Here is a 104606-nt window from a genome sequence, read left to right as displayed (position 1 = left end):
GGTTTTGTTGTATACTGGTCATTGAGTAGGGCTCCTTTTCTTGGTGACTTTGCAATCCCAAGGATACCCTACTTTTTTGTCGTTTACTAGACTCCCCGATCCTTACACATACTATTTTACGCCATCGTCCAGTATCCGAATGCATTAAATTAGTGTTCCTTTTTCCCACTAAGGCTGCTACCCTTTATATTATTGTTTCAAGTTTAGCCTATATAGACAGCAGTGGCTTGGGCTTCATTCTCAGCCGGTAGCTAATTGCGGTTACCGCGAATGCGGACAATGCGATACAGGCCGCTGTCCAGGGCAAGCCCGGCAATCCGCCGCTCCCCACAACCACCCCGCCGAGCGCAGATCCCCCGGCTATGCCGATATTGGCCGCCACCGGGTTAAGTGAAGCGGCAAAATCCCTGGAAGACGGTGAATGTTCAACAGACAGTTCAATTAAATACAATTGGGCGGTCACATTCAGAATGTTCGATACACAGGCGCTGAGGATCAAGAAGACCAGCCCTAAGACCGCAACAGGGGCTGCAAAGAAGAAGAGGATATAAATGGCTGTCTGAATCAGGAATACAATCCTCAATCTGCCCAAGGCGTTGCCGGATGCAACTCTTCCCCCCATCAAAGTGCTGAAGATTGTAGCCAATCCGTAGGCCAAAAGAACCCAGCTGGCCGCGTTCGCCGGTATAGACATAACTTTATCCATAAGGGGCCTGATATAGGTATAGATACTGAATACCGCAGCAGTTCCCAGCACTGGGATCATAAAGGCCAGCACAATACGCCCATTGGTCAGCAGGCTCAATTGTTCTGCAAGTGATCCTTTGCTGCTCGAAAGATGCGCTGGAATAACGATGGCATTGAAGAGCAAAGCGGCAGCTCCCATCAGCGCTGTTAAGATAAAGGAGGCTTGCCACTCCAGATGCTGCCCCACAAAAGTGCCGATCGGCACACCAAGCACGTTGGCAATGCCAAATCCCCCCAGAATGTACGAAACGGCTTTTCCTTGATTGGCCGGTGCCACAACCTCACTCACGGCAGAGAGTGCAAGAGAAATGGCCAGCCCGCACAAGACGGCCGTCGCAATCCGGGTGAACAGCAGCCAGCCGAAGGTGTCCGAGGCGGCACTGAACAGGTTAAACACAATGATCAGGGCGATGGTCCCCTGAATGGTTTTCTTTTTGGGCAGCCGGCTTGCTATGGTCATTAATACAGGCGTTCCTACGGCATAGGCGATTGCAAAGCCGGAGACCAGACTGCCGGCAACAGCCAGCGTAATTTGCAGCGATTCTGCAATCTCTGATAACAAACCCACTATAATATATTCGATGGTTCCGAGTAAAAAGGCCATAAAAGTAAAAGAAAATACCAGGCCGCGTTCATTGACTGTTCTCATAGTTCCTCCCGGCTGTCATTCTTGTCAATCTAAACTCCATCTCAAAAAAAATCATTATATATATTGCTTAACAGATAGACCTTGAGCATCTAATTCCGGGGTGGCTTGTCATCAAGTGATACAACATAGCTGGCAGATACCAGAATCGTGCCGCACAGAAACGTCCAGAGTAAGAGCCCCAGTAAAACCCACATATTTATATCCTCCCTCTCCTTATTGTTTCTCTGTTCCCCACTGATGGCGCCCGAGCAGCTGTTGACCAAGTTCAGAAAGGACAGCCGGTGCCCGGTGCCCCTCAAGATATTGCTGCTCCCGCTGTCTGATTAAGGCATGATTGTTCTCTTGGGCCGGAATGTATCCCAGGGGCAGCCAATGTGTATCCGTATAACCGGTTATCCGCAACCGCCGCTGGTCCATAATAATTAAATCAGCCAGGCTCGCTTCAAGAGCTATGTTCTGCTCTCCGTCATGTATATTTATGCTGCTTCCGCCCGTGTTCACGGACAAGAGCCCCAGGATATCCGTTGCTTCCGTACTGCAAAACTCCGCCCAGATCGCGGGAGTATTCAAGATATCGGCAAAGGCCGAATAAATCCGCGGCATCGAGCGGATGTCCCAGATATACTGATGATGATTCAAAGAGCCGGTCAATGGCTGGCTCTCCGCCTGTCTCCAGGCTTCAAAGCGCAGCACGTAGAACAACGGAACTGCTTTTCGTATATGAACATATCCCTTCTCTTCCCAGTTATGGCGAAGCGCTTCTCCGCGTTCAGGCATCAAAATATCATCACATCCATTCGCATAATCTCTCTCTCCCGCTGCCCACCTCAATTTTACAAATGAACCGGACGGGGAACAATAAAGGTTGTTGTTGTCTTTCTAAAAAATGTGATATATCTTGTCATTATAATGTTCATCCAATCCATAAATTTGAAAGTAGGAGTCCTATGCCTGACAGCAACGACTTATTGTTAACGCAAACCTCTTCCGCCTGCAACGGCAAGCTGATTTACGCAGGCAAGCTGAGCGATAACCCGGAGTGGAAATTTGCGCTTCATAAGCATGAAGATTTGCATGAAGTGATTTTCATTGAAGACGGAACCGGTTTGTTTATGATTGACGGCAAAGCGTATACTGCGCAAAAAGGGGATGTGCTGATTTATAACCGGGGAATTTTGCATGAGGAGCAATCCGATCCGGACAAACCCTTGTTTACCTATTACTTCGGATTTCGGTTCAACCCTCCTGTTGCCGAACAACGCGATTGGGTAATTCACCCTGACCGGGAGCCGGTCATCCGTGCGAATCCTTATTCTAATGAGCTGTCATTGCTGATGAAAACATTATTCGGCGAGTTTTCGCTGCGCAATAGCGGTTATGAACAGATCTCTCAGCATTTATTAGAAGCTGTCCTGCTTCTGCTTGAGCGCATGATTCTTTCACAGCATCGCAGCGCAAAGGAACAGAAAGCCCCGCTGGCCAATCAAATCAAAGAATATTTAGACACAAATTACAGACGCAAGCTGAGCCTTAGGGACCTGGCACAGATCTTCCATATCGACACATATTATCTGGTTCACATATACAAGAACAGCTTCGGAATCTCACCGGTCAGCTACTTAATCCAGCGCCGTATGGGAGAAGCGATGAGACTGCTGGCAAGCACGAACAAGAAGGTCTGGGAGATCGCCAAAATGGTCGGGTACGACAATGCCAATTATTTCTCCATCCTGTTTACCCGTGTGATCGGTGAATCCCCCCGCAAATTCCGCGAGCATAATCAGAAGGATTTGTATAATTCATGACTCAGCCTTCTGACGATATATACCGCAAATCAACAAAGCCCCTGCCATAGAGAGCAGAGGCTTGCATGGAGAAGATGGAAATGTGCAACGGCACCTCCTGTCATCCTGATCAATTCTACTAAATCATGCGAATTTTTTCGCAGCCCGATATTCCGTTGCGGTTGACTGTGAATTTCACCGGAGCCTATTCTCCCGCTTAAATAAACCCCATAATTCTTGCTGCAAAAACCGCGGCCTCTGCCCGCGTTGTCTGTGATTTTGGAGCAAAATTCCCCAGGCTCTGACCTTCGATAAAGCCCGCTCCGGCCATCAAGTTTACCGCCTCCAAGGCGAAACCGGAGATTTGTGAAGCATCGCTGAAATTGACCGCCTCGCGTTCCTTATGCGGCTCCATTCCCGCTGCCTTCATAATGCGGACGGCCATGACCGCCATTTCTTCCCGGGTAATGCTGCGGCCCGCGCCGAATGTACCGCCCCCGTATCCGGCAACAATCCCCAAGGCCTCCGCCGATGCGACCGAGTCTGTATACCACTGGCCGGCTTTCACATCGGTGAAGGAGGAGGTTTTGCCCGTCTGCACCAAATCAAAGGCCTCCATCATCATCTTGAGAAACTCGGCGCGTGAGGCCGCGCGTCCCGGGGCATACGCATTGCCTCCGACCCCGTTTACGATTTCGCGGGCCGACAAGGCGGTAACGCCATCCTTTGCCCATGAGTAGGAGCCCATGTCCGAATAATCGGAAGGATTCGAGAGCACCGCGTAGCTGCTGAAGTGCTTGACACCGAAGTCAAGCCTTCCGGCTCCGCCGTCATATCTGGAATTCCGAATTACTTCCAGGCTTCCGTTATCACCCAGGGATGCAGCAACCAATCCATAAATGGATTCATCCCCTTGCGGCAAATACGGAATCTCCACTTTCACAATGCTGCCCTTGGCGAAGGCATTTACGCTCTGTCCGTTAACGGAGAGCCCAAACTCATATACCGGCTTATCCTTGAGAAGCTCGGACAGCGGTCCGGGAAAGGCGGACCGGTCCGTTTTTCCGATCGACACGGTCAGCTTGTCACCATCCATCAGGTTGCCGACCGCATTTAGCGGAATGGCCAAAGAGGCTAATCCGGATTTGATCGACAGGATCTTGATCCCCCCCTGCTGTAACTTAAGCCAGGAGCTGGCCGGGAGTTCCAGCGCAATTGAGGACAGTCCGGGGCTTATCTCCATCTGAATATACAGCGTATCCTCCTGATTCTGAACGGCATTGTCCATTGCCGCCTTCAGACTCTCCCAGCTTATCAAGACCTGCGCCGCTCCATTATCGGCAACAGGAATCACCCGGATGCGGCTGCCGTCCACGCTGGTCCCGGACTGGCCTGCGGCAGCGGGCAAGCCCTCCTCCGAGCCTCCACTGTCTGGCTGCGGCAATTGTGCTGTCTTCGCTGTGTAGGCTTCGCTTTCTGCATAATTTCCGGCAGCGTCAAAGGCGGCTACCCTAAACGTATATGAGGTGTCCGCAGTGAGTCCTGTGATGTGATAGCTGTACGTATCGCCTGTCACTGTCGCCTCCTGCTCTCCTCCCTTGCAGAGCTCATATCGGACTACACCAATATTATCGAAAGAAGGCTCCCAGCCCAGCTTCAAGGAATTCGTGGTAATGGAGGAAGCAGTCAACCCCGACGGCGCCGTCGGCGGCGAGTGATCCTCTTCCTTCAAGGTCTTTACCGTGTAGTCTGCGCTTGGCGTTCTATGGCCCGCTTCATCAAAGGCAACCACCCGGAAGGTATAGGGGGTATCCGGCGACAGCTTGGTGAAGCCATATTCATAGGTGTCTCCCGTTACAGTTCCATGCACCTCTCCGTTTAGCAGAACATCGTAGCCGGCTACCCCCGCATTATCTGTTGAAGCAGTCCAGCCCAGCTTCAGAGATGTAGAGGTGATGGACGTCGCTTGCAGCTGGGTCGGCGGCGCCGGCGCTCCTTCATCAATCACGGCGACATAGGCGATTGCAGGCACAGCCGTGTTATATACGGCCCCCGATACAGTGAAGCTTCCGACGGTGCTGTAATCAGCCGGGTTGATCTCATTCCAAAGGACAGGCAGGGATTTAACCGTCTCGTCGCTATATACGGCATCGACTGCCGGCGGCAGCTTCGGAGCCGTTCCAACTCCTGTAGTGACTTCTACCTTCTTCAGACTGACGATAACCGGTTTGACGGCCAATTGCTCCATAGCCCCCAACATGCTGTCTGCGGCGGCGTCAATTTGCTGCTGCGTGCTGACGGAGGAGTTAAGCACCAGCTCTGCCGCATCCTTTGCGTGATGAAGAACAACAATACTTTCCCCAGTATATTGACCCGGGTCTAGCTTCGCAGCTTCTTCCAGAAGCAGTTCCAGAAGGGAATCATCACGCCAATTCACATTCCCGCCATACAGCTGATCAATTTCCGCACGATTCAGAACCCGGTTATAAACGATAAATTCATCCACCTTGCCTTTAAACAGAGGATCAGCAGCGAATTGACTCTTTCCGATATAATTAATGCCCGGTTTGAAATCGCTTGGATTAATGGAAATTGCTGCCGATGCCGCCTCTGCACCGTCGGCATACAGCTTCGCTGTGCCGCCCCCGAGTGTCACCGCAACATGAACCCACCGGCCAGCCGGCAGCCGCGGGGCATTGAGCACCTGCTCCCCGCCGCCATTCTTAACGGCAAACCTCAGAGTGTTACTGTCCGACCGCGGCGTCAGGAACATATATTGGCTGGAGTTGTTGCCAAAGTCGAAGATACGCTCCCACTGGCTGTCTGATTCCCAATATACCCAAGCGGCTACTGTAATCCCCGAGTAATTGGCCAATGCATGCTTGTCAGGCAATTGAACGTACTCGTTTGAGCCGTTCAGCCTGAGAGCCTGACCGATTTTTCCTTCGGTGTATACCGGATTTCCGGCAACTGTTCCAGTAGTCGCGCCATAGGTATTGTTGGCATTCTGTTCAAATGAATAGAGCGACAGCGGCTTGGGAACAAGCTGCTGTTCAGCCTTGGCCAGTTCATTGACCAGCTGGCGCCTGTCGGCTTCCGGCTTCGCTATCTCGGAGACAATCCGTTCCGCTTCTCTGTTGTACAGATAATAGCTGCCATTCGTGTAATCACCAGGGGGGAGTAGCTGGAGCCCCACATGCAGGTCTACGGATTGGCTGGCCGAATATTTAGCATTGCTGGCCACAAAGGTTACCTTATGGCTTCCGTAATCCGATTGCTCCGGTATCCAGGTAAAGGTACCGTTTGAGGCATTAAATGCCGCTCCGGCAGGCAAATTTGCCGCCTGATAAACCAAGGGTTGGCCCGCCGGATCGGTAGCCAGTACCTGATAAGAATACGGTTGCCTGGCTGTCAGCCCGACGCTCGTATCCGGGGCAAGCCGAGGCATGCCTATTATTGTGATCTTGACGTTTACAGAAGTGGAATAGCCCTTGGCTGACGCCGTAAACGTTATGCTGTATATGCCGCCCATCTCCCTGGAAGGGGTCCAGGTAAACACACCGGTATCCGGATTCAATAACGCCCCTTCCGGAAGGCCGGCGGCAGTATAGACGGTATCCGCCACATGGTTCGCTGTCCGAAGCGCAAAGCTCAGAGGAATTTCCGCCGCCTGCTCCTTGGCGTCCAAAGGCAGCAGCACCGGCACATCCTTCAAATATTCCAGACCCTTAAGCGCAGTGTCCAAATCGGACGCCGCCGCGTCAACAGAAATTTGTGCGGCAGACTCAATGAGGCCCAGCGCGGCATCTTTGGCCAAGATCAGCGCCCCAAGGCTCTCTTCTGTATAGAGAAATGAATTTACACCTTCGGCCTGCTCAAGCAGATTGTCCAGCAGGGTTTTATCGGCAGTCCTCTGATAGAACTCCAGTTCTGCAACATTGGCATTTCCGGTCTGTGAATAATAGCGCAGATACCGGTAAGCGTTCTCGTCCTTTATGGCGGCTGTATACCATTGTGCAGTGCCAATGCCGCCTATGGTATATAAGTCCACATAATTCATTCCATCGGCAGAAGCTTGCAGTATCGCTCCGTTTACCCGGCCGATATGTGCCGCGGTGCTTCTCGGATAAAACTTGAAGCTGGCCAGCGGCTTTTCATTGCCTTCGCCTAAATCTGCGACGATCCATCCCGGATTGGATTTCGTATCGGTGAACGTGTCTACGCTGCCGTCGAAGGCCATCCAACCATTTTGAGCTGCGGTTAGTTTACCATCCCAGGATATATCCGAAGCCGTTGCCATGGACCCGGTAACGTCTATTTTCCGGGCTGGCAGCTCAGTGACCGGAACCAGCAGTTTCTCTGCCCGGAACAGTTCGTTAAGCAATGCGGGCATATCCGCTTCCGGCTCGTTTGCGGCGTTCAGAATCCGGTCCGCCTCTTGCTTGTACAGATAGTAGCTAAGCCGTGTATATCCTTCAGGCCCCTTCACCTTCGATTGAATATATTCGGCCGGAATATTATAATCGCCGTAGATTTCTGCTTCAGCTATATTCCCGCTCCATGCAGAAGGGTTATAAATTCTTAAGTACCGGTAGGCGCCGCTGTCTTTGATTTGTTCTTCACTGATGAACGTCCATACATTATCCGCCGCTCCCGATACAGCCGGAGTAAGCTCCTTCCAATTCACTTCATCGTTGGAGCCATGGATAAGCAATCCGTTCATTCGGGCTGCATAGCCGGCTCTCGGCAACAGAAGCACATCACCCAGCCTGACGGACGCGTCCTGCCCGAAGTCTAGCGTATAATAGGCCGCAGTGCCGTTGGCCAGATCGCCGTAGGTGGCGGCGTCCCCATCAAACAGCAGGTAGCCGACCTTATCCGCAGGCAGCCCGCTGCTTCCGTACTGAGCGCTTGAGGCAACTACATTTGCCAGCTTTGAAATATCCAGAAGCCTGGACTTGTTGACATAGTACAGCGACGACTGATCCGTGGTGAGAACAACCGGACCAGCCGGCAATCCGTCCGCAGTTTTGTAGTTAATGGAGAACTTGACCTTGCCTGTCGGCATAGAACTGTCCATAACTACAGAGGCAGTCCAATTGATCTTATCCGTTGAGTGCGCCGATGCCTGCTGCCCTTGAATGGTGACCTCCACATCTTGAACCGGCTCGGCGGACTGGAAAGACAAGGCGACCATATTTCCGGTGTTCACCCTGCTTTGTACGCTTTGCGGTGAGCTCAGGGAAACGGACTTCAGCTTGTTATTCGTTTCATGACGCAAGCCATAGAGGCGAAGCTCGGACAATTCAAACATGGTGCTGGACGGTTCGATCATTTGAAGCTTCAGAAAGCGGAACTGCTTATCCTGATGCTCCTCGCTGACTTCCAAGGTCTGCATCTCATCCGCCACAACGGTGAGCTCCGGTGTCAAGCGTGTCCAGACTTCCTTGTCATTCGAGCCGTAAACCGCAGCACCGCCGATCCGTTCGGGGAATCCTGCTCTGACTTGAAGAGCGACGGCAGCGGCGGATACCTTGAAGTCCTCTCCAAAGTCCAGAAAATAACTGAGATTGTCGGCCAAATAATAGCCCGCAAAGCTATCCGGAGCGTTATCGACCAGATTGCCTATTTGTGTACCGAAGGTTGAAGAAGCCACCGTATCAAAATAACGCATGCTTCCGTCTTCCATTAGCGGCGTTAACTCCCTCAAACCTTCAACGGCCCGGTTCAGATCGGCCAGCTTCCCGTAGAATTCTTCATCTGACACGGCTGGCAACGCATTCATCACATCGTCGAATATCGTCTGATATTCCTTCAATGCCGGCGAAAGGTAGCTTGTATCCGGATCAAATGGGGCAATGGCCGCCTCTGCGGCCGCCTGCCGGTCAGTCCCTACTGTAATATTTACGGCTTTTGCTGTCACGGAGGTTCCGTCCGTTGCACTAACGACGACTGAATACAAGCCTGGTTGTTCAGGCTTCCATGAGAGAGCGCCCGTATTTTCATTGAAAACAGCCCCGTCAGGCTTATTGTCAATCTGATAGGAAACGGTATCGCTCTCAGCCGGATCTTTTGACGAAAAGTCATAATGGAGTGTAGCTTCAGCCCCGGCATAGGCGTACAGATTCGAATCCGCTTGTCCGGATGTGAAGGCAGGGGGCGTCAGCCCAGCCGCCGGTGCCAGAAGAAGATGATCGATATCAACCAGGGTCCCGGAACCTGTAACCTTAAAATAAATTAAATCCCCCAAACCGCGGTACTGATTCATCGTGAAGGTTGCATACTTCCATTGTCCCTTTGTATCGGGCAGCACCAATTCCGCATCCTTCCATCCGTTTACCTCCAGCTTTGCCGTACCATTCGTGCGGATTCTCACGGCGACCGTTTTCAGGCTTGTGCTTGAGGCGACAATAGAAATCCGGCTGCCCGGTTCTGTAGCCTTAACCTGCACATAGGAGGCATCCCCTTCCTGCTTAACTGCGGAGTTTGAGTCCAGACTGGCGGCCCGCTGGTCTATCTCTGCCCAATCTGCGCTGGGCGACACTTTGGGCAGGGTGGAAGCCTCTTCAGCCGCTGCTTCCTTCGGGATGAACAGCCAGTAGTCCGCTCCGCCATCGGGGGATTCCCAATAAAACGGCGTCCGTTTTTTGAACATATCGGCGTAGTATGGAGCTTCTGTCTCAATATCGATCCCCATGTTGTATTTATAATAATAATACTGGCCGTATACATTGCCGCCGATCCGCCCCCGGTATGCACCGGACAGCACTTTATAAATGACGGGTATCCCATCGGAATCGTAACGTGCCACAACGGGAGTCCATGGTGTATCATAGCCCAGCATATACTGCGCGAAGTAATCGGATGCCTTCAGAATCCGGTTGCCCAGGAATGCGTAGGCGGTGACCGCGTTATCCGCATCGGAAGGTGTCCCATCTTCGGGGTCAACCTTCGTGCCTTGCGCGTCCAGCAACCGTCCCAGAATCTCCACATTGGTGAGATCGCCTGCGCCGTGGGCTTGATCCCGTCCCATCTCCACATGCTGAACTCTGGGAGTCTCCAGCGGCTTGCCGGTTACAGCGTCTTCCGTTACCATGCGGAACAGCTGCTGAATAGAGCCGTTCTGGCCTTGATCTGCCGCGGTTGCATTCACGGTAAACCATTCGACGCCTTCTTTATATCGGGCCGAGTTGTCTGTGAAAATATATCCGGACATCGCGCCAAGCAGCGGATACAGATGCTGGTTCATGAAATAATTATTTTCATGCAAAAAGGTTTCCGTCATCGGTTCAATTAAATTGGAGGTGAACTTGGCAGTATCTGCTTCTGTCCAGTTTAACGATTCGTTCCGGGCGGCAGTGTATCTGAGAATTTCAGCTGCTGCCACCATACGATGCAGCGGAATCCCCATATGGATATGAGAATCCGCAAAATACGTATATTGTGCCGGGTCCATCTGTTCCCATATCCGAATGATGCCCATGGCATTGCCACGATAGGTTTCATCGCCGGTGATATAATACATAATAGCTTGTGTATAAGCACTTAATCCGTCTGTAACAAACGATCCTTTGCTGTTCACGGCGATGGTTTTCGGCTTCGCCGGATCAGCTGGGCTCGCCAGGGCAGAAGCAACGGTCCTGGATGCATAGGAGGATTGGCTCATCGCTGTATAATACGAATACCAGGGTTCCTTCTTGGCGATCACCTGCTCACGCATATTCTCAAGGATCGATTGGGTCAATCCCACCCCGGGATGCGTAAAACCGTTGCTGACGGTTTCATGGATAACAACACGGTCTGCAGGCTCAGGAACACTGTCGTCCGCAAGGGCTTGGGGTAAGACAACATCGCCGATCAAGGTTACAGATAACAGTACGCCTGAGAGCATGCTGGCAAACGCTTTGAATAATAGCGATTTCCGGATACTCATATCAAACCTCCTAGTGAATGATTAGACATCAATTCCCAGCTTTTAAAAGACTTCTCCCTGCCCGGTCCTTACCTGGATGTTTAATCACCTCTTTTTCCGTTTTACTGCAGGAGAATCATTGAGAAAGCGTATTCACAACTCTCCAATGAAATCTCGGCTCATCATAGCAAATTCCACATTCGTTATCTATTGCAAATTCTTTTACTTCATTATAAAATCATTCGATTTGGATAGCCTGCCGCGAAATCGGTAATGTCTTGAGCAGATTTATGGTACAACGGCAATGGCAAGCTCATCTACAGACCGGTGGCGGAGGGCAGCAAGGAATGGGGCTGAAGCAGCCATAAACATTTAGAATAATCGAAACAGCCGTCACCAGCGCACTATTCAGGCGCAGGTGACGGCTTTCTTTTGTTTCTCTAATCCAAACAAGCAGAAACGGCTGCGCCGTCCTTATAAGGGACGGAGTGTTTCAGCGAGAAAGATAAGGCTAATGTATAGCGTGAAACTTATTAATCCTTATCTTTCAAGAAAGACGCCTATCGGCGTCCTATATAAGAATGCTGCCATTTCAGTAGGGAGGAGAAGAATCATTTCGCGCTGATTCCCTCGTCCAGCCGGCTTCGGGCGAATTCAAAGGCACTTCTGCCTTTGATTCCCTCTACCTGCCCGCTGCAGCCAACGCAATAAAATAACCCCACAAAGTGGGGCCTTGGCTTCGATGATGACTCAGGTACTTTGCGGGGACCCCAAAACATATAAATTCTTATCTTTGAACCAAAACGGCTAAGCCGTCCTTCCTTGGACAGCGCAGCTGTTGGGATTTCAGCTTCATTTCACTCCACTTTCCTGCCCTCGCGATCCCGGTTAGCCTCCTGCTTTTTCGCTTCCTCCTGCATAACATAGAATCCGCAGGTTCAGCACGGCTACCCTGCTCAGATGATATACGAGCCGCTGATCTGGTTAAAGGACTCAATAATGCGTTTACGGATTTCCACAAATTCAGGACTGTTCCGGTCCCGGGTGCGCGGAAGTCCAATCTCGAATATGGCGTGGATTTCAGCGGGCCGCGGACTCATTACCACTACCCGGTCGCCAAGGAAAATCGCTTCCTCAATATCATGCGTAACCAGAAGCATCGTGGTTTTCTCTGCCAGCCAGATCTTTTCAATCTCCGACTGCATCCGCACTCTGGTCAACGCATCCAAAGCGCCTAAAGGCTCATCGAGCAGCAGAACTTTCGGCTGGCAGATCAGGGCTCTGGCAATCGCCGCCCGCTGTGCCATTCCTCCGGACAGCTGGGCGGGGTAGGCATCCGCGAAATCCTCCAAGCCCACTTTTGCCAGATATTTTTGTACCCGTTCCCTTACAAATGAAGCCTTTCCCGCCAAGCCCAGGCCAACATTTCCGCCAACGGTTAGCCAAGGCAACAGCCGATGCTCCTGAAAAATGATTCCGCGGTCCAGTCCCGGGCCTTCAATGCGTACCCCGTCCAGCAGGATATCGCCTTCGTAATCCCGCTCAAGCCCCGAGATTAGACGCAGCAGCGTAGTCTTGCCACAGCCGCTCGGACCAATAATGGACACAAATTCACCCTTGTAAATATCAAGCGATACCTTCTTGACTGCCCGAATCTCGCTGTTCTTGGTATGGTAGGTCTTGTCCACGTTGTTGATAATGACATCTACGGCCGGGGTGATTGTAGACATTCCTGATTCCTCCTTTTAAAGGCTATCCTTTTTCTCCGTTGAAGCCCGCTCTCCAATGTAAGACGGACGCTTCGATCCATTTAATCAGACGGTCAATCAACAGGCCCACCAGACCAATTACAAGCATTAATGCGATCAATTTATCTGATTGCAAAAAATCCTTGGCCTGCAGAAGACCATAACCAAGTCCGGTCAGACCGCCAAGCATCTCTGCGGCAACCACAGCCATCCATGAGAAGCCGGCACCTAAACGCAGGCCGGTAAAGATGGAGGGCAACGCCGATGGAAGAATCACTTTGCGCAGCCGCTTAAAATATTTCAGCTCCAATACATTGGCCACCTCTATATAATCTCCGGAAACGCCGCGAATTCCCTGCAATGTGTTCAGAAATACAGGAATAAATACCGATTTTGCAATAATAACATATTTGGATGTTTCCCCGATTCCGAACCAGAGAATGATCAGCGGAATCCAGGCATAAAGCGGAATCTGGCGTAAAACATCGACTACAGGCCCGATTAAACGGTCCATAAATCTGGATAATCCGCAGCTTATACCGAATATCAGCCCGATGGTTGTGCCCCAGAAAAAGCCGATTAGTACTCTGGTGCCGCTGGCGCGCACATCAATCAGCAGTGTCTGGTCCAATATCATTCCCCGCAATGCCAGCACAACTTTCACCGGAGAGGGCAGAACCACCTCCAGCAGCAAGCCCATGCTTGATAAAATTTGCCAAAGTGCAAGCAGAAGTATGGGAATAGCTAAAACATTCGCAGTTGTCTTTATCTTGGCAATCAGATGTGTTCTTTTAGCCTTTCTTCCGCCTTTGGGTTTAACAGCAAGCACTGATTCATTAGACACGGATATCCCCCTTTTCACCCAGTTGCATTATACGGATCAGCGGGCATACATGCTGCCAATCGCAAGATGGCATGAGGAACCGAGAGAAAGCCACTCATCGTTCGTGGCTCTTCATGGTTCATCATGCCTCCGGCAAGGCAGGGCATTTATCCCCTTCTTATTCTGTTATCCGCTTCCTTACACGGCAGCGGATGTCGACTTATCCCGTTCGATCTCGGCGAGCGCCGCTTTCAGGAAGCTGCTGTCCGCCCAAGGTTCAATATCAAAATCGTTCCGGATATATCCATGGTCGAACAGAAATCTTTTCTGGCCTTCCAGAGCCAGCAGCCCCTGTTCATTAAGCCCGGGCTCAAGGTGCTTATGGAAGTCGGACGGCCGGGATGCATTCACTTCACCCTCGGTGGCGTGAATCTGCTGTGAGAACAGCGTCAATACTTCGGGACGGTTGGACTTCGCCCAATCGGCGGCCAGAAGCAGCTGCTTAACATAGGCGACCACGACTTCAGGGGCTTCAACGGCAAGGCGTTTGCTTACCGTAAGGACATTCGGATAGGAATTATTGATTGGCCATACCTGGTCCGGATTGGCGCTTACTTCATAAATAGCCTTGTATTTGCCGGTATTCAGCAAAGCCTGGGCCTTGGCTCCGCCGCTGAATATAGCGTCCACCTTACCGCTGATCAGCGCGTCGGCATCTATTTTACCCAGATTGCTCTTATGGTCGGCTTGGGCATTGACATATCCCTCATCCGTAGGCAGCTCAATGAATTGGGCTGCGGAAATCGAGACGCCGCGGGCAGCCAGTGCCGTCTCAAAGCCGTGCTCCACAGTGGCCTTATAGAAATCAATCAGAAATTCCGGCCGGGAGGGCACACCCAGCTTGGAATTGCGTAGCTGCTCCACCGAATCAATGGGAGAGTCCGCTCTCACCAGAATGTAATCCTTCTGGGTCAGGAAGGTCAGACCGATCAGGACAACCTCCGCACCGTTCGACTTGGCCCAGATCGGCGGAATATTGCCGCCTTCACGGAATAACGCGGGATCTTGATAATCGTAATGGACATGCCACTGTTCCCGGGGCAAGCTTTGCAGCAGAATGGGGGTGACTCCGAGTTTGGATATTTCTTCATGTACCCAGCCCTTATTCAAGGCGATATAACTGGAGTTGCCTACAGGGCAAATCGTGTAACGGAATTCTTTAATGGACATTGTTATTCCCCCCCGTATTGTTGTTCCCGTTCAATTTCAGACAAGGCGGCCTTTAGAAAGCGGTCATCGGCCCAGCCGGCCAAATCAAAATCCTCGGTGATATACCCATGATCGTACAGAAAACGCTTCTGTCCTTCCAGCGCCAGCAATCCTTGCCCGGAAAAGCCCGGAGCCAGCCGTTTATGGAAGTCAAAGGAATGGGAAGCCGCAACCTGCCCCGGCGTTCCGTAGGTCTGCTCCGCGAACAAATCAAGCACTTCCGAACGATGCGTTTTGGCCCATTCTGCGGCAAGCAGCAGCTGCTTGAGATACGCAACAACGATTTCCGGATGATCCTCGGCAAGAAGTCTGCTAACCGTCAATACATTGGGGTATTCGTTATTAACCGGAAGAAGATGGCCCGGATTACTGCTGATCTCAAAAATTACCTTGTATTTGCCCGTGTCGAGCAGCCGCTGAACCTTCGTGCCCTTGACATATATAACATCCACTTCACCGCTGTCCAAGGCTTCCACCTCGCGGGACCCTAATTCCCGCTTTTTCTCCGGAGAGGAAGATACGAAGTCCCCTTCGGCAATAAGCTCTACAAAGGAACCCGAGTAACCGGCGAGCCCGCGTGCGGCCAATGCAATCTCAAAGCCATGTTCCGCCGAAGCCTTGTGAAAGTCAATCAGCGCCGAGGGGTGTGACGGTATGCCGATCTTATATTTTTCAAGCTGCTCCGGAGACTCCAGCGGCGAATCCGCTCTTGCCAGAAGATATTGCTTCTGTTCAAGCAGCGTCAGTCCAATTAAAACAACCTCGGCGCCATTCGACTTGGCCCAGATCGGCGGAATATTGCCGCCTTCACGGAACAGAAGCGGATTCTGGTAATCAAAATGCGACTTCCAAAGCGGCTGCTCCAGCGTCTGAAGCCGAACCGGTTCAACATCCAGCTTATTCAGCCCTTCCTTCAGCCAGCCTTTGTTCGCGGCGATATAACTGGTATTGCCTACCGGGCAGATCGTGTAATGAATTTCACTTACTTTTGTAAGAATATTTGACATTAAACTCACCCTTTCCGCTTTTATGTGGCATTGAACCTAATGGAAATATTGTGTATCGAAAAGCTTGGTAACATCGACCTTCTTGTCCGCTTCAATATCGCCATGTTCAACAAGCCAGTTCTGCATCGCAGCCGTTTCCGCCTGGATCGTGGTTAAATCATGGGCAGACTCCCACGTTGAACCCATACGTTCCCACGCGAACTTGGAAATATCGGCCGGTACCCGGCTTACACTCTCCACAATTTCAGCAGCCTCATCCCTGTTCGCAAGCATCCATGCTTCGGTCTTGTCCTGAAGTTCAATATATTTCTTCGTAATATTTGGATAATCCTTGGCAAATTGAGTCGAAGTGAAGGTAACGGTTGCTCCCCCGCCTTGAACATATATGGATTCCTGATCCGGGTTGGCGATTTCCCGCGCAGAGCCGTTTAGAATGAGCGCCGCCACATCCCCCAAGAGATGGGTGGATATCGCATCAACCTCCTTGGACAGCAGCGCCGTCTTGTTCTCGCTGGAGGGGATATTTACATAAGTCCAGTCCTTGCCCTGTGTCCATCCTTCCGTCTCGGCTTTTTCATACAGCACCATGTAAGGGCAGCCTGCCTTCCAACTGGCTATTTTTTTGCCTTTCAGATCGTCAAAGGTTTTGACCGGTGAATCTGCAAGAACAATAATACTCGCAATATCGGGCTCCGGATGTACAGATACCTGAACCGCCGTCAGATCCGCGCCCTGTGATTTGTATTGCAGCAGGGGATACAGCATCCGGTTGGCAAAATGCAAGTCATTGCGTGCAATAAGCTGAGCCTCATTGCCCAGCGTACCCTGTACAAGTTCAACGCTGGTACCGAGGGCTTCAAAGGTTTCCTTGAACCAGCCCTTTTTGTCTGCCACATAAGCCCAATCTGAAGCCGCAACCTTCAGTACTGCCAGTTTCTTCTCGGGAGCAGCAGTTGCCTGCGGCTCAGCTTCAGGAGGGGAGGCTGCAGCCACTGTTTTATCCGCTTCGGAACCGGCCGCAGCTTGTCCGCCGGTGTTTTTATCATTGCCGCATCCGGCCAGTGAGAGCAGGCTGACACTTAGAAATAACGCTGTCCATAATGCGCTGATCCTTTTCGTTTGGTTTCTCATGAATTGATTCTCCTTCTGGTCTTGGTGAGGATAGAGATTTGTTTGCAGCTATTTGTTCCGGCAACAACCATCGCTGAGGCTGATATTTGCTGTGCATGCTTTTTTCACCTGGAGCTTCACCTCTTTCCCATCCTTGCCGTAGATGGTGGATATCCAACTAAGTTCATGTGTTTAATTATATAATCCGCGGATTATTGGACAAGGGAATTTTTTTTGCTTTTATCCTGATTATATTTGGCTTTCCTTCACTGGGTTAAAAGCTCTGCCAGACAAAAATAAGCCTCATTAAATGAGGCCGGGTGCTGGCATGCAATTAAATAATCTTTTTGGCGGACAGCAGCTTTTTGTATTCCGCCGGGCTGCTCTTCGTATGCTTTTTAAACAACCGGCTGAAATATTCCGGATCGCTGTAGCCGATTATTGTGCTGATCTCATTGGATTTGCTGGAGGTCGTCTCCATCAAATAACGGGCGCGTTCCATTTTGACAAATGTAATGTAATCAATAAAATGCAGCCCCGTCTCCTGCTTAAACTTATTGCTTAGATAGGTGTGGTTAATGTACTGGCTGTCGGCTACGGATTTAAGTGACAGCTGCGAGTCTACATGCCTGACTACGTATTCGCACACCTCCGGAATAATCCCCTTTCCTGCAGCTGGCTTGAACCGCCGCAGCAGCAGGAGCAGACTTTCCAGCTTTTCCGTGTAATATTGCGTAAGTTCATCAGGACTGTTGCCGGCATAGCATTGCTGGTAATAAGAAGAAAGCTTCACAAAAGAATGCAGCCATTCATTGGACTTGGTTACCTTTGCCAGCAAATTGAAATACAGCCTGTTCAGAGCCTTCACCAGCTTCGGAATATCCTGTTCCACTATGATATAAAGATCGGCCGCCGCCTGACGGAAACTGTCAAGAGCCGCTTCAATTTCGCATGTCGTACAACCGGCAATCACATACCTCTCCACTTCAAGGCAGGCATATTCTATTCCCTCGGCGGAGGAACCGCCGCTGTTCATAACAGCACAATCCATGAGCTTTCCGGCTCTTTCCAGCGTATTCCTCAATATGTTATCGGTATCGCTGAGTACTACAACACAGGGGCAGAGATTTTCCATTTTGATATACTGCAGCAGTTCAATTCCATCCACGATTGGCATTCTTATATCGGTAATCACCAAATCATATTTCTGCTCGCGCAGCTTCCGAAGCGCCTCATAGCCGTTGTTCGCCGTATCAGCCACGCGGAAGCCCGTTGCTTCGCCCCAAGCGCCCGTACGCTCCGCTTCGCAGGTGAAGATTTCCCTGTCGCCGACAAGCAAGGTGTTAAACATGCATCCTTCACCATCCTTTATATCCATTCTTGCATTACGGAGAGAAAGCGTTATTCCGCTTCCAATATGTCTATAGGGTCCAAGGTAAAATATATCTTCGTCCCTTCGCCAGCCTCGCTCGTTATCCATACGCCGCCATTTACGGAAAAATGTAATATATTTCCATTAAGTATGGATCTCTTTTCAAAGGATATCTACGCCGAGCCGTTCAGCCTGTTTACGGATATATGCCGTGCCTTCACGGTAAACCTCTTCATCTCCAAGGAAATAATTGATCAGCAAAGGGGCATTGTGATCCAGACGGCCGAATTCGGTCAGAAACGTGCTCCAGTCAAAGCCCCCTCTCCCGGGAACTGCAACATCCAGATGCACAACCAGCTGATTGGTTAAAACAATATCCTTGATATGGGCACTTTGAATATGAGGGCCCAGCAGCTTGAATACATGCTTGATGTAAGACTCCTGGTTCAAAAACAACTCAGGGGTGCTGATGGTATTAACGATATCCAGATGAACTCCAAAAGCCTTGCGGTCCACCGCATCCAGCAGGCGCAGATAAGCTTCCGGGGAATTAGGCAAAAGCCACGGAAACAGCTCCAGCGCATAAAAGGTTCTCTCCGGCTTGACATCATCCAGTATTTCCCGGACAGTGTCCACGATAAGAGTAAAGGTATCCTCATGCAAATGGTCGCGGTGCGGTGCCGGCTTTTCCCCGAAATAACCGGAAAGGTTGACTGTGCAGGCGGCCCCCACCCTATCGGCCAAGGCCAGCCGTTCTTTGGCGTAGCGGAGGGCCTCTCTCCGCCTGTCCTGGTCAGGATCAAGCACATTGTTGAAGATATGCACCTCCGCGATCTTCACATTCGCCTTCAAGGCGGCTTCGGCATAGCACTGCTCATCTCTTTCGGATGATAATGTGACATCGGGCCAATAAGCGGCTGAATAACCGGCCCGTTGAACGGATGCGATCCATTGATCAGGGCCGCCCACTTCTCCAAATACGGGTCCACCGATTCTCATTTCACTTCACACCTTCCATTTTTTAAGATAAGGCTGCTCTTTAAACAAAAAACTCCCTGGACCGCTGTGAATGCAAGCGGCAGGGAGCCTCCAGTAATCCGGTTGACCCATTATTCCAATAATTTTAATATGAAATTGATTATAGAAAAGATTTTCCCGCTGTGTCAACTATTAAAATCACGTTACCGGGGATATTGGAGCGGCTCATCCGGAGGAGCCGGCCTGCCAATTCTTCAGCATCTCCCGGGCTTGCTGCGGATCATCCATGAGCAGAGTCCGGTACTCCAGCATCTTGTTAAGGGTATCCAGCATTTGGTCGTATTCTTCCTTCTTGAGTTCGATCTCCTTCTTCTTGCCTTGAATCCAGTCTATAATCTGCAGATTCGTGCGCGCATTGGTGTCGTGGTCCTGCAGAGCTTCCTTCAGTTCAGCCAGCGAACAGCCGATAGACTGGAACTTCTTGATGAGCTTCAACCGCCCGACGGCCTTTTCCGAATAGTTGCGGTAATTATTGCTTTCCCGCCGGACATGCCGGTCATCCAGCAAGCTTCACCAATGATTTTTCCGACTTTGACGGGGCACTGGCCCTGGATTTGGGGGCCGTCGAAGCTATGGGAGCGGCGCTGGAAGGCTCCGGGAAGCCTTTCATTACCACGGCTCACGCAAATGGAGTTGCCGTGGATCAGGCCGTGCTCGCCATGGCCGGGCGGGGAATCCGGGCATCCATCGTCTCGCTGTCACCCTCTGTGCACGGCGAAGGCGACAGGGGCTTCGTGCCGATGATGATCAACATCGCCCGGGAGAAGGGCTTCGCCGCCTACATCGGCGACGGAACGAACCGCTGGCCGGCGTTGCACCGCCTGGATGCGGCAATTCTGTACCGTCTGGCGCTGGAATCCGCCCCGGCGGGCTCACGGCTGCTTGGGGCCGGCGATGAAGGCATTCCGCTCCGCGAGATTGCAGAGATCATCGGGCGGCAATTGAACGTGCCGGCAGTCAGCATAACCCCTGAAGAAGCTGCCGCCCATTTCGGCTTCCTTAGTGCCATTGCGGCACTTGACATCACCAGCCTGTACAACACTGCGCAGGCGAGCCAGGCAACCCGGGAGCTTCTGGGCTGGCAGCCGGTGCAGCCCGGGCTGATCGCCGATCTCGAAGAAGGACACTATTTTGCCTGACAAAAGCTGCAAGATGGCCGGGCAGATTGAAATTGAAGTAAAGCCGGCGCTGCAGGGACAAGCAAAACAAGGGATGCTTCATCGGCCGGGCGGTTCGCCTGCGGCCGGTTGAAGCATCCCTTGTTCATTTTCCGCCTGCCCCCCCTGTCGGGGAACGCAGCTAAATTTATCTGCGGGGCTGTCCGTCCAGCCCGGGGGCAAGGCCCCGGTCCTTCAGCAGCTTGATGAACATCCCGCCGACCACGCTGCGGTGCTGGAAGCCGATCTGTCTGGCGGTATGCGTGTCGTACCAGTCCGAGAACGGAACGCGGTCGCGCGTTTCATTGAGGAAATCCCACAGCGGCGCGATCATCCGCTCGAAGTCCCCCTGCTCCTCCGCCAGCGCGGCGGCCCAGACGAGCCAGTCACCTTTGGTGTAGGATTCCCGGTTATCCAGCGGCACGCCGTAGCGGTTCTGCTGTTCCCGGTACCAGGACGTTTCCCGGGAAATGATTGCCTCATCGAAGAGCTGCGTCCCGAAAATGAGGTCCCAGATCAAATTATATTTCAGGCTCCAGGTGCCGCCGCTGCCGAACGCCAGCTTGGTATGGGGGAGCGCCTCGCCTTGCGCCGCCGCAAGCTCCGCCCACTGGGCCGCCATGTCTCTGGCCGCCTGCAGATAACGCTCCGCTTCGGCGGAATCGTCCAGCAGCCCGCACAGGATCGAATAGCTGGCCACTCCCATGACCGCTTTGACCGACAGGTTGGCATTGCGGGCCAAATGTCCGGCGAAGTCGTCCGTGCACAGCTGATTCTCCGGATCGAGCCCGAATTCCAGCAAATAATCAGCCCATGCGGACAGCAGCCCGCGGTGCTCCGCCGCAAACTCCGTGTGTCCATCGGCCAGGGTAACCGCCGCCGCCATCACGAGCATATTGCCGCATTCCTCGACCGGCATTTGCGCCTCGAGCGCATTCTCCCCGTACACCTGCCCGTTGGCGAGCGGGTACTGGCCGACATCATGGGGAGCGAATTCAAACTCCCACGCTTCACTCGCCGCATATTTCAGAATCGGCCGCATCATGCCGCGAACCAGCTCCGGCTGGTACAGCAAAAACAGCGGAATGGAAGGGTAGCTGACGTCTACCGTAGCGATGCAGCCGTTGCTGAAGCACTCTTTGGACATGAACAGCGGCTGGCCTTCCGCATCCGTCACCAGCTTATGCGCGGCGATGGCCTGCCGGTAGGACAAAGCCAGAATATCGGCGTACTTCTCCCCGCCGGCAAGCACAGCGTCCGCCTGGAGCTGCCGGTCAAACGCTTCGCAGCGGAGCATAATGCCCGGATATTCCCGAAACGCATCCGCCACCATCTCCAGCGCGGTTTTTCCGTCTTTTTTCCAATAAGCCTCCAGCTTCCGGCCGAAATATTCAATCGCATAAACGTCATCGTAGGCAAGCACAATCAGCCGGGATTTCTCCTCCGTAGCGTCCACCTCGCCGCAATCCCATACTGCAGCCAGCACGGGCTGCTCATCGCGAACCGTATAGGCTTTATCCGGCGCAGCTTCATCAATATCCGCCCCGGCTTCCCCGGTCTTCACAAACGGCCCCCGGAGCTTCTCCGCCGGTCCCGCCCACGTTCTTGTTTCGGGAGTCTCTTCCACCGCCAGCACAAGGCTGCCCCAATCGATCCGCAGATCGTCCCCCGAGGCATTCAGAATATTCTGCCCGGCGCAGCTCGCCTGCAGAAGCACCAGCCCCTCGGCCTGCTCCCGCCGCAAAACCGCCTGCTGATCGCTGCTGTTGACGCACCATTCCCCGCTCACATCAAAATACACCTGCACATTGTGTGCCCTGCCGTCCAGGGACCGCACCCGGAAGGACACGTAGGACGCCGGACGCGACAGCAGCTCCAGAGACTCCGGCAGCAGCGGGCTTGTGAAGGCAAGCTCCAGCGCCACACCGCCTGCTTCAAAGCTGTAAATGCTGGACAGCGGCGTCACCCGGAGTCCGGTTTGCCGCATGGCCTCCGGCTCCGTGCAGTAATTCTCCGGATTAGGCTCGGTGAAGCCGGCGAACCGCCAGGGAGTCCCGTCGATGCGGATCAGCCCGGTCAGCGCGTTGCGCTTGCCTGTCCAATGCCGGGTGAAGTCGTCGGTCAGGCGGTCCGCCATCGACCAAACGCTGAAATAGGGATCAATCGTTACCAGTGGAACTGCCGGCGGGCGTAAGGCCATTGTCATAAAATATCTCCTCCACAAGCGGAAACGGCTGTGCCGGCCTTGTATAAGGACGGTACCGTTTCAGCGATAAATATAAAGATAAGTTGTTGCGTGAAACATCAACATTATTTATAAGCTGAACTTGAAACAATAATAAAAAGGGCAGCCATTTTAGTGGTAAAAAGGAACGCTAAGGTAGCGCATTCGGATTCCGGATCATACCTTAGTGGGAAAAAGTACAGCTAATCCGGCTGAAATCAGCCGTATGGGGGGAACGGGCCTCCATGAAGTGTACAAAATCCCGCTAAAGCCCGTTAAAGCCGGAATTCCAGCCCATTAGTGTTACTTTTTCCACTTCGCTTCCGTTCCCTACGTCAGGTTCTCCGGTTCAACTCCTATAGTTAGATCAGGACCCGTCCGGACGCCGGGCCATACACTTATTTCGTTACCGTAATCTGTATTCCTCCGTCGTCATGCCCATAAAAAATCAGCAGCGTCTGCGACGCCGGATCGAACTCGTATTGCAGCGCGGCCGCTCCCGCAGCTACGGATGCCGGGTCCGCCGCACAGCGGATGCGCGCGGCCGCCTGCAGCGGACGCGGGCCTCTGGCCCTAAACGAGATGACGTCCGCATCTTCCTTGAAATCCTCGATCCGCGACGAGGCGGCGATCACTCCGCCGCCCGGCCGCCCCGCGTAATCCAGGTCATAGAGAAGCGCCTGCTGTCCGGGCGGGATCGCGACCTGCTCCTTCACCGGCAGGCCCGCTTCCAGCAAATCAACATAACGCCCCTGCAGGATGAGCGGCGTCTCGCTGACCGACTCGGTCATCACCGAGGCAATGACATAAGGTCCGCGGTGCAGCCGGTAATAGTTCAGCGCTTCCCAGCGGAGCGGGCGGGCTTGCCCGTCCGGCGCCCCCGTGTCCCGGGCTTCCGCAGCACCCGCGTCCGCAGCGTCCGATTCCGCAGCGTCCGATTCCGCAGCGCCCAGGGCTTCCAGCGCTTCCCGCACCGCGGTCCGGAAACGTTCCGCCGCTTCGGCGCTTTGCGCCAGCCGTTCCGGCCGCATCCGCAGGTAAGCGACATGGCCGCTGCCCACCCGGGTGATGCCCTCCGGCGTTTGATCCGTGCTCAGGCCGAGGCACTCGAATAAATGCTCTCTAGGCGAGGAATACCGGCGTTCCCCCTGGTTCCACCATTCCCGGACCCGGTGATACGGGTCGCTGTCGTCCCCTACATAGACCAGCGCACCGCCGTCCCGCACCCATTGGGCCAGCGCGTTGTGCAGATCCGGGTATTCAGGCTTCATAAATTCGTAGCTTAATACAAGCAGGCGGTAACTGTCCAAATATCCGGGAAACCGCCGCACATTATCGAGCTGCACCGGCCGGACCGGCAGCCCGTGCTTGACCAGCGGCAGCGTCAAGCCGTACAGCTCCGAGAAATTCAACAGCTCCAATGCGGCCTCATCCGTCAGCTCCACTTCATTGGTGCCGTCGTATTTCATCATGAAGCCGGCCGTTTCCGTCCCGATCACCTTCCGCTGAAACATCGCCGAATCGGCCAGCAGCACGCCGGCAACGGCGGGATTGCCGTATACCCGGACATCCTCCTGCGCCATATCGCCCAAGGTATGCATGATGGTCAAGAGGACGGTTGCATACTCCGCCGGAATGCCCTCCTTGCCGCTGCCGTCCTCCGCGGGATATTGCCCTGCAAAGATTCTTCCCGGCCAAGGCGCAACCTCGTAGCGGGCAATGTCCGGATGAAGCAGCGACGCCGTCAGGGTTCTGATGTAATTCTCCCGGTAATCCGCCCAAGTCCGCTTGGGGTCGTCTTCAATCGGGTCATGGAGAAACCACATCTTCCGGCCGGTTCCCCGCACCAGCTCCTGCATGATGCCGTACTCCAGAAACGCCGTCTCGAACGTCCGCTCCGCGCGTTTCCCTTCGTAGACATTGGCCGTGCGCGACGTTCCCGTCCAGATTTGGGCGATATAGCCGTTAATCGGGGGCAAATCGAGCAGCCGTGATTCCGGGCTGACGATCCGCCATTGGGTATAGTTGATCAGGCTGTGCGTCGGCACGTAAAAGCACAGCGGCCGGTTGTACCGGACCAGCGAATACTCCTTCAACGCCGAGCAGATGCGGTCCAGGCAGCGGGTATAGAGGTAGGCCTTGAGCCTGGAGGCGCGGTATTGCGCGTCCTCCGAGGCATGCGGAGGAATCCACGGCTCGTTGTAGTAATTTTGCCATTCACGCTTGAATGCCGCGGAATAACCGCCCTCCACCCAAAACTCCGGCTCCTCCAGGTGGATGGCTTCCACGCCCGCATCCACGGCGGGACGAATCCGCTCCGTCAGAAAATCGGCATAGCTTATCGTTGGCACCATATAGGGAATGTCCGCCGAAGTGCCGTGAATAACCGTTTCCCCGTCATGGTATTTCTGCGCTTCATCCCAATGGGAACGGCCGTCCACGCTGCCGTTCAAATAATCCTGATAGCCTCCCCAGGACACGCCGGTCATCAGGTGTACCCGGTAGCCCTGCTCCGTCCAGCCGCGGACCCGCTCCGGCATCGATCCGTCGATGCCGTACACCATCACGAAGTCCGTCTGCAAATCATATGCCGGTCCGAAGGCGCTGCCTTCCTGAAATCCGGTGCGTTCTTCCGCCCGTGCTCTCCCTGTCATGACTCCACGCCTCCTTCCGTCCCGGCAAACGCCACCCGGATCGTCTTGATTTCGAACGGCGTGAAGGACAGGACGGTCTCATTACTCTGTTCCGCCAGCATCCCTGCCGGCTTCTCCAGCAAATCGGCTTCTTCGATGGTCAGGCAATCCAGCCCGAACGACAGCCGGGCCTCGGCTCCCGCGCCTGCCGTCTCATACAGCCGCAGGATCAGATGGCCGCTGTCCTCGGCCTTCTTCACCGTCTCGATCATCACATGCGGGTGGTCGGTTTGCGCCAGCCCGATCCGCCGGACATATTCCTTCCCGCTGCCGCTTGGAGCCGGCGCCTGCACCATCGTGAGCGGAATATTCAGCTCATATCCCCGGCGGTATACGCCGGCCTGAATGAAATCGCCCTGGTGGGGATACAAGGCATAAGTAAACCTGTGCTTGGCCCGGTCGGCTGTGGGGTCAGGATAGGACGGGCTGCGCAGCAAATTCAGGCTCATGACGCCATTCTCCGCACTGTGCCCGTATTTGCTGTCGTTCAGCAGCGCTACGCCGTAATCCGGCTGCGACAGGTCAATGTAATGATGGGCGCAAATTTCGTCGCGCGCAAACTCGGTGGCATTGTTGCGGGTCGCGGGCCGCTTGAGCACCCCGAACTGGATATCGCAATTGACCTGGTCGGCCGCCACATTCACCGGAACATTGACCCGCAGCATCTTCCCCGCTTCACGCCAGTCCACCTCGGTATCCAGCCGCAGCAGCTCTCCGCCTTGTTCCAGGCTGACAGTCTGCTTCAGGACCGACTTCCCTAGCCGGTATTCCTGCTCGACGACAGCCCGCGGCCCCAGCACATAGGCGCGCACCCGTTCCAGCTTCATGGTGCCGGCGACCGTCTCGCGGTAATCGCGCGGGAAGTCCCAGGCATCCCCGTCATCATGGTAGGCCGTAAAGACGTTGGCCTTCGCTCCCGGCCGCACCGCTTCCCTTCCGGCGGCCTTATCGTACAGTGACACGATGCTGCCGTCTTCGGCAAAACGGACCCTCAGCCGCCCGTTCTCCAGCCTGCGGTCCTCCGCGGTCAGCCGGCCGCCGGGAGGCTCCGCTTCGGCCTCCGCCAGCGAACGCCAGCCCAGCGCCGGCACCTGGACAAAATGCCGGCCGCCGCCGTATTCCACCCATTCCCGCCGCTCCCACGGCAAGGAATTGAACAGGACGGGGGTTCCGGCCGCGGTGCCGGACAAAGCGGCGATCCGCCCGCAAGTGCCGGCAATCATCGCCTGCACTTCTTCCAGCAGCTTGCTGTACCGCTCCAGCGACTCGTCGTACACTCTTGTGATGGAGGAGCCGGGCAAAATGTCATGGAACTGGTACAGGAGCATTTCCTTCCATATCGCCTCAAGCCGTTCGGCCGGATAGCCGCTTTCCCCGCCGCTCAGCGCCCACAGCAGCGATGCGGCGAATTCCAGCTCACGCAAAGCCTTTTCCAGCTTGCGGTTGTACCATTTATTGCGAGCTTGCGTGGTGAGCGTCCCCTGATGCTTCTCCAGATACAGCTCGCCGCGGTAGGTCTGGAAGCGGGAAGCTTCCCGCTCCAGCCGCCGGAAAAAGGCAATGGCAGGCTCCTGGACTACCGGCGGCAGCCCCAGCAGGTTCTTCTCCCGGGCCAGCCGTTCCAGATGCTCTTCGCCCGGACCGCCGCCGCCGTCGCCGATCCCGAACAGCATCAAGGCATGCTCTGAAACGCCGCGGTCCAGGTAGCGCTCTTCAATCTTGACGAGCGACCGCGGGGCCGCCGGACTGTTGTACGTGTCCTCCGGCGGCAGATGCGTCAGCACCCGCGTCCCGTCGATGCCCTCCCACAGGAAGCTGTGATGCGGATGCGTATTGTAGACGCTCCACGACAGCTTTTGCGTCATCATATAGTCCACTCCGGATTTCTTGAGCAGCTGCGGCAGGCTTCCCGTATATCCGAACACATCGGGCAGCCACAGCACCTTCATCTCCCGGCCGAATTCCTGCTCGAAGAACCGTTTGCCGTACAAAATTTGCCGCACCAGCGCTTCTCCGCCGGATATGTTCGTATCCGGCTCCACCCACATGGCGCCCTGCACCTCCCAGCGCCCTTCCCGCACACGCTCCTGCACCTCTGTGTAGAGCTGCGGATAATGCTCCTTCATCCAGGCATAAAGCTGCGGCTGGCTGGCGCCAAACACATAATCCGGATATTTCTCCAGGTTGCGAAGCGCGGTGGAAAAGGTCCGGGCGCCCTTGCGTACCGTTTCGCGGATCGGCCACAGCCAGGCGAGATCGATATGCGCGTGCCCGATGGCACTAACCGTTACTACGGGATCTCCGCCCTGCTTCGCCAATACCGGCGCGAGCTTCGCTCTGGCCAGCTCTACGGTTTCCCCGTTAATCTCCGCGAGCAGATTGGCGGCCTCATACACGCTTTGCAGCACCCGCGCCTGTCTCGCGCTTGATTCCGGCAGCTGCCCGGCCAGCTCGCTCAGCACCTCCAGGTCATAATACAATTGGCGCGCTTCTTCATGGCATACGGCTATGCACGCTTCTTTGAGCGTTCCGCTGCGGAAGTGGCCGAACAAGTCGTTGCAGCCGCCGTCTCCCCACAAATCAATGACTTCGCCGCCCTTGGCCTTTGCAGTGCAGTCAACCACGCGCTTGCCGGGCATTCCCAGGCTGTAATCAAATTGGGAGCTCACATTGGTCAAGCCCTGACGCGGGGTTCCGGCATCGTCCACCAGGCATAATTCCCCGTTGATGTCGATTAACAGCACAACTTTGGAGCCTGCGGCGGACATGGGCACCTCACCCCGGAAATGAAACCAGGCGCAGTCCCATAGCTCTCCCCATTTGTCTCCGGCTTTTAATTGAACCCGCTTGCCGGACATCCGCTGCTCATAGGCTGCCGGCTCAGCCGTCAACCAAGCCTCAACCGTCAAAGCGGCGACCGGCTCATAAAGGTAATCCTGCAGCTTGGACAGCCGCTCCTGCACTCTCCGGGTCATGACCGGACTTACTTCATAAGGCATGCTGCATCACTCTTTCAATGGAATTTACTTCGTTACGTCCTCCGCCTTCTTCTGCGCCTCATCCAGAATCGACTTGATATCTCCGCTTGTCATCAGCGATTTGGTTACAGCATCACCGAACATTTGCCAGACCTTCGAGTCTTCCTTGGCAAACGTCGGCAGCCCCTGCACGTTGCCGGCCATCGCCAGATAGTGCTGGTACATTTCGGGATGCCCGGATTTGTAGCTGTCTGTTTCGGCAATCGATTTAAGCACCGTGGAACGGACGCCCGTATCGGCGATCAGCTGCTGGATTTCCTCACTGTACATCGCGCGGATGTAGGCAAAGGCCGCTTCCTTGTTCTTCGCATCCTTCGGCACCGAATGGAACGCCGCGCCAATGGTAATGTTGCCCGGCTGGCCGCCTTGGGACAGGGGAATTTGCGCCATGCCGTAATCGATGCCGATTTGCGAGCTTTCGGCCGCCCGCCAAGGACCGTCAATCAGATAGGCGATCTGCCCTTTTTTGAAGGCGTCGAAATACGTCCCTTCATTCGTGTTGGCCATCAGTCCGGCCGGATGCCCTGCGTTCAGCTCTTTTAAAAACTTCACGGTTTCTATGTTGGCGTCGGAGTTAAAGACCGGCTGGCCCTGATCATCGGCAAAGCCTCCGCCGTTGATGACCATGAGCGTGCCGTAGCGCAAGTAACCGCCTGCATTGGGTCCGGCATATACACCGCCGCCGTAATATTTGCCTTTGCCTGCTTCCGTTACCTGTTGCACATCCGCCAGCAGCTCATCCCAGGTTTCCGGGGCTTTGTCCGGATCAAGACCGGCTTCCTTCACCAGCTTTTTATTCCAGAACAGGCTGCTTACGCCCGGCTGGGAAGCAAAACCGTAAATCTTGCCGTCATACTCCATCGGTTTCCAGGCTGCGGGCGCCACATTGCTGCGGATTTCCTCCGCCATGCCGTCCGGGAACGGCTCAAGCAGGCCCTGCCGGGCAAAACCCGGCATTTGCGTTTCCCCGACGATAATATCCGGCAAGTTTTTCGCCAGAAAACCGGCTGTTTGCTTTTGAATAAGCGGTTCGCCCCAGCCCCAATCCTCCATGTTCACGGTAATGTTTTGCGCCTGCATCTTCTCCAGGATAATTGATTGATAAAAATACGGGAAGACGCCGGACTTGAGCGGCTCGCCAGGGGTATAGCTGAAATCCTCGGCGGCAACCCGCGGGTTTTGCGCCTCGTCGGCAATCAGCGCCTGCTTCTTTTTCTCCAGCAGCCCGCTCAGCACGCCCACGCCTACGCCGACAGCGCCTTCATTCAGCACGGTAATCGTCACGCCCTCCGCAGATTTGCCGTCTCCCGGCTGGCCTTCGGCTCCTGAGTTGCCGGCGGCCTGATTATTGCCCCCGCCCCCGCAAGCCGACAAACTTGCCGTGAGCATGAATGAGAGCGCGGTGAAGGCCATTTTTTTCAATATCATAACTTGAACCCCTCCATGACATTTTTGGATGTATATACAAAAGGACAACTACCCTTTGATACCGGTGTTCGCCAAGCCCTGGACAATGTATTTCTGGAAAAAAGCAAAGATCAGCAGGGCGGGAATCGTGATGCCAAGGCTTAAGGTGATAATCATCGGGTAGTTGATTACCGCGCCAGGACTGGCTCCCACTGAGGACAGGCGTGTAATTGCCGCCGGAAGCGTTTGCAAACTATCGCTTGTTGTATAAAAGAAAGGCGTAATGAAATCGTTCCACGTGCCCAGCGCTGTCGTAATGGCGATAAAGGCCATAACCGGGAGCTGCAGGGGGAATAAAATCTGAAAGATCAGCCGGAGGGTACCCGCCCCGTCCACGACCGCCGCTTCATCGATCTCCAGCGGGACCTTTTCCAGCGATTGCTTCACCAGGAAGGTTCCCATAATATTGATGCCGGGTCCGCCGATCAGGTACACCCACCATGAGTCGAGAATCCCCTTTCCCCCCGTAAACACATGGTTTCCTCCGGCAAACGGAAATCTGGCAAATTCCAGATAGGTCGGGATGATGGCAAGCGTGCCGGGAATCATTTGCGTCGCCAGCAGAATCAGAAAGATCGTTTCCCTTCCCTTGAACTTCAAGCGGGCAAAAACATAGCCGGCCAGGAATGAAGTCAGAACTGCCCAAAACGTGTTGTACACGGTCCGGATGAGCGAATTTCTAAAATACATCGCCACCGAGGAGTCCACTGTTCCTACGATCAGCTCCTTGAAGTTTTCCAGCGTCGGCTGCTTGGGAATCGGGAAAATGCCAAGCACGGTGGCCGTAAATTCCGTCCGCGTAAACAAACCGGCAAGCACCATGAAAATCAGGGGATAGAGCAAAACAAGGCCAATGCCAAGCAGGAGGATATGGCTGATAAGATAGGTGGGCCTGAACTGTTTTTTAAAATTCCCGCTTTGTGTTTCCCGCATGTGCTTTCCCCCTTTCTCCTGCTTGCTTTACCGGTTTGACCGGTATCGTTGTCCGTTTGTCCGACTTGGTGGACCAGTTGTAATACAATACAGTGACCGCAATAACGATCAGCGCCATAATCAGGGAAGAGGCTCCGGCCATGCCGAGGTTGAAATCCCAGAAGCCGTCCCGGTAAATCCGGAACACGAGCACTTCCGTTTGGCCATAGGGGCCGCCGTTCGTAATGAACAGCACCTGCTCATAAATCTGAATCGCTCCGATCAGGTTGGTGATCACAATATAGGTCGCGATTGGCTTGAGGCCCGGCAGCGTGACATAGCGCAGCTTGTGAAGACGCCCGGCTCCATCGATTTCCGCCGCCTCATAGAGCGATACGTCCACGGATTGCAGGCCCGCCAGCCAGATCAGCGCCGCTCCCCCTACACCCTTCCAGAGCGAATAAATTACGATCCAGAAAATGCCCCAGCTTACCGAATACTGCCAGATAATCGGTTCCTTGCCCAGCGCTTTGAGGATGTTGTTGATCACCCCGTTGTTCGAATCCAGAAAAATATTAAACACCTGCGTGGTAGCCACCGTCGACGTAACGGCGGGAACGTACCAGATTGAGCGGTAAAAGCCTTTGCCGAAAAGCGGCATGTTCATCAGCAGCGCCGCCCCGAAGCCAGCAGCCAGCGTGACGGACGTCACAAGCCCGCCCAGCCATACCGACCGCCATAAGGCATCGGTGTAGACCGGATTTTTGAAGAAGCTGATGAAATTATCGAACCAGATAAAATTCGGTATATCCGAGAGCCCTATCCATTCAAAAAAACCGAGTCCAAAACCGAACAAGGTCGGAAATCCCGACACCACGAGCCAAAACAAAAACATGGGTACCAGAATCACAGCGGCGATGATAGCATCCTTATGCCTGCCCATTCCCCGTTTGAAAGAAGCCCTTCCCTCCCGTTCTGCTGTTTTTTCCATATAGCCAAGCGACCTCCTAACTGATTTACGCCATACAACAACCGTGAGGAACAGTAACTCTATTTGCATTATTAAATATATTATAATATGTCATTTAAATCAAGATGTCATTTATATCATTTATCGCTAATTTTCCGCAAAAAAAAGACATCTCTTGCCTTAGCAAGCAGATGCCCTGCACTCCACTCTAATTCGCCCCGGACAGCGCCTTCCATATATTGCCGGTTACTGTCTGCGCAAGGGTCCTGCTGATTGACTTTCAATCAACTTGGGCTGAAGGATAACCTTCGTATATCCCTGGTTCTTCATGCCGGCGTTATCGAAAAGCTGCAGCAAAATGCTGGCCGCCGCCTTGCCCATCTCAATCTCCGACTGCGAAATATGCGAGAAATACCCCCATTCGTGCAGCCCCGGCGACGGATCGTCAAAGGTAAGGATGGAGACATCCTCCGGAACCCTGAGGCCCAGCTCTTTGCAGATCGAGTAGATATGCAGGCCAAGCCGCCCGTTCAGCGTAATATAGGCGGTGGCGATTTGGTTTCTGATAAAGCGGTACAGGGGATGCGCCGGGTCGATTCCGCTGTAATCCACATTGAAATCGGTCAGGATCAGCGCCGGATTAATCATGGCCTCCTTCTGCTTCAGCGCTTCCATATAACCGTTGATCCGGTCCTCAACTGTAATCGTCGGCAGCGGGGAGTCCGAGCAAATGGCAATGTCGCGGTGTCCCAGCCCCCACAGGTAATTGACGGCCAGCTCTCCGCCGACCAGACCGTCGCTGCGCGCCACATTGGTGGCCACGCCGGGCAGATAACGGTCGATCAGGACAAACGGGAAGCCCTGCAGCTTGAGGGACAGAATTTCCTCATTATACATCTCGGCATCGGACGGGAAGATGATCAGTCCTGCCGCGCCTTTGCGGATCAGATCCCTGATCGCCGCTTTTTCCCGGTCAATCGAATTGTATGTCAACACAATTTGCAGATGGTACGGGCTGTTTTCAATCACTGAGTTAATTCCCTCCAGCAGGCGTATGGAGAAATAATCCACGAGCAGCGGCATAACCAGCCCGATCGTTCTGGACTCCTGGTCCGCAGGGAACGGCTGGTCCGCAGCTTGCATTTTCTTGCCGCTTCCGCCCCGGTTCCCCGCCGCCGGCGGCAGACCAGGGACGCTTCCTTCCGGCTGAAGCCCGGGGTCCGCCTCATGCATCTCCCGGGCCAGCAGTTCACTGATGCCCTCGCCGACAAAGCTTCCCTTGCCCGGAATGCGGTAAATCCAGCCCTCCTTCGCAAGCTGCATGAGCGCGTTCGCCACCGTGATCCGGCTGACATCAAACTGCTCCATCAGCTCTTTTTCCGAAGGGATTTTATCGTTTTCCCGCACTTCGCCCTTCAGGATCAAATCTTTGAAGTACTGTTGAATTTGTATATATAACGGTTTTCGTTCGCTTTGCATATGGGTCTCCTCACTTATTTCTCTCTTTACAATAACGTTATATCATTTATGTCATTTAGTCAATCTCCGGCTATATTATTCCTTTCTTTGACAACGCACATTAGATATATTTAGCATAGGCGCAGCGTGACGTTGAGCTTTATCGCGCGGCCCCCAAAAAATTCGCCAAAACCGGAGCAAACAGCCCCGCTGCAGGAATCAGCGGGGCTCTCTTTTTCGTGTTCACTCTTACGTTTTTTTCAGTTCTGTGCCTTTTGGCGAATAAATGAGCTTCTGAAGCTTCGGCAGGCAGCCCCGCTTCATCTCTCACTTATAATTACAGCTTCCAAATGCGGTACAGCATGACGGCCGCTTCAGCGCGCGTGAGCGTATCTTTCGGTGCAAGCTTGCCGTCCCTGCCGTTCACGATTCCGTATTTCACCAGTGAGGCCAGGCTGTCTTTGGCATAACCGGCAATTTGGTCCGCATCCGGGTAGGCAGCCAGGGTTCCGGTGCCTCCGGCCTTCTTGCCGGCCGCCGCCAGAGCGCGCGAAGCGATCACCATCATCTCCTGGCGGGAGATCGGGCTGTCAGGCCGGAAGGTGTTGTCTCCATAGCCGCCGACGATACCCAGTTCCTGCGCGACTGCAAGCTCATCGAGATAACCGGCGCCATCCGGAACATCGCTGAATGCCGCACTGGTCCGGCCTGTGCCCTTGAGCTCAAGGGCTCTCACAAGAGGCGCGATAAAGTCTGCTCTCTTCATGGAAGAAGCCGGGGAGAAGCTGTTCAGGGAGGTTCCCTGGACAACGTCGCGGGCCAGCATAGCGGCAATCGCCTGTTTGGCCCAAGGCACGTTCTCCAGATCTCCGAAGCTCATGGGTATATACGCAACTGCGTAGCTGCCGGATGGGACGGCTTGAAAAACAAGCGAGCCGCCTGCCGCGTCATAACGGCTGTTCGGAACCGCAGCCAGTTTGCCATTGCCGGCAAGGGACCACACTGCGAGCGATTCCGACAGGCCCAGCTCTTCTCCGGCCGGGGAGTAAGGAATAGAGATGGCTGCAGCCGCATTCGGATTCCACGCAAGGATCTGGCCGTCAGCAGCCAGGTTCAGCTCTACCAACGGACGGCTGCCTATGCTGGCCCGGGCTCCAGCCTCCAGATTGTCCGTCGGGACCTGGCGGATACGGATGGACACATATTCAGCGTCTGCTGCCAAGCTGTACAGCGTATCGCCCGGAAGCCCTGCAGTTGCTTTTTCCGTCTTTATGAAGAGCATGAGGTTTTCCTGGCCTTTCAAGCTCTGGACCGGCAATCGCACTTCATACGAGGCGGCGCCCTCCTGCTTCGGCAGATCGATTACAATCTGTTTTTTGCCGTTAGCTGCCGGAGCGGCTTGCTCAAGCGCCTTTTTCAAGTCGCTGCCGGAAACCGTCCCCTTTGCCTCACCGTTGTCAGTCTTTATCTCCGGGAGGATCGTAACCACACCGTCCTTGCTCTCAACGCTGCCGGTCTGCGGAATAGATCCGCTGCCGGTACCGCCGGAGTTCGGTGTTGGTGTTGGTGTTGGTGTTGGTGTTGGTGTTGGTGTTGGTGTTGGTGTTGGTGTTGGCTCCGCACCGCCGGACTTGCCTGCAAGGGTCAGCACCCCATAAACAGAGGTGTCCTGATATCCATTGCCTGTCGTATCATTCCAGGCGGCAACACTTTGACGGGCGCCGTCTTTGGCATCGTTGATCTGTACGTCAAAGCCGAGCTTCATGCCGTCAGCCGGCGTAATTTTTTTGAAAGGAATCTTCACTTCAACGGTGTAGTTTGTCCCGGACACCTTGGCTGCCGATTCGAAGCCTTCTGCGATGCCCGCCGGATTGAAGGAGGTTTCGTTGGCATAATTAACTCTGAACTGCCCGTCATCGTCTTGATAGAACGTGGTCTTCCCATTGTTTTCGTCCAGAAAGATCTCGATGGAATCCTGCTCCCAGGCGTTTGCACTGCTTTTGTCAAGCTGGGCGTCGCTGACCTGGATTAACACATACAGGTTCTGGTCATCCCAGAGGGCTTTGGCTACTCCGGCCGCGCCCTGCCAGGCCATCTGGTAGCGGTTAACCTCCAGCTCGGGAGCTCCGCTCCATACCGCATCAACCGTCCCGTCCACGACAGGTGCGGCATATATCGCACCCGATTGGTTGGCATCCGCAGATTCCGGCTGGTTCTCTTCCATAAATTTCACCGGATCGGCAACGCCATAGTAAGCCGGTTTAGCCTGCAGATCCTTGTCGAACAACAACGGGCTGGAAGAAGCTCTCCAGCTCGTATTGTCATCCAGTCCCCAGAAGGTAACGCGCGCTATATTTGCGGTATGAGCCTTGAAGATATCCATCAATTGCGCATATAAATAGCCTTGGGCAACCGCAAGCTTCCCGGGAAGCTGATAGTCGCTTCCAGCCTGGATGTCCAGCTCGGTGATGCTCACTTCCACGCCCAAGGAAATAAACTTCTCCAGAGACAATTTAACATTCCCGGGGTTTGTGTTGATATTGTAGTGCCCCTGCATGCCGACGCCGTCGATAAGAAGCTTTCCCGGATGTGTAAGCGCATACTTATCATTGATGGCTTTGACCATATTGTAGATAGCCTGGGCTTTATTCTGGTTATCCTCGTTGTAGTCGTTGTAATACAGCTTGATATTCCAGCCGGGATGCTCGTCCAGCACTTCTCTTGCCGCCAGGAAGGCCTGTTCAAGATAGTCTGCCCCGATGGCATTGTACCAGGGAGAACGGCGCAGCGACGCTTCCCAATCGGCCGGATTGCCGGGGTTATCGCCCATCGCTTCGTTGACGACATCCCAGGAAATCACCCTGTCGCCGAAATGCTCCATGACGGTTGTGATATGCGTCTTCAGATTGGCGAGCGCTTCGGCGCGGTCCAGGGCAACCGTATTGCCTTCTGCATCCGCTGCCGTATTCATCCACGCGGGTGACTGCTGATGCCATACCAGAACATGCCCGTGCATTTGCAGCCCTTCCGCCAGAGCCTTGTCAACCATTGCATCAGCCGCATCAAAGGTAAAAACCCCCTTTGCATTCTGCAGCGCATCCGGCTTCATGGCATTGCCTGCGGTAGCGGCATTGTGATGCATACCAAGAAGCTCAAGGCGGACGCCTTCCAGATCCTCGGCGGTGATCGCATTGCCGATGAGAAAATCGTTTTGATAGGCATTTTTCAGCGGAAGCAGGTCCTTTTGGATGGCAACTGGGCCTGCACCCGTTTTTTCAAAGCCGATGTCGTCGATATAGAAGGAGGCCGTTCCGTTATTTGAACTTTCAACATAGATGGTTAAATATTCGCCGCCAGTACTGTTATAACGGTAGCTTCCCTCGAATTGGACCCAGCCGTCGCTGGTGCTGATTGTTTTGGGCGACAATGCCACATAATTCGCGCTGCTTCCGTTGCCGACCTGTGTAGACAGCTGAAGCTGGGAGCTTGCAGGCTCAATCAGCTTGACCCATGCTGAAACCGTATACTCGCTGCCTGGGTCTACATACTTCTCCACACGCAATGACGGTCCATGCCATGTAGAGGCTCTGCCTTCCACTTTCAATGCAAAGGAGCCGTCCGGAGTGTGATTCTCTTCATCTGTGATGCTCAGCTGTTCAGTCCCGGCCCGGCCTTCAAAGCCGCCGGCAGTCCGGTCTTCAAAGGTAATGGCCGTAAAAGGCAATGCCGGCTCTCTCGGAGTCTCTTCCCCGCCATTCGAATCCGCCTTCTCGGTGATCAGAATATCTCCGAGATAGAACGGGACAGCGGCCCCGGCTCCGTTCGAGTTGATCCGCAAGGCCTGATCCTTGCTTGAATCCACGGTGAATTCTTTGGCCAGGGCAACCGCTTTGCCTGCTTCATAAGGGATCTCTGCATAGTTTCCATAGCTGTCCACGGTTTGAAGCGCTGCATTTGCACCGGAGGGCAGGGTCGCATTCGCGTCAACATAGACGCTGGCAGTCACCGTATAGGTTTTTCCGTTGACCAGGCCGAGATCGCTGAATTTGAAATCAGCCGCATCCCAGTTGTTCACCCGGTTGCTTACGTATAATGCCGCTCCGTCGGCGTTGCCTTCAAAAAAATGGCCGGCAACCGCCGTCAGGCTGGCACCTCCCGCTTGAACCGCGATGCCTGCTCCATTCACAAAGGTTTCGTGATACACCGCTATTGCCGTGTCTTCCAGTTCCGATGATGCAGCCCGCACAGCCGGAGCAAGCCAGCCTGCCGGTATAAGCAGGGCCGCCGCCAATAAGACCGAGAAGACTTGTTTAATTTTTTTACTCATGCGTTGCACTCCTTTGTATGAATTTGGGCCAAACAAGTTAAGCGCTTACAACTCTCGATGCAGCCCCCTCTCTCTCAACCCAAATCGTAGCATAATCAAAATTGTGCGTCTTACCTGAAATTAAAGATTGTATCGTGCTTTTTTTAGTTCATTTCTTAACCGGCAGGAATAAGAGAGGCAAAAAACCGCAAGACCGCTTTCTGTCCTTGCGGTTTTTTGCACATGGCTTTTTCAGAAGGCAATATTGGGTTTCCGCGCAGCCGCCGACACCTGGAATCGCCCCTCCTGCACGCAGGATTGATACGGCTGGCTAGCCATCCTCGCTCCGTGGAATGCGGATCACCACCGCCGTTCCCCAGTTCAATTTGCTGTATACGCGGAAACTCCCGTTCTCTCCGAACAGCAGCTCAATACGGCGGAAAGTGTTGGCAAGGCCGATATGCGCATACTGTTCATCGGATGAGGCGATCCGGCGCCGCAGTTCCTCCAGCTCGGACCGGGCCATGCCCCGGCCGTTATCGACCACCGCGATACACAGCTTCCCGGAAGCCTCAAGCAGCTTGATCTTGATGCGCAGCAGCCGGTCTTCCGTCTCCCGTCCATGCTGGATGCTGTTCTCAATCAGCGGCTGCAGCAGCAGCTTCGGCAGGCTATAGCCGGAGATCTCCTCCGGATCATACTGCCACAGCAGCTCGAAGCCTCCCTGATTCCTCAGGCCCAGAATGGACACATAACGGCGGGCATGGCGGATTTCCTCTTCGGCGCTTACGGGTTCTCCGGGTGTAGTAAGTGAATATTTCAGCAGCAGGGACAAATGCTCAAGCATAACGGTCGCATCATTTCCGGCAGCGGACAGAGAGGCGGTCTTCCAATACAGGCTCTCCAGCGTATTGAACAAAAAATGCGGATTAATCTGGGTCTGAAGCGCCAGCAGCTCTGCGGTGCGCAGGCGGTATTTCTCATCAGCCAGCTGAACCTTGAGGTCAATCTGCTCAATGAAGCTCTTAACCAGGGAACGTGAAATATAGCCGTACTCGTCCTGTTTGAGAGAGGCTGAGATGGCAGGCAGCGGCTCCGAACGCTCCGCATGCCGGATAAGGGAAATCAGGTCGCGGATATAAGAGGTGTTCCGGCGGGTAAGCAGCATCGTCAGCAGCAGGCCGAGTCCAAAGGAAACCAGCACAAACAGAACGGTCAGGCTGCTGAGTGTAAAGGGTACGGAATTCAGCGAACGGCGCGGCGTCAATATGACATATGTCCAGCCGTTTGCTGCCGTGTAACGGGCCGCCGCATACGAGCTGTCCTTCATAAGCTCCGCCGCCCCGCTGCCCGGCTCTGCCAGTGCGGAAGCCCTATTCTGATACAGCAGCTCCCCTCCGCTTCCCAGAACCAGCAATCGCTGGCCTTCCGCCAGCCGCAGCGCATCGAGCTGCCTCTCTATGTAACCGGCATTCAGGTTCACCGCAAGCATACCTGCGGGCCGTGCAGTGACCGTGGAATATATGGATTTATACAGCGTCATAACCTGCACCGGCGGTTCAAATGAATACCTCTGAATGCTCCGCCGCTCCAGCCAGATCCCCCGGTCTCCCATATGCGCAGCCAGCGGCTCCTTCCAGTCCTTGTCCGGCAGCTCCTCCCTGCGGATTAGCCCTTCCCTGCTGGTCAGCAGCTGATCCGCTTCATTGTCTGCATCGAGATAAATGGATTCAATATAAGGCTTCGCATTGGCAGGGCCCTTCACATACTCAAGAATCGTTGACAGAATCCGCAAATTCTCCAGCGTCAGGGTCTGGGTACTCAAAATTTGCTGGAGACGGTGGACAATCTCGGCATTGGCCAGGCTGACATACAGTGAATCCATCTCATCCAGTGCCGTTGCCATGGTCCGGTCCATCTGGGTAAAGATTGCATAATGGTTCCTGTCATTGTCGCTTTGAAGAAACCTTCCGGTGACAACGATGGCAAGCGTACCCAGAATCAGGACCGGAATCAGCATGGGGATCATGAACATCGACAGATTCTTCAGAAAAAAACGGCGGCTCATCTTACCGGGTCACCGGGCTGCTGCCCGTTCCGGTATTCACGCGGACTCATACCGTAAAATTTCCTGAAGGACCGCGTGAAATTTTTGGAGTAGCTGTACCCTACCATTTCGCTGATTTCAAAGGTTTTGTACCGGATATCCCGCAGCAGCTCCGCCGCCCTGATCATCCTGACTCTGACGACATAGTCGGAGAAATTCTCACCGGTATGCTGCTTGAAAAACTTGCTGACATAATCCGGGTTCATATGAACAAGCCGGGAGGCTTCCTCAAGCGAGGCGGTGCGGTAATGCTTCTGCACATAGGCTTTCAGGATATCAGTCACCTGCTGCGAATAAGCCGGCAAGGCTTCTGCCCGGCCGGCAGTCTGCTTTTCCCGGCTCCGGTCCAGCTCCAGGCGGAGCCGGGAAAACTCGCTGCACAGCTCCTCGTACCCGGTAGGCTTCACCAGATAACGCTTCACATCATAGGCAAGCGCTTCCCGGGCATAATCGAACTCGGCATAGCCGCTCAGCAGAACCACCGTAATCCCGGATTCCTGCTCATACAGCCTGCGCGCCAGCTCCAGTCCGCCCATCACCGGCATGGAGATATCGCAGAGCAGCGCATCTGCCTCATGCTCCTGCAGGTAATTCCAGGCTTCTGCTCCGTTGCGGAAGGTCTTCACCAGCTCAAAGCCGAGCTGGGCCCAAGGAAAATACTGCGACAGCCCGCTCCGGATCTCCGCATCGTCATCCGCAAGCACCAGTTTGTACATCAGCTTCTCCCTCCCGTTCGTCATAGTTAATGATATAGTAATCTTATCGGATATTAAGAAATAGTAAATGATATTTTGGGGCTTGTACAGAGCCGGAGCAAATGAATTTCCTCTGCAGAGCGCCATTTGGCCGGAAACTACTCTTGAATGGACATAATGTCGGATCAGGATGCCTTTTCCTCGGAAAAAGCTCATACAGGATACCATTTCTCAACCTGCGCATCTGTCGGTCCGGCCTCTGCGCAGGTATAGTAAGGACATCCACACGAAAGAAGGAGACATTGTTATGCCAAAACCAATTAAACAAATGAGATTAATAACACTATTGGCACTGGGAGCCAGTCTGATTTCCGGATGCTCCAATTCTTCGGACAAGACGACAGCGCAGGAGCAGACGGCCGCTCCTGTTCCCACAGAGCAAGCAGCCCGGGAGGATGTCACGCTCCGCTTTGCCTGGTGGGGCTCCGAGAACCGGCACAAGGCGCTGCTTGCGGCAATTGATGCATATACGGCAAAGAATCCCCATGTGCAGATTGAAGCAGAATACAGCGGATTCGACGGTTACTATGAGAAGCTTGTCACTCAGCTGGCAGGCGGTACCGCACCGGATCTGACACCGCTCTCCTTTGACTGGATCGATGAAATAGCGGTCAAGGGAGACTTGACGATCGATTGGTATGAACAGAAGGACAACGTCAATCTGGACGCCTTCGATTCGGGCTTTCTGGAAAAGTATACAGTGGTGAACGGCAAGCTGGTCGGCCTGCCGATGGGAATCAACGGCATGGTCACCGCTTACAGCAAGCCTTTCTTCGACAAATACGGAATTGAGGAGTCGTCCGACTGGGATTGGGAGAAGATTCATGAGACTGGCGTAAAGGTGCATGAACAGGACCCGGAGGCTTACCTGCTGGCGCAGCTGGATGTGCGCGGCTTCCTTCAGCCCTATGTCGCCCAGCTGACCGGCGGACAATGGATCAACGAGGACAAGACGCCCGGCTTTACCGCCGGCCAGCTGGAGCAAGCCTTCGCCTATTACAAGCAGCTGCTGGATGACGGGGTGCTGCAGCCGCTGGCCCAGAGCAGCCTGTATCCGGAAATTACCGAGAATCCCGCCTGGCAGCAAGGCAAGATCGGTGCGGTCTTCGGCCTGGCCTCCACGCTGAGCAAGCTGAAATCGTTCAACCCGGATATTGATGTTGCATCCTATCCGGTTCCTGCGGATGCCAAGGCATCCGGAGTAGTGGTGAATCCGAGCAACCCGCTGGCCCTGAACAGGGCGTCCAAGCATCCCGGGGAAGCAGCCAAATTCGCCAGCTGGCTGCTGACCGATCCGGAGGCCGCGGAAATACTGATGGATGTATACAGTGTTCCTCCGGTGAAGGCGAATGCGGATTTGCTTGCCGGGAAAGGCCTGATCGACAGCACCGTTGTCAAAGCGGTCGAGCTGGCCCTAACCAATCCCGGTGATCCGGTCAACGGCATCAGCGGGAACCAGGAGCTGTCCAAGCTGGCCGAGGACTATCTCCAGCAGGTAGGGTTTGGACAGCTTGAGCCGAGGGCGGCAGCGGAAGGGCTGATTACGCGCCTGAATGACAAGCTCAAGGACATAGAATAGGATGCGAAGCAAATATGCCGGCTTGCTCTACATCAGCCCCTGGCTGGCGGGATTTCTCTTGCTTACGCTGTATCCGTTCCTGTCCTCGCTGTATTACTCGTTTACGCAGTATAACATCATCAAGACACCGGTCTTCGCCGGCTGGAACAATTTCATCTATATGTTCACGAAGGACCCTGACTTTACCCGCTCCCTGAAGGTCACCTTCCAGTATGTGCTGCTGGCGGTGCCGCTCAAGCTGGCTTTCGCGCTGCTCGTTGCACTGGTGTTGAACCTGCCGGCCAAAGGAATGTCTCTCTTCCGTACCCTGTATTATCTCCCTTCCATCCTCGGGGGGAGCATTGCGGTGTCCGTGCTGTGGAAGTTTCTGTTCATGCGGGAGGGCGTTGTCAACAAGCTGTTCCAGGGGCTGGGATTGCCTGTCCAGGACTGGCTGGGCGATCCCAGGCTGGCCCTGTTTACAATCTCGCTGCTGCCTGCCTGGGAATTTGGTTCATCCATGGTTATTTTTCTGGCCGGTCTGAAGCAGATTCCGCATGAGCTGTATGAAGCCGCCAGGGTGGACGGGGCTGCGCGGACGAGGGTCTTTTCAAGCATCACCCTGCCCTTGCTCGCCCCTGTCATCGTCTTCAATCTGGTCATGCAGACCATCGGGGCATTCCAGCAGTTCACAGCGGCATTCGTCATTACGGGGGGCGGTCCGGTGAAATCCACCTATCTGTACGGAATGCTCCTGTATGACAATGCGTTTCATTATTTCAAAATGGGCTATGCCTCCGCTTTATCCTGGGTGCTGTTCCTGATCCTGCTGGCCGTGACGTTCATCCTGATGAAGGCGGCGAACCGTTATGCGTATTACGAGGACGGAGGTGCCTTCTGATGAGCGCTTCAAGACAGACGCTGACACTTGTGCTGCTGTCGCTGTTCGGACTGATTTTCCTGTATCCGCTGCTCTGGCTGCTGTCCGCTTCGTTCAAGACGAACAGTGAAATATTCTCTTCCCTGTCGCTGTGGCCCGGCATCTGGAATACCGAGGCTTACACGGAAGGCTGGCGCGGAATCGGAAAATATGGCTTTGCTGCATTTTTCAAAAATACGCTGGTGCTTACAGTGCCTGCTGTCGTTCTGACAGTGCTGTCCAGCACAGTGGTTGCCTACGGGTTCGCAAGATTCAGGTTCCCCGGCAAAAAAGCGCTGTTCGCGCTCATGCTCTCAACCCTGATGCTGCCGGATTCCGTGCTGCTGATTCCGCGGTACCTCTTGTTCCGGGAGCTGAATTGGCTCAATACGTATCTCCCGTTTTATATTCCTGCGCTGCTGGCCGTCCATGCGTTTTTTGTGTTTCTGCTCGTCCAGTTCTTCCGGGGGCTTCCCCGCGAGCTGGATGAGGCGGCGTATATTGACGGCTGCGGCTCCTTTGCCATTCTGGCAAGGATACTGATTCCCTTATCCGGGCCCGCGTTGATTTCAGCCGCTTTGTTCCAATTTATCTGGACCTGGAATGATTTCTTCAATGCGCTGATCTTCATCAACAGCGTCTCCAAATTCCCGGTATCGCTCGGTCTGCGGATGGCCCTCGACAACGAAGGCGCCGTGCACTGGAACCGCGTGATGGCAATGTCGGTGCTGGCCATTGTCCCCTGCATTGCGGTCTTCTTCACGGCGCAGAAGTACTTTGTGGAAGGCATTTCCACTACGGGACTTAAGGGATAGCTGCAGTATTTCACTAATTGTGTACAGGAGGATCTGTCCCCATGAGCAACGCTAATCTGACGAATGAGCCGCGAAAACCGAATGTCATCGTTTTCTTCACCGATCAACAGCGGTGGGATACGACAGGCGTACACGGCAATCCGCTGGGCCTTACCCCCCATTATGACTGGATGGCCCGTTTCGGCACCCACCTGGAGCATGCCTTCACGTGCCAGCCCGTATGCGGTCCGGCCCGCTCTTCCCTGCAGACCGGACTGTATGCAACCGCGACGGGCTGCCACCGCAACGGAATTCCGCTTGCTCCCGATCTTCCGACTCTGGCCGGCCATTTCAATGAGGCCGGATATGATACCGGCTACATCGGCAAATGGCATCTCGCTTCGACCCGTGACCGTCCCGTCCCTGAAGAGCTCCGGGGCGGTTACCGGTATTGGCTGGCGTCGGACGCGCTGGAGCATACCTCCGATGCGTACCGCACCCGTCTGTTCGACAATGACAACCGGCCGGTCGATCTGCCCGGATACCGGGTGGATGCCCTGACCGATGCGGCCATCCGCTACATCGACCAGCGGAAGGAGCAGCCGTTCTTTCTCTTCCTGTCCCATATTGAGCCGCATCATCAGAACCGCCGCGACGACTATCCGGCCCCGGACATATACCGGGACCGGTACACCGGACGCTGGACGCCGCCTGACCTCGAATCGCTCGGCGGAACAGCTCCGCAGCATCTCGGCGGCTACTACGGCATGGTCAAGCGCCTCGATGAAGCCTTGGGCAGAATTCTGGACGCACTGCGCAGCCTGGAGCTGCTTGAGGATACGATTGTGCTGTTCACCTCCGACCATGGCTCGCATTTCAAGACGCGCAACGGCGAGTACAAGCGCTCCTGCCATGAGAGCTCTATCCGGATTCCGGCCGCCTTGTATGGCGGGCGCTTTATCGGCGGAGGCAATGTCAGGGAACTGGTCAGCCTCGTCGATCTTGTGCCCACACTGCTTGACGCCGCCGGTCTTCCCGTCCCCGGAGAGCTGCATGGACGATCAGTCGTGCCGTTATTGCACGGAAGCCGCACGGCTTGGCCCCGGGAGGTGTTCGTGCAGATCAGCGAATCGGTGCTGGGCCGGGCCATCCGCACCGCACGCTGGAAATACGGCGTGGTGTCCGAGGATGCCGATCCGCTGCTGGACGCTTCCGCAGCCCGTTACCGCGAGGCGTACCTCTATGATCTGTACGCCGATCCGTATGAGCTGACCAATCTGGCGGGCTACGAATCCCACCGTGAAGTCTCTGACCGGCTGTGCGGCGCCCTGCTCCGCCGGATCCGGGAAGCCGGTGAGCCGGAGCCGGCGATTGATCCGGCCCCTCCCGTTCCGTCTGGCCAGCGGCGGCTGCTGGAATCGGACGGGTAGAGCCTCCGGCAAAGCACAGAAAATAACCCCACAAAGCCATCCATGCCGCTGACGCGGCACCACAGATGATGGAAATGGGGGCGTAAAGTTATTTCCAGGGTAGCGGGGCCTTGGCTCCGATGATGACTCAGGTACTTTGCGGGGACCCCAAAACATAGGAGCAGAAACGGCTGCGCCGTCCTTTTTAAGGACTGCACCGTTTCAGCGGGAAATAGAAGGCTCATTTAGTGCGCCAAGCATTAACATTCTGCCCTGAAATAACGGCTTGTGCATTTCATTTCTCCGTGGTGCCGCGCAGCGGCATGAGTATCTTATATTTGAACAAACGGCTATGCCGTCCTTCACTGGACGGCATAGCCGTTTGCAATTTCAAATTCAAGCTTGCCGGGACCCTCCAATTGTCCTGGCCGGGTGAACAGATGCTTTCTTCCGTCCCTCCGGACCTTCCCGCTGAGACCGGCGGTAAGCCCAAGCGGAAAAAGTAAACTTAATCTGCCCTCATCCCCTTTTTCGCCAGCGTTAGTGGGAAAAAGGATCACTAATCCATCCGATTCTTCCCCTTTCAGGAGAATACGCTTCAAATTAAGTTACCTTTTTCCCACTATTCCCTCTGCCGCAAGCTTTTCTGTCCAATTAAGTGCACTAATTCCACTTCAATTCCCTATCCAATAGAAGCCAGCATATCCTGGCCGCGATTGTGTTTCCGGCGGTCCGATCCGGGTCCGGTCAGCTTATAATTATTGCCCTGTTTGAATCAAGGTTGCATCAGGCTGTCCACCACCCGCTCCATTGCAGCCTTATTGGCATAAAACTGTTGTAAGCGGTGGCCATTGGCACCTGATGGATGCGGGAATCCCCATAAAACCGTCTGCCCGGGGATGAGCTGTCTGTCAATGAGCAGACGAAGCATCTCTTCGACAGACTTGCCCAGCGGGATAATGAGCGGACGGTTCAACCGGCCTATTTCCGGCAGAAAAGATTCAAGCACTTCCCCGAACAAGAACGGGTTTCTTGTCAGTGAAGGCCGATGCCCATTATAGTTTTGCTTGGCGACAAAAACAGGAAACCGGATAAGGGAGGTTGTATGCAGCAATGTACACCCGGGCTCAAACAGATGCTGAATGCTTGTGATCCCCAGGTAATCATGAATCCCGATTTCCTGAAGCATTTGCATTAAATTCGCCCGCATGGGACCGGCCATTCCGGCCGCGAATTTTGCTTCCCTGCACGCCTCCCCGTAAGACTTCTGCTCCTGCAAGCATTGAACCGCTGCTCGAAAGGCAATCTCCACCTGCTGCCAGCCCGGAGTAATTCCGAGCAAAACAATCTTGGCCGATGAATTGATGTATTCATTATGCGGAGAATAATAAATCTCCACAGCTCCGTCCTGCTTCAGCTTTAATTCATCCTTCAGCAGTTCTGTTTTTAAATACCGGCTTCGGCTTGGAAGAGCCTTCATAACAGCGATGATATGCTTTTTTTGAGTGGATGAGATCACATGCCCCCTCCTTGCCTTACATTAATTCCGCTTCCTTCATTCCGGTAATGACGGATACGATGCTCTTCCGCAGTGTATCTGCATTAGGCGCCCGGTACGGATCGGCATCCCAAATCACGGCATCGGCAATATACCCCTCGGCAATCCGCCCCAATTCGTTGCCGCTTCCCAGAATCTCTGCGGCGCCGCCCGTGGCAGAATGCCAGGCTTCCTCCCGGGTCAAGCCGTATTCCATCAGCGTGTCCAGCTCTTGCAGATTGTACCCGTGCAGTGCAGGCGTGGCATAATCCGTACCCAATCCCAGCCGGACCCCGGCGCTCTTGGCATAGCCGATGGCCCGGGAATGCGCTTCGGCCGCGCGTTCGGCCCGGTCGCAAATGACCGGGTTCAGCGCGAGCACGCCATGGGGATCTGCGGCAATGCGGTAAATCGAGGTTGTAGGCACCAAGGCTATCCGGGCCTCTGCAAGTCTGCCCGCCTGATCCCCGCTCAGGAACATTCCATGCTCAATAGATTCCACACCGGCATGGATGGACCAGTCTACCGTCACCCCGCCCCAGGTATGAACCAGAACTTTTTTGTGATTGGCGTGGGCATGGCGGACAATGAAAGCGAACTCCTCCTCCGAAAAATTCGGATCGAGGACTTGTTCAGCAGCCGCGCCAAGGCCGCCGGTTGCCATGATCTTGATCCAGCCGGCCCCTGTATCAAAAATTCCGGCCATCCGCTTCTCCAAATGCCGAATCCCGCGGGCATCCGCGGCGCCAAGCATATCGCTGCTGGTCTGGACCCTCAGCGGCTGCCCGTAGTGCCGGACAAGATGCCGTACGGTGCTGGGCAGAATCCCGCCGGCATCGCGCGCCGTTGTTACACCGGTCCGCAGGGTGGCTTCAAAAGCCTGCGCCTGCATGACTTCCAGCTCATGGCTGCCGCGCTTCAATTGATCCGCATGGTCGAAGTCCGTCCAGGCCAGATGCGTGTGCAGATCAATAACCCCCGGGCTGATCCATAAATCCGTGCCCGGATCAGCAGGCTGATCATAATCCGGCGCCGATCCGGCAATAGAGGAAAACCGGCCGTTCTTAATTGAAATATCGAAGCGCTTCCCAGCGATGCCCGCTATAAAGATAGAGTTGAAGACTTGCGCCTCAGGATGTCTGTTGATCATATTCATTCCTCCCAGACCAGCCGGATGGCTCCGAGTGCAGGTCCAGCGTCCTGATTCAACAGACCGGCCAGCGTCGCAATGGCTTCTTCCACGCAGATCCGGCTGGCGTTCGCTCCAAAATGGTTAATCCGCAGGAGCTGCCCGAAGAGTTCTCCGTCTCCGGGAGCCACGATCCCGACGGGCCGGGCAATATGCAGCCGCTGCTCCCCGGAAATCCGCACCGTCGTAGTCAGCGTAGAATAGTGCCGGCTGTCCTTCTGCCAGGGCGCAAGGCCCAAGGCCTTGATACCGGCAACGGCAGAGGCCGCAGCCCGTTCATGGCGCCTGATCACCTGCTCCAGTCCTTCTTCCTCCACGGCGGTCAAGGCCGCAATCAAGGCTCTGGCCTCCAGCGTCGGAATGTTGGGAGGCACACGTACCGGCGCTGTTCCGTTCCCTGCCGGTTTCAGATCCAGCAAGGACAGAATGGAATTGCGCGGTGCATTTCCGTTGGACTCAAGGAATTCCCAGCCGCGCGGCGTAATGCTTACCGCACTGACGCCGTTCGGTCCGGCCAGAGCTTTCTGCGCCCCCACAGCCGCAAAATCAACTCCCCATTCATCAACCGGCAGCGGTTCTCCGCCGACCGCCGACACCGAGTCCAACACAGTTATAAGATTATGGCGGCGGGCAAGCCTCAATATTTCCCCGGCCGGATTGGAGCCGCCGGTAACCACCTCAGCCTGTACAAAGGAAAGCGCGTCCGGCTTATGCTGCCCGATCGCCGCTGCGATCCTTTCCGCAGGAACCACTTCATCAAAGGGGACCCTGACTTCCGCTACCGTTGCTCCGCCGCGTTCCAGCCATTGTCCAAACAGACTTCCATAAGGGCCTGTCACCACATTTAGAAAGGTCCTGCCCGGCGCGGAGATGCCGGCCGCCATCGCCTCAATGCCCAGAATGGCCTCGCCCGGAATGATCACCGGGGGGTGCTCTGTAGACAGCAGCCCGGAGAGCAAGCGGGTAAGCGTATCGAGCTCGGCAAGTGACAGCGGCACAAATCCTTTAGGTTCTTGGTTCATAGTAACCTCCTGATGTGTTCAATTTCGGCATCTTTGGGACTGCGGACAACAGCTCGCGGCTGTAGGCAGCCTCAGGGCGGGCAAAGAATTGTTCCTTCAGACTGACCTCGACCAGGCTTCCCTGCTTCATGACCGCAACCGTATCGCTAATGGCATGGATGACCCCCAGATCATGGGAGATGAACAGCATGGTCAGATGAAGCTCGGCTTTGAGCGTATTCAGCAGCTCCAGCACATTCAGCTGCACGGAAACATCCAGCGCGCTCGTCGGCTCATCGGCAATCAGAAGGCTTGGCTCTACGCTTAATGCGCGTGCAATCGCAATCCGCTGTCGCTGGCCGCCCGAGAATTCGTGAGGATATTTGTCCAAGGCCTTTGCCTCCAGCTGAACACGGGCCAGAAGCTCTTTACATCTCTTCTCGGCCTCCGAGCGGGCTACAATGCGGTGAAACAGCAGCGCCTCGGACAGAATCTGCCGTATGGAATGCTTCGGATTCAGTGAGGCATCCGGATTCTGGAAGATCATCTGTATGCTTTTGCGCTGCCCGCGGCTCCGTTTCTTGTGCAATTCTTGTGTGCCCAGCAGAAGCTGCCCCTCATCCGGAGTGATCAATCCCGCTATGACCCTCGCCAGCGTGGATTTGCCCGACCCGGACTCTCCAACAAGGCCGAGGGTGGTATGCTGCTGCAGATTCAGATGAATGCCGTCCAGCGCAGTGAAGCCGCCATAACGAACCGTTATATTGTTGACTTGCAGGGCTAATTCCATAGTGGTCCCTCCCCCTCCCCCTCCAGCTCCGGCAAAGGAAGCACCGAGTGAATAAGCATCTGTGTATAAGGCTCCTGCGGATTGCGCAGAACGCTCAGGGTATCGCCATGCTCAACAATCCGCCCTCTTTTCATCACAGCCAGCTTGGAGCAGAGAGCGGCGGCAATCGCAAGATTATGCGTCACAAAAACCATCGCAAAGCCCAGTTCCTTCTGCAGCCGGGTAATCGTTTCAATAATCTGCCGCTGAACCGTAACGTCGAGCGCCGTTGTCGGCTCATCACAGAGAAGAATCCCAGGCTTGCACGCCAGTGCCATGGCAATGACGATCCTTTGACACTGACCGCCCGACAGCTGGCTGGGATAACGGTCCGCTTTTTTCAGGGAATCCGGAAGGCCCAGCATTTCGAGCAGCTCCAGCGCCGCCGCTCGCGAGGCCCTCCGGCTTAATTGTTGTCTGTAATATACGACTTCTGCAAGCTGCTTGACCACCGGGCAGAGCGGGTCCAGGGCACCTCTGGGGTCCTGAAAGACCATTGCGCTGCTTGCGCCGCTCTTAATGGCTCCTCCTGTCTGCTCAACCCCGCGGGGAAGCAGTCCAAGGATAGCCCGCAGCGTAAGTGATTTGCCGGAGCCAGATTCGCCTACCAGTCCCAGACTCTCCCCTTGGCCCAGCGAAAAGCTGATATTGTTGACCAGAGCTTCATTCGACTTCGTTGCCAGCGACAATGCTTCTACGGCCAGAACCGGGCTTGTTGCCATCATTTTTTCCTCCATAGGTCTGCCAGACCGTCACCCACAAGAGACAAGGCGATTCCCGTGTAGACCACGGCAAAGCCCGGAACTGCCGAGAGCCACCAGGCTGTGGTCATGAAGGATTGTCCATCCGCAATCATGGTTCCCCAATCGGGGGTCGGAGGTGCGATGCCGATGCCGAGATACCCGAGCGTAACAATCGCCACCAGAAGGCCGACCATATCCGTCATAAGGACTACCACCGCTTGAGGCAGCACATTGGGCAGGAGATGGCGCAGAATAATTCTGACTCCGGACAGCCCCAGCGTCTGGGCGGAAGCTATCCATTCCTGCTCGCGGAACGATGCGCTAAGGCCCCGGACCACACGGGCAAACACAATCCAGCCGACAAGGATGAAAGTGATATAAATCCCCCGCTCTCCGGCCCCGCTGGCAAAGGCTACGATAATCACGATCAGATAAAATGGAAAAGCGATAAACGTATCGGTGAGCAGTGTAATAACCGTATCAATCCATTTCCCGTAATATCCTGCAAGCATCCCCAGAAATATACCGGTGCAGAAGGGGATGATTTCCGCCAGAACCATGATGCTCAAATCGGTCCGCGCAGCATAGATCAGTCTCGTGAACAAGTCACGCCCCAATTGATCGGTCCCCAGCCAATGCTCGGCGGACGGGGGCTGCAAAAAGGCGCTCAAATTTTGCTCGGAGGGGTTATAAGGACTAAGAAACGGTATGAATACAGCCAGAAGAATAAGCACTGCAAACATAATGCTTCCCGCCAAAAGGGACGGGGTATTCCAGATCCGGCGAATAAGGCCGGGCTTCTTCCCGTCCGCTTGCAGCCCGGAGTAGATCGTTGTAGGTTTCATGGTTTTCCTTTCGTTCGGGGGTCCAGCCATTTGGAGATAATTTCAATCAGCAGGCTGATGATCACAACCGAGACCGCACAGTACAGCGCGATTCCTTGAATGACCGGAAAATCCCGTTTCGAAATTGAAGTAAACAGCAGGCTGCCAATCCCCTTGATTCCAAACACCTGTTCAACCACCAGGGTGCCGCCGATCAGATACGAAATATTTACGCCAAGCAGCATCAGGGTTGGCAGAGCGGAGTTGCGCAGGACATGCTTAAACAGAATGACCCTGCCCGGTATTCCCGCAGCCCTGAGGGTGACCACAAAATCCGATTCCAATACCTCAAGCATCTGTGCCCTTAATGAACGGACCAGCGTAGGAATCTGTGAAAAAGCAACGGTAACCGCCGGAAGCGCCAGGCTGTGCAGGGTCCCGGCCCAGCCTTCGCCTACTCCGCCCACAGGAAACCAGTGAAGGCGTACACTGAGCAGCAGAATCAAAAGGATGCCAACCCAAAAGATTGGCATCCCCAGAGTAATTGTAGGAAATATACGGATCAAATGATCCAGCAGCTTATCCTTGTGCGTAGCGGCGGCTGCAGCGAGCAAAAGAGCGATAATCACTGCCAGAACACAAGCCATCACAATAAGCAGCATAGTAATGGGCGCCCGCTCGGCAATCAGCGTTCGGGTGGAGGTTCCCGAAATAATGGAATTGCCGGTATCTCCATGAGTGAACAGCGTCTGCATAAAGCGGATGAACTGATCCCATAGCGGGAGATCCAGCCCGAGCGTATGATGCATACCCGCGATAGCTTCAGGGGTACTGTATTCACCCAGAATCATCTTGGCAGGATCTCCCGGCACAATCCGGATGAGAAAAAAGACGGCTGTCATCACACAGAGAATCACTATTACAGCTTTAATCAGAGCGCTCCTAAGCCATCTGTACGGCGTAGGGCTTCCTGCCGGCCGGATTAACGTCTTGCCCGGCTTCATCATTTGCCGATACGGACATCTTCGAACCGGACGCTGCCGTTAGGCAGAACAACAAGGCCCTCAACGGAAGAACGGGCACCGATAAGAATATCCGGGTAATAGAGCGGGATGTACGGCACTTCATCGGCAAGAGTCTGCAGAAGCTTGGAATAGATTGCGGCACGGTCAGCGCCGTCCGCTGTTTTTTGCCCTTCAACCAGAAGCCTGGTTACTTCATCGTTCGTGTAATGCGTCCAATACGATTTGCTGAAGCCTTCCGGATCGGTCTGGAACGCAATGATTGAATTCGCTTCAGGAGAATCGGCTTGCCCGCTGTTCAGCATGGCCGCGAAATCATACGCAAAGAACCGTTCGCGGAAGGTCGCCAGCTCAACTGATTCAATCTCGATCTTAATGCCGATTGCCTGGCCCGCTGCCTGGATAATCTGCGCCTCCTGGGCTCTGGTGCTGTTGCCGGACGCTACAAGCAGCTTGGTGCTGAAGCCGTCAGGGAAGGCGGATTTGGACAGCTCTTCCTTGGCCGCAGCCGCATCAAAGTTCAGTGCCTTGATTGTATCATTCGCATTGTAGGGAATGGTTGCCGGCAGCAACGAACTGGCTGGCTGCGCATAACCGAAGGTCAGCGCCTTGGTCAGGCCTTCACGGTCAATCGCCAGCGCCAGCGCACGGCGGACATGCACATCTGAGAAATGCTCGTCCAGCGTGTTGAAGAACAATTGCTCGGTCACCCAACTGCCATTGGTGACTACTGCAGTGTCGGCGCCATTCTTAAGCTCATCGGCATTTTGCAGGGCCAGCGATTCAATGGCATTCACTTCGCCCGCCTTCAGCTGGTTGATGGCTTGGCTGTCGTCTTCAATCAGCTTGTACACGAGCTTATCAATCGACGGCTTGCCTTCCTGCCAATAGTTCGTATTCTTGGTGAAGGTCAGGTCGCCGGCAGGGTCCCACTGTTCAACAACGAAAGGTCCTGTTCCAACCGGCTTCTTGAAAAACTCTTCTTCGGCAACTCCGCCAAAATTGTTCGGAATAATACCGTTGGAAAAGTTGGACAGCTCGGAGATAAACGGTGTATACGGCTCCTTAAGCGTAATGACCAGCGTCTTGTTATCCTGCGCCTTGATGGTATCCACCTGTGCCGAAACAGCCAGCGGGCCGCCTACCTTCAAATGCCGCTCCAGCGAGAATACCGCATCCTCTGCAGCAACATCGGTGCCATCTGAGAACTTCAGGCCGTCGCGCAGCACGAAAGTATATGTTAAGCCGTCCTCGCTGATGGTATGTGAACCGGCAAGCCAGTCCACTATTTCCCCGTCGCTGTCAAAAGCAACCAGAGATTCGAATACCTTATCAATGGCAAAGGCGTTGTTCGAGGTAATCTGATTATGCAGATCAAACGAGGTTACAGAAGCAGGACGCCCATAGACGAAAGTTCCTCCCGCCGCCGGCTCCTCCGTATTTGAACTCTCGTTCGCGGTTTGACCCGCACTTGGCTGGGCTCCTTCATTAGGTTCAGGATCATTCTTGGACCCGGAGCAACCTGCAATCAGCACCAATAATAAAACGGCCAATGCTCCTGCCCGTAATGATTTTCTAGTAGAAGTCTTAAATTGCAACATCTGAGCCTCTCCTTCCTATAAAGCATATATGTTTAGTATGGATTGTATTATGGCCCATACCCCCACCTCTGTCAAACAAAAAATCATTGTCCCAATGCGGTTGAAACTAATATATCCATCGCAGGAAATGAATCCGTTTTAATGGCACAAAACCCAAGAACCCGACCGATGCGGCGGCAGATTCTTGGGTTTAAGCGGTTAGATAAAGCCCATTCCGAGATCCGGTCAGGGTGATACAGCGCAAGTCCTGTCTTCATCCTTCTGAAGCCTTGCTCCTCATACCAGGAGACCGTATCGGGATGAGTATATAAAACGGCATTGCAGTCAGCCGTCTCCTCCAGGATCAGGGCGGTGACCTTTTTTCCGAGACCCTGGTGATGATAAGCTTCGTCAACGGCAATATTATAAACCGCCGCCTGCGAAACCCCGTCCGACAAGGCTCTTCCACACCCGATAATATTGTTCCCGTCCAGTACAAAAACATTCACCGCGCTGTTCTCAAAAGCCTTTTCGGTTTGCGCCGGAGTAAAGTCGGTTAAGCCGAAGCCACTTCGCCTGATCGCTATTATATTAACTACTATACAAATAAAGGCGGGTATATGGAATCCTATGAAGAGAATGCTGCTGTTCTCGGGCAGATTTCCGGCAAGGAAACCGAAGTTTCCGCCGAACTGGACAATGTCCCCGCCTCCATCGAAGCACTGAATGCCAAGGTAACGGCGGCGGACAAAAAAGCGCTGAGCATCCTGGCGAATGACGGAAGCATCAGCGCCAACGGCTCCGGCTCTGCCATGCCGCAACAAGAAGGGTCCCCTGCCTGATGAATCAGGCAGGGGACCCTTCTTGATTATGCTTACTGTATAGGCTTAGAACAAATAATGCAGGTTGCTGAGCACAAGCGGATAGGTATAAGTGATTTGTACTTTCGGCTGCCATACAAAATTGGTGCTGGCAATCAAATAACCGCCGATTCCCCATAACTGCTTCACATATAACGTTGAATTGCCTGTATCCATCAGGGGAATTCCCCCATATTGGGTAAAGGATACATTTTGCCCTGCCGCCAAAAGCATTTTCATAAAACCGATCCAATATGCCCCGTTACCGTCAGCCGACAAATAAAAATGATCGACAATAGCCCCATCTGGTATCGCGGTATTATTGGTCAGATCATAGGCATAGTACCCCCGGTACACGGGTGTTGTATTGCCAACAGGTACGTTCCCGAAATTGATGGATAATCCGGTATCCGCCGATGGAAATGAGCCGGTTCTATAGTAATCGCCGAAGTACAGCGCATATGGAGTGTCGCTGAAATTGGTATCGCTGTGTCCATCCTTGCCTTGAATCACGACATAATAGTCACCTGCGGTTAAGAAAGTAAGATAGAACGCCTCGGATAAAGCATTATCCTTTAAATCATAGTAAACGACTCCAAGCTCAGAATTGTTATAAGTAGCAAGATACATATCATAGTCACAAAGACCCGGAATGTTGGTTAAGATAAAAGAATAGACCCTGTTATTACTGATATCCGATGGTGTAACAGTGAATTTGTACCAGTCACTGTCCACATCCTCGTGAATAGTTGCTCTTGTAACCTTGTTAAATTGAGTAGTCGTGGCTAGTGTAGGGCCGTTGTTATTTTCAAAAGCATCCCCCGTACTGTCAAGCGCAAGCTTACCGGCAGTCCCCTGTTTCAATACATCTGCCCCAGCGACAGACTCTTTCCCCGAAATCGTCACTATGTCTTCTTTGTGAATTTTGGCACTTGCCGCCTCAGAGACTTGCACTTGAGCGCTGCTTACCCCCGGCTCCTCGCTTCCCGAAGAAACCTGCGCCGCCAATGCACTGACCGGGCCGGCCGTTGCGAGACATCCCGCCAACAGCAGACCCAACAACCACTTGCCTGTCTTCATTGCATTCCCTCCCTAATTTTTTCTAAAAAACCATTTATTATATTACCATAAATAGTATTTAATTTCAATTAATTGGTATATTTATAGACAGATTGAACAACGGTCCGTTGGCACAGCGTCCTCACTAAACGCTCCCGTATATCCTGGTCAAAAATAAGGACCATCCCAAGTCGCCATTTCATGGCTTTGGGACAGTCCTTTCCTTTACTTACAACAGCACCGCATCCATAACCAGCCGCAAAAACTGCCGGTAGTCGGCCTGATAAGCGACATGGATGTCCGGGAGATCCGTCCAGGCATGATGATGGCGGGTATCCATGACGGTCATGCCCAGGGTCAGCTGGCCCTTGGTCTCAATCCCCACCTTGGCGGTCAGATAACGGATCAGCGTGGGATCGATGACGGCCGCAACGGCCATGGAGTCAATGAGGACACAATACGATTCAAAGCCGCGCCCAAGCACAAACTTAATCATCTGATGCAGTACAGCCGCTTCCGGCCGGTCCGATGCCTCCAGCTCCTGCAGCTCCTCCCCGGTAAAATTCACATCAAAGTGAGTGGACACGTCGAGGCCGATCGCCTGCAGCGGAGCCCCTGATTTGAAGACGAAATCCGCAGCCTCGGGGTCTACATATACGTTCCATTCACTCTGCGGATTGTCTCCGGTAGCATTGGCCGTTGAATATTTATTAAGGCCGTATGAGCCTGCTATTGCCGTTATGCCGGAGATCATGGGAATAATCTCCGGGGCCTTCATCATCGCCAGGGCAATATTCGTCAAAGGGGCAAGGGCGATAATATGGATGCCGCCCGGGTTCTTTTTTACCGTCTCCACAATTAAATCGGCCGCGTGGCCTGGATGCAGCGGAGTTACAGGCTCCGGCAGATGAACCTCGGCCTGCCCGTCCGATCCATGCGAGAACGGATCTGACGGAAGCTCGCGGACGAGCGGCCTCGCCATCCCCTTCGCCACCGGAATATCCGTACGCTTCAGAAGCTCCATGACCTTCAGCGCATTCGTGCTGGTAATATCCACCGGATAGTTGCCGGCAACCGCCGTAACCGCTTCAACCGACAGCGCACCGGATTTGATGGCAAGGATAAGGGCAAGGGAATCATCCATTCCCGGATCACAATCGATAATGACTTTTTTCAATTCATTCATCCTCTCAGGTGGTTGCTGCCCAGACAGCCGGGGCTATTTCACGCTTCCCTGCGTAAGTCCGCTCACCAGATAGCGCTGGAAGAAGACGGTCAGGAGAATGACGGGAAGACTGGAAATCACCCCGCTGGCAGACATGAGTCCGCGGTCCAGGCCTTTTTGGCTGACAAAGGTGCTGGTCAGCACCGGCATCGTTTTGGTCGCCTGTCCGGTCAGGGTTACCGCAAATAAAAATTCATTCCAGCAGAAAATAAAACAGATCAGCGCGGTTGCCGCAATTCCGGGCATGACGACCGGCAGCACAATTCGCCAGAAGGTCGTCAGGCGGGAACAGCCGTCGATCATGGCAGCTTCCTCCATATCCGCAGGGAGCGCAGCGAAGAAGGACCGGAGCAGCCAGATCACCAGCGCCATATTGAGTGCCGAATAGGCCGCGATAATCAGGATATGCGTATCCAGCACATGCGCACGGTACGCCACCAGAAAAACCGGCACAATGACAACCACCGGCGGGATCATTCTTGTCAGCAGCAGCAGGTTCGGCAGCAGCGTCCCGCCGATGCGGAAGCGTTCAATGCCGTAGGCGGCCAAGGCGCCAAAAATGACGGTGATCAGCGTGGCGGTCCCGGAAATCAGCAGACTGTTGATCAGGCTGGTCATGAAGTCGGGATGCTGGAACAGCTGGACATAGCTGCTGAACACCGGATGCTCCGGAATCCATACCGGCGGAATCGCCATCTGGTCAACGGGACGCTTGACCGAGGTCAGCACAACCCAAATAATCGGCAGCATGAAAAAGATAAAGAACGCGCACAGCACAGCAGTCTTCAGTCCGGTGGACAGGTTCTTCCGTATCCGTCTGGATTTCATCGGGTCTTCCCTCCCCGGTTCACAAGAGTAAGCAGCCCGAAGATCACAATCCCGAGCACCAGCATAACGCCTGTTGATACGGTGGACGCATATCCCATGTCATAGCGGCTGAAGGCGATTTTGTAGTTGTAAATGGACACCATTTCCGTTGCCGTACCCGGCCCGCCGCTGGTCAGAATATAGACCAGATCGAAGGTGCGCATCGCATCCATGGCCCGCAGAATGCCTACCGACAGTACGCCGGGAAGCACAAGGGGCAGCGTCATCCGCCAGAATTCCCGCCATTTCGAGGCACCGTCCATCTGGGCCGCTTCATAGATTTCATGGGAGATGCCCTGGAGACCCGCCAGGATCAGCAGCATGACAAACGGCGTCCACTGCCAGACATCGGCAAGGATGACGGAGAACATGGCCCAGCCCGGCTCTGTCAGCAGCCTGGACGTGTCAAAGGGAATATGGAAGAATTCAAGGATCGGCCCGAGCGGAGTAAAATCCGGCAGCAGGAACAACCGCCAGGCTACCCCCACAACAACGGGAACCATCATCATCGGAATCATAAACGATACCTTGAAAAAGGTCTTGCCCCACACCTGCCCGTTAAGCAGCAGGGCAAGCACCATGCCGAGCACAAGCTCGGCTGCCACGGCTCCCGCCGTGAACAGAGCGCTTTTGCCAAGCGAGTTCAGAAAATTATGGTCTGACAGCAATTTCGTGAAGTTGTCCAGTCCGGTGAACCGTATCCCCAGATCGGGACGCTGCAGCGGATATGAAAAAAAGCTCAATCCCAGCGCTGCGGCAATCGGAATCAGCAGCACGACCACGATAATCAGGACACCGGGCAGCACAAACCCCCATTTCTCACGCGTTTTGGAGAGCATATCGGCAAAACCGCCTTACCCTGTAAAATTTATGGAGAAGGAAGGGGGGCTTCCTTCTCCAGTGCAGACTGACAGGCGCTTTCGTCTGCCGGCCTAATAACCTCTTGAGCTCATCAGATCCTCATACTCCGCTGCGGCCTGGTCAAGCGCCTCTTCAGCCGGCTGCTCGCCGTTGAGGAATCTGGACACGGCGCTTGGCAGAATATCTCCGGTAATCGTTGCGCCTTCCGGAATCAGCGGCAGCGGCTCCAGACGGAACGAATTCATAATGTCCGCATGGGGCGCATAGAAGCTGTACTCCGCAGCAAGCGTTCCGGTCAGGGCGGAGGTCCGGGCCGGAATGTTGCCGACCGGAGCCGCTTTTTCCATCATTTCCTGGCTGGTGGCAAATTCGATCCAATCAAAGGCCTCTTCCTTCAGCTCCGAGGAACCGGCAACGACAAAGCCATACGGCAGATAGAAGCGTTTAACGTCACTTGTGTTCTCATCCACTCCCGGAATGGCCGCGAAGCCGACTTTACCGGCTACCTTCGATTGATCGGGGTCCTGTGCCACCTGGGCAATCGTTGTTGCCATTTCGGCCATCGCGCTGCGTCCCTGCAGGAATTCCCCGGACGCATCCGACCAGCCGTACTGCTTGGAGGCTGCCGAGGTATATTGGAACAGCTCCTTCAGATCATTCAGCGCCTTCACTCCGGCTTCATTGTTGAACTGCTGTTTATAATCGGCATCGTACAGATCACCGCCGTAATTGAACAGGCGGTTATAGAAGGCGAAGCCGAGCAGGATGCTTTTTTCACCCATCAGGGTTACACCGCTTAAGTTTTCATCCGGACGGTTGAAGAATTCGGCAATTTCCTTATACTGCGCAATGGTCTTCGGAGGGGCCAGGTCATAGCCGTATTTGGCTTTGAAGGCCGCCTTCTCCTGTTCATCGCCGAACAGATCGGTCCGGTACAATATTCCCTGTGTTTCATTCATATAAGGCACAAAGTACAATTCCTTATTCTCGCCGAAATAGGCATTTTCGATCCCCGGGAAGTCGTCCAGCTCCAGCCCGCCGAGCTTCGCTTCATCGGCCGCTACGGGAACGATATAATTCGGCACCTGAAGCTCGGGAACCCAGCCGATCGGGACATAAGCCAGATCAAAGCCGGCGGAGCCGGAGGTGAACTTCAGCGTCAGCTGCTGGTGATACTGGTCATACGGCAGCTCAACCACATTGACCTTCACAGCGTATTTCTCCTCAAAGTCCGGAATAATGCTCTTGAACGCATCCGCATGGGAGCTTGTCTCGGCCATAATGGTTAGTGTCTTGGTTTCTCCGGCGGGCGCCGTTGAGGCTTCCCCGGCCGCTCCCGTATTGGAGGCTGTGTAGTTGTTGGAGCATGCTCCAAGGACAGCTGTTAAGCTGAGTACAATTGACATGAGCCAAACTTTTTTCTTTCCAATCATCAGTAGACCACTCCTCTATGTTTGTATTCATGTCAGATTGTCTAACGCAGGACTGTTTTTCCATTGCGGTTTAACATACCAACTGATAGGATAGTACCAATAATCTGTATTTTACATCACCCTAATTCGGTCATTTTTTTTAATGATTCGGCTAACCTGTACAAAATGGAGGGTAAAAATGGATCGTCTGCTGTTTCTTTTCCATACGAAGCATCCCAAAAACACCTATATTCAGCTGCATCAGCATGAATGCTATGAGCTTGTCTATTATTTCAGCGGCAGCGGAATTACCAATATTGGCTCATCCAGTTATTCCATCAAGCCCGGCACCTTTGCTGTCATGTCTCCCCGGGTTCTGCATGATGAGCAGCACGACACCGAGTCCGAGCTTCTGTTCATCGGCTTTCATTGCGAGAATGATTCCGCTATCCAGCATCTGAACAAGCTGTTCGAGGATGACGAGAAGCATACGATCCGCCAGCTTATGCTGCGCATGGAGCATGAATTCACCGAGCAGCAGGAAGGGTTCTTCGATATGCTGAATCTCCTCGTCCGGGAATTGACCACCCAAATCCAGCGGCTGGCCCGCTTGAACAAACCCATGCGCCTGAGCGGCGGGCGGCTTAAATATGTAATTAATTTCATGGACGAGCACTTCCGGCAGCATCTGACGGTGGATACCCTGGCCAAAATGTCCGGCTACAGCTATGACCGCTTCAGGCATCTGTTCAAGGAAACGGCCGATGTCTCGCCCCAGCAGTATCTGCAGCGCAAAAGGCTGGAGTATGCAAAGACGCTCCTGCTGCAGACCCATCTGCCCATTTCTGAAGTCGCCGAAAAATCCGGGTTCGTGAAGGACTCCCAGTTCTGCACGATTTTCAAACGCGAAACCGGACTCACCCCGCTGAAATTCAGACGGCAGCCCGGCGGGTGAGCAGGCGGCAATGCTCCTCTTCTTCCGGGTTATCGTTTGTGGAGGCCATTCAATCTATACACGACAGGCCTCCCCGCCTTTTTCCGGCGGAGAGGCCTGTCGTCTGAAGCTTCCATTAACTGCACCCTTGCGGAATAATGCTGTTCAGTCCCATCTCTTCGGACTATCCCTTCACAGCTCCCACAACCAGCCCTTTGACGAAAAAGCGCTGGAAAAACGGATAAGCAGCCAGCAGCGGAACCACCCCGATCACCGCTATAGCCATCCGGACCGTTTCACTGGGCATCGGGCCTGCAGAGACACTGGAGCGCACATTGCTGGAGGTCAGAAACTGAATGTCGGTCAATATCCGGTTCAGCAAATTCTGCAGACTGTAGAATCTGCTGTCGGTGATATAGACCATGCCGTTGAACCAGTCATTCCAGTAGAGCACAAGCTGGAACAGCCCGACGGTTGCCAGAATGGGTGTTGAGAGCGGAATAACGATGGAATGGAAGGTGCGGAATTCTCCGGCCCCGTCGATATTCGCCGATTCAATCACCGCCGCGGGAATGGCGGTGCTGAAGTAAGAGCGCATCAGCAGGACGTTGAAGCCGTTAGCGAGCAGTCCGGGAACGATCAGCGCCCAGATTGTATTCTTGATCCCCAGCACCTGGGTGTAGATCAGATAGGTGGGAACCAGTCCGCCGTTGAACAGCAGGGTGAAGAAAATCAGAAAAGCGGCCAGGTTCCGGTAAGGCATATCCGGCTTCGACAGCGGGTAGGCCAGCATGGCTGTGACTGCTACCCCAACCACAGTGCCGACTACGGTAATAAGCAGCGTAATCCCGTAGGCATGCGCGATTTCACCTATTTTATTGCCCAGATATAGATATGCATCCACACTGAAGCGGCCGGGAAAAAAGGAATAGCCATCGCGTATAATCTCCTGTTCGTCGGTAAAAGAAGCCATCACCAGAAGTGCGAACGGAAACAAACATGCCATTGAAATCACAACCATGATGATATGGGACAGCCATTGCCAGCCCCGGTTTTCTCTATGCATTCTCCCTCGCCTCCTTAGAACAGTGAATTCTCGCGGCTGATTCTCCGAACTGTATAATTGGACAGCAGGACCAGGATCAGACCGACCAGAGACTGGTACAAGCCCGCCGCCGATGACATGCCGATATCCCCAAGCTGAATGAGTCCGCGGTAGACATAGGTGTCGATGACATTCGTTGTATCATAGAGCGCCCCCGAATTCATCGGGACCTGATAGAACAGGCCAAAGTCGGAATAGAAGATCCGCCCGACGGCCAGCAGGGTCATCACAATAATCGTAGGCAGGATCAGCGGCAGCGTAATGGCGCGGATCTGCTGGAATTTCGAGGCTCCGTCAATCGTAGCCGCCTCGTAATACTCGGGATCAATTCCGATGATCGAGGCCAGATAGACCACGCACAGGAAGCCCGCGCTTTTCCACGTGTTCACAACCGTCAGAATCAGCGGCCAGTATCCCGCCTCATTGTACCAGGAGATGCCCTCCCTGTGGAACAGCGGCAGAACCGTATTGTTGATGAAGCCCGTCTCCGTGCTGAGCATGGCGAACACCAGATAGCTGATGATGATGGTGGAAATCAGATACGGAATCAGGACGACGCTCTGATAAAAGCGCATAAACAGCTTGTTCTTGATTTCATTCAGCAAAATCGCCACCAGAATGGCCGCCGCTGTATTGATGACAATGAACGCCCCGTTGTACAGAATCGTGTTGCGGGTGATGATGAAGGCGTCCGTTGTTTTGAACAGGTATGCGAAATTCTTCAGCCCGACCCAATCCCCGGCCAGGAAGCCTTGTGAGAAGTTGATATCCTTGAACGCTATAATCAGTCCGAACATCGGCAGGTAGTTGTTGACCAGAAAATACAGGAGTCCCGGCAGCATCATTACACCCAGCAGACCGTAACGTTTGAAATTCTTGCTCCGTCTGTTCCTAGATCTGGCTGCAGGGACGGCCGCTGCGTATTGTGCCATCTCAAATCCCCCCTTCAGAGGCTGGCCCGGTTCAATTGCCCGCCCTCAGCACAACCGTCTTCTTCTGTTCAAAGGACCGGTACGCAGCCAGCGCGGCCTCCGTCGCGCGCAGACCGTCAAGTCCGGTAACCAGCGGCTCAAGGCCTTCACGAATACTCTCCACGAAATTCTGCAGCAGGCCGGCATCCATGTTGTCGCCCCAATAATCCCATCTCACGCCATTCGCTTCGCTGAATACTTCGATCTTCTGGCCGAATGCGTCCACATGCAGAATGCCCTCCGTGCCGATAATCTCCATGGTAACATCCCCCCAGACCGGATAGATCTTCGTGCGGGACCAGCTGAAATCAATCGTGGCGAACACACCGTTCTGAAATTCCAGAGTGGCGATGCCGCAATCATCGATCGGGTTATCGGAGAATCGGCTGTCATGCTCTGCATAGACCTCACTGACCTCCGTGCCCATGATCCAGCGCATCAGATCGACCAGATGCACCGTATGATCCATAACCGCACCGCCTCCTGACAGCGCCGGCTCTGTGAACCAGCCCTCCGGAATGAACCCGTGGTTCGTCCCCTTAATGGCCAGAATATTGCCGATTTGCCCATTGTCAATCACCTGCTTGGCAGCGGCGACGGGCGTGCTGAAGCGGACCGGGAAGGCCGTGCCGAGAAACACCCCGTTCTCCCGGCATACATCAATCATTTCCTGCGCATCCTCCAGGTTCGTCGCAAGCGGCTTCTCGCATAAGACATGCTTGCCTGCGCGGGCTGCGGCAAGGACATGCCCGTGGTGCTTCGAATTCTCCGAGGTGACGATGACGGCGTCCAATTCCCGGCGGAGCAGTTCCTCCGTTGTGCGGAAGTAGGGCAGTCCGAATTGTCCGGCCCATTTCCTTCCCCGCGCTTCATCCTCGTCGGCAATGCCGGCGACCTCCACGTTCTCCATGCCGAGGAGCACCATGATATATCCTACAGCATGCATATGGGCAAGACTGATAATGCCGATTCTCATAATTGAACCCTCTCTTTCTTCCGGTTCCCCGGTATCCTATCTTTAATTGTCGTTGTTAAGTGAAACCGGATCGCCGGTTTCCATAGACCGGATCGCTGCCAGCACGATCTCCAGCGCCTTATAGCCATCCTCCGCCGTCACTCTTGCCTCCGCTCCCGTGTCCACACATTCGAGGAAATGCTGCAGCTCCCGGGCGTAAGGATTCGGTTCGACAGTGCTAACCGGAACAGCCACACCGGCCGGCGCCTCCTGCGATCTGCGGCGCGTCAATGACAAGGGCTTATCCCTGCTGCTGTCATACTCAATCATTCCTCCCGCTCCGGCGAATTCCAGCTTGGACGAGAACTCTTCATGCGCCCACGAGCTTTCGGCATGGGCAATCACCCCGTTCCTGAAGCGCAGTGTGACCAGCCCATAGCCCAGGTTCAGCCGGTTGCCGCTGCGTCCCTGCAGGCTCTTGGCATAGACGCGCTCCACCTCTCCGAAGCACCAGCGCAGGAAGTCGATGTCATGAATGGATAAGTCCATGACTACGCCGCCGCTGAGCTTGATATCACTGTACCAGTCCTCGAATCCGGCAGGCATCGACCCTACCCGGCTCATCCGGACAACCCCCGCCTCCCCGATGGACCCGCTGTCCAGCTGCTCCTTCACCTTCTCATATTCCGGGAAGAAGCGCAGGACATGCCCGACGAACAGCCGCACCTGCCGGGACTTGCAGTACTCGATCATCTCTGCCGCATCCTCCAGATTGCCGGCCAGCGGCTTCTCGCAGATCACATGCTTGTGATGCCGCGCCGCAGCCAGCACGTACTCCTTATGCAGGTAGGTGGGCACACACACATCCACGACGTCGACCTGCTCCAGTGTCCTGAGTGCCTCCTCCAGTGTCGTGAAGGCCTGCGCTTCAGCCTGCAGGGCGAACTGCTCCGCCTTCTCCGGATTCAGATCGACGATTCCGGCAACCTTTACTCCGGGCATCCCCAGATAGGAATACAGATGTGCTCCGCCCATCGCTCCGCAGCCAATTAATACAATATGCTTCATGGTTGAATCCTCCTATTGTTTGTTCTGTGCCCAGGCATCCAGCTGCTTCTGCTTCTCGGCGATGATGGTGTCAATCCCGGCCGCCTTCAGCTTGTCCAGAAATTTCGGCAGTATTTCCGCCGGATCGAGGGTTCCCGTCTCCAGTCCGCCCTTGAACTGGTTGATCACGTTCTGTACGGCAGCCGATTCCGTCTTTACCGGCTCCACATTGAAGGTGAATCCGAGAGCCTTCGACTGCTTGGCGCTGCCGTTGAACTCCGCAAGCTTGCTCCAGATATCCGGCTCGTTGCCTTCGAACACGTAGGAAATATATTGATTGCCGAAGAGGATTGCCGAATTGGTGTATCTGCTGGTAGCTGCAGTCACCCCTTCCGGGTAACCGATCATGGTATCCGAGGTTTTGACATAATGCTTGTTCTCAATTCCGTAGTCCAGCAGGTTGAGCAAATCGCTGTCCGAGTAGAGCAGGTTGAGGAATTCCATCGCTTTTTGCGGATTCTTGGAATTCTGCGCGATGCCCTGCATCAGGATGGTAATATTGCTCGTTTGGGTTACCGGTTCGGCGAAGGAGACAGCGACCAGCTCATGTCCGGTCAACACCGCCTCCTGCGCCTCGATACCCGGCTTGATCCGGCAGAAATAAGCAAAGGCTTTGCCCGCTCCCATCAGGGTCTCGGCACTGTCGCTTGTGGTTGCCGCATCCTTGGAGATATAACCGTCTAGATACCACTGTCTCACCAGATTGAGCCGTTCCTGATATTTCGGATTCTCGAACAGATTAACCACCTTGAAGCCGTTGTCGAGGTCCGGAAGCACGCCAACCGAGTCATCCAGCGTATCGAAGTCGCTGGTGTCCATCAGATCCGTAATAGTCAGTGTGGTGCTTCCTCCGCCGAGGGGAACCAGCGGTGTAACCCCGGGCTCATTCTCCTTGATTGTCTGGAATATCGGGGTCAGGTCCTCGTAGGACTTGATGCTGCCGGTATCAATCTTGTATTTATCCACCAGATCCTTCCTCATCAGCATGCCCGGACCGGCGGCAAAATCACGGATAGAAGGTACGGCATAGGTTTTGCCGTCGATCTTGACTGCGTTCATGTAAGACGGATCGACTGCCTTCAGAATGTCCTGCCCGCTCTTCGCCAGCAGATCGTCCAGCGCGACCAGCTGCCCCTTCGCCGCCCGCGTGCCGTATTCACTGCCCAGCACTGTCATGATATCCAGCTTCTCATTCGCGGACAGCATCAGATTAAGCTGCTGCTGCCAGGCGCCGAAGCTGATCGGCAGCAGCTTGACGGTTGCCCCGATCCTGTCCCGGATCAGCTTGTTGATCTCCTCCTGGACAAGAGCAACATCCCCCGGGTCACTTCCCGGATAAGCCATTGTAATTTCGTATAATTCATCCTCTGAGGCGGAGCCGGACGGGGTTTGACCCGTGGCGGCTTCCTTGCCGGAGCACGCAGTCAGCAGCGTCATTAGCATAGACAGGCAAACCAGTAACGTCAAAACCGTGTTTCTTTTTTTCATATGTCACATTACCTCCCCTTGGAATAGTCTTATCATACTGAATTCCAAGCATTCCGGGCTACCCAAATACCGACCAATGCCTGTGCGTAATCCGACATGTAAGTATTATTGACACAACCAGGTTTGGAAGAGGTATGCGGACGAAATAAAGTACCGCTCAATGGTTGACAAACCTCCCAAACCTGCGGAGAGGCTGTCAACAAAAGCGGTACTAATTCCCCCGCAGCTCCTTATGGCGGAATTCATGCGGGGTCAGACCGGTCGTTTTTTTGAAGATGCGGGAAAAATGCGAGAAATTGGAATACCCGATCGAGCTGGCGATGCTGTTAATTGGCTTGGATGTCTTCAGCAGCAGCTCCTTGGCCCGCTCCATCCGTTCTTTAACCACAAAATCGGAAAGCGTCATTCCCGTTTCTTTCTTGAAAATCCTTGTCAGATAATCCGGATTGAGGTAGACATTGGCGGCGATTTGCTCGCGGGACAGCTCATTCTCGGCGATATTGTTCAGGATATAGGCTTTCGTCTTATCGACCACCGTTCCGGTTTTCTCCACATCCCGCGCATGTCTTACTGCCTCCTGCACCAGGACCTGCGCCCAATGGAGCAGTTGATGAAGAGAACGAGTGGCCTGCTGTGAGGTCTCGGGCTGCTCCTCGAAGATCCGGTGGGCCTGAAGCCCGTTCAAATGAAGCACATGGTAGACAATCTGCAGAAAGTTCTGATGGAACTCCCGCAGCCATTTGGCATTCACACGCTCATCCGGCTCCAAGGCCTTCAGGTAGGTCCCCAGCTCCAGCTGCAGCGCCTTGTCCGAGTTCTGCTTCAGCAGCTCCATCCACAGCTGCATCGGCGGGCCGGGTATATCGGAATGACTGGCCGGCAGAGTCCGCCACTGGGCTTGCATGAGCACCCGGTTCTTCAGCCGGATATTGTCGGCATCCATCAACAGCAGCTCATTATATCTGCCGGCCATTTCGTGAACGGATGCGGCTTCTCCCGCATAACAGCACAGCTCGCAGTTCAAGCCTTGGCTGGAGCGTGCGACGAACTCCTGCAGGAGGCTCTGCATATTTCCGGGGTCAGGCTGATTTCCCCGCGGATACTCGGCAATTAGGACCCATACCTCCCGGCCGGTCTGCACAAGCCGCCCGGATATGCCGTATTCATGAAGCAGCTCCCTCATCACACTCTGCACCGGAGCATCTGCAGGCATCCCGTCATCCCGTTCAATTGCCTTGGACCGGCCCTGGAACCGGATCAGCACGGGCAGAAGCCCGGCCTCTTCCGGATAGGAGATATCTCCTTTGGCCATATATTCACGTAACAGCTGCGGATCGGAAGAGATCATTCCCGTCAGCAAATCCCGCCAGAAATGCTCGATGAACGCCGGCTTTTGCGAGGACCACAGCTCCTGCACCTCCAGGAACCTCTTATGGTCCGACTGCTTCTCCCGCTCCCGCGATACCAGCGCCACCGCCCTGGCGGCAGCCTTCTCCAGTTCTGGAAACTCAATGGGCTTAAGCAGATATTCGAAGCTGCCGAGCTGAACCGCCTTCTGGGCATAGCTGAAATCCGCATGACAGGTCAGAAAGATGCAGACAACCGCAGGGGCCTGCTCCTTTACCCACTCCATTAATTCAAGTCCGCTGCCCTGGGGCATTTCAATATCGCAAATCATCAGATCAATCCGGTGCTGCCGGATCACCTCTTTGGCCATACGGATATTGGTGGACAGGTGAACAGTGGTTATACCCAGTGCTCCCCAGGAAATCCCTTCTGCAATGACCTTGCCTGTAAATGCTTCATCATCAACAATCAGGAGCTGATACATGATGTCCCTCCATTCTATTCCGTCCGGGGCAGCACAATACGGATATCGGCTCCCCATTCCTCTCCGTTGGCAAAAGCAATCTCCCCCTCGCCCCCGTACAAGAGCTGCAGACGGTGCCGCGCATTCCAGATGCCCAGATGCTCATTGCTTCCGCTGCGCAAATCCTCCTGCAGCGCCAGCCTGTCCAGGATTTCATCCGGAAATCCTTGTCCGGTATCTTTGATATGGATGGCAAGCCTCTGCTGCTCCGGACCGGTCAGGGAGATGTCCAGCTCCAGATGGACCGGCTCATCCAGAGTCAGGGTATGCTTGATTGTATTCTCCACAAAGCTCTGAATGAGCAGCGGAGGCACAAGGCAGGGCAATAATTCATCCGCTATCTTGACCTCATAGGTCAGGCTCTCCCCGTAACGCATCTCCTGAATCCGCAGATAGCTGTAAATCTGCTCAATTTCTCCACGCAAAGGAACCTTCATCTTGTCCCCCTGATAGAGCATATAACGGAAATACTGAACCAGAGCCAGCGACATTTCCTGGATGACCGGAAAGTTCCGGATCTGCGCGGAGTTATAAATGATGTTCAGCGTGTTCATAAAAAAGTGGGGATTGATCTGCAGCTGCAGATGCATCAGCTCCGCGGTCTGCTTGCTGATTTTTTCCTCATACACATTAATCTTCAGCTCCTCGATTGTTCCAATCATCGTATTGAACATTTCATGCATCATCTCGAACTCTGCAGAGGAGGAAAATTGCTCGATCCGGGTGTCCCAGTGCCCGTGCTTGACCTGCTTCATTGCCTGCATAATCCGCTGCACAGGGCTGAGAATCATCCGCCGGAAGGAGAGCAGACTGAAAGGAATCAGTATCAGGGAGCCAATACAGATAGCGGCAATAATATTTTTAAAATAGGGCAGTCCCTCCAAAATGGCGTTCTCCGGAATCACAGCCGCCAGGCTGAACGCCCCCCGCTGCGATTGTGCCCTTGCTATCAAATATTTGCCGTCCGCTCCGGTCGGGGCATCCGACATCAGATTAATCCTGTGCCGGCTTATGAAATCCTGTTCGTTCATCGCGGAGTTATTCTTCGGGTCCATCAGAATGGACCTGCCGTCTGCCCCCAGCTGAATCAGCTTGAGCGGGACCATGATTTTGCGGACATTCACCCAGCCGAGCACCCGCACATTTCCTGCCGCCACACTATGAAACAGGAAATACTCGTCCCCGATCCTGCGGGGTTCCCACTGGCCAGTGGAATAGAGCCGGCCGGCGGCCTTCCCGCCCAGCCACTCCTGAATACCGGCAGCCAGATTCCGCCGGTACTCATAGGAGAGATTCATATTTTCGGTCATGATCATATCGTTGTTCACAGGAGAATAGATAATAAAGGAGTCAATGGAGGGATAGGAAGTGATGTCGTTTGCGATTTTATTGCGCAGGGCAATCTTGGCCATATTATATTCGTCAGGATTCAGAGCCTCAGGCTTGTCCAGCGGAAGCAGATCGGTATCCGTAGCGGCAAGCGCATATAGATATGAATCGACTTCATTCAGACTGGCATCGATTTGCCCCATGTACAGGCTCATCATATTGATATTAGACTGCATCACCTGATTATGGACAACGCCAATGGCATAAATGTTATTGCTGATCAACAGGCCGATTAAAGGAACGGTAATCAGCAGAATGCCTGATAATAATTTAAAGCGGATCGATTGGAAAAAGGCTCTGTCCAGTCCTCTCATGCCAGTACCCTCCTGCTGCCTATGATTAGAAATGAGTATAGACACTATCCGCAGGATTGGCAACCGGCAATTGTATTATTGCTTTATTTTGTTACTCCCCAAGCCTTGTCCCGGTTTCTGTCAGGAAGTTCCCCAGTGCCGACGCAAGATCCACATCCATCCGCTCCGCCAGAATAATAAGCCACCATACGCATTCTCCAAGCTTGTGTTCCAGTTCGGACAGGGTATCTCCCTGAGCCAGCCAGCGCCCTTGCTGCGACATCGTCAGCCGGCCTATAAGCCCGGCCCCCTCCTGGAAGGAATAAGTCCTGAGCCTGTGCGGGCAAGATTGCTGTCCCAGCTGGACGCGTTAAGAAACAGGCTCGGTTCAGGGATTACGGATGAGAACGTTTAGATAAAGGAGTGTAATTATGAGTGAAGCATTATTGCCAAAGGTTGTTTCAGGCTACATTCACGCGTCCAATGCACATGATGTGGAGGCCTACTTGAGCACATTCTCTGACAGCAGTCTGATTGCGGAAGGCAACGGGCAGATCGAAAAGCTGCGGGCTGATTTGGAAGACTGACCATGAAGACACTGCAAAATGATTTTGAGTTCGATAATGCGATAGGGAGGGCTGCGGGTGTTTGGGCCTTTGCTGATATGATCAGGTTATATTTCCGCTGTATTCACAACCCGGATATGGGCCAGGGTCGGAAAGCCGCGGAACTGCTTGAACACAATTTTCAAGCGGTCTGCGCGCGTTTGCGGCAGCCGGAGGATTTTTTTATAGCCGATAACCGTTCCCTCGGCCGCCTTGCTCCACTCCTGCCGGGTTTCGCTCCAAAGCTCGAACGCTTCTACCCGCTGGCCCTCCAAGATCTGTTCCTGCAGAATGACAGTATCGAGGGCAAGGGCTTCCGGGAATTCGATCTCGACCCATGGCGCCTTATCCTCCTCGTCAGGCTTCCAGCAGAGACCGTCTTCATCCTCCGCGAGCCGTGCTGCTGAATCTCCGGCGCTGGATGCGGTCACGGCAGCCGCCTGCATTAGCGAGGCATCCTCCAGTTGAGCAATTCTATGGCCCAGATCCACCAGCGCTTTCCGGTCCGCTTCGGCAATCACTCCCCTTGGATTCGGGGGGATATTGAGCAGAAAGGTTGCATTGCCTCCTACGGCGTTCAGGTAAATCTGAAACAGCTCACTGCCGCTTCGCACCTGCCCGTCTTCTTCCTTATGATAGAACCAGCCGGGACGGATGGAGGTGTTGACCTCCGCCGGGTACCATACCCACTCCCCGCCTTCATAAGCAGCCAAGGCAGCACGGCTTCCCAGATCCTCATCCATCGAATTCAGAGAACGCGAGAACCCGCCGTCATCCGCCTGCTGGGACTTCTCCGCAATTTTTTCCGCATTCTGGAGAAGCTTGGGAACAACGCTCCATTCTTCTTGCCGGGTATGCCCGGCTTCGTTGCCCACCCAGCGGATATCCGGGCCGCAGACACTGATCACACACCCCGGCTGAAGCCTGCGGATCGCAGCATAGTAACGGTCCCAGTCATAATACTGTTTTTTGCCGCCGGGGCCTTCACCGTTTGCGCCGTCCAGCCACACGCAGCCGATCCCGCCGTAATTCGTCAGCAGCTCGGTCAGCTGGTTCACATAGAAATCATCGTAGGCCTTGCCTTCACCATAGGTTTGCTCGGTGCGGTCCCATGGAGAAAGGTATACGCCAAATACCATCCCCTGCTCCCGGCATGCCTCCGACACCTCCTTGACCAGATCCCCTTGGCCGCCCCGCCACGGCGAATGGGCCACCGTATGCGCGGAATACCGGCTCGGCCAGAGACAAAAGCCGTCATGGTGCTTGCAGGTCAGGATGACCGCCTTCATTCCTGCATTTTTCAGCACCTCGACCCATTCTGCGGCATCCAGTTCCTCCGGGTTGAACCGGCTGATATCCCCATGCCCTGCGCCCCACTCCACGCCCAGCATCGTATTGATGCCGAAATGAATAAACCCGTAAAACTCCAGCTTCTGCCACTGCAGCTGTCTGCCGGAAGGCCTCACATTAAAAATTTCTGCCTGGTTCATCTGAACGTTCCTCCTTGCCGGATTTCTCTCCACAAAATGCCGCCCGCTTCAAGCTGCACCGACGAGGTGTTGCCCTCTCCGTCGCAGACGATGGTGAATTGCGGCTCATGCGAATTGTTGACGATGGCATATGTGCCGTTCTCAGGATAGGCGTGAACCTCGCAAGCCGGATTCTCCGCATACCATTTCTGCAAATCCGCTTCCTTGCCGGCGGCATAATACAGGCTTCTCATCAGCAGTCTGCTGTTCTGCGGGGTATAAGGCAGGCCCGCGATGTATACCGTCCGGCCTTCGCCCGCCTGATTGGCGGCCAAATGGATTTCATCATTGGAATACTCCAGAATGCTCACCTGGTCATGCAGCGCATACACGTTCTTCATGCTCTCGCCAAAGTTGAATTCCGTAATGCCGTCCGTGATAAAATGCCCTTCGGTCAGCTTGCTGAAATACTTGTCCGTGGACAGGCTGAAGCCCAGCTCCTTGTCCACCCCGAAGCAATCGGCCAATTGAAAGAACCGTCCGTGATGCGGCACGGCTGAAGGCTCACCCACCCCGATCAAACCGCCGCCGCCATAGACCCACTCCCGGAGCAGCTCGATCAGGCGGGCGTTCTTCCAGATCTCGCCGCCGGAGAACGCCGTGCGGGCATCGCCCGCATTAATGATCACATCAATCGAAGGATCGATTCCCCTGCCCAGAACATCCCCGAAGCTGATAAACTGCACATCGACGCTCATTCCGCTCAGCGATTCGAGGATTCCATAATAGGAGTAAGCCCGCTTGGAATACAGGCTGTGCGCTACCGTGAACGCCTGCCAGGTCCGCAGGGCTCCCCAGCAGTTCAGCACGGCTACTTTTAAGCCTGAATAGGGCCTGGTCTTAAGGATATGCCCATGAATATCCCTGAACTCATCCGTGATTTTTCCACGTAATCCACAAAGGACGGGAATTGATAAGCCAGGCTCAGATAGCCGCCATAGCCCATCCGGTCAATCGGCTTGCGGAGAATCGCCCGGCGCGCGGTGATCCAATTGTTTCTGGCTTCCACGGCCGGATCATTCCCATCATAGAATACATCCGGGAAAAAGTAGGGCAGAAACCGCCCTTCGGTATATTTTACATGGGGAATATCGGAAATCATCCTGAGGGTTGTGCCATCTCCCACACTGCCGACAACGGCATCCAGGCCGGCGGATTCGAAATAAGGGCCGTAAGGCTCCACGCCGATCCATTGGTCTCCCAGGAACATAATCGCCTCTTTGCCGCTCTGGTGCACGAGATCCACCAGCCTTTTCGTCTCGACTGAAACAAAGGCAGAGACAAAATCCACGTATTCCAAATAAGAATTGGCCGGCACCCTGAAGGAGGAATTGTAATAGCCCTGGTCCACAAAATCCTCTGCGGTCAAGGCATAGCCCTTCGTCTTGCGGAAATCCTCAATCATCGCCACGGAGACGCTTGCCCCATAGCCGAACCAGTCCACAAATTTCTCTTTGCCATACTGGTTGAACACCAGGCTGAACTGATAGAAGAACGTAGTGAACCGGACCACATCCACCTCCGGATTATCCTGAAGCCACTGCTTCATCGTATCATAGATAAAAGCGTTGGAGTGAGGCTGTTTCACATCAAACGGAATCTCATGCGGCTTGTCGCCCCAGCTGTTGGTGATGTGATTGTACATCTGGACCGGGTCCCATTTGATATAGGCCAGAAAAGAGACGGTATATTCATGCCACGGTGCAGCTTGCAGAATGACTACCCTGTTGTCCTGCTCCCGAACCTGCCAGTTCTCCACCGGCACAAGCTCCCCGGAGGTTCTGTCGAAGACCTGCCAATACCGTTTGGGATCATGGATATAATCCACATCCAGCTGTTCCCTGTAATAGGCTTGAAGCAAATCTATCACAAGCTCATCCGCCCGCGCCAGCGTGAAATCCGACAGCAGGTAGATTTGCGGACACTCCTCCATATGCTGTTCGATGAACTCATTATGGCCCCGGGTCGGAAAATAGGCGGTGTAGATTTTGGCATCCAGCGACTTGATTTCAGCATCCAGCTTGGTTCCGTCGCTGTCCCGGACCGCATCCGCACCCCAGCGCTGCATCATTTCTTTGGTTTCTTGCACAAACCCTTCTTCACTTGGCAGGGTTACTCTTCCTCTGGGCTTGTTCATCCGTGTCTCTCCTTGTTATAAATGACTTATGGTAATGGAAAAAGGCTGCGCCGTGACTGCGGGGAATGTTTGGACTTCCGGCCGCTGTTATGAATGGATTCTTTGGGCTGGATGTATTCGCATCTGTTTCCCCGAATTGGATTCTTGAATTGAAACCGATCTTCACGGTAGAAATCCAAACCTTGTCTATGCGTCCGATGCCGACTTTTCTGCGGTGCTAGTGGCAATTAGTACCACTAATCTGCTGAAATCGGCGTTTCTGCGAGGTTTAGTGGGATTTTGTATACTTAATTTAACAAAAAACACCCCATTCAGCTCAAATTGTACGGATTAAGTATACTTTTTCCCACTAGAGAACGGTTGTCAGCCCAAGATCACTGTTTAGTTTTACTTTTTCCACTCCGCTCTGGAGCTTAGCGGCGTGGAGTCTGGAGCCGCCCCCCATTTGCGGCAGGTAAGCTGCAGCTCAGGCAGGCGCAGACAGCATGATGCGTATATGAGCACTCCAGCACTCCAGCACTCCACACCCCAGCACTCCACACCCCAGCACTCCACACCCCAGCACTCCACACCCCAGCACTCCACACTCCCAGCACTCCACACTCCAGCACTCCACACTCCCAGCACTCCACACTCCCAGCACTCCACACTCCAGCACTCCACACTCCCAGCACTCCACACTCCCAGCACTCCACACTCCAGCACTCCGGCTCGCACAGCGCATTAAGGAGCTGTTATCGCATCATAATTGCCTTGCTCCAGCCTCACATCGCTCGCGCGGTATTGCTGCTCCAGGTAGTCTGCAAATTTCAGGCTGAGCGCTTCGGCCTTTAATTGGCTTTCCACTTCCTCTAGGGGTACCGCGTAGTTCCCGGTTTTATCCGCCAGCTTGACGATGGAATAGCTGCCGCCCATGTCCAATACGGAGGACCAGCGGCCTGGTTCGAGCTGCAGGGCGGTTTGTATAATCACCGCCTCCGAGGATAACGGGTTGATCTGGCTGTCCGCCACCGCCGTGTTCTTAAGCAAGCGGAGGCCCGTATGACTCAGAGCGGCCTGCTCGGACGCTGCTCCCTGATTCAGCTGCCCAAGGGCAGCTTGAATGGCCTGCAATGCGCCGCCGGTGTCCGCTTCCCCTGCGTAGGGAATGGACAGCTCCTCAATGTGCAGACGGGTGCGGTTCTGATAATCCGCGGCATGGGCCTGATAGATCTGCTGAATATCTTCCCCGGTTGGCTTAAGTTCCGCTGTGCCCAGCAGCTCTTCCAGTTTAAGCTTCAGATTGCCCAGTGTATAGAAATAGAACTGGCTCTGGTCGTATTGCCCCAATCCGTATACAGCCTTGTTATTGCTTATATCCTGCTCACGCTGCCTGTTGTTCTGCTCCCAAGCCTTCATTAATTGCCCAAAAGCCGCCGGATAGTCCAGCCCCTTCTCCAGCGCAAGAACCTGCAGCAATTTGCCTTTGGCCGCTTCTTCGGCGGCGCGGCTTTTCAGCCTGTCGATGGGCCGTTCGCCGCCAAATTCAGCGGTCCAGTAGCCTTCCTTGTCCTCGGCGTTGTACTGAACATTGAAATCGTTGGTGACCGCCCCCTTTTCCTTGTCCATATACAATTGAAATTCCTGCCGGGTCACAGGCTCCCCGTTCACATACAGAATGATTGTGCCTGATCCGGAGTCCGCCGCTTCGGCGGACTCCGGATTCGAAGCAGGCAGATTCACGAAGCCTATATGCATCAATCCTGCAAGAACGGCACAACCCAAACCCCAAATGAAGGCTCTGCGCCGGATGTTCCTTTTCATGAATACTCCCCTTTCCGTTTCCTCCCGCCGCTTCCCGGGAATCCCGGGAATTCATTCCCTGCTTCAGGCAGAGCTTATCCCTTGACCCCGCCCAGCATCATGCCTGCGGTCAGCTTCTTCTGCAGCAGCACATAGACCAGAATGGTAGGCGCCAGCACGATCACCAGGCCGGCGAACAAGGAGCCCCAGTCAGTGGCATATTGCTGAATCTGCATCAGATTGGACAAGCCCACCGGAATGGTTTTCCTGGCATCGTCACTGATGAAGGTCATGGCCATGACATATTCGTTCCAGAAGTCAAAAAAGCTGAATACGATCAAGGTGATAATTCCGGGCCGGGCCATCGGCACAATAATGCGGAACATGGTGCTGAAATAGCCGCAGCCGTCAATCATTGCCGCTTCCTCATAGTCATGAGGGATGGATTTCATAAAGCTGGTCAACAGAAAGATCGAAAACGGAAGACTTCCCGTCGCATACACGGCACTTAGCCAAAAGCGGTTGTCCAGCATATGCAGACTGTTCATCAGGATAAACAGCGGCACTATAACGTACACGCCTCCGATAAACAGGCCGGCAATATAAAAATTATTGAAAAACTGCCGTCCGCGGAATTGCATTCTTCCCAGCACATAGGCCGAAGGCACGGCAGAGATCAGCAATATGGCCATGGACAGAACAACAACCAGCACGGAATTCAGCATGTAATCCCCGATCCGGGCACTGGTAAAGGCATGCACATAGTTGACCCATTCAATGCCTCCCGGCAGCTTCCAGGGATTATCCATAATTTCAGCATTGGTTTTAAAAGATGCCATCACGTTCCACAGCAGCGGATAGACCACCGCGACGGTCTGGACAATGAGCAGGAGACGGAGAAGGGCGGTGCCGATAAGAGCGCCATAGTTTTTTGGGGGTTTAACAGTCTGCGAAGCAGCCATAGTCAGTGTGCTCCCCTTTCCGTCAGCCTGTTGCTGACCAGCGCCAGAACCATGGATATGATGAAAATAAACACGCCGATCGCCATCGCATAGCCAAAGTTCGAATTCGCGAAGGCCTGGGAATACAGGTATGTCATGACGACCTCGGAATGGTGGTCCGGTCCGCCCGCAGTCATTACCGATACAATGACAAAGCTGATGCTGAGCACACCGTTAATGCTGAAAATGATCGTCACCCGGATAATCTCCCAGAGCATCGGGATCGTGATATGGAAAAACTGCTGAATCCGCGTGGCACCGTCAAGCTCTGCCGCTTCGTACAGATCGGGCGGGATGCCGTCAATTCCAGCCATGTAGATAACCATGTAATAGCCTGCCGCCTGCCAGATCAATGTAACGGCCAGCGCCCACAGCACAACGCGCTGGTCTCCAAGCCAGGGCAGCGCCCATTTGCCGAGACCGGCCGTCTCCAGGCCGGAATTCAGAAAGCCCATGGTCGGATGATAAATAAAGGACCACAGAATGGCAATAACTAAGAATGATAAAATACTCGGGAAGAAAAAGACCGTGCGGTACAGGTTGCGCTCCTTCAGCTTGGATTTCGTCAGAATGGAGGCATTCACCAAGGCAATCAGCAAGGTGATTACGGGTACGGCAAGCATCAGCAGCCCGGTGTTCTTGAGGGACAGCAGGAAGGTATCGTCCTGAAACATATCCGCATAGTTCTTCATTCCGATGAACTTCGGCTTATCGCTGAGCCCGGTCCATAAATAAAATGATTTGTGAAAAATCTGCACTGTCGGGTATACCTTGAACAATAAAAACAGAGCCAGCCCCGGCAGCAGGCATAAAGCAATAAACAGGCTTCTCCTAGTCTTCATTGTCATCATGTGATGCACCCTGACGCTGCTTCAGCGCTGAACAATCTCTTTGCTCGAGTCATGTGATGTTGCAGCCCCTTTCTTCTGGATGCTCTTATTATAGTTTTGAACGCCATTCCTCCATATGAACAAAAGGGAGGATGTTCATGGAGGATTTTAAGCGGTATTTGCACGCTTTCTGACTACCCGTGTCAGCTCTAAGGCACATCTTAAAATTGTACAGGTTTGCCCTGCAAGGAAGGGGCAGCCTGAGGTCCGTCCATGACGCACCTTAGGCTGCCTCTGAATAAAGTTAGTTGTAGAGTCCGATTTCCGCCAGCTGCATGTGCGGTTCTCCGTTGTTAGCAGATATATTTAAGCGATAGTAAGTATAAGCGGCGGCATTGCTGAACGTATACGTCTTCTTCAGGAAGCGGCTTGCAAAAGCTTCGTTGATTCTCGTATCCAGCGTCGTCCAGCTTGTGCCGTTATTTGAGCCCTGCAAGGTCCAGCTCTTCGGGTCCCGGCCCGGTACATCATTGGCTGAAGTAATGGAATAGGAGGTTACCGTCTGTGTGACTCCGGCGGCAAATTGATATTGAATCCACCCGGAGTTCGTGGTAATCAGCCACTTGGTGGAAGGGTTGGCATCAAACGCCTTCTCCTTCTCCTCCCCGGAAGGGCTGCTGGTTGAGCTTGCTGTAACCGTTCCTCCCACGGTTACGGACACCGGCTCTGCCGGTCCGCCTGTCACTGCCGATTCGAACGCGCCGATATCAGGCGCGGAACCGTTGTACAGGGTATTGCCGTAGAAATCCTTGGTGCCAATCTGCGGCACATACAGACCTGCATTGATAAGCGGAGAAGTATCCTGCAGCTTATACCCGTTCCAGACTGTAGCCCCGCTTGTGTAGCCGTTGGAGCCGGCGGACGGCGCCTGGCCCGGATTGACCATTTGCGGCGGCGTAATGACCTTGGCGGCATCATTCGGCTCCCCGGCGGCGTGGCCTCCATTCGCGACATAGAAGGCATTGTTTCTGAAGACTGCCGTTCCGTAAGCGCCAGGACTGCTTGGCCAGAAGCTGGAGGACGGCCTGTTCTTATCATAAAAAACATTGTTGTAGAAATAGTAAGGGACACTCTTGAAATAAGTTGAAGCCAGATTGGCATTGGAGCTGGTGAATCTGGTCACTGCCCCGTCATAAATAAATACATTGTTCAGAAAATATGTGGCTGAAGTGTCGACATCGAACCAGCCGAATTTGATCAGATAAGCCGCATTGTCATCGCTGATGTTGTATCGGGCAATATTATTACTGCTTCTGCCCAGGTACGACATCCAGCCCATCGGATTATTGTGCGTGTAATTGAACTGGTAGACAATATCCGCATTCGGGGAGTCAAAATCAAAAGCCGTCCCGTCTCCGTTATTCGCCCCGGTCGTTGTCGGCCCTCCGTACACCTCATTGTTCTGGAAGACCACATTGCGGGATTTCCACGGATAGATCCCGGCACTCTCCGCGTTGTAGCGGCGGGACCAGCCGTCGACGACGTTGTATTCAACGACCGCATCCTTGGCATCGCAGATGTCAATGGCCCCCTGGCCGATATTGCGCATATAGTTGTGGCCGATATAAATATTGGTCTGCCACAGATTATACGTGTCCACCTCATCCTGAAAAGCCGACGGCGTAGTGTAATTAAAGTTGGCAATCGCCAGCAAATCGACCTTTTCAATCGTGTTGTTTTCGAGCTATTCCCTCTACCGCAAGCTTTCCGTCCATTTAGGTTTACTAATTCCACTCCACTTCATTTTATTCACCTTCCCCTGCCTCCGCGATCTCGGTCAGCCCCAAATTTGGCGCTTCCTCCTGCAAAAATTAGAACCCGCAGGTTCAGCACGGCTACCGCGCATCCCAACTTATCCCCAGCTTTATACACACCTTATCCACAGCAAAGGAAATTCAGAATTCCCTAAACAAACAATAAATAAAAAAAACAGTATACAACCTAGATATATCCTAGATGCATACTGTTTTATTCCAAGGTTTCTCTGCTGACCTGCAGCCGGGTTATTCCAGGTCACTGCCGTTGGAGGCGATGACTTTCTTATACCAGTAGAAGCTTTTTTTCTTCATCCGGGCAAGTGTTCCGTTCCCCTCATCGTCCTGATCCACGTAAATCACGCCATAGCGCTTGGACATTTCAGAGGTAGAGGCGCTGATGATGTCAATGGCTCCCCAGCTGGTATAGCCCATGACCTCAACGCCGTCCGCGACCGCTTCCCGCACCTGGGTAATATGCTTTCTTAAATAATCAATCCGGTAATCATCGATAATGGAGCCGTCCTCTTCCACCTTGTCTTTGGCTCCAAGACCATTCTCCACGACGAACAGCGGAAGCCGGTAGCGGTCATACAGCTCCTTCAGCACAATGCGCAGGCCAACCGGGTCCAGCTGCCAGCCCCACTCGGTAATCTCCAGATTCGGATTCTTCACCGTGCTGAACAAATTGCCGCCGGTTACGCCGTATTGCTCCGGGTTGACCGTGGAGATCAGGGAGGTGTAGTAGCTGAAGGAGATAAAGTCCACGGTATGTTCACGCAGCAGCTCCGCGTCCCCGGGCTCGGTGGCGAGCTGAATGTTATTTTCCGCAAAATACCGCTTCATGAACGGAGGATAGCTTCCTCTCGCCTGAACATCCGTATGCATCAGGTTGAGCTGGTTATCGATCTGGGCCTGCAGCACATCCTCGGGACTGCTGGTCGCCGGATAATGAATCATTCTTGCCAGCATGCAGCCGATCCGGAATCCGGGATTAATCTTCCGGGCGTTGCGGGTCGCCAGACTGCTGGCCACAAATTGATGATGCAGCGCCTGGTAGGACGCCTCGCGGATATTCTCAACCGTGTCCTCCACCACGCCGCCCCCGGTGAACGGCTCGATGACGGTGGTGTTGATCTCATTGAAGGTCAGCCAGTATTTCACCTTGTCCCGATATCTTGTCATTACCGTTTTGGCATACTTCTCATAGAAAGAGATGACCTTCCGGTTCTTCCAGCCGCCGTATTTGAGCACCAGGGACATCGGCATTTCGTAGTGGGAGAGCGTCACCAGCGGCTCAATGTTAAATTTGCGCATTTCGTCGAACATCGCGTCATAGAATTGCAGCCCTTTTTCATTCGGCTCGGCATCATCGCCATTGGGAAAAATACGCGCCCAGTTGATCGACATCCGGAACACCTTAAAGCCCAGCTCGCCAAACAACGCAATGTCCTCCTTGAACCGGTGATAAAAATCGATGCCATAGCGTTTCGGATAACCTTCGGCCGAATTATGCCGCATGGCGCGTTCGATGGAACCGCTGGTGACATGCATCAGCTCTTTGAGATTGGTGTAGTCCTTTTTCTTGAAATAGGGCACCATATCGGCTGTCGACAACCCTTTGCCGTCTGCGTCAAAAGCTCCCTCCGCCTGATTCGCGGCAATGGCGCCGCCCCACAGGAAGCCTTCCGGAAATCCTTGCTGCATAGTTATTGTTCTCCTCTCCTAAATAGCTCCGCCTTCAGCACCGGCTGGCCTATTTCTACTTCACCCAGCTTGAGCGGCAGGATTTGCCCATAGTCCGCGGTATTGGTAACAACCATCGCGGTCGTAATGTCATAGTTCAGGGCAATCTGCTCGAGATCAAAGGTAAGCAGCTTATCGCCCGCCTCCACCTGGTCCCCGGTCTGCACATGGGCTTCAAAAAACTGCCCGCGCAGCTTCACCGTATTGATGCCGACATGAATCAGCAGTTCCATTCCGGCGGCACTGCGGATTACCATCGCATGCTTCGTCTTAAACACATTCATCACGGTGCCGCTGATTGGCGACAGAAGCTCGCCGATCGATGGCACAAAGGCAATCCCCTTGCCCATCAGCTCATCCCCGAAGGTAGGATCGTTGACTTCCTTCAGCGGAATAGCCTTCCCGGTCATTGGGGAATACGCCGTATCATCGGCTGTTGCCGACGCCGCTTCCACCCCAGCCTCTGCGGAAGCCGGGGCAGCCGGATTCTTGTCTGCCGGCTTAACCGTGATACTGCCGGAGATTTGCGCCGCATCATCCGCCTCTTCCTTGAAACCCAGCATTACAGTGACAATAGCTGCGATGACAAAGGCAATTGCCATACCGCCGAAGGCGTACCAGAAGGTCTGCCCAACCAGGCCCGGCAGCCCGGGAATTCCGCCGTTGCCGGCCAGCGCATAAGCCTTGGCACCGAACGCCAGGGCGAAGCCCCCGCCCGCCGCGCTCCCGATCATTGCCGCGATGAACGGCTTCTTGTATTTCATATTCACACCGTACATCGCCGGCTCGGTTACGCCCATTAAGGCGGTAAAGCTCGTGGACAAGGCCACGGATTTCAGCTTCTTATCCTTTGCCCGGAAGAACACGCCCAGCGTCGCACCTGCCTGTCCCATATTGGAGATATAGGTCAGCGGGAGAAACTTGTCAAAGCCAAGCGTAGCCAGGTTGCTGATAATGACCGGAACCAGCGCATAGTGCATCCCCGTCATAATAATCAGGGCCATGGCTCCGCCAAGCACGATCCCGGAGAACAGTCCGCCCTCGGTGAGCAGCCAGTTGATGCCGCCGGACAACCCGTCACCGATGAAGGTTCCCAGCGGCCCGATGGCAATCAGCGTTACCGGAACCATTATCAGGAGCGAAATGAGCGGAACCAGAAGCAGCTTCAAGGATGGCGTCACGAAGCGGTCCACGGTCTTCTCCACGTAGGAGAGCAGCCAGATCGCCAGCAATATCGGGATCACGGAGGACGCGTAGGAAACGGCGGTAACAGGTATGCTCAGAAAGGATACCGCTTCACCGCTCGACAGCAATGCGCCCATATCCGGGTACATCAGCGCCGCGCCGACGCCGACCGCAATATACGGATTGCTGCCGAATTTCCGTGCTGCACTGAAGGCAATCAGCATCGGCAGGAAGTAGAATACGCCATCCCCGATGGCGGAGAGGATACGGTACGTATCCGTTCCGGCAGACAGCCATTCCAGCGTTACGAACAAAGCAAGCAGCCCTTTGAGGATACCGGCGGCGGTAATGGCCGGCAGCATGGGGGCAAATACGCCTGCAATCGTTTCGAAAATTTTCAGAATGACGTTTTGCTTCTTGTCCCCTTCCTTTTTGTTCCCGTCGGCCGTCTGCTTCAGGGCCGGGAATTCCTTCACCATCTCATCGTAGACCTTGGGAACGTCGTTTCCGATAATCACCTGGAACTGTTCTCCGGAAATATTGGTGCCCATGACCATATCCAGTTTTTTGAGTGCGGCCTGGTCGGCCTTGGTGTTGTCCTTGAGCTCGAAACGCAAACGCGTTACACAGTGGTAGACTGAATTGACATTGGAGACTCCGCCCACAGATTCGACGATTCTTTGGGCTGTTTCCCGGTGCTTCATTGTATTTCCCTCCTAATATTGGTAACCAAAAAACCCGAATGAACACAGGGTGTCCGCGCATTAACGCGTCCCGCCGTGCTTCATCCGGGTTCTGCCTGATCGAACAGTAACAAGCCCCTTGGTTATTTGGTTTTCATCAGCCGTTCCAGATGCAGGGTCAGATACAGCTGCTCGGAATGCGTCATGGCATACTGGTAATTCTTTTGGATAAACGTTTCAATCTTGCGGATGCATTTGAAGGTTTCGGGATAATTTTTCCGGACAACCTTATACAGGTATTCCTCCGCATCATCGTGGCTGGAATGGGTAATAACCCGCTGGCAGAAATATTTGAGGTGTGTAATGAACCTGAAATAATTGACGCTGTCCTCATCCAGATCCACGCCAAAATGATATTTGATGATATTCATAATCTCCTGCAGCAGCTGCATCAGATGGGTCACATCGTTCATGGAATCATTGACCTCGGCATTGATGAAATGGAGGGCAATATTGCAGATTTCATCCTTGGGAAAATCAACCCCGAGCCGTTCCCGCAGGATGGTCAGCGCTTCCTTGGCCACATCATATTCAGCTTTGTAGAAATGCTGGACCTCCCAGGACAGCGGGTTGCGGACAATCTGCTCCCGCTCCATCCGCTGCAGCGCAAAATGAATATGGTCCGACAGCGATACATAAATCCCGTCACTGATTTGCTTGTTCAGCTGCGTGCGCGCCAGACTGACAATATCGTCGGTCACCTGCAGAATCTCAATCGGCATCTCCGTGACAACCGCCTTGAAGCGCTCATAAATAGAGGAATCCTGAAGGCGGAACACCTTCTCAATCCGCGCTTCGTCGATAGGGTCGCCCGCACGGAACTGGAAGCCGATACCCCGGCCGAGGATAAGCAGCTCCTGGTTCTTCTCATCGAGTGTGCTGACGATGTTATTGTTGAAGATTTGTTTGATAATCACATTAAACCCACCCGTTTTTTTGAGGAATAAAAAAGGGCAAAACTACAGTGGCGATGAACAGATCATTTCCACTGTGGTTTTGCCCGCATTACCGGTAACAAGCCTCGGAAACAATTTAACACAAGCTGAAAACGGTGTCAACCGTTAGATCGCAATCCGCCCCGCAAAGGATTTCCGGACGGGCGGTCTCGATGAGCTGCGGCAGCATCTCAGGCTTAACCCGCACAGGCAGCATTATCTTATGCCCGCCTTCATCCGCCCGTACCCTGCCCGGGTTTTGGCGCCGATGCCTTCCTGCGCGAGCGCCTGGAGCAGAATATCTGCTGCGATTCCCAGCCACTCGTTGTCTGCATCCGCATTCGCTTCGGAGGTCAGCATGACCTGAAACGCTGCGGAAACGGCGATGAAGGGAATGGGCACAGGATCGTCGTCGTCACGTGGCGCATATGCCGGGTCCAGCTGCCCCATTTGATGATAGCGCTGGTGATGCGGAGTCAGGACATCCAGCCTGAAGGCTTGGCCGGCCGAATCCGGCGTTGCCCAGGCGTCATGATAGGTGATGCAGCCCGCCTGCTGCCCAGAGCCGAACAACAGCCTGTACGCCGAACCTCCCTCGCGGAAATCCGGATCCTCGCCGCCCAAATAACGGTGGCAATAATGCGCTGCGGCTCCTTTGAGCGCTGTTCCCGGAAGATAGGGCATGCCATAAACCGGATGAAGGGTCAGATGGGTTTCCAGGACGGAGAAGACGCCATGGCCTATAACCAGCGGAGAGACACTTTTGACTGTACACTGCTCCGCCGCCAGCAAGGGGCCGATGCTGTAATATTGTTTAAATATATGGCTATACCACGCACGATGCTGCTCCTCTTTCCAGGAGTTCCGGTACTCCCTGATTACTTTTTCCAAAAATCCGCTTCTGTCCGGGCTGCTGTCAGCTTCTCCCTCAAGAGGAACAGCGCTTTTGATCACTGCGAGCAGAGCCGGGGTCTTGCCGGCACCCTCCAGCTTGGTCAAGCCGAGATAGGCATTCACTGGCCTTCCTCCTTCAGAAATCCCCGTGTTCATGGGTTTGTTCAATCCGGAGTACGGCCTCCGCATAGCGTTTGAACCACACACAAGCCTTCAGCGCCCGTCCGGTCAACTCCCTGTAATCCGCCATCGATTCCGGTATCCCCGTGTTCCAGTCCGGGACTTCAAGCGCCAGGCCCAAATCCCGCAGAAAAATCTCATAGATTTTTTCTTTCGCCGCTTTGCTCCGAAAATACGCAACCGTCAGCCTCAGCCCGTTCACCAGCACCATGGAAGGAAAAATATGGCATAACCGCCCATACTCCTCCGCTTTGGGGCGGGCGCCCGCCTTCTCCACACAGCTTAAGGCAGCGGCGGCATAGCTATGAGCCACAGATTTCATCTTGCTCCCCCTTCCGTGAAGCGCAGGCGGATTCGCCCCTTGCCCACAGTCGCATTCCCGCCGATTTGCAGCATGGCTTCACCGGATAAGGCCGCAAGCAGCTTCTGCTCGGTTAACCCGTTCACCGGACCATGGATTTTGTCGCACCAGACTACTCCATACAGCAGAGACTCCGCCGGAAGATATTCTTCATACCAGAGCGCTCCGTCCTGAACGGTCCCGCTGTCCGGGGTGATGCGGATACGGGGAACAATCTCACTGCAGGCAGTCACGAAATATTGAAAAGCCTCGTCGGTCACAAGCACCATTCTCTCGGTCAGCATCCGGCGGGACAGCCCGTCTAGGAACATTGCCGCAGCCAGCCAATCCGCCCACCGGGCAAAATGTGTATCCTCGGCGACCCTGCAGGTAAACTCATCGATATACAGCTTCATTCCGGGAGCAATAACCTGCGAGCTGCCTGCCACAGCTTGGCTGTCTTCGGCCAATCGGCTCTCCAGTGCGGCAAAATCAAGCTCGGGACTCCCGATACCGGCCGCGCTTAGATCCCGCCGCAGCCTTTTCAGCACCAGCGGACAGGTGACATAGGCAAACGTGCCATAACGGCTGGCTACGGGAAAAGCCAGAATCCGGCCATCCGACAGCACCAGGGCTCCGGCATTGCCTGGCTCCCCCCGGCTGCCGGACGCCTTGCCGAAGGCGGCATTCAGCCATTCCTGGTTGTAGTCTCTGCCCTGAAGCCGGAAATATTCCCGGTGAACGCCCTTCATGCTTGATCCCGGCAGCAGCGGCCACTGTGTCGCTTTCTCGCGGATCATCGGCATATCCACAATGCCCGTGCCTTGCCCGGCTCCAATATGGACCGGCGAGAGGCATTGCACAAAATACAGCTTGCTGTTGCTCTCCACTCACGCTTTCCCCCTCACCATTGCTGCGGAGACCAAGTCCCCCAAAGCACCAACCCATAGCCATCCTCTTTGTCAAAAGCGCCTTTCCGCCGGTTTTTATCGGACACGGAGGCCAGCCATTTCTCTTGCACCAGCCGGAGCGGTTCCCCGCTGGTCACCTCGAAGAAGTACACACTGCCTGCGGGAACCAGCCGCCGGACAGCCTTCGGCTGATTCCACCTGTAGCTCCAGCCCGAAACCGGCTGCCAGTGCGGAATACAGGCCCAGCGCAGCTTCAGCCGGGCATTTGCGTCAAAGGCGCCGCTTGATTCCAGCTGTCCATTGAGCCAGCCGGGCAGCCACCCCTTGGAGAAGTAAGCCGGAGTGGCCAGCACCATACGGAGATATTGCGGATTGCCGGCTGCACTCTCCAGAACGGCTTCAGGACACTCCCAGCCTCCCTTTTCCTCTGCCTCTGTGAAGTAAGCAAGCCCGCGTCTGCCTCCCAGTGTGTGAATGGACGACATCTTCTCCGGCAAGACAGGCGGATCACCAGCATTAAGCTCGATGTCTGCCAGAAGAGTCATCTCCGGGGGAAGCACCAGCGCTTCTGTTGCAAACCTCTCCCGGGCTCCGGCAGCACTGCTGTCCTCACGGACGGTCGTATGCATCCGGCTCTCCTTGTCAAAAGGAGCGATAAATGCTTCATACCCACTCAGGCCCCGCGGCCCCGGCAAGGCGGCTGGGCGGCTGCACCAGCCGCCCAGCTCTCCGGCAGCGGCAGACTGGTCCGGACCTCCGCATAACCAACGGATCATCCATTCCGCAGACACGAGTGCGGGTACCCGGGGGCAAGGCTTCAGCCTGGACGGAACCTGCACAGGCCATAAAGTGTCACCATGCTCCCCATATCTGCCCGTTCCGAGACAGCCCTGCTCCGCTGAAGGAACGCCGGGCCGCCGGATCGATACCTTCACTGCTCCAGCCTTTTGGCATACATCCATATCATGCGGCAGCGGGTAGTACTCGGCATCTCCCAGCCGGTACAGCGGTCCCCGCACAGGGGATTTGACCAGCTCCAGCGTCTCGGAGGACGCAAATACGTCCTGGTTCGAGCTTGAAGCGGACATATATTTGCCCAGCATGCTCCGCAGGGAGCCGGCCAGCACACCGGGAGTGATATCATTCATGCTGTGCGCTTCCGCGCCGGAGCTGCCGCCAAAGGGTTTGCCGTCACGGATCATAATGGGGTCAAGCGGTTGAATCTGAAAGGTTCGCCTCATCCCTGTCCCCCGCTCCCTCCAATGTTATTGCCAGGGAACATAGCTCCGCAAGCGTGTTCAGCCTGTCCAGCGCCTCCAAAGAGCCGGCGGCCTGTGTCAGGATTCCGAAAATAATATGCAGCCACTCCGCATCGCCCTGAACAGTTCCCCTCGCTGCCGGATGCATCCTGCGTTCCAATTGACGAATCTCCTTATACAGCAAATGTCCGATATTATTCTGTTCCCTCCAGGCAGGAAGAGCCTTGTATAAGTCCGCATACACATCATGAAGCTCTCTTAGCCCGCGGACATAAGAAGAAACGGGCCGCCCTTCGCGGCACAGGCGCTGCAAGGCCTTCAGACATTCAACAGGCTGCCCGTGCCCGGAAAAGGATAAACCAATCATCCTCCCCTCGCCGCCGCTTCGCCCGGAATTATGGAGCGCAAGTCCATCCCCCTGCCGCTTCGCCCGTTCTTCTGCCAGTCTGACGCGCCGCAAGGCTTCTGCCAGCGGTTCCCGGATATGGGCGATGGCCATTCCGGCAGACAAGGTTGGCCGTGATTGTCTGTCCGGCACGGCCTTCTCCATTGCAGCAGTGAAGGCCTGACGGATGTCCAGGACCGCCTCGAGGCAACGCTGCACCGGAACAATAGCCATGAACGCGTCCCCGCCGCTGTAGATCATCTGTCCTCCATGAGCCTGCTCTGCAATAGCCTCCGTGTCCAGAGCCAGCAGGGCCAGCCGGCGCATGAACGCCTGATGCTGCTCCGGCGAATCCAGGGAGCCCGGGGGAACTCCGGGCTGATCCATGCTTCCCGTAAGCAGGGCATAATACGGCGACGGCTGTTGCCGGATTGTCTTATACAGCTGTGCCAGCTGCCGCTTCATGAGGCCGGCTATTTCCTGCTGCCGATCCGCAGGCAGCAACGGGCCGGACAGCTCTGCAACAGCTTCATCGACCAGTTCATTGTAAAAGAACCGCGAATCGCACAGAGCCTTGGCGGGCTCCGGTTCACGCAATGCCATCCGCCCTTCGCCCAGAGTGCGGACAGCCTCAGCATACCGCGCGGCCTCGTCCCGCCTCCATTCATTGCCGGCTTCCCGAAGCTTCTCCCGGAAAGCGTGAAACGCCACATCACAGCATGTCCTGAGGCTTCTTGGCTCCCCCATGAACCTTGAGAGCCGCTTGGTCAGCGAGACCGCATCCAGATGCTCTCCCTTCGCAATCCCAAGCTTGGCATAGCCGGCAAAGGCGTTCGCATAGAGCACCGACTCCCGGCCGGCATACAGGCTGGACTTCGTATCCCCGAACAGCTTGGCCGGCTCATTCGCCCGGAAATCCCGCAGCGTTTGCCTTGAAGCCAGCAGCTGCTCTGTCCGACCCAGCGCCTCCGCGTACCCTTGCCCATTTTGAAACAGGGTCCATGCCGCGAATACTTCGATAAAGTCCTTCACCTGTCTTTCCCACATTTCCGGGCTGATGCAGCCGGCCAGCTCCGCCTTGGCCTGCCCTGCATACTTCAGCCACTGCAGAACAACGGCCCGGCGCACCTTCAGCGCTGCCTCCCGGGGGTCGGCCGCCGTTATTACTCCAACAATGTGATGTCCCCTGTGCAGCATAGCCGGTTGTTCCGCGGCTGCTCCCCCGGCCAGATAGGGAGCAGCCAGCTTGGCATTATACTCCTGGCACAGGCAGCGGGCCGCTGTTCTGCCCAGCTCCGACAACAGGAAGGAGCCGAACCACAGATCCCGGGCTGTGCGCGCTTGGGCAATGAAATCCTCCACCGGACCGACGGCGATGATCATGATCCACTGTTTTTCCATTTGCGCACTCCTTCCGAGGACAAAAAAGCTTCAACCGCCGAGCGTGTGGTTTCCCTGGAACAACCGGAGTCCAATGAGTGCTTGCTCATCGGATGGTCCTTATAGCTTAAGGCGGGGTAGACTACCTCTGACGAAAGCATCAGCCCCTTAAGCCTGCTTGCCAAAGCCTCATTGGCCGCTCCGCTCAGGCGCAGCTTCAAGCCTTGGATCGGCGGCTGATTCAGAATGGCAATGAGGCCATACCCTTCTTCCTTGCTGACCGCAAGCACCTTCAGGAGCAGCGGGGAAGCCAGCCGGCTCCCGGAGGCAGGCACGATTTCGGTGTCGCCGGGCTCTTGGTGGGTCCACGCCGCTTCACGTGAGGATTTGAAGCGGAAACCGATCGGCATTCCTAATTGGGCTCTGGGAAAAGCCTGTCCGGTCCGCCGCTCAACCGTCAGGGACTGCGCATGGCTGCGCTCCGCCATGCCGGTGATATTGCGCAGCGAATCCGCCTCCGGCCACCCGCTTCTCCGCCGGTTATTCGGCTTAAACGAGCGGAAGCTTTTGTACGCGCTGATGGTCTCATTCCAGGCTTTGAATCTTTCACTTGGAGCTGTCTGCACCTGCAGGGTCCGGCACAGCGTAGGCCATTCTTTATATTCCCCCAGCGGCAAAAGCTTCAGCCCATACTCCTGCTGGCATCTCAAGAACCAATCCTCTATGGCAGTGCCGGAGGCCGCCGGCGAGAAGTCACTGGAATACAGGCTCCCGCATCCCCTGCGGGTCCGGCTGCCAATTCCGCCAAAATTAATCCAGGCCCAGAGTGCGGGCTTCAGCTCCTTCAGCAGCTCCTCCGGAGTCAGCAGGCTTGCCCGTGCGGATTCATTGCGGATTCTCCACGCCTCAATACGCAGGTTCAAACGGAAGGTGCAGCCGGTCAAATAGATCCAGGGTATATTTTTGGCGCTGCGCACCTTTACAGCTTGTCTTGAAGCGAGACTTGATTTCAACGGAAAGGCCACATAGGCGGGAAAGCGGTCCTTTACAGGCATCACATGGGAGCCGGTGACACTTCTTACCTGATCCACCCATATCTTCACCGGGCTTGGAAACAGCCTGCTGCCAAAAATTCTTGATTCCTGCCTGTGCAGCTCCTCGGCATCCGGGCAGGCCGCCCCCCGGGTAGCCCGCCACCAAAACCGCAGATGCCCGCGAATCGCCGTGCTTCGGACCGGCAGCTCCTTATCCACAATGCCCGGGCTGTGGCTGCCGCCAAACATTGAAGTGATGATTGAAATTTCATGCGAAAAAACATGCCTCTTTTCCATGGCCTTCATCCTGCTCCGAATCTCGGACCGCTTGCCCCCGGAGCCGCTTTTTTCATTCGACATTGCTCACCTCGGTGGAGGAATTTTAGTGTTCTGTAATGATATAGATGAAGAAGTGGAAACGGCTTCGTCGTCCTTATAAGGACGGTATCCGTTTCAGCGCGAAAGATAAGGCTAATTGATAGCGTGAAACATATAAATTCTTGAACATAACGGCTACGCCGTCCTTCATCGGGCAGCGCAGCTGTCAGGGTTTCAGGTGTAAGGCCGGCTGCGGTTCCCCGGCTCTCCGGTTCCCCCGGCCGGCTGAAGCTCTTCCTCCCCGATCCCTCCAGACCTTCCTGTTAAGACCCGGCGGCTAAGCCCAAGTGGAAAAAGGAAACTTAATCCTTACTTTCCCTTTTTCGCCAGCGATAGCGGGAAAAAGGCCCCCTAACCGATCCGTTTCGCCCCCTTACGGGGAATACGCCTACATTAAGATGAACTTGAAGCAAATTCATAAAAAGGGCAGCCATTTTAGTGGTAAAAAGGAACACTAAGGCAGCGCATTCGTATCCTGGATCATCCCTAGTGGGAAAAAGTACAACTAAGGCAGCGCATTCGGATTCCGGATCATCCCCAGTGGGAAAAAGTACAACTAATCCGGCTGAAATCAGCCATTTGGAGGGAGTGGGCCTCTATTAAGTGTACAAATTCCCACTAAAGCCCGTTGAAGCCAGAATTCCAGCCCATTAGTGTTACTTTTTCCACTTCGCTTCCGTTCCCTATGAACCTCCTTGCGTTCCATCAGCGTTTTCAGGTTCGCCGGTTCCATTCCTATACATTCAATTACCTTTTTACTAAAATTACCTTTTTGGCTCAAAACCAAAATCAGCGGTTGACGATGTGAACGAAGTCCGCTGCGGTTAAGAGGGTTCTTCCGGCCGCTGTTATAGCCCGGTTTCCTGATTGGAATAAGATTACAGGTCCTTCATCGGGCAGCGCAGCTGTTATGGATTTCAGGTTCAGGCGGCCTGCTGAAACCCGGTGTGAAGCCCAAGCGGAAAAAGTGAACTTAATCATCCCCACATTCCCTTTTTCGCTTGCGTTAGTGGGAAAAAGGATACCTAAATCATCCGAGTTCTCCCCCTTTCAGGGGAATACACTTAAAATAAGTTACCTTTTTCCCGCTATTCCCTCTACCGCAAGCTATTCAGTCCATTTAGGTTCACTAATTCCGTTACTACTTAGGTACCCATATAGTGCATTTTGTACCAATTGGGATTTGAAGCACTACATGTAGATGTTTATCTGGTCGTGTTGCCTGAAACATAGGTGCAAACTCAAATTTAAGTAGATAAAAAACACAACATAAAGTATTTAAGCAGCCTTTAAAATCAAAATGCTGTACCTGAGTAGTTACCTAATTCCACTTCGCTTCATTTTTTTTCATCTGCAATAAAAGTAATTCATAATTCCTAAACCAGAAATCTGCAGCAGCATGGGCAGCTGATAGACCATTTTAACTTTTCAGGTTCAAATACTATAGCGGATAACTTGCGCTTTCCGGGACTTCGCTCTTGCAATTTACACTCCCGCATGGGGAGCGGTTACGGGATATGGCTGTACAGGGCTGTCAGGGCCGTGTCAATCTACGCTTCTGCAGGAGAAGCGGCGCTTGAATAATAATGCTGCTTGTTCAGGCTTGGCTGCTTCAATTCACGCGCCCCGCGGGGCGCGTCTGCTCCTTGATTGCAGGACCGGGCAGCGGCGGTTGCCGCGCTTATTCTGCAATCAGCTCGGTAACCTCCCTTCTCATGCTCAGCGGAGTATCCTCCGTCGGCTGGCCGATGCGGATCAGGAACTGGATGGTTTCACCCCCCGGAGCGTACTCTTGATGAATCCGGGCATAAGGCCCATTCATCTCAGGATATTCCTCCAGCACCTGGCTCAGCGGCTGCATGACCAGGCCCTGCTCATGTCCGGCCAGGATAAGGCGGCTGTACAGCATGCCTGCCTTTACCTGGCTTGTGCGGCTGTTGTCGCCGCTGAGGATCAGGGCATACGCCGGAGAATGGTCGGCTGCCGTCTGGGCGGCCTGGACAGCCAGCTTGGTGGAAGCCGCCTCATTATTGAAGGATGGGATAATCGTAATCATGCCTTGCAGCAGATGCTTCATTATGCCTGTGGTGCCTTGGCCTTCAAACGAAAATCCGTACCGGTATTTGTTCTTCTGGTATTCATTCGAACGGAAGATCTCTGCCGATTCGTCATTCATGCGGGCAAGCCCGGTTTCAATATCCGTTCCCTCGACACCGTATTCTCCCAGCTTCCGGATGTCCGCCGGACTTTCCAGAAAGGTTAACGCCAGCTCCCCGTCCGCATTGGTCTGCTCCAGACGCTGCCGCTGCTGTGCGGTCAGCGGATCGGATTTATAGGCCATCCGGTTGGTATCCGGCAAAAACATATAGTCAAACAGCGGATTTGGCGCTGCCTCCGCCTGCACCAGCGTAATTTCCGCTACGGGCTTCTGGTCCATGCTCTCGCTCAGGTTCTGCTCATCGTATTCCCCGTCCGGGAAAAGCTTGATCTGCGCCTGATACCCCAGCTGTTCACCGGCAACCCGCACGTATTCCAGAAAGGTGCCTTGCGATACCAGGGTTTGCCTGGCGAGCGGGTCGGATTCCAGCGCGAGACGCGCACTGTCCGTGTACAAGTAGAAGGAGAGCGGGTTCTGCTGGTCCAGACGGATCTTCCATGGCTGCATGTTGTGCCCGTTGGCGGCAAGTAAGCCGTAAGCCGCCAGCTGCACCCTCGGGTCTTCGAATTGACCGGCATAATCCCGTTTCCAGGGGTCCAGATACCTGGCTTTCTTGAATACGCCGCTCGCCGTGAATATTGCTCCGGCGAGCAGGACGAGCAGAACAACAACCGATATTAGTACAATCATTGATATTTTGGCAGGCTTGCTCATAGCCATCTCCTTTTATACCTCTATTTTTTTGAGTCCTGTCTTAATGAGCGGTTCATGGTGCGGAGTGCCTGCTGCCGGCGGCAGCAGGCCTTCGTCCTCAAAGGACGCCTTGTAGGTCTCATATTCAAATGGATAAGTCGGCAGCGGCAGGGTTCTCCCGCCTGGAGCTGACAGTCCTGCCGGGTCAAACGGCACCCCCAGCACATACAGCTCTGCCATTGCCCGCAGCAGATTCTCCGCAGCATCATTCTCAAGCGGCAGGCACACGGCGTGAATTCCCCGCAGTCCTCCGGGAGGCAGGCTGTCCCAGCGAAGGAGGCTGCCGCAGTAGAGCAGCGTGTCGCCTGCTTCCAGAGACTCTCCATAGTCTCTCAATCCAAGCTTGCCGGACATGGCTCCGGCAAGCAGCGGCTGCAGGCCGTCCTTAAACTGCTGATCAACCGTTCCTGAAGAGGTCACCACCGGGCACTTCACAAGCCCTTCGGCAATAGGCAAGGCTCCGCCTGTCAGCTCCCCTCCGTCCTGCAGGAAACGGGCAGCCTGGCTTAGCGTTATCCGGCCTGTGAGCACCAGCGCTGCGGGAATGCCCGCCCCTTCGGCCAGAATTGCCGAAGGTCGGATTCCGCGTTCGAGCAGCAGTCTGCCAAGCGCATATTGAACGGCTAAGCCTTCAACCGGCCCGCTTGTGCCGCCCGCTGCTTGCCTGGCCTCCTGATAAGCCAGGCGGAAGCCGGGAAAGCGTGAGCCGAGGGCTTCCAATTCCCGGACGCTCAAGGCGCTTTCCCCGTCAAGCACCAGCTGGACCGGCGTCGTCCGGTTCGGATTAGCCCGGCCTCTGCGGATCTCGGCATAGCTCTCGCCGTTTTCCACGGCCGAGAGAACGCTGGTCAGATGCTCCTTGGAGGCAACGACAGCCGCCGCCTTGACCGGCAGTTCCTTCTGAGAACGGTTCATCGTACGGCAGACGGCAGCGACGCTAAGCTCCGGATGCTCCGCAAGATAAGCCCGAAGCCTGCCGGCAACCTGTCTGATCCCCTGTTCATTTCTGCCCGTAAGCAGCAGCAGCTGCGGCGTAATCTCAGGCGCATCCGGCAGGACAGCCGCCTCCGGCGGCGCCTGCTCCAGAATGACGTGGGCATTGGTTCCTCCAAAGCCGAAGGCGTTCACGCTGGCGCGAAGCGGGGCAGCTCCGGCAGCTGTCCACGGCCGGGGATGCTTATCGACGACGTAGAAGGGCGAATTCCCGAAATCAATGTTGGAGCTCGGCTGCCCGTAATTCACCGTGTGCGGCAGAATCTGATGCTTCATGGCCAGCACCACCTTGATCAGGCTGGTCACGCCTGCTGCCGACAGCATATGCCCGACAGAGGATTTCACCGAGCCGATGCCGCAAAACTGCTTCTTGTCCGTAAAGCTGCCGAACGCCTGGGTCATACCTTCTATCTCAATCGGGTCGCCCAGCGGTGTGGCTGTACCGTGTGTCTCGATATAGGAAATCGTCTCCGGGTGAATCCCCGTCCGCACAAGCGCTTCGCGGATCACCTCAGCCTGGCCCTGCGGCCTTGGCGCGGTAATTCCCTGGGAGCGCCCGTCGTTGTTGACCGCCGAGCCTTTGATTACGGCATGGATATGATCGCCATCCCGCAGCGCGGCCTGAAGCGGCTTCAGGAGCAGGGCTCCTGCCCCTTCCCCCAGGACCATACCGTTCGCCCGCTGGTCGAACGGATAGCACTCGCCTGTCGGCGACAGCGCGGTTACCCGGCTCAGGGACACAAACGGCGTCGGGCTGAGATTCAGATTCACCCCGCCGGCAATCGCCATTTCCGACTGGCCGGTGCGCAGGCTCTCGCAGGCCATGTGGATGGCTACGAGAGAAGAAGAGCAGGCGGAGTTCACGATCAGGCTCGGGCCGGTAAGATTGAGGCAATGGCTGACCCGGGCGGCCACCTCATTCAGGCCATTCCCGGCCACCACATCGGCGACCAGCCGCGCCGGCTCCAGCACACCCGAGATCCGGGCAAGAATCTCCTGCTTCTCGGCGGGCTGCATTCCGCTGAAGGCCGGACTGTCGAGAAGCCGTTCCTTGATCAGCATATAGGAACGGTAATTGGCGAAATGCTCCATATAGGTGTTCTGCTCGCAGCCTGCGAACACCCCTATTTTGCGGGTGCGGTATTTCCCTCCATAGCCTGCCTGCTGCAAGGCCTCCCAGCAAATCTGCAGGAAGATTCTCTGCTGGGGATCGGCAGACTCCGCTTCCTTGGGCGACATGCCGAAGAACAGCGGATCAAAATCATAAGGAGCGTCGATGAACCCTCCCTTGCCGATATAGGAGGTATGAAGCGCTCCTGCAGCAGCATCAACATGCTTATCCTCCGACCATCTGCCGGGAGCCACTTCGCGGATGGCACTTCTGCCGCTGTGAAGCAGTTCCCAGTATTCCTCCTGGCTGCTTGCCCCCGGTATGCGCAGGCCCATGCCGATAATGGCAATGTCCTGCAGCGCTTCCCCGCTGAACTCGCCGGCGTCTTGCTCCGTTTCCGGAGCAGGGGCCGCATGAGCTGCGGATTCCTCCGTCAGCTGCTCCGCAATGTGCGCGGCCAGGGCTTCCGGCGTCTGATATTCGAAAATCAGGGTCGGATACAGCTCTGCATCCAGCTTGCCGCCAATGTCGGCAACGACCCGCGTCGCTCCAACCGAGTCCAGGCCCAGCTCGGTGAAGTTCATGCCCGTCTCCAGATTGCGGACGGAAATCCGCAATTCCTCACTGACAGCCCGGTATACAATATCTCTTACTTCTCTCGCGGAGCGGCAGATGAACGCCCGTCCGGCCTTATCAGCCGCCCGGCCAGGCTCCAGAGGCGGCGCAGGCTGGGCGGAGCCTTCCTTCCGCGCTTCCGGTTCCACCGGGTCGAGCACATGAACAATATCAGGCCCGGTCAAGGACAGGGCTCCAAGGAACGCAGCCGCCGCTTCCTCGTGGGCGAGCGGCTTCAGGCCCTGTCCCTTCAGGGTAAGCTCCACCAGCCCGCCGAATTCCGTTCCGGCTCCCGTATCCTTCCACAGGGAGTAATTGATCGACAAGGAACGCCCCGGAGCATTGTCATCCGCCCTGTACATGCTGTAGCCGTTCAAAAATGCATTCGCCGCAGCATAATCCCCAAGCCCGGAAGCCCATGCCTTGCGGGAGGCCGAGACAGAGGACAGCGCTGCGAAGAAACGCAGCGGCTCCTTCCGGGTGACAAGATCCGCTATAATCGTCCCCTGCCACTTGGGAGCCAGCACCTGCTCAATCTCATCCGGGCTGCGGGACAAAAGCTTATGCGGCGCATATTCCATCTGACCGGCTGCATGAATGACGCCGTGCAGCGGGCCATAAACGGCATGAATGCGGTCCACCAATTCCTCCATTTGCGCACGGTCGGTGACATCCACAGCGGAATACATCACCTGTGCCCCCAGCTTCTCCAGCTCCCGGAGAAGGGCGGTATCCGCCGGCAGCGGCCTGCGGCCGGTAAGCACCAGATTGATCTGTGCCTGCCGGGCAAGCGCTGCGGCAATCCGGCTGCCGACAAGCCCCGTACCCCCGGTAATCAGATAGGTCTCGCCGCCGTGAAGCTCAAACGGCCCGCCGGAGGCTTGCTCAGGCATCCGCTCCAGGCTGCGGACATAGGCGGTGCCGCTGCGGACCGCGGTGACGGATTCCGCATCTGTCCGCAGCATCAGCGCGGCGTTCAGGGCGGCGGCAAATTCTTCGCCGGAGGAATATTCCGCCTTGTCCATATCCAGCACCGAGACATGAATGCCCTCATGCTCAAGATCAATGACCTGGCCTAATGCCGCCGCGGCCGCCTGCACCGGATTGCCCGCTTCCCGGTCATTCTTCAGCTTGAACGCCTTATTCGTGACAATGACAAGCCGCACATCGTGAAGCCCCTCCAGCACCAGCGCCTGGCCCAGGAAATAAAGGCTCCAAATTCCATCGTTCACTGCCTGAATGTCGGTCAGAAGCACTGAGGGCTGAAGCTTCTCCCTTGCATAGTTGGACAGATGGATCACGGCCGAGACAGCCCCCGGCAGAAGGCGCAGCATGGCGCTGTAATCCTCCTCTTTGTCCATCCGTACAGTGAAGCTGCGTCCGCCGTCATAATGCGGCTCATCCCCGAAGCCCACATAGAAGACCGGATTGCGCTCAGGGTCGAGCTGGCGCTCCAGCCCCCTGCCCGTTTCCGGGCCTGCATTCCATACCAGCACCGCTCCGGCCTTAAGACCGTTGCCTCCGGCCAGCGATTCGGGGCTCCATTTCCATTCATGGAGCCACTTCCCGGCCTCCACGGCAGAGCTTCGGCTGGAGCTGTCCCCGAAATCGGGCTTAAAGATTTTACGCTCAAAGGGATAGACGGGCAGCGGGACCTTATGGAAGAATCCCCCCTGCTCCACAGCCTCCCAGTCCGGCTTGGCGCCAAGGGAGTACAGCTGGCCGAGCAAGCCCAGCCAGGTCTCCCATGCATCCTTCTTGCGGTTCAGCGCATGAAGCACCTGCGGCTTGGCCGGATGCCGCAGCCCCCCCGCCATTCCGGCAAGGATGGCGTCGGGGCCGCATTCAACCAGTACCGGGACCTCCCGGTCCAGCGCGTAGGCAAGGCTCTGTTCAAAGCGGACGGGCTCCAGAATATGCCGCAGCCAATACTCCGCCCCGGGCGGACCCTCAAGCACTTCGGCTGTGACATTGGAGATGACCTGAATCTGCGGAGCATGGAAGACTGTGGCCTCCAATTCTATTCTGAATGCCTCCAGCATCGGGGTCATCAGCGGAGTATGGAAGGCCTGCGACACATTCAGCCGTTTGGACCCGATCCCCTTCGTATGCAGCAAGGAGAGAAATTCCCCGACGGCCTCGCTGCTTCCGGAGACCACCTGATGCGTGATATTATATCCGGCGACCCACAAAGATCCGGCAAAAGGCTGCAGCAGCTCTTCCAGCGCGCTGCCCGAAGTGAATACGGCGGCCATGGCACCGGCAGCCGGCAGCTCACTCATTAGCCTGCCCCTTGCGGCCACCAGCCTCGCGGCATCGGCCAGGCCGACGCTGCCCGCAAGGCAGGCGGCCGCCCACTCTCCGACGCTGTGCCCGAGCATATAAGCGGGCTGGATGCCGGCATCCAGCAGCAGCCGTCCACAGGCATAATCCAGCGTGAAGACCGCCGGCTGGGTAAGCTCCGTCCGGGCAAGCCGCTTGTTGTCGGCCTCCTCACCGTAGAGCAGGCCCGTCAGCTTCAGGCCCAGGTACGGCTCAAATGCAGATGAGCATTCCTCCACATGCTTGCGGAAGGCGGGAAGACCCTCGTACAGCGCTCTGCCCATGCCCGCATACTGTGAACCCTGGCCGGTGAACATCAGAACCGTTGCCGGAGGACCGGATACCGGGGCGGATGCCGGAGCGCCGGCCTGCAATTTGCCGATCAGATCCTGTACGGAATCCGCCACCGCATGGAAGCGGTGCGGCAGTGCGGTCCGCGCGACATTCTCTGTATAGCAGACATCTGCCAGCGGATATTCCCCATGCTGCTCAAGGAAGGCCGCAAGCCCGGCCATCTTCTGCTGCAGCGCCGGCCGCGTGTGCGCGGACAACCCGATCACATGCTTGGCGCGCACCGGAGAGTCCGCTTCTTTTTCCAGTATCCGTGCGGGTGCTTCTTCAACCACCATATGGCTGTTGGTTCCGCCGAAGCCGAAGGAGTTGATTGCCGCCCTTCTGGCCGTCCCTTCTGCCACCGCCCACTCTTGGGCAGCCGTGAGCAGGTAGAACGGTGTCTTCTCGAACTTCAGCATCGGGTTCGGAACAGTGACATTCACCTGCGGCGGCATAATTTTGTTCTGCAGCGCCATTACCACTTTGATGAAGCCCGCAATGCCCGCCGCGCCCAGCAGATGGCCGATATTGGATTTCACCGAGCCGATGGCAACGGACTGGCGCATCAGCTCCCAACGCTTGAAGGCACTGTCCAGCGCCCTGACTTCGCTGGGATCGCCGATCTTGGTTCCCGTCCCGTGGGCCTCCACATACTGCACATCCGCAGGACTGAGGCCGCTGCGGACGTACAGCGATTCGATCAGCTCCCTTTGACCGTCCGGATTCGGGGCCATCACGCCGATGGAATGCCCGTCATTGTTGATGCCGCTGGCCTTCAGCACCGCCAGCACCGGGTCGCCGTCCCGCAGCGCCTGCTCCAGCGGTTTCAGCATCACCAGTCCGGCACCCTCGCCCGGCACGAAGCCATCCGCGTCGGCCGAGAACACGCTGCTGCGTCCGGCCTTGGACAAGGCTCCGGCACTGCTGAAATATTGATAGGAGGTTGGCGTCAGCATAAGGTGAATGCCTCCGGCAATGGCGGATTCGCATTCTCCCCTGCGGATGGAGCCCGCTGCGAGATGCAGGGTGACCAGAGAAGAAGAGCAAGCGGTATCCACCACCATGCTCGGCCCCTTGAAGTTGAATTCCTGGGAGGTCCGGGCGGGAATCATGTTGACGATATTATCGACCAGCAGATTGGGATGGGTCCCTGTGAAGCCCAGCTTCCGCTTCCATTCCTCCATAATCCGCTCCTGCTGCACACTGGTCAGCACGGAGAAGCTGTCGAAGCTCTGCAGGTTCATGCGGTTCAAGGTATTCAGGTGATATTCGAAATACGAATTGCCGCCCGCCCCGACAAACAGCCCGACCTTTCTGCCATTCAGCTGCTGCCGCGAATACCCGGCCCGCTCGATCAGCTCGTATACCAGCTCCATTACAATCCGCTGCTGCGGGTCCATTACTGCCGCTTCCTCCTCGGAGATGCCGAAAAGAGCGGCGTCAAAGCCATACGGGTTATCCAGAAACCCGCCGGTGCGGCAGTAAATTTTGCCGAATTCGGGATCGGGACTGTAATAATCGTCAATGTTCCAGCGGTCCCGCGGCACTTCGCCGATGGAATCCTTCCCCTGCAGCAGGTTGGCCCAAAACTCCTCCGGACTCGAAGCGCCCGGGAACCGGCAGGCCATGGCAATTACGGCAATGTCTGCATCTCCGGCGCTGCGGGCTCGTTGAACGCCGGCTTCCAGCCGCTTCCCGGCAGGGAGCGGGCTGCCGCCCGCATTCACTTTGCGGGCCAGATAGCCGTCCATCTCTTCAACGGTGCGGCATTTGATCAGCAGATCATGGGTCAGCTCCAAACCGAGCTCTTCCTCCAGGGCACCAAGAATCTGTATGGCCTTAAGCGAGGTGCCTCCCAAGGACAGGAACGGCTGGTCATACGGTATCGTCCCGGCCGGACGCCCCAGCACATCCGCCCAGACAGCGCGGATCTTGTCCAGAAAGGCTCCGGGAGCCGCTCCAGGAACCGGTGCTTGCAGGGAGGACGGCGCTTGCACGGATGGTGCTGCTGCGGATGGTGCCTGAAGAGAGAAAGGAGCCTTGGCTTCCTCTTCGAAATACGCGGCGGAATACGATTTTTCCTGGAATTCGCCCTTCCGGAAGGACTCCACCAGAACGAACCGCTGCACTTTGCCGCTTGTTGTCTTCGGAATGGACCGGACCAGCGACACATAATCCACAGGTATGCCAATCGCCTCATTCACATGGCGGAGCAGCTTGGCATAGAACGGCTTCAGGTCCTTCTCCTGCAGACGCACCGTAGAGAACAGGCCTACCTTCTCTTGCCCTTCCTGTTCATCATGCCAGCCGCACACGGCTATCTTGCCCGGCTCGACCCCATCCAGCTCCTCGATCACCGCTTCGATATCATGGGCGAAAAAATTCTGGCCGTTGACAAAAATAATGTCCTTAATTCTCCCGCTGACCGTCAGGCGCCCGTTCAGGACAAAACCGTTGTCACCGGTCTTAAGCCAGCCGTCCTGAAAGGACCCGGCGGTGGCCTCGGGGTTATTGATATAGCCGGAAGTGACATTGCGGCCGCGAATCTGAATCTCTCCTATCGTTCCTTCGGGAACGACGGCTCCCGTCTGATCATCCGCGATCCGGATCTCCATGCCGATTACGGGGTAACCCTCATCGGCCATCAAAGAAGCGCGCCTGTCGTCCTCAGGGATGGCCTCAATCCGCGATTTACTGACCATAAGCCCGCGGTTGACGGAGTGTACCAGCGGCTCTTCGCCAGGCCGGGGGAAGCTGACCGCCAGGCAGGCCTCGGCCATGCCGTATACGGGAAACATCGCACTGCGCTTTAACCCGCTATGCACGAATTTGTCCATGAATTCACGCATCGTCTTCACCGAAATAGGCTCGGCACCGTTATAGAGCAGCCGGATCGAGCTTAGATCCCAGGATTTCAGCTGTTCCTCCTTCACTCTGCTGCCGATGAGCCGCAGCCCGAAATTCGGACAGCCGGTAAAGGTAATCCGGTGCTTATGGATCATATCCAGCCACAGCGTCGGCCTTTTGACAAATTTCATCGGGGTCATATTGAACTGGTTGATTCCGCAGGCCAGCGTGGACAGGTGAAAGCCGATCAGTCCCATGTCGTGGTGATACGGCATCCAGCCAAGGGAACGGTCATCATCCAGCATCCCGGAGCTGGTGATAATCGATTCTATGTTGGTGAGCAGATTGTCATGGGTCAGAATGGTTCCTTTGGGTACGCTTGTGCTCCCGGAGCTGAATTGAATCAGCGCCGGAGAATGCGCCCCGGACAGCATAAGTGTCCCGGCCTGCCCGGCTGTATCCAGACTCGCGGCTTCCAGAATCCGCATGCCGCTGATGCCGAGCGTTGTCTCCATCTCATCCCGCGCCTCGGCAAGGCTGCGGTCGGAGACGATCACCGGACGTTCCAGAACCTCCCATATCGCCTGCAGCTTGCTGAGGGAGGTGTTGATCACCTTCGAGGACGCCGGATAAGAGGCGGGGACGGGGATAATTCCGCCCAGGATGCATGCCCAGAAGGTAAGAATGAATTCCCGGCTGTCCTCCAGCAGAATCAGCGCATACCGGCCTGGCGCAAAGCCCTGCTCCTGGAGGCCTCCCAGCCGCCGGGTTGCGCCTTCAAGAAGGGCCAGATAGGAGAGAAAGAATTCCGAATTATCATTTTGCAGGAAGGTGATGCCCCGGTCTTCATTGCCGGATACGTGGATCAGCACGTTGGCCAGATTGCCCATTTCGGCAAATCTGCCGGTGATGCTGCCGCCCTTCAGGAGGGAAAGTCTGGTTTCTGGTTTCTTCCGTTTGGAACTGCTCACAATATTTCCTCCTTGGTTAGCTGTATTTTTGAGCCTTTTCTCGTGAATGCCGCATGGGCAAGGAACAGGCAGAACAACAGAAGACAGGCAGTAAACAGATGCTGGTTGCCCCATGCATTCATGGCTACTGCGGATACAAACGGACCCGCCGCCGATCCAAAGCCATAAAATGCGGTAAACATGGCGTTTCCCGAGGACCTCTCGCCAGGCGGCAATTCCTGGGCCGTGAGCGCCATGGCAAGAGGGTACAGGGGACCAATCATGAACCCGGAGGCAAAGGAAAACAGCAATCTTACAGGCATGCTCCCGGAAGTCACGATGCCCACCATAGTGAAGATCGAAATAAACACGCAGAGAATCAGGCATTTTCTGCGGCCGATCCGGTCAGCCAGATAGGTGACCGGAAGCAGGCCGAGAAGGCTGCCCGCTGCAAAGATGCTTAATCCATAGCCTGTCTGGGCCACCGCAACATGCTCCCGGATCAGATACAGAGGATACAGGGAGACCACTATGGTCTCGCCGAACCCGTATACGAAAGCTCCAAACATCGGCAGATGGATCTTCGACAGCACCTTTTCCCGGGTGCGTCCGGGAATGACTAGCAGGCCTGCCAGCTTGAAATAAATAATGGCGGAAGCCGCAATCAGGCAGACGCTGCTGAACGCAAACGGCAGCCAGGCCACCATGTCATAGACCTGCGGAGCCAGCGCAGAGCTGGCAATCAGCCCAAACGCAAAACACAGGCTGTACATCCCGCTGACCATGCCCAGGCTTTTCTCATCCGAAAGGCTGTGGAGTGCCGTCTGAAGTCCCATCATGTTGCAGCTGATGCCTATGCCCATAAGCGACATCAGCAGCAGCCAAACCCCATTCGCGGTGAACAGCGGAAAGAGCGCCGAGCAGACCCCCGTAAGCAGCAGGCCTGCCGTAACGATCTTCTTCATGTCCGTGCCACGCATGGTTCTGTCCGCAAACACCGAGCCAAGCGCCATGAACAAAAAGTAGGAGGAGGAAATGATTCCGATCCAAATTTCTTCTCCGTGATTGGCCGTCATATGCGTGGTGGAGAGCGGATTAATGACGCCCAC

Annotated in this window: 69 protein-coding genes and 1 pseudogene (1 of these 70 only partly in view); 9 read left to right on the top strand and 61 right to left on the bottom strand. The window is 54.9% G+C overall.

Going from position 1 to position 104606, the window contains the following annotated elements; translation table 11 throughout:
• Nucleotides 1–208: 208 nt before the first annotated feature.
• Together HYD27_RS14475 and HYD27_RS14470 are read right to left on the bottom strand one after the other, a co-directional pair.
• Nucleotides 209–1396 (bottom strand): MFS transporter, encoded by a 1188-nt coding sequence (locus HYD27_RS14475; protein WP_219216242.1) that lies wholly within the window; start codon nt 1394–1396, stop codon nt 209–211.
• A 213-nt stretch (nt 1397–1609) separates the two neighbouring features.
• Entirely contained in the window at nt 1610–2176 is a 567-nt protein-coding gene (locus HYD27_RS14470; RefSeq protein WP_219216240.1) for a hypothetical protein, read from the bottom strand.
• A gap of 167 nt (nt 2177–2343) precedes the next feature.
• Here HYD27_RS14470 and HYD27_RS14465 point away from each other — a divergent pair, with 167 nt between their 5' ends.
• Nucleotides 2344–3201, top strand: coding sequence for a helix-turn-helix transcriptional regulator (locus HYD27_RS14465; RefSeq protein ID WP_219216238.1), 858 nt, complete (start codon nt 2344–2346; stop codon nt 3199–3201).
• Nucleotides 3202–3397: 196 nt separating this feature from the next.
• On the opposite strand, the gene HYD27_RS14460 is transcribed toward HYD27_RS14465, so the two are convergent.
• From HYD27_RS14460 to HYD27_RS14420, 9 genes are all read right to left on the bottom strand, one after another.
• The gene (locus HYD27_RS14460; RefSeq protein WP_219216235.1) at nt 3398–11113 is read right to left on the bottom strand and encodes a LamG-like jellyroll fold domain-containing protein; all 7716 of its coding nucleotides are present in this window, start codon (nt 11111–11113) and stop codon (nt 3398–3400) included.
• A 935-nt stretch (nt 11114–12048) separates the two neighbouring features.
• Nucleotides 12049–12822: an ABC transporter ATP-binding protein gene (locus HYD27_RS14455; RefSeq protein WP_219216233.1), complete on the bottom strand. Its 774-nt coding sequence runs from the start codon at nt 12820–12822 to the stop codon at nt 12049–12051.
• Nucleotides 12823–12844: 22 nt separating this feature from the next.
• The gene (locus tag HYD27_RS14450; RefSeq protein WP_219216231.1) at nt 12845–13684 is read right to left on the bottom strand and encodes an ABC transporter permease; all 840 of its coding nucleotides are present in this window, start codon (nt 13682–13684) and stop codon (nt 12845–12847) included.
• Nucleotides 13685–13861: 177 nt separating this feature from the next.
• Nucleotides 13862–14893 (bottom strand): ABC transporter substrate-binding protein, encoded by a 1032-nt coding sequence (locus HYD27_RS14445; protein WP_219216229.1) that lies wholly within the window; start codon nt 14891–14893, stop codon nt 13862–13864.
• 2 nt (nt 14894–14895) lie between these two features.
• Complete coding sequence (locus tag HYD27_RS14440; RefSeq protein ID WP_219216227.1) at nt 14896–15939, bottom strand: ABC transporter substrate-binding protein; 1044 nt, start codon at nt 15937–15939, stop codon at nt 14896–14898.
• Nucleotides 15940–15975: 36 nt separating this feature from the next.
• Nucleotides 15976–17070 carry an ABC transporter substrate-binding protein gene (locus HYD27_RS14435; protein ID WP_219216225.1) on the bottom strand — a complete coding sequence of 365 codons (1095 nt, stop codon included), beginning with the start codon at nt 17068–17070 and terminating at the stop codon, nt 15976–15978.
• 313 nt (nt 17071–17383) lie between these two features.
• Nucleotides 17384–18400, bottom strand: coding sequence for a helix-turn-helix domain-containing protein (locus tag HYD27_RS14430; RefSeq protein ID WP_219216223.1), 1017 nt, complete (start codon nt 18398–18400; stop codon nt 17384–17386).
• A gap of 183 nt (nt 18401–18583) precedes the next feature.
• Entirely contained in the window at nt 18584–19420 is an 837-nt protein-coding gene (locus HYD27_RS14425) for a sugar phosphate isomerase/epimerase family protein (protein ID WP_219216221.1), read from the bottom strand.
• A 204-nt stretch (nt 19421–19624) separates the two neighbouring features.
• Nucleotides 19625–19966: a MerR family DNA-binding protein gene (locus tag HYD27_RS14420; RefSeq protein ID WP_219216218.1), complete on the bottom strand. Its 342-nt coding sequence runs from the start codon at nt 19964–19966 to the stop codon at nt 19625–19627.
• Nucleotides 19967–20031: 65 nt separating this feature from the next.
• Here HYD27_RS14420 and HYD27_RS14415 point away from each other — a divergent pair, with 65 nt between their 5' ends.
• Nucleotides 20032–20598 (top strand): Rossmann-fold NAD(P)-binding domain-containing protein, encoded by a 567-nt coding sequence (locus HYD27_RS14415; RefSeq protein WP_228745134.1) that lies wholly within the window; start codon nt 20032–20034, stop codon nt 20596–20598.
• 166 nt (nt 20599–20764) lie between these two features.
• Here HYD27_RS14415 and HYD27_RS14410 read toward each other — a convergent pair whose 3' ends face one another.
• The 10 genes from HYD27_RS14410 to HYD27_RS14365 form a co-directional block, all read right to left on the bottom strand.
• Nucleotides 20765–22822 carry a glutaminase family protein gene (locus HYD27_RS14410; RefSeq protein ID WP_219216216.1) on the bottom strand — a complete coding sequence of 686 codons (2058 nt, stop codon included), beginning with the start codon at nt 22820–22822 and terminating at the stop codon, nt 20765–20767.
• 416 nt (nt 22823–23238) lie between these two features.
• Nucleotides 23239–25494, bottom strand: coding sequence for a hypothetical protein (locus HYD27_RS14405; RefSeq protein ID WP_219216213.1), 2256 nt, complete (start codon nt 25492–25494; stop codon nt 23239–23241).
• A complete protein-coding gene (locus tag HYD27_RS14400) occupies nt 25491–28532 on the bottom strand; it encodes an alpha-mannosidase (protein WP_219216211.1) in 3042 nt (1013 codons plus the stop codon). Before HYD27_RS14400 ends, HYD27_RS14405 begins: the two co-directional genes overlap by 4 nt.
• A 24-nt stretch (nt 28533–28556) precedes the next feature.
• Nucleotides 28557–29999, bottom strand: a complete 1443-nt coding sequence (locus HYD27_RS14395) for an extracellular solute-binding protein (protein WP_219216209.1) — start codon at nt 29997–29999, stop codon at nt 28557–28559.
• 48 nt (nt 30000–30047) lie between these two features.
• A complete protein-coding gene (locus HYD27_RS14390; protein ID WP_219216206.1) occupies nt 30048–30971 on the bottom strand; it encodes a carbohydrate ABC transporter permease in 924 nt (307 codons plus the stop codon).
• Nucleotides 30943–31941, bottom strand: a complete 999-nt coding sequence (locus HYD27_RS14385; RefSeq protein ID WP_219216205.1) for a carbohydrate ABC transporter permease — start codon at nt 31939–31941, stop codon at nt 30943–30945. The genes HYD27_RS14390 and HYD27_RS14385 overlap by 29 nt, the downstream gene beginning before the upstream one ends.
• A gap of 225 nt (nt 31942–32166) precedes the next feature.
• Nucleotides 32167–33399, bottom strand: coding sequence for a GntR family transcriptional regulator (locus HYD27_RS14380; RefSeq protein ID WP_219216203.1), 1233 nt, complete (start codon nt 33397–33399; stop codon nt 32167–32169).
• A 316-nt stretch (nt 33400–33715) separates the two neighbouring features.
• A complete protein-coding gene (locus HYD27_RS14375) occupies nt 33716–37705 on the bottom strand; it encodes a glycoside hydrolase family 10 protein (RefSeq protein WP_219216201.1) in 3990 nt (1329 codons plus the stop codon).
• A gap of 310 nt (nt 37706–38015) precedes the next feature.
• Nucleotides 38016–39752: a cache domain-containing sensor histidine kinase gene (locus HYD27_RS14370; protein WP_219216200.1), complete on the bottom strand. Its 1737-nt coding sequence runs from the start codon at nt 39750–39752 to the stop codon at nt 38016–38018.
• A complete protein-coding gene (locus HYD27_RS14365; protein WP_219216198.1) occupies nt 39749–40507 on the bottom strand; it encodes a response regulator transcription factor in 759 nt (252 codons plus the stop codon). Before HYD27_RS14365 ends, HYD27_RS14370 begins: the two co-directional genes overlap by 4 nt.
• Nucleotides 40508–40793: 286 nt before the next feature.
• On the opposite strand from HYD27_RS14365, the gene HYD27_RS14360 reads away from it, so the two are divergent.
• From HYD27_RS14360 to HYD27_RS14345, 4 genes are read left to right on the top strand one after another with little or no spacing between them, the layout of a single operon-like run.
• A complete protein-coding gene (locus HYD27_RS14360) occupies nt 40794–42125 on the top strand; it encodes an ABC transporter substrate-binding protein (protein ID WP_219216196.1) in 1332 nt (443 codons plus the stop codon).
• 1 nt (nt 42126) lies between these two features.
• Entirely contained in the window at nt 42127–43005 is an 879-nt protein-coding gene (locus HYD27_RS14355; RefSeq protein WP_219216194.1) for a carbohydrate ABC transporter permease, read from the top strand.
• Nucleotides 43005–43838 (top strand): carbohydrate ABC transporter permease, encoded by an 834-nt coding sequence (locus tag HYD27_RS14350; protein WP_219216192.1) that lies wholly within the window; start codon nt 43005–43007, stop codon nt 43836–43838. The genes HYD27_RS14355 and HYD27_RS14350 overlap by 1 nt, the downstream gene beginning before the upstream one ends.
• 41 nt (nt 43839–43879) lie before the next feature.
• Nucleotides 43880–45247 carry a sulfatase family protein gene (locus tag HYD27_RS14345; protein WP_219216190.1) on the top strand — a complete coding sequence of 456 codons (1368 nt, stop codon included), beginning with the start codon at nt 43880–43882 and terminating at the stop codon, nt 45245–45247.
• 754 nt (nt 45248–46001) lie between these two features.
• Here the strand turns inward: HYD27_RS14345 and HYD27_RS14340 are convergent.
• The 9 genes from HYD27_RS14340 to HYD27_RS14300 form a co-directional block, all read right to left on the bottom strand.
• Nucleotides 46002–46745, bottom strand: a complete 744-nt coding sequence (locus tag HYD27_RS14340) for a hypothetical protein (RefSeq protein WP_309242068.1) — start codon at nt 46743–46745, stop codon at nt 46002–46004.
• A gap of 16 nt (nt 46746–46761) precedes the next feature.
• Nucleotides 46762–47913, bottom strand: coding sequence for an amidohydrolase family protein (locus HYD27_RS14335; protein ID WP_219216188.1), 1152 nt, complete (start codon nt 47911–47913; stop codon nt 46762–46764).
• A 2-nt stretch (nt 47914–47915) separates the two neighbouring features.
• Entirely contained in the window at nt 47916–48974 is a 1059-nt protein-coding gene (locus HYD27_RS14330; RefSeq protein ID WP_219216186.1) for a pyridoxal-phosphate-dependent aminotransferase family protein, read from the bottom strand.
• Nucleotides 48958–49743, bottom strand: a complete 786-nt coding sequence (locus tag HYD27_RS14325; protein ID WP_219216184.1) for an ABC transporter ATP-binding protein — start codon at nt 49741–49743, stop codon at nt 48958–48960. Before HYD27_RS14325 ends, HYD27_RS14330 begins: the two co-directional genes overlap by 17 nt.
• Nucleotides 49734–50507: an ABC transporter ATP-binding protein gene (locus tag HYD27_RS14320; RefSeq protein WP_228745133.1), complete on the bottom strand. Its 774-nt coding sequence runs from the start codon at nt 50505–50507 to the stop codon at nt 49734–49736. The genes HYD27_RS14325 and HYD27_RS14320 overlap by 10 nt, the downstream gene beginning before the upstream one ends.
• The gene (locus HYD27_RS14315; protein ID WP_219216182.1) at nt 50504–51370 is read right to left on the bottom strand and encodes an ABC transporter permease; all 867 of its coding nucleotides are present in this window, start codon (nt 51368–51370) and stop codon (nt 50504–50506) included. The genes HYD27_RS14320 and HYD27_RS14315 overlap by 4 nt, the downstream gene beginning before the upstream one ends.
• Nucleotides 51367–52353: an ABC transporter permease gene (locus HYD27_RS14310; protein ID WP_228745142.1), complete on the bottom strand. Its 987-nt coding sequence runs from the start codon at nt 52351–52353 to the stop codon at nt 51367–51369. Before HYD27_RS14310 ends, HYD27_RS14315 begins: the two co-directional genes overlap by 4 nt.
• The gene (locus HYD27_RS14305; RefSeq protein WP_219216178.1) at nt 52353–53972 is read right to left on the bottom strand and encodes an ABC transporter substrate-binding protein; all 1620 of its coding nucleotides are present in this window, start codon (nt 53970–53972) and stop codon (nt 52353–52355) included. Before HYD27_RS14305 ends, HYD27_RS14310 begins: the two co-directional genes overlap by 1 nt.
• Before the next feature lie 83 nt (nt 53973–54055).
• Nucleotides 54056–54532 (bottom strand): GNAT family N-acetyltransferase, encoded by a 477-nt coding sequence (locus HYD27_RS14300; RefSeq protein WP_309242069.1) that lies wholly within the window; start codon nt 54530–54532, stop codon nt 54056–54058.
• Nucleotides 54533–54571: 39 nt separating this feature from the next.
• On the opposite strand from HYD27_RS14300, the gene HYD27_RS32025 reads away from it, so the two are divergent.
• The gene (locus tag HYD27_RS32025) at nt 54572–54793 is read left to right on the top strand and encodes a hypothetical protein (RefSeq protein WP_228745145.1); all 222 of its coding nucleotides are present in this window, start codon (nt 54572–54574) and stop codon (nt 54791–54793) included.
• A 45-nt stretch (nt 54794–54838) separates the two neighbouring features.
• Here HYD27_RS32025 and HYD27_RS14295 read toward each other — a convergent pair whose 3' ends face one another.
• From HYD27_RS14295 to HYD27_RS14275, 5 genes are all read right to left on the bottom strand, one after another.
• On the bottom strand, nt 54839–55891 hold the full coding sequence (locus HYD27_RS14295; protein ID WP_219216175.1) for a hypothetical protein: 1053 nt from the start codon (nt 55889–55891) through the stop codon (nt 54839–54841).
• Nucleotides 55892–56099: 208 nt separating this feature from the next.
• On the bottom strand, nt 56100–57047 hold the full coding sequence (locus HYD27_RS14290; RefSeq protein WP_219216173.1) for a nucleoside hydrolase: 948 nt from the start codon (nt 57045–57047) through the stop codon (nt 56100–56102).
• A 42-nt stretch (nt 57048–57089) separates the two neighbouring features.
• Nucleotides 57090–57923 (bottom strand): carbohydrate ABC transporter permease, encoded by an 834-nt coding sequence (locus HYD27_RS14285; protein WP_219216171.1) that lies wholly within the window; start codon nt 57921–57923, stop codon nt 57090–57092.
• Nucleotides 57920–58801 (bottom strand): carbohydrate ABC transporter permease, encoded by an 882-nt coding sequence (locus tag HYD27_RS14280; protein ID WP_219216169.1) that lies wholly within the window; start codon nt 58799–58801, stop codon nt 57920–57922. Before HYD27_RS14280 ends, HYD27_RS14285 begins: the two co-directional genes overlap by 4 nt.
• A gap of 93 nt (nt 58802–58894) precedes the next feature.
• Nucleotides 58895–60256, bottom strand: a complete 1362-nt coding sequence (locus tag HYD27_RS14275) for an ABC transporter substrate-binding protein (protein WP_219216168.1) — start codon at nt 60254–60256, stop codon at nt 58895–58897.
• Nucleotides 60257–60434: 178 nt separating this feature from the next.
• Here HYD27_RS14275 and HYD27_RS14270 point away from each other — a divergent pair, with 178 nt between their 5' ends.
• On the top strand, nt 60435–61190 hold the full coding sequence (locus HYD27_RS14270; RefSeq protein ID WP_219216166.1) for an AraC family transcriptional regulator: 756 nt from the start codon (nt 60435–60437) through the stop codon (nt 61188–61190).
• Between the two features lie 163 nt (nt 61191–61353).
• Here HYD27_RS14270 and HYD27_RS14265 read toward each other — a convergent pair whose 3' ends face one another.
• From HYD27_RS14265 to HYD27_RS14230, 8 genes are all read right to left on the bottom strand, one after another.
• The gene (locus tag HYD27_RS14265) at nt 61354–62235 is read right to left on the bottom strand and encodes a carbohydrate ABC transporter permease (protein WP_219216164.1); all 882 of its coding nucleotides are present in this window, start codon (nt 62233–62235) and stop codon (nt 61354–61356) included.
• A 14-nt stretch (nt 62236–62249) separates the two neighbouring features.
• A complete protein-coding gene (locus HYD27_RS14260; protein ID WP_228745132.1) occupies nt 62250–63206 on the bottom strand; it encodes an ABC transporter permease in 957 nt (318 codons plus the stop codon).
• Between the two features lie 31 nt (nt 63207–63237).
• Nucleotides 63238–64221, bottom strand: a complete 984-nt coding sequence (locus tag HYD27_RS14255) for a Gfo/Idh/MocA family protein (protein WP_219216162.1) — start codon at nt 64219–64221, stop codon at nt 63238–63240.
• A 42-nt stretch (nt 64222–64263) separates the two neighbouring features.
• Entirely contained in the window at nt 64264–65268 is a 1005-nt protein-coding gene (locus HYD27_RS14250; RefSeq protein ID WP_219216161.1) for a Gfo/Idh/MocA family protein, read from the bottom strand.
• 12 nt (nt 65269–65280) lie between these two features.
• On the bottom strand, nt 65281–66795 hold the full coding sequence (locus HYD27_RS14245; protein ID WP_219216159.1) for an ABC transporter substrate-binding protein: 1515 nt from the start codon (nt 66793–66795) through the stop codon (nt 65281–65283).
• 211 nt (nt 66796–67006) lie between these two features.
• The gene (locus HYD27_RS14240) at nt 67007–68626 is read right to left on the bottom strand and encodes a helix-turn-helix domain-containing protein (RefSeq protein WP_219216157.1); all 1620 of its coding nucleotides are present in this window, start codon (nt 68624–68626) and stop codon (nt 67007–67009) included.
• 14 nt (nt 68627–68640) lie between these two features.
• The gene (locus HYD27_RS14235; RefSeq protein WP_219216155.1) at nt 68641–70368 is read right to left on the bottom strand and encodes a sensor histidine kinase; all 1728 of its coding nucleotides are present in this window, start codon (nt 70366–70368) and stop codon (nt 68641–68643) included.
• A gap of 91 nt (nt 70369–70459) precedes the next feature.
• Entirely contained in the window at nt 70460–70630 is a 171-nt protein-coding gene (locus HYD27_RS14230; RefSeq protein ID WP_219216153.1) for a nucleoside triphosphate pyrophosphohydrolase family protein, read from the bottom strand.
• Between the two features lie 148 nt (nt 70631–70778).
• Between HYD27_RS14230 and HYD27_RS14225 the strand changes: the two genes are divergently transcribed.
• Nucleotides 70779–70934 (top strand): hypothetical protein, encoded by a 156-nt coding sequence (locus HYD27_RS14225; protein WP_219216151.1) that lies wholly within the window; start codon nt 70779–70781, stop codon nt 70932–70934.
• Between the two features lie 86 nt (nt 70935–71020).
• On the opposite strand, the gene HYD27_RS14220 is transcribed toward HYD27_RS14225, so the two are convergent.
• From HYD27_RS14220 to HYD27_RS14135, 18 genes and pseudogenes are all read right to left on the bottom strand, one after another.
• Entirely contained in the window at nt 71021–72442 is a 1422-nt protein-coding gene (locus HYD27_RS14220; protein ID WP_219216149.1) for an alpha-L-fucosidase, read from the bottom strand.
• Nucleotides 72439–74618, bottom strand: a pseudogene (gene gnpA / locus HYD27_RS32685) (1,3-beta-galactosyl-N-acetylhexosamine phosphorylase). The gene HYD27_RS14220 and the pseudogene gnpA overlap by 4 nt, the downstream one beginning before the upstream one ends.
• Nucleotides 74619–75341: 723 nt before the next feature.
• A complete protein-coding gene (locus tag HYD27_RS14210; protein WP_219216147.1) occupies nt 75342–76421 on the bottom strand; it encodes a peptidyl-prolyl cis-trans isomerase in 1080 nt (359 codons plus the stop codon).
• Between the two features lie 74 nt (nt 76422–76495).
• Nucleotides 76496–77362 carry a carbohydrate ABC transporter permease gene (locus HYD27_RS14205; protein ID WP_219216145.1) on the bottom strand — a complete coding sequence of 289 codons (867 nt, stop codon included), beginning with the start codon at nt 77360–77362 and terminating at the stop codon, nt 76496–76498.
• A gap of 2 nt (nt 77363–77364) precedes the next feature.
• Nucleotides 77365–78252 (bottom strand): carbohydrate ABC transporter permease, encoded by an 888-nt coding sequence (locus HYD27_RS14200; protein WP_228745131.1) that lies wholly within the window; start codon nt 78250–78252, stop codon nt 77365–77367.
• Nucleotides 78253–78535: 283 nt separating this feature from the next.
• The gene (locus tag HYD27_RS14195) at nt 78536–79945 is read right to left on the bottom strand and encodes a discoidin domain-containing protein (protein ID WP_228745130.1); all 1410 of its coding nucleotides are present in this window, start codon (nt 79943–79945) and stop codon (nt 78536–78538) included.
• A gap of 349 nt (nt 79946–80294) precedes the next feature.
• Entirely contained in the window at nt 80295–81752 is a 1458-nt protein-coding gene (ascB, locus tag HYD27_RS14190) for a 6-phospho-beta-glucosidase (RefSeq protein ID WP_219216143.1), read from the bottom strand.
• A 2-nt stretch (nt 81753–81754) separates the two neighbouring features.
• Nucleotides 81755–83680 carry a beta-glucoside-specific PTS transporter subunit IIABC gene (locus HYD27_RS14185; RefSeq protein WP_219216141.1) on the bottom strand — a complete coding sequence of 642 codons (1926 nt, stop codon included), beginning with the start codon at nt 83678–83680 and terminating at the stop codon, nt 81755–81757.
• Between the two features lie 122 nt (nt 83681–83802).
• Nucleotides 83803–84636 carry a BglG family transcription antiterminator LicT gene (gene licT, locus HYD27_RS14180; RefSeq protein ID WP_219216139.1) on the bottom strand — a complete coding sequence of 278 codons (834 nt, stop codon included), beginning with the start codon at nt 84634–84636 and terminating at the stop codon, nt 83803–83805.
• Between the two features lie 234 nt (nt 84637–84870).
• Nucleotides 84871–85671, bottom strand: coding sequence for a type III-B CRISPR module RAMP protein Cmr6 (gene cmr6, locus HYD27_RS14175; protein ID WP_219216138.1), 801 nt, complete (start codon nt 85669–85671; stop codon nt 84871–84873).
• Nucleotides 85672–85684: 13 nt separating this feature from the next.
• Nucleotides 85685–86050 carry a type III-B CRISPR module-associated protein Cmr5 gene (cmr5, locus tag HYD27_RS14170; RefSeq protein ID WP_219216136.1) on the bottom strand — a complete coding sequence of 122 codons (366 nt, stop codon included), beginning with the start codon at nt 86048–86050 and terminating at the stop codon, nt 85685–85687.
• Complete coding sequence (cmr4, locus tag HYD27_RS14165; RefSeq protein ID WP_219216133.1) at nt 86047–86958, bottom strand: type III-B CRISPR module RAMP protein Cmr4; 912 nt, start codon at nt 86956–86958, stop codon at nt 86047–86049. The genes cmr5 and cmr4 overlap by 4 nt, the downstream gene beginning before the upstream one ends.
• Before the next feature lie 14 nt (nt 86959–86972).
• The gene (locus tag HYD27_RS14160; RefSeq protein WP_219216132.1) at nt 86973–88220 is read right to left on the bottom strand and encodes a type III-B CRISPR module-associated Cmr3 family protein; all 1248 of its coding nucleotides are present in this window, start codon (nt 88218–88220) and stop codon (nt 86973–86975) included.
• The gene (gene cas10, locus HYD27_RS14155; RefSeq protein WP_219216130.1) at nt 88189–90024 is read right to left on the bottom strand and encodes a type III-B CRISPR-associated protein Cas10/Cmr2; all 1836 of its coding nucleotides are present in this window, start codon (nt 90022–90024) and stop codon (nt 88189–88191) included. The genes HYD27_RS14160 and cas10 overlap by 32 nt, the downstream gene beginning before the upstream one ends.
• On the bottom strand, nt 90003–91334 hold the full coding sequence (gene cmr1 / locus HYD27_RS14150) for a type III-B CRISPR module RAMP protein Cmr1 (protein WP_219216128.1): 1332 nt from the start codon (nt 91332–91334) through the stop codon (nt 90003–90005). The genes cas10 and cmr1 overlap by 22 nt, the downstream gene beginning before the upstream one ends.
• A 1762-nt stretch (nt 91335–93096) precedes the next feature.
• Nucleotides 93097–94287 carry an Acg family FMN-binding oxidoreductase gene (locus HYD27_RS14145; protein ID WP_219216126.1) on the bottom strand — a complete coding sequence of 397 codons (1191 nt, stop codon included), beginning with the start codon at nt 94285–94287 and terminating at the stop codon, nt 93097–93099.
• 12 nt (nt 94288–94299) lie between these two features.
• Nucleotides 94300–103518: a type I polyketide synthase gene (locus HYD27_RS14140; protein WP_219216124.1), complete on the bottom strand. Its 9219-nt coding sequence runs from the start codon at nt 103516–103518 to the stop codon at nt 94300–94302.
• Nucleotides 103515–104606: the 3' portion of an MFS transporter gene (locus tag HYD27_RS14135; RefSeq protein ID WP_219216123.1), read on the bottom strand. Its footprint extends 111 nt past the window's final position; only the last 1092 of its 1203 coding nucleotides appear in the window; its start codon lies off the right edge, out of view; the stop codon is at nt 103515–103517. The genes HYD27_RS14140 and HYD27_RS14135 overlap by 4 nt, the downstream gene beginning before the upstream one ends.

The sequence above is a fragment of the Paenibacillus sp. S150 genome, from assembly GCF_019352175.1.
In the GTDB taxonomy this organism is placed as follows: domain Bacteria; phylum Bacillota; class Bacilli; order Paenibacillales; family Paenibacillaceae; genus Paenibacillus_AQ.
The sequence above is the reverse complement of the archived record's forward strand: the minus strand, read 5'-3'. Positions and strand labels throughout refer to the sequence as shown.

Coding starts and splice junctions, on each gene's coding strand:
- HYD27_RS14475 (WP_219216242.1), bottom strand. CDS start 1,396: ATGAGAACAGTCAATGAACGCGGCCTGGTATTTTCTTTTACTTTTATG.
- HYD27_RS14465 (WP_219216238.1), top strand. CDS start 2,344: ATGCCTGACAGCAACGACTTATTGTTAACGCAAACCTCTTCCGCCTGC.
- HYD27_RS14460 (WP_219216235.1), bottom strand. CDS start 11,113: ATGAGTATCCGGAAATCGCTATTATTCAAAGCGTTTGCCAGCATGCTC.
- HYD27_RS14455 (WP_219216233.1), bottom strand. CDS start 12,822: ATGTCTACAATCACCCCGGCCGTAGATGTCATTATCAACAACGTGGAC.
- HYD27_RS14445 (WP_219216229.1), bottom strand. CDS start 14,893: ATGTCCATTAAAGAATTCCGTTACACGATTTGCCCTGTAGGCAACTCC.
- HYD27_RS14440 (WP_219216227.1), bottom strand. CDS start 15,939: ATGTCAAATATTCTTACAAAAGTAAGTGAAATTCATTACACGATCTGC.
- HYD27_RS14435 (WP_219216225.1), bottom strand. CDS start 17,070: ATGAGAAACCAAACGAAAAGGATCAGCGCATTATGGACAGCGTTATTT.
- HYD27_RS14430 (WP_219216223.1), bottom strand. CDS start 18,400: ATGTTTAACACCTTGCTTGTCGGCGACAGGGAAATCTTCACCTGCGAA.
- HYD27_RS14425 (WP_219216221.1), bottom strand. CDS start 19,420: ATGAGAATCGGTGGACCCGTATTTGGAGAAGTGGGCGGCCCTGATCAA.
- HYD27_RS14415 (WP_228745134.1), top strand. CDS start 20,032: ATGGGAGCGGCGCTGGAAGGCTCCGGGAAGCCTTTCATTACCACGGCT.
- HYD27_RS14410 (WP_219216216.1), bottom strand. CDS start 22,822: ATGACAATGGCCTTACGCCCGCCGGCAGTTCCACTGGTAACGATTGAT.
- HYD27_RS14405 (WP_219216213.1), bottom strand. CDS start 25,494: ATGACAGGGAGAGCACGGGCGGAAGAACGCACCGGATTTCAGGAAGGC.
- HYD27_RS14400 (WP_219216211.1), bottom strand. CDS start 28,532: ATGCCTTATGAAGTAAGTCCGGTCATGACCCGGAGAGTGCAGGAGCGG.
- HYD27_RS14395 (WP_219216209.1), bottom strand. CDS start 29,999: ATGATATTGAAAAAAATGGCCTTCACCGCGCTCTCATTCATGCTCACG.
- HYD27_RS14390 (WP_219216206.1), bottom strand. CDS start 30,971: ATGCGGGAAACACAAAGCGGGAATTTTAAAAAACAGTTCAGGCCCACC.
- HYD27_RS14385 (WP_219216205.1), bottom strand. CDS start 31,941: ATGGAAAAAACAGCAGAACGGGAGGGAAGGGCTTCTTTCAAACGGGGA.
- HYD27_RS14380 (WP_219216203.1), bottom strand. CDS start 33,399: ATGCAAAGCGAACGAAAACCGTTATATATACAAATTCAACAGTACTTC.
- HYD27_RS14375 (WP_219216201.1), bottom strand. CDS start 37,705: ATGAGTAAAAAAATTAAACAAGTCTTCTCGGTCTTATTGGCGGCGGCC.
- HYD27_RS14370 (WP_219216200.1), bottom strand. CDS start 39,752: ATGAGCCGCCGTTTTTTTCTGAAGAATCTGTCGATGTTCATGATCCCC.
- HYD27_RS14365 (WP_219216198.1), bottom strand. CDS start 40,507: ATGTACAAACTGGTGCTTGCGGATGACGATGCGGAGATCCGGAGCGGG.
- HYD27_RS14360 (WP_219216196.1), top strand. CDS start 40,794: ATGCCAAAACCAATTAAACAAATGAGATTAATAACACTATTGGCACTG.
- HYD27_RS14355 (WP_219216194.1), top strand. CDS start 42,127: ATGCGAAGCAAATATGCCGGCTTGCTCTACATCAGCCCCTGGCTGGCG.
- HYD27_RS14350 (WP_219216192.1), top strand. CDS start 43,005: ATGAGCGCTTCAAGACAGACGCTGACACTTGTGCTGCTGTCGCTGTTC.
- HYD27_RS14345 (WP_219216190.1), top strand. CDS start 43,880: ATGAGCAACGCTAATCTGACGAATGAGCCGCGAAAACCGAATGTCATC.
- HYD27_RS14335 (WP_219216188.1), bottom strand. CDS start 47,913: ATGATCAACAGACATCCTGAGGCGCAAGTCTTCAACTCTATCTTTATA.
- HYD27_RS14330 (WP_219216186.1), bottom strand. CDS start 48,974: ATGAACCAAGAACCTAAAGGATTTGTGCCGCTGTCACTTGCCGAGCTC.
- HYD27_RS14325 (WP_219216184.1), bottom strand. CDS start 49,743: ATGGAATTAGCCCTGCAAGTCAACAATATAACGGTTCGTTATGGCGGC.
- HYD27_RS14320 (WP_228745133.1), bottom strand. CDS start 50,507: ATGATGGCAACAAGCCCGGTTCTGGCCGTAGAAGCATTGTCGCTGGCA.
- HYD27_RS14315 (WP_219216182.1), bottom strand. CDS start 51,370: ATGAAACCTACAACGATCTACTCCGGGCTGCAAGCGGACGGGAAGAAG.
- HYD27_RS14310 (WP_228745142.1), bottom strand. CDS start 52,353: ATGAAGCCGGGCAAGACGTTAATCCGGCCGGCAGGAAGCCCTACGCCG.
- HYD27_RS14305 (WP_219216178.1), bottom strand. CDS start 53,972: ATGTTGCAATTTAAGACTTCTACTAGAAAATCATTACGGGCAGGAGCA.
- HYD27_RS32025 (WP_228745145.1), top strand. CDS start 54,572: ATGGAATCCTATGAAGAGAATGCTGCTGTTCTCGGGCAGATTTCCGGC.
- HYD27_RS14295 (WP_219216175.1), bottom strand. CDS start 55,891: ATGAAGACAGGCAAGTGGTTGTTGGGTCTGCTGTTGGCGGGATGTCTC.
- HYD27_RS14285 (WP_219216171.1), bottom strand. CDS start 57,923: ATGAAATCCAGACGGATACGGAAGAACCTGTCCACCGGACTGAAGACT.
- HYD27_RS14280 (WP_219216169.1), bottom strand. CDS start 58,801: ATGCTCTCCAAAACGCGTGAGAAATGGGGGTTTGTGCTGCCCGGTGTC.
- HYD27_RS14275 (WP_219216168.1), bottom strand. CDS start 60,256: ATGATTGGAAAGAAAAAAGTTTGGCTCATGTCAATTGTACTCAGCTTA.
- HYD27_RS14270 (WP_219216166.1), top strand. CDS start 60,435: ATGGATCGTCTGCTGTTTCTTTTCCATACGAAGCATCCCAAAAACACC.
- HYD27_RS14265 (WP_219216164.1), bottom strand. CDS start 62,235: ATGCATAGAGAAAACCGGGGCTGGCAATGGCTGTCCCATATCATCATG.
- HYD27_RS14260 (WP_228745132.1), bottom strand. CDS start 63,206: ATGGCACAATACGCAGCGGCCGTCCCTGCAGCCAGATCTAGGAACAGA.
- HYD27_RS14255 (WP_219216162.1), bottom strand. CDS start 64,221: ATGAGAATCGGCATTATCAGTCTTGCCCATATGCATGCTGTAGGATAT.
- HYD27_RS14250 (WP_219216161.1), bottom strand. CDS start 65,268: ATGAAGCATATTGTATTAATTGGCTGCGGAGCGATGGGCGGAGCACAT.
- HYD27_RS14245 (WP_219216159.1), bottom strand. CDS start 66,795: ATGAAAAAAAGAAACACGGTTTTGACGTTACTGGTTTGCCTGTCTATG.
- HYD27_RS14240 (WP_219216157.1), bottom strand. CDS start 68,626: ATGTATCAGCTCCTGATTGTTGATGATGAAGCATTTACAGGCAAGGTC.
- HYD27_RS14235 (WP_219216155.1), bottom strand. CDS start 70,368: ATGAGAGGACTGGACAGAGCCTTTTTCCAATCGATCCGCTTTAAATTA.
- HYD27_RS14230 (WP_219216153.1), bottom strand. CDS start 70,630: ATGTCGCAGCAAGGGCGCTGGCTGGCTCAGGGAGATACCCTGTCCGAA.
- HYD27_RS14225 (WP_219216151.1), top strand. CDS start 70,779: ATGAGTGAAGCATTATTGCCAAAGGTTGTTTCAGGCTACATTCACGCG.
- HYD27_RS14220 (WP_219216149.1), bottom strand. CDS start 72,442: ATGAACCAGGCAGAAATTTTTAATGTGAGGCCTTCCGGCAGACAGCTG.
- HYD27_RS14210 (WP_219216147.1), bottom strand. CDS start 76,421: ATGAAAAGGAACATCCGGCGCAGAGCCTTCATTTGGGGTTTGGGTTGT.
- HYD27_RS14205 (WP_219216145.1), bottom strand. CDS start 77,362: ATGGCTGCTTCGCAGACTGTTAAACCCCCAAAAAACTATGGCGCTCTT.
- HYD27_RS14200 (WP_228745131.1), bottom strand. CDS start 78,252: ATGATGACAATGAAGACTAGGAGAAGCCTGTTTATTGCTTTATGCCTG.
- ascB (WP_219216143.1), bottom strand. CDS start 81,752: ATGCAGCAAGGATTTCCGGAAGGCTTCCTGTGGGGCGGCGCCATTGCC.
- HYD27_RS14185 (WP_219216141.1), bottom strand. CDS start 83,680: ATGAAGCACCGGGAAACAGCCCAAAGAATCGTCGAATCTGTGGGCGGA.
- cmr5 (WP_219216136.1), bottom strand. CDS start 86,050: ATGAAATCTGTGGCTCATAGCTATGCCGCCGCTGCCTTAAGCTGTGTG.
- HYD27_RS14160 (WP_219216132.1), bottom strand. CDS start 88,220: ATGAGGCGAACCTTTCAGATTCAACCGCTTGACCCCATTATGATCCGT.
- cas10 (WP_219216130.1), bottom strand. CDS start 90,024: ATGGAAAAACAGTGGATCATGATCATCGCCGTCGGTCCGGTGGAGGAT.
- cmr1 (WP_219216128.1), bottom strand. CDS start 91,334: ATGGAAAAGAGGCATGTTTTTTCGCATGAAATTTCAATCATCACTTCA.
- HYD27_RS14145 (WP_219216126.1), bottom strand. CDS start 94,287: ATGAGCAAGCCTGCCAAAATATCAATGATTGTACTAATATCGGTTGTT.